Raw genomic sequence first — 115,343 nt, forward strand, 5'->3', positions numbered from 1 at the left:
TATCGACTGGAGAAAACAAATCGAGGAATATCGGATTATGCCTCCTTTTGGAAAATTTGCAAAGGAGGGGATACCATGTAATTGAAATTCCTATCCCGTTATTTTAAAATCATAGCCCCTCCATTCGGCTCATACCCTATTCGATGGGTATTGACATATAGTGAATCACCATCAACCGCGTCAAAAGGCCCAGTATAGACGGACCAGTTATCCAGAGTAGACTTTCTGTATCCAATCGAAGCTCCTGGCATATCTACATTGATACTTACTTTTCCCTCATAAAAAGTGATTTCGGGAGCAGAAGTCATAGGGGGAGAATCCTTTCCTCCCCACCATTCGCGTACCATTTCTTGTTCATTCATCGCTCCAAGATCTCCATAGTCTTCGATCCACTGAAGATGAGCAGCCCGTAGTTCTTGAAGCTTTTCAGAATATTCAGGATCCTCTGCGAGATTCTTGAATTCGTAAGGATCAGCATCCGTGTCGTAAAGCTCCTCCTCAGGTTTGGTAGGGGCAAACCATCGAGCTTGATTTTCATCCAGTTTACCCTGCTCATTCAGCTCCAGCAGATGAATCATAAGGGGGTTGTTTAAGCGATATTGGATATTCTGATAGTTGGGCTTCTCTGGCATGTAATTACGGATGTATTTAAATCGGCCGTCGGAAACAGCCCGTACCCGATCATACTCCGAGTCCATCCGATCGCGAGCAGCATAAATGTATTTTCGGGGATCACTCCTTTGCTCTCCGAGAAAAGCCTGCCCTTGCATACTTTCTGGAATCCGCACACCTGCTAGTGACAGGACCGTTGGTCCAAAATCCACAAAGCTCACCAATTCGTCTATTTGCCCGCCTCTTTCCAAAAACGGTGCCTTGATAATCAAGGGCACCTTTAAGCCTCGATCATAAAGCTCCCGCTTGGCATAGGGCAAACCATCTCCATGATCGCCATAAAAGAAAATAATAGAATTGTCATAGAGCCCATCTTCTTTGAGTTGGGCGATCACCTCTCCCACCTGCATATCCATACGCATGGCGTTGGTGATAAATCTCGCCATCACTGCCCTACTGATCAGGTCATCCGGGTAGTAAGGAGGAATAAACACATCTGCCGGGTCCACCAAAAGAGTCTCATCTGCTCGAGCCCAGACCTGAGATTCATGTGATGTGGTGAAATTGAAAATAGAGAAAAAAGGTTGGTTGGGATCTTTTCGGTTTCTCCAGTGAGCCTCACGGCTGCTCTCGTCCCACATCGTGACTGGGCTTCGGAATTGGTAATCCTCTTTCACATTGTTACTCGTATAATATCCCGCCATTCGAAGTAGTTCAGGGTAAGTTTTCATATCAGCCGGAATGACCGCGGAGTAAGACTGGTGACCTAGAGGATATGCATCAAGTGCATTTTGGGACATTCCGAGGGTCCGCATGTGGTGGGCACCAATACTCGTCTGATAGGCTCCCGTAATCAAAGCCGCACGACTAGGCGCACAAACTCCAGCTGTGGAATAAGCTTCTGAATAAAACACTCCAACCGCTGCCAATGCATCCAAATGAGGAGTACTCCCACCGGTACCTCCATAGGCTCCCAAATGCTGCGGAGAAAGGTCTTCCGCTACAATCCAAATGATATTTGGTCGAACAGGAAATTCGATTGGAGCTTTATTATCTTGTTCCTTAGGAGAACAAGAAATCGCAACAGAAAAAAGAAGTAGCAGGAAGAAATAATCGATTTTCATAGAAAAGACGCTTAGAAAAAGAAGATAAGGCCTTTTGCCAAAATAATCTAAAATGGCTCCAAAATCCACTCTTCAATCCTGAAAATCATTAAATTAGGTGATATGGATAAAACGATTCTTACTTTTTTCATCGGGGGCTTGATCCTTTTTATTTTTTCAATTTCCCAGTTATCCAAAAAGCTCCAAGATTTTTTCCAGGAAGGAACTAATCAACAAATCGAAAAATTCACGGATAAAGTGCTGAAATCCCTTTTTTTAGGGATTTTGGCTACCATTATTCTAGGGTCATCTTCGGCAGTAATAATCATTACAATTGTATTGATTAATGCACGTGCGATTTCTTTCAAAAATTCCATGGGTGTGATTTTAGGCGCAAACATTGGCACCACATTTACCAGTCAGCTCATAGCGCTGAATATTTCGGAATATGCTGTATATGTCATGGCTCTTGGGCTGGTGATGATGATTTTCGGAGGAAAACGAAAGCTTAATTCTTACGGGCAGATACTTTTCTATTTTGGACTTCTGTTTTTTGGACTGTATGTTATGGAGCATTCAGTCCTCCCGCTTCGCGAAAGCGAGTTTTTTACCAACCAATTGGCTCAAATCGGCGACAATCCCCTGAGAGGGGTATGGGTAGGCGGGCTGACCACCTTGGTGATCCAATCAAGTAGTGCCACTGTTGGCATTGCCATTCTACTTGGCAAACAAGGTCTGCTCAGTTCAGCTGGTGGACTGGCTGTCATGCTCGGTGCAGAATTAGGAACCTGTTCCGACACTTTATTAGCCACCATAAACGGATCGAGAGCAGCATTTCGCGCTGGAGTATTTCATGTATCCTTCAATTTGCTAAGCATCACTATCGGTCTTTTGCTATTTGATCAGTTTACAAATCTCGTGACATGGGTGAGTCAGACCCAAGAAATCGAAAAGCTCATTGCCAACGGTCACTTGTTGTTCAATTGTTTGGGAGTACTGATTATTTTGCCTTTTTTAGGTTTGCTCGGAAAAATACTAATCAGGCTAATCCCTGATAAAAAACCAACAACTTAACCCTTATGCCAAATTTCAAAGTATTGATTCTTGCTTTTGTGTTAGTGACGAGTTGTTCCTTTGCACAGCAAAAAGTCTGGCTCGATGCCGACACGGGCAATGAGATGGATGATCTCTATGCCATTGCCCATTTGGTGAAATCGGATAAAATCAATTTGATCGGGCTAAGTTCAGCCCACTTCAACAATGCCGATCTAAATGTCTTCGAAAAGTGGAATGCCTACGATGCTGCTACCCTAAAACCCGTTGAAGAAAGCCAACGACTCAACGAAGAAATTCTGGCCGCATTAGACCGCATGGACATCCCTCACCCGATAGGCGCGGATCGACAAATCGGAAGGGCCTGGGGTCAGCAAGACCCGAGAGATTCACCAGCTGCTCAGGCGATTATAGCGGAGGCTAGAAAGATGAGTGGAGATGAAAAGCTCGATATTCTTACGCTTGGCGCCATGACGAATATTGCCACGGCCCTGATGCTAGCCCCAGACATCAAAGATAAAATCAGACTTTATTCCCTAGGTTCCTGGTATACTCCGGAAACGAAAGCATGGAATAAAAGTGAGTTTAATATCCGCTGCGACTTAAATGCTTTCGACTACCTACTCAATCTCGATGGTCTGGACTTCACGATTATGACCACAACAACTGCCTTTGCTTTAAAATTTGACCGCGACGATACCTATGATAAATTGGATGAATCCGTGGAGATCGAAAGAATCCTTGCAGATCGATGGAGAGTGCAAAATCCTCAAGATAAAACCCGTGTAATGTGGGATTTGGCTTTGGTGGAAGCCTACTTACATCCGGAATGGTCTACCATCTCCGAAGTCATGACTCCTCCAGAAAACACACAACGAAAAGTGAATGTCTACACCAATATTGAAGCTGAAAAGATGAAAGCAGAGTTTTGGAGAATCATTAAAGAATAGTAATTGCAATAAAAACAAGACCCAAAATAATTATGGCTCCCTTAAAAAAAATCAATCGAAGAGAATTCATAGGCTCTGCAGCCACAGTAGCCGCAAGCATCACGGTGGTGCCCTCAAATGCCATCGCCGGGCTCGGCCATATTCCTCCTTCCGATCAGATCACCGTAGCCAATATCGGCTGTGGGACCCAAGGGCTCCGCGAAATGGGAGAGCTTCTTGAAAATCCCAAAGTACGAGTGACCGCAGTTTGCGACTCCAATAAATACTCCACAGATTACATTGACTGGTCTCCTAATGGAATCAGAAATGGAATTCGGCGCACCTTGGGAGATGATTCTTGGTGGGAAGGAGTACCGGGCATTCCTGGAGGAAGAGACGTAGGACAAGCTTATGTTGACAAATTCTATTCTAAAAATGCACCTTCTGGAGGATATGCTGGCTGCAATTCGTACGAGGATTTTAGAGAGCTTTTTGAAAAAGAAAAAGGTCTCGATGCCATCAAGATCATGACGCCTGACCATACACATGCTGCTATTGCACTAGCGGCGATGGATCTCGGTATTAATGTCGTGACTCACAAGCCGATTTCTAATCGATTGATTGAAGGAAGAAAAGTCATCGAAAAAGCTAAATCAACAGGTGCCATTACCCATCTTTTAGCTTGGTCAGATCGGCCGGAATATAGACAGATCAAAGCCTGGATGGATGAAGGATTGATTGGTGAGCTAAAAGAAATTCATAATTGGTCCTATCGACCTGTTTGGCAACAATGGACAAAAAAACCAGAGCCAGCCATGTCCATTCCAGAAGGATTCAACTGGGATCTATGGCTTGGCCCGGAAAAGGACAGACCCTACCATAAAAATTACACCCACAATGTCTTCCGTGGCTGGTACGATTTCGGTGGAGGTTCTATTGCGGATATGGGACATTACAGTTTGTTTCCACTTTTTGAGACTCTTGGAATCAATCGTTCTCCCATTGTGGTGAAAGCCTATGGAACCACCACTAGAGAAGAAGTAGATCAAGTCTATCGTTGGGTAGAAAATGACGTGGCTTTTCCCGCTAGTTGTATGATCAAGTGGAAGTTTCCAGCTCAGGAGATACTTCCTTCTTTTGACTTGTTTTGGTACGACGGAGGAATGAAACCATTTGCTCCAGAAGAGCTCGAAGCAGACGGAAAGGATACACCAGACGAGGGTCTTATGATCGTGGGAACCAAAGGAAAAATCCTAGGAGGATTCCGCGGTGAAAATCCGGTACTCCTACCAGAATCGAGCATGGCTAGTCGACCAGAAAGTGAGCGAATTGATTCGGGAAATGTAAATAGACAAACCCTCGCTTGGGTCGATGCTATTCAGGCTAAGGAGCAAACTCCAGGGAGTTTTATTAAGGCTCAAACCATTACGGATACCGTGAATTTAGGAGCAGTGGCTCTCCGGGCTAATAAAAAAATAGAATTTAACTCAGAAAAACTTGAAATCACCAATGATCCAAATGCCAATAGCTACTTAAATCGAGATTATAGAGCAGGTTGGGAAATATAAATCAAAAGCATTCAAGTATTTTTATTAAATTTCAACGACCAATCAAACCAAAAAGTAAATGAAAAATAGAAGAGAATTTTTAAAAACTGCGAGTTTGTCAGCCGCAGCGATTGGCCTAGGCCTACCCACCCTAAGTTTCGGTGCAAAAAATCCAGAGGACATTTTTAAAATATCACTTGCAGAATGGTCCCTTCAGCGTATCCTTTTTGCTGGAAGAATGGATCACTTGGATTTTGCGAAGCTTGCAAAAAATAATGGCATAGATGCCGTAGAATACGTGAATCAGTTTTTCATGGATAAAGCGACCGACAAGGCCTATCTGAATGAAATGAAAACCAGAGCAGAAGGTGAGGGTGTTACCTCAGTTTTGATCATGGTAGATAACGAAGGAATGCTGGGTGCAGCAACCTCTCAGGGGCGGAGAGATACCGTGGAAAACCACAAAAAATGGGTAGAAGCTGCTGCTCTGTTAGGTTGTCACTCGATCCGAGTAAATTCTTATCACGCTGTACAGTGGTCTGAGGACCCAATGAAGCGTAAGGAAGCAATCGACATTTGTAGCTCCACTTTGCGTAGAATCTGTGAATTTGCCGATGATTTTGATATCAATGTATTGGTGGAAAATCATGGTGGATTCTCCTCAAATGGCAAATGGCTAGCATCACTTATCGATCAAACAGGTCATAATAGAGCTGGTACTTTACCAGACTTTGGGAATTTCAGAATGCACACGGAAGGAGATAAAATCCTCAGCTATGATTCCTATAGAGGTGTGGATGAATTGATGCCATACGCAAAGGGTGTTTCTCTGAAACCTATGGTTTGGGACGATCGAGGAAATGAAAGTCGCTTAGACTATGAGCGAATGATGAAAATCGTACTTTCACATGGCTTCAATGGCTACGTAGGAATCGAGCACGGAGAGCCAAACCGAGAGTGGGAAGGAATCGAAGATATCCGAACAAATCTTGACACGATCCGAAGAACACTTGCCAACCAAGGGTAATTCTTAAATACTAACACTAAAATACCTCCTGCTAAACCGGGAGGTATTTTTTTATGTCAAATTCCTAAGGCCCCCTTATATCCTTAGATGCCTCTTTTTAGTCCTCGAGTTTTTTTAAAATCTAGGCGACTTTCCATTTGAAAAGCATTGTATCCACCAACAACTGACCCTATATTTAAACAAACGAATCTTGGTATGAAAAACATTTCCCTCACCCTCCTTCTACTCAGCTTTTTTGGAACCCTTTCCTTTGCACAGAAAAAACCGGATGTATTCAAAACCCTAGATACTGAACTGGAAAAGGCTCGGGTAGCTTTAAAAACTCCAGGCTTCGCTGTAGCCATCGTCCAAAAAGACAAAATCGTCTATTCTAAGGGTTTTGGCTATAAGGATGTTGAAAATCAGGTTCCGGTAACGGAAAACACGCTTTTTGCCATCGGCTCTTCCTCCAAGGCCTTTACTTCTGCGATTTTGGGTGTGTTACGCAAAGAGGAGAAAATCGATTTTGATGCCCGCCCTGGAAAATACATTCCCGAACTCCGATTTGCCGAACCTTGGATGAATGAACAGATCATCATCAAGGATCTAATGGCACACCGGACCGGATTACCGAGGCATGACTTTTCTTGGTTTATGTTTCCCTCTGAGTCTAAGTCCGAACTGATCAAGCGCATCGAGTTCCAGGAGCCTTTCACAGGATTGCGGCAGCAATGGTACTATAATAACTGGATGTTTTTTCTCCAAGGGGAAATCGGTGCCCGACTCACCGGCAATAGCTGGGAGCAGAATGTGAAAGAACTCTTTTTTGACAAACTAGGCATGACCCGAAGCAATTTCCGCATTCCAGAAATGGAAAAGGATGCTGATAAATCCTTTGGCTATTCGGTAGAGCTGGATGGCAAGACCACCAAAATGGACTACTACAATATTGCTGCCATGGGACCTGCTGGGGCAATCAATTCCAGTGTCTCGGAGATGTCCAACTGGCTAATTACCTGGATCAATGGGGGAAAATTCAAAGGCGAACAAATCATCCCAGAAGACTATGTAAAGGAAGCTATGAGTGCTCAGATGGTCGTGGCGGCAGGAACTCCATCGAAAGAGCATCCCGATGTGCAGTTTTCTAATTATGGCTATGGTTGGTTTTTGGCTTCCTATCGGGGCCACTACAGGGTAGAACACGGAGGAAATATTGATGGCTTTTCGGCTTCAGCTTCCTTTTTCCCCACAGACAGCCTAGGGATCATGATTCTAACCAATCAAAACGGTTCCCCCCTTCCCAATGTCGTCCGAAATATGATTGCCGATCGCATGCTGAATCTGGAACCTGCGGATTGGTTGGGCGAGACAGTCAAGCGACTCGAAGAAGCCAAAGAAGCACAGGCCAAGGCGAAAGCTGCCGCAGACTCCACAGCCAATGCCAGCTTGACCAAACCTTCTCACATCTTGATGGACTACACGGGTACATACGAGCATCCCGGCTATGGCAAGATGGAGATTGACCTGAAAAATGATACGCTCTTTGTGCAGACCGGCCTGCTAGGTGGATTCTTAGAGCATAAAGATTACGATACGTTTAATATGTATTTGATTTATCAAGGCGAACCCAATAAGGACAATGCCTTTCCATTTCAGTTTGTCAGCAATATGACGGGAGATATCTCGGGATTGAAAGCACCTTTGGAGCCTGCACTCGACCCCATCGAATTCAAGCGAACACCAAAGGAAAATGAGCTTTCGGTTGATGACTTGAAAAAGTACGAGGGAGCCTATCTCCTGATGGGCGTGCAGGAAGTAAAGATTTACATCAAGGAGGAAAAACTTTATGCATTTGTGCCCGGTCAGCCTGAGTACGAACTGGTCAATATCGGCGAGCATGAATTCAATCTGAAAGTATTAGAAGGCTTTAAGGTTAAGTTTGAGGAAAAAGACGGGGAAATTATGGCGGTGAGCTTTATTCAGCCGAATGGGACTTTTAGAGGGGAGAGGAAGAAAATTGAGTAAGTCAAAAGGCTGAAATTAAAAGGCTGAAAATGATAGAAACCTTTGAGGTACCATTTCGAAGGAATAACGATTGAGAAATCTCCTCGAAGGTTTTTTTGTTGCTAATTCAAATCCTTCGAGGTTTTGTAAACCTCAAAGGATAGGTACCTCACTCTGGCCCCTCATTTTTAATCGATAATCCCTGACCAATCCAAGTCCCAAAATCAGCAAAGATCCCGAAACAAATGCGGGGATAAGCGAAGACATTTCAGGGAAATAAACGGCGATCATCCAAGACCCAAAGGCGATCAATCCCGCAAAAACTCCAAACCAATTAGTCTTGTAATACCAAGCATAGGGAAAGAAATGCGCTCCCGTAATTATCGCATAGCCTAAGGCAAAGTATTCAGGCTTATATCCCAAAAGAATAAAAAGAAAGGGGAAATAAAATAGCTGCCCTATATTGAAAATCATACCTACCTTATTCAGGGGATTTCCTTCCACATTCCAAGCCGTTTTCATGATTTTCCCAAAAAGCCAAGCCAGAGGCAACATCAGTCCTGAGAGGGAAAAAGTAAGAATACTTTGATTATACAGACTTAGTTCAAGGTTCCAAATCACTGCAATACCAGCCCAAATCATTGCGGCTGCAAAGATAAAATTGACTCCATTTTTGCATCGAATGCTCAGTTCGGTTCTCCATGCGTCGAGCAGTTCTAATTGGTCTGTGTTTAAGGTAGTCGTAGTCGTTTTCATTTTTTTATTTTTTATTTTTTCAAAGCTTAGAGTAGGCCGACTTCAGATTGTTACAGATTTTTAAAATATTTCTCTTGTGGGAAATTTTTTCCCGATTTTGTAACAATTCCCAACAAGCCTGCTCTAAGAAGTAGCTATCAAAAAAACTTGAGAACCAAAGAAGAAGAAGAACTATTCAAGACCCGCTTTGAAGAGCATAAGGATGCAATATTTAGGTTGTGCTTGGGCTACTTTAGTCAAGATACTGCCTTGGCAGAGGATGCGCTACAGGAGACATTTATCAAGGCTTGGATATATAGAGAGCAGTTTCGGGAAGAGGCAAGTTGGCAGACTTGGATCTACCGCATTGCCGTAAACACCTGTCTACTTCAGCTTAAAAAAGAAAAGAAAGAAGCGAAGAAGGCTGAAGAATTGGTAAAGCAGCCTTCGTCTGAATACGATCCTGAAAAAGAAAGGCAGATCCAGCGAATGTATGCCTGTATCGATCAGCTCAGCCCCCAGAATCGAATGCTCATATTGATGGTTTTAGAAGGCATTCCTTATGCTACCATTGAGGACACGTTAGGTCTGAGTTCGGAAAACCTTCGTGTCAAAATCCATAGAATCAAAAAACAACTTTATCCCTGTATCAGTCATGGCAACCTTTGATCCCCTTCAGTCGATTTACAATTCTCAAAATAAAAGGTCGACCGACCTAAAGGCCGACAATGTTCTATTCTCGGCAAAGTCTGCCTTGAAGCAACTGAGGAAAGATCAGTATTGGACCGTAGCAATCATGTCTTCTACCCTGATTCTATTGACTTATTTCTTCTATGAGATCGGCCGGTTTGGTGACTGGCAGCTGATCACGGCCTTGGCCATGATGATCGGATCTTTGGTGCTTAGAGTGGTTCTTGAATTTTCGAGTCGTATGGGATTAAAGAAACTTCAACTTCATTTACCCACATCTGAATTCCTGAACTCAATCCAGCGGTATCACCAGAGTCGAAAAAGAATTCAATCTATATGGACACCAGTCATCTACATCATCTATGGGATAGGAATTGTACTCATGTTGGTGGCAGTTCGACCGTTTCTCTCCACAGGGTTCTATAGTTACTGTGTCATTACCGGATTAGGTTTTTGGATTGGTTTTATCTGGGTAATTCGATTAAGCTATCGCAAAGAGCGGGAACTCTTGAAGGGACTGGAAGAGCTCAGTAGCTAAGGTTTCTGGTTCTCTAGCCATCCAGCGGACTTTTAGTCCTGCTTTGAATCAAAGGGGAATATTTTTAGCTTTCCCCTACGATGATTTTTAAAGGACATACAGGCGAATCTTTACAGCTCGAAATGATTCCAGCAAGCAAATGCTCCGTGGTTCAAGAGCAGGGACAATCAGAATTGGCATTTTTATGGATTTTGGAAAAGTCCGAACTAATCATTGACGGGACACTTATCGAGCTCGAGGCTGACCAAGTCCTGTGTCTGACAGGCTTTCATCAAGTAGCTGTCAAAAGTCTTCCCAAAGCCAATCTGGTTCGGTTCAATCGTCCATTCTTCTGCATCCTAGATCATGATTCTGAAGTGGGCTGTAAAGGGATTCTTTTTTATGGTTCTTCCAAATTACCTATCATCGAACTTGATGAGGAAGGCAAGTCAAAATTGCAGGCACTTTGGCGAGTATTTGAAATGGAGATCAAGGAGGACCCAGACCCTCTCCAATTAGAGATGCTCCAAATGCTCTTAAAGAGATGGTTGATTCTCTGCACGCGCATGTACGCCAAACAAACTAACCTGCAAAAGCTAGACTTCCAGAAATCTGATCTTATCCGCGAGTTTAACTTTTTGGTGGAAATGCATTTTCGCGAAAAACATCAAGTGGCAGATTATGCCAAATTGCTATTTAAATCTCCCAAGACCATTAGTAACGCCTTTTCCAAACTAGGACAGAAAAGCCCCCTAGCCTACATTCATGAGCGTCTGACCCTTGAAGCGAGGAGGCTTTTGGGATATACCGATAAGCCGATCAGTGAGATTGGTTATGAGCTAGGATTTGAAGACGTTCAGAGTTTCAGCCGGTTTTTCAAGAAAAACGAAGGCCTATCCCCCTCAGAATTCAAGGAAAATCTTCGCTTGGGAAAAATTGCCAACTCCTCGGGAAAAAGCGGCTAACCCAAGCCCTACCCTTTGCCGCATCTTTGTATTGTTAATTTATTCAAACCAAAACAAAACTATACAACGATGAAAAATTTCACAGTTCCTACCAGAGACGAAGTATCAGAAAACAATCAGGCCATCTTTGACAGCCTGAACAAAGGACTCGGCTTCGTTCCAAACTTGTACGCCTACTTTGCGAAAAGCGAAACAGCACTTGGTGATTACCTTACTTTACAAAACAGAAAATCTTCGCTAAAAGCAAAAGAAAGAGAAGTCATCAATTTGGTCGTCTCTCAAGTCAATGGGTGTAGGTATTGCCAATCGGCTCATACAGCCTTAGGCAAAATGAATGGATTTTCAGAGGATCAAATTTTGGAAATCCGTGGTGGTTCGGCTTCGTTCGATCCCAAGTTGGATGCCCTAGCAAGATTCACCAAATCTGTGACCGAAAACAGAGGAAGAGCTACAGAGGAAGTCAAAAACGCTTTTTTTGAAGCTGGCTACACTGAGGGTAATTTGGTGGACGCGATCGTGATCGTAGGCGACAAAATCATCTCCAATTACATTCACAATTTGACAGAATTCGCAATTGACTTCCCTATCGCTCCTGAATTAGAACAAGTCACTGTTTAAAATGGAGGAAAATATCCTTTGAGAAGCCAGCCCGAAAAGCTGGCTTTTTTTATGTACAAAGGTCCTTATACATTTGACCATGAAGCAACAACTCGGACAAATCTCCCTACTCGTCAAAGACTATGACGAAGCCATTGATTATTATACCAAAACTCTAGGTTTTGAGCTTCTGGAAGATACCACGCTTTCCGAATCCAAGCGCTGGGTGCGCGTTTCGCCACCCGGTTCCTCTTGTCATTTACTCCTTGCCAAGGCAGCGAATGAGACTCAAGAAAAGCAAATAGGATTTCAGACTGGAGGTAGAGTTTTTCTATTTCTTTATACCGATGATGTTTATCGGGATTATGAAAAATACACTTCCCTAGGAGTAGAATTTATCCGTGAACCCGCTAAGGAGGACTTTGGAATCGTTTCAGTTTTCAAGGATTTGTATGGGAATCTCTGGGATTTGATTGAGTCAAATAGACCGATTTGAACCCAATTTTTTTTATCTTCTACTCTTATTATTTCCAACTTTGAATCAAAACTATGTCCAAATCAAAGGCTAAACTCAATGATATTGCCCGGCAGATGATGAGCGGCGTAGTTCAGATTCTTGTCGAAGGCTACATAGAGGAAGATATTCAATCCGTATTAAATCCATCCGTCAAAATCCCAGGGGTTTGGTCAGGTTCGGGATTCTTTGTAAAGTACCAAGGTCTTGAAGGCTACATCGTCACCAATGCCCATGTTGTTCGGAATGCTGTCAAGATAGAAATCAGTTCCATGCTCACTAGCGAAGAACGATTTGAAGCAGAACTGGTCGGTTTGGTAAAACAGCTGGAACCAGATGTTGCACTAATCAAGCTTAGCGAAAAAGAACTTGAGCGATTCAAAAAAATGGCGATCCAGCCGATCGAATACCTTGAATTAAGAGAAGGTACCAACCCGTCCCGTGGTGAATTAATCAAAGCAATTGGTTATCCCTTGGGAATGGTGGAGCCAAATATCACAGGTGGTGAAATCACGAATTTTATCTCCGGTTCTGAGTTTAGTTCGGAGCGATTTGTAACCAATGCTGCTATAAATCCGGGCAATTCAGGTGGCCCAAGTATCACTGAAGATGGAAAAGTAATCGGCCTTAACACTGCTGTGGTTGTTGATGCGGAAAATATCGGTTTTATCACTCCTGCCAGTTTTATAAAAATAATTATTGACAACCTCATTTTATTGAGTGAGCCTCAGTTCGCAGGCATAGGTGGGAAATTGCAGAAAAATGCAGAAAACTTTAACCCTTATTTGAATCAAACCCAAGCAAAGGGTGTCATCGTCTCCAAAGTCCTTTCCAATGGCTTTTTAGAGGCTGCAAAAATTCAAGCCAAAGATGTGATTCTTTCGATCAATCATGCTGAATTTGATCGTCATGGAATAGTCATCGGAAAGGAAGGTTTATATCGACACAAAAATATTTTTGATGTCATGAAACTGGTTCCGATAGGCGAGGAAGTAACGGTTAAATACTTGAGAAAAGGAAAGGTCCATCGATCCAAGGCTCGAGCAATGCCCAACCCTGAAAAAGGAATTATTTCAAGCCCAATCTTAAATGAACGAGAATATTTAGAGATTTTCGGAATGGTCATCCAGCCCTTGAGTTTTGAAATAATCCATGCCATACAGGAGGTGGACCCGTATGCTCAGATCGAGATGCTAAAAATTTTAGATCAGGAACAGCCCATGCTGGTGGTCACCCATATTCATCATGGTACGCAAGCTGATCAAATGGAATGGCCTCTAGGTGAATTGATACTCAAGGTGAATGAACAGGAAGTCCATACACTTGGTGAGTTAAAAAAAGTACTAAAAGCGACCGATGCTAAAGCAGTGTTGATAGAATGTCAAAGTGGGACGATTGGTTATTTTCAAATTAACCCACCTCAAGAAGATTAACTGAAATCACCTAAAAGATTTAGGAAACCCTATGGCTTTTTTACGCCTTTCGTAAAAAGACTTATTTTTAGATCAATTGAAGACCCATGAAAAACTCAATTCTAGCACTCTGTCTTTTTACACTTGCCTTTTCCTGTAGTCCAAAAGAAGAAATTGGACCCGTAGCAACCATGTATTATGGTGGAGATATCATCACTATGGAAGGAGATGAACCTGCCTATGTGGAAGCTTTGGTAGAAAAAGAAGGGGAAATAATCTTCCTCGGATCTATGGATGAGGCAATGGAGATCGCTGGCAAGGGGCATCAGATGAAAAATCTTGATGGTAAGACCTTGGTACCTGGCTTCATTGATGGCCATGCACATTTTGGAGGCTTTGGAGCTCAGGCTGTTGCCGCAAACCTTCTAGCTAGTCCAGACGGAAAAGTGAATTCTATCCCTGAGCTTATAGTAGAATTAAAGGATTGGTATCAGATAAATGGTACTGAAAAAACACAGGGTTGGATTCTTGGCATGGGCTTCGATGATGCGGTTTTAGCTGAAAATCGATTTCCGACCAAAGAAGACCTTGATCAAGTTTCTACAGAGGTTCCCATTTGTTTAATTCATATCTCTGGTCATTTCGCAGTGATGAATTCGAAGGGGTTGGAAATGAGCAATGTGACAGAAGAATCTATGGACCCTCCTGGAGGCATTATCCGACGAATGCCTGGAACACAAGAGCCAAATGGGGTTCTTGAAGAATTAGCAGCTATCCCTTTGTTTATCCCAATTATCGGCCCTTCAGACCCTGACTTAGCTTTTTATTATTTGGATAAGGCTCAAGAAATGGCTGCAAGATTTGGTTACACCACTGTTCAGGACGGTAGAGCAATGTCCTTGGAACCTTTGGCAAGCTACGCTGAACAAAGCAAATTATACTTAGACATAGTTTCCTATATCGATTACTCAGTCCCTCAGTATATGGATACCAAATGGAATTCTCGGGATTATTTCAATAGATTCCGAATCGGGGGACTCAAAATGACTCTCGACGGTTCGCCCCAAGGGAGAACTGCATGGAGAACAGAACCCTATTTAATCCCGCCAGATGGGCAAAACAAAGATTACTTAGGTTACCCAGCGATTGCAGATGATTCTGAAGTACAGCGAATTGTCAACATGGCTTTCGAAAATAATTGGCAACTCTTAACCCATGCGAATGGTGATGCCGCCGCCGATCAATTGATTCGAGCCCTTCGTCCAGCTATCGAAAAATATGGAAATAAAGACCGCAGAAACGTCTTGATCCATGGTCAATATATCCGAATGGATCAATTGGACAGTTTAGCCGACATGGAAGTCGTCGCTTCACTTTTTCCAATGCATACGTTTTATTGGGGTGATTGGCATCGGCAGATTATTGGCAAAGAAAAAGCCGACCGAATTTCTCCAATTCGCTCCGCACTCGACCGAGGGATGAAAGTCACTTCTCATACAGATGCTCCCGTGGCCTTACCTAATCTGATGATGATTCTTTGGACTACGGTGAACAGAGTGTCTAGGAGTGGGGAGATCATAGGGGAAGAAGAGCGCTTAACACCTTACGAGGCTTTGAAAGCTATAACAATATGGGGAGCTTATCAGCACTTTGAAGAAGATAAAAAAGGAAGTTTGAAAGAAGGAAAATTAGCCGATTTGGTGATCCTTGACCAAAATCCCTTAAAAATAGAACCAATGCTCCTTAAAGACATTCAAGTATTGGAGACCATCAAGGAAGGAAAAAGTATTTTTGTCAGACAGTAGTAATTATCAAACCTTTGCCTGCTTTGATATTTAATTTAGCCTTCTGCATGCAATCAAAAAACCACCTCAATGAAAACTAATCCGATCGACGGCACATGGGTAGTAAACTACATCATGAATACTCCTGACAGTTTGGAGAAACTTTTTCCAAATGAAAAACCCAATATCACTTTTGTGTCAGAGGAAGGAATAGTCAGTGGATTTGCAGGATGCAACCGTTTCAGTGGGATGCTGTCGATTGATGGAAATAAATTAGGCTGGGGAAAAGGTCTAGCACTAACAAGAAAAATGTGCCCAGATATGGCTGGTGAGCAGGTCTTTATGCAGACACTTCAAGGTGTAAATACCTTTCATATCTCCGAAGATGGAAATACCCTTAACTTGGTCGTGGGAGATATAGCCGTAATGAGACTAAATAGAAAACTAGAGCAAAATGACTGAAAACTACCAAGCCAACAACCCTCTTCATGGAATCAGACTCGACCGAATGCTCGAGGATTTGGTGGATTTTTACGGGTGGGACGAACTTGGTGATCGTATTACGATTCGGTGCTTTACGCATAACCCATCAATCAAGTCAAGCCTTAAATTTCTCAGACAAACACCTTGGGCAAGAGAGCGCGTCGAAGGATTATATTTAAAGATGCTGAGGGATTCGAAGAAGGGTTAAACCCTCTTTAAATTGATTACATACAAAAAAAGCCTGAGACTCATCTCAGGCTTTGTGATTATTGGTTGATTGATGGTTAGACGTAGTTGTTAAGCATCACAGGCATAACGAGCATTAAGATATCCTCATTCTCATCTTGCTCAGATGGAAGGATCAAACCTGCTCTATTTGGTGCGCTAAATTTCAAGGTTACTTCCTTGCAAGACAAGTTATTTAGCATTTCTACCAAAAACTTCGCATTGAATCCGATCTCGATATCCTCTCCATCGTGATCACATGAAAGTCTTTCATTCGCCTCATTGGAGAAGTCCAAATCTTCAGCAGAAATCAGTAATTCGCTTCCAGTCAATTTCAATCTCACCTGATGCGTAGTCTTATTCGCATAGATGGCGATACGCTTCAGAGAGCTTAAAAGCTCCTGACGATTGATATTCATTGTATTTGGATTCTCAGTAGGAATCACGTTTTCATAATCTGGGAATCGCTCATCGATCAAGCGACAGATCATTTTGATATTTTCAAACTTGAAGTAAGCATTAGACTGATTGAACTCCACGCTTACTGGAACGTTTTCAGATGGCAAAGTCGACTTCAATAGGTTCAGCGCCTTTCTCGGGATGATCAGACTTGTAGAATCTGGAGAGGCGATATCCACTCTTCGATATCTTACCAGTCTATGTCCATCCGTAGCCACGAAAGTCGTATTGGTCGAGCTGAGGTTGATATACACACCCGTCATCGCAGGTCGTAGCTCATCACTGCTGGTTGCAAAAATAGTATTAGCCACCGCGCTGGAAAGGACTTCCGTGGACATATCCACCAGCGTAGCATTGTTTACTGTAGGGATTTTAGGGAAATCTGTTGCATTCTCCCCCGCTAGTCTATATCGACCATTGTCGGAGCTGATTTCCACGGCATAGGTGTCATGATCTATGCTAAATGTAACTGGCTGCTCAGGAAGGTTCTTAAGGGTCTCGATAAGGATTCGAGCAGGAACAGCAATATTTCCGTCCTCCTTGGCCTCCACATTAATTTCAGTCATCATAGAGGTCTGCAAATCCGAAGCAGTAATTGTCAACAGACCATCACTGATTTCAAAAAGAAAATTCTCCAAAATCGGCACTACCGGGTTGGTAGTGACCACGCCATTGATGGCTGAGAGCTGCTTTAACAATGCAGAAGAGGAAACAATAAATTTCATATGCTTTTGTTTTGAATTATGAATGCCATATGAAATCTCGCTTCGCTAGACTTTCCTTCAGCTATTGAAGCAGAGCTCATATTCGATTTCATATCGTAGGGCTTATTTAATGGATAATTTACGTCGGGTAAATTTATAAATAAAATCTAATTAGAATTGCCGCTTGTGGGATTTCTGACAAATAAATTCGAATAGAATGCCGAATCAAGCCTTGCTTGATTTTTTAGCAAACTTTCGGCGGCGATTCCAGGTCACAATGGACCCGATAATCAGAAGAATACCCACAGGACCTAAGACATTTACGACCTGCCAAAAAACCTTTTGCTCAGCAACTTTGACTTTGTTCAGTGGTCGGATCTTAAAACTTCTCGTCCTCGTCATGATGATTCCTTCCGGATCGGTCAGGTATTGTACCAAATTCCTTAGGAAAAGTCGATTGGCATATGTCACTTGATTGAAAGGATCTTCTCCCAAAGTTAAAGGCGAACCATCCTGAAAGCTGCGCTGACTTTGAAATACATCTCCGTCCCCAATGACCACAACTTTACCTTTTCCACTTTCCTCTAAATCCTTGGAATCAAAACCATCTGGAACAAATCGATTTCGGAATAAGGAAGTAAACTCTCCTTCCAAAAGATAGGCTAATGGTAAGTTTTTGGAAGTAAATTGGCTTACCTCAGGCGCTTGCTCCATGTCACTAAATGCTACTCGTGCAGGGGCGGGAAGTATCCTGCTAAAATCTGATGAAAAAATCAAAGGTGTTTTCTTAACGCCATTGGCTTTCACCGTATCCAGACTACTCACAAAACGCAAATTAACGACATCCAATCCTTTGGTAATGGGATGATCCTGCATGCGACCGGCCTGAATATGAAATGGCCAAGGAAGTGGAACCATTTGCTCCTGATCTCCAAAATTGCCTGCCATCACCGGAAAAAAGCCAAAATTCAAATCCTGGATCAAATCCTTATTCACTCGTACACCATAGCGGAAAAGTAAATTATCCAAGCCAGTATCAAAAGGAAGTGCTACCGTACCTTCTCCTCCAGCCTTAGTCATATCCACTTGCACGGCATCTAATAAAACGACTAAATTCCCACCTCTCATGACGTATTGATCGAGTAAGAAAAGGTCTCTTTCGCTGAACGATTCTCTAGGTCCTTCAACGAAAACCACACTGAAATTCGAAAGCAAATCGGGATTATCCGCTTGCTCCAAGGGAACCTTGAATAACTCATTGGAACCATCCAAAGCTTCCACCAATCCATATCCATCATCCTCTGACATTTCTCCATGTCCCATAATCATGGCAATGGATTTGGACCCTGGATTGATCAATTTTTGAATCGCCAAACTTAATTCAAACTCCAGGTTTTCGATTGACTGGTTTAAGATCTCATCTTGCCCCATTCCCTGTTCTCCTTTTAGGATTAAAGCCCCTGTTTCATACTCTGAATCGCTAATCAGAAAACCGGGGAAAATCAGCTGTGACTGCTGACCAGAATTTTGGTTGACAAAAAGGTTGGTAGGATTGATTCCATACTCATTCAGGTCCAAAATAAATTCTTCCTGTTCGCTGGCCGGCAGAGAAAGCGGATCGAAATATGAGAAAGTAATGCGCTCTGGGCTATAGGCATCGAAGGTACGAATAGTCTCCTCTAGGGATTTTTGCAAGCGCCTCATCCCTCCAGGAAAATACTCTCCTACAAGCAAAATATCTACGTGAAGTGGCTCCGTAATACCACTCAAAATTTCCTCCGTTGCTGGGCTGAGAGAATATCTTTTTTCCTCAGTAAGGTCAATCCTAAATCGAAGAAACTGACCTAATAGCAAAAGGACAATCAATCCCAATCCTAGAATAAACCATGGCTTCAATATATTGGTCTTTGATGCGCTCATTTTCTTCTCAAAACCAAAATGGACAAACCTAAGAACAGCCAAATCATGGCTAGCATGAAAAAGATATCGGATGCATCCACCACTCCCCTACTCAAATTGATGTAATGATAACTCAAGCTCGCTTCCTCTAGCCAATACGCCCAAATCCCTACTTGAAGATCAGCAGCAGCCGTAAATCCAAAATACAATACGAAACAAAAAAAGACACCGAGCACAAAGGCCAAAACCTGCTGGGAAGTGAGGGAACTCGCCAATAGCCCCACCGCAGAAAATACCGCACCGATCATAATCAAACCGATCCACGAACCAAAAAAACCTGCTTGATCCAGATTCCCGACGGGATCACCTAACTGCACTACCGAAACGAAATAAAGCAAAGTGGGCAGTAAGGCTAGAATCACCAAAACCAAAAGTGCTAAGTACTTGGCCAGGACTAGCTGAAAAACAGAGAGTGGTGAAGTACGCAAAAGCTCCCATGTTCCGCTTTTGAGCTCCTCCGAAATGGCCCGCATAGAAAGGGCTGGGATCAAAAACGTAAAAACATACGGAGTGTATGAAAAAAGTGGCTCCAGATCAGCATATCCATAATCGAGAACGCTAGTCTCAGGAAAAACCCAAACAATCAATCCTAAGGCTACTAGAAATAAAGCCAAGATTAGGTAGCCTAGAAGGCCTCCAAAAAATCCATTTATTTCTTTTAGGAAAAGACTCCTCATTGTGTGATTTCTCTGAATATTTCTTCCAACCCTTTTTTCTGCTGGTTCAGGTTTACCAGATTAAGCTTACGCTCTTGGATCAGTTTCATGACTTGCTTCCTACCCTCACCCGCATCGGTCGTAGAGATGAGTACTTCTTTCATTCCTCTGGACCCAAATGACACTTGCTCAAAACTACCAAACCATTCCAATGAAAGTTCTTCTTCCGTTTCCAAAATCAATTGAGTCGTACCGACTTGAGATTTCAGCTTAGTAAGGGAATTCGAAACTTTGATCTTTCCTTTACTGATGATCACCACATCTTCGCAAATAGCCTCGACCTCCTGCATAATGTGTGTAGAAAGAATAACGGTACGATCCTTAGATATTTCCTTGATCAAGGTGCGAATTTCAACCAATTGATTCGGGTCAAGCCCAGTAGTCGGCTCATCCAAAATCACCACTTTCGGATCATGAATCAAAGCCCTCGCTAATCCTACACGCTGACGATAACCTTTGGAAAGCTGACCGATTTTTTTGTGTTGTTCTGGGTTTAAGCCGGTTTTGCGCAGCATTTGCTCCACTCGATCTTTTAAACTTTGGCCAGAAAGGCCATATAAGCCACCCGAAAATTCAAGAAACTCTCGCACGTACATATCCAAATAAAGTGGATTGTGCTCAGGAAGATAGCCGATCATTTTACTCACCCCTTTGGGATCTTTGGCGGCATCTTGACCAAGAACTTTCACCGATCCCGAGTCTGAAGACAAGTAGCCACAGATGATTTTCATCGTCGTGGATTTGCCTGCGCCATTTGGCCCCAAAAAACCCAAGATATGCCCTGGTCTAGCCGAAAAGGACACTTGATCCAAGGCCTTTTGTGTACCGTAGGTTTTTGTAAGTTGACTTACTTCAAGTGACATATTTGAGGATTAGATGATCAAATTAAGGAAAAAGTCGGGGAATAACTTTATCGCAAATATTCAGCCGCAAAGACCAGACACCTTTCCTTGAGTGTGCGGCTGAAAGGAAATTCCAAACCTACTTATTCACTCAAATCGCTTAGCAATCGCTCGATGGGGACAATCCCCACATACTCCGATTGAAGCTGCTTTTGAGGATTATAAATGTAAATCGAAGGTACACTTCTAATCTGGTAGAAGGTAGCTACCTTCATCTCTGCATCGAGCAGAAAATGAACATTGGGATTGTCTTTAATTCCCAAACCATCCACAAAAGAAATCATTTCCTCCAGAGGCTGTACGGTGGTGAAGATTAGACTGTAGTCTTCAAATTCCTTAATTCTTTTGGATATCGAGCCTAGTTCATCCTGACATAAATGACAGGTAGAATTAAAGTAAATAAACAAAGTGGGCTTATTGGCTGCGAGATCATGGATAGAGCTCGTGTTCCCATTGACATCGCTTAGCGTGAAATCAGGTAGTATCTCTGGAGCCGAAACTTCTGGTTTTTGAACTGGGGTTTCATTTTGCGCCAGCATACTGATATAGGCCGTACCTCCTATCAATACTATAAAAAGGAGAATGAGATTTGTTTTCTTCATGACTAAATGCCGATAATTTCTGATTCAAAGTAACGCGCTTTGACGAAGCAAAACAAACTTCGCCAATCAAATTGCATCAGTTCTATCCATATTCAACTCAGATATTTAGAACCTTATTTTTTGCCTTTTGGACGGAGTGGTCTGCACTCCACATCAGCCACAAAATAATTGGGATGAGTCTCCAAGGTTTGCAACATGGTCAAGGCCACATCTTCGGGTCGCATCATATTTTCATTTGCCTGAATACCAGGAATATCATCAAAGAAGTTTGTGGCAATAGAACCTGGATATATCGTGGAGACCTTGATTCCAAAATCCCGCAGCTCCATATACAAGGAATGCGAAATGCCACGTACAGCATGCTTTGTTCCCACGTACCCTGCAAATTGATTTACTCCGTTTAGACCAGCTATGGAAGCCACATTGAGAATATGCCCTTCATCAGCTTTTTTCATTCCCGGAATCAATCGCTTAGTGGTATAAAAAATACCGTGCACATTGGTGTCAAACATGGCTTTCCAGTCTTCGGAAGAAAAAGTCTCTGTAGGTCCAGCTACCCCAAATCCTGCATTATTTACCAAAATTCGAATATCTGATCCTAGCTTTTGGATAGTCTCTTGGAAGGCAGATTCAACTGATTCTTCCTTCGATACATCACATTTAAAAAAATGAAAATTAGCATGCTCGAATTTTGGCGCCGTTCTTCCCCAGCCTGCTACAGTAGTGCCTTTTCCTACTAATAATTTGACTAGCTCCAGCCCTATTCCCTTGCTCACGCCTGTGACGACGGCTATTTGATTCTTCAGATTCATAGATAAAGATTTTGCGTTTGCAGATACAAAGGTTTCTCAGGGCAAATAGTTCTTTGTTTTTTTACTTTGGAAGAAAAAAATTACAAACTGACACATTTTTCTAAATTTGAAAGAAGCATTATAAAAATCTCCAACAATGAAAAAACTTATTCTTCCTCTACTTTTTATCTCAGGATTGTCCTTCGGACAAAGCAGCCTGAGACCTACCATCGATCAAAAGGCTGAGGCTATCGAGTCCAAAGTAATTGACTGGCGTCGTGACTTTCACAAATATCCCGAATTAGGCAATCAGGAAGTACGAACCGCAAAGATCGTAGCTGATCACTTACGCTCACTGGGAATGGAAGTAACCGAAGGTGTCGCCGTGACGGGAGTGGTAGGAGTGTTAAAAGGTGGAAAGCCAGGCCCGATGGTTGCGCTACGTGCAGATATGGATGCTTTGCCGGTAACAGAGCGAAATGACTTTCCTTTCAAATCAGTGAACACGGCCGTGTACAATGGTCAAGAAACTGGCGTAATGCACGCCTGTGGGCACGATTCTCATGTTGCCATCTTGATGGGAGTAGCCGAAGTTTTAGCAGGAATGAAGAATGAATTGGAAGGATCAGTGAAGTTCATTTTCCAACCTGCAGAGGAAGGTGTACTCGACGTGGATACTTTTGGAGCGAAGCAGATGGTCGCAGAGGGAGTGATGGAAGATGTCGATGCCATTTTTGGTCTACACATCGACTCGCAAAGGGAAGTTGGTCAGATCGGCTACCGAACCGGCCCGTTTATGGCCGCAGCTGATTTTTTTGATATCACGATCAAAGGTGTACAAGCTCATGGAGCCTCGCCTTGGTCGAGCGTGGACCCCATTGTAACTACTTCCCAAATCATCACTGGACTCCAAACCATTGTCTCCAGAAATGTGAATATTACCGAAGCTCCGGCTATTGTTAGCATAGGGGGAGTCCACGGAGGTATTCGTCACAATATCATTCCCGAAACGGTAGAATTGATTGGAAATATCAGAACATACGGCGATGAGCAGCAGGAATTGGTACATAGGCGATTTGAAGAAATAGCCACCAAAATCGCTGAAAGTGCAGGGGCCACAGCCGATGTACGGATCAAAAAACTTTATCCATCCACAGTCAATCACCCTGAACTTATGGCTAAAATGCTTCCTACTTTGCAAGAAGCGGCAGGGACTGAAAATGTAATCCTAGTGGACCCAATTACCGCATCGGAGGATTATAGCTTTTATCAGCGTGAAAAACCGGGCATTTTCATGATGCTCGGAGGAATGAAAAAAGGTGGAGATCCATTGAAAACTCCTTCTCACCATACACCTGACTTCTACCTAGATGAAAGCGGATTCATACTTGGAGTACGTGCACTTAGCTACTTGACTGTTGATTATATGGGAATGAAGTGAGTGTTGGGAATTTGGAAGTAGAAAAGTTTCGAGATTGCGATTAGGGAATACGAAATAGTGATCTGAAAAAAATTGTTCTATTCATTCCTTAATCTATTCACTAAAAAATCCTCAGAGGAATCCTTTCCGATTCTTGCGACTTCTTGTTCAATAAAGAGAAGTTCAGAGGTCGTAAGCAATGGACCAGTCACATATTAGATAGAATTACCTATCTTGGATAAAGTATATTTCTTTTTGAAAATTTCAATTCGGGAAGAAATAAATCCAAACATTTAATACCTACAATTTTGAAAAAACTACTGTTTACCGTCCTCTTTTTACCGCTATTTAGTTTTGGACAAACGGCCCTAAGAACCGATATCGATCAATCTGCTACCCAAATCGAATCCAAAGTGATCGAATGGCGTAGAGACTTTCACAAATATCCTGAATTAGGAAATCAGGAAGTACGAACCGCCAAAATCGTTGCTGATCACTTGCGCTCACTGGGAATGGAAGTGACTGAAGGTGTTGCAGTAACAGGGGTGGTTGGTGTTTTGAAAGGCGGAAAGCCAGGCCCAATGGTAGGCCTACGAGCAGATATGGATGCTTTACCCGTTACTGAGAGAAATGACCTCCCTTTCAAATCTGTCAACACGGCTGTTTACAATGGTCAGGAAACTGGCGTAATGCATGCCTGTGGGCATGACACACATGTTGCCATCCTGATGGGAGTAGCAGAAGTCTTAGCTGGAATGAAAGATCAGCTCAGCGGTTCGGTGAAATTTATTTTCCAACCTGCCGAAGAGGGGGTATATGATGTGGACATGGCCGGGGCCGAACTTATGGTCAAGGAAGGAGTAATGGAGGATGTAGATGCCATTTTCGGTTTGCATATATGGTCTCAAATTGAGGCTGGAAAAATCGGATACCGATCAGGCCCATTTATGGCCGCTGTAGATAATTTTAAAATCACTGTTAAAGGAACGCAAGCACATGGAGCTGCGCCATGGTCCAGTGTGGACCCAATCGTGACTTCTTCACAAATCGTGATGGGATTACAAACCATTCTTTCTCGAAATGTGAATATTACTGCAGCTCCCGCTGTAGTGACAGTTGGTGCTATTAAAGGTGGGATTCGGAATAATATTATCCCCGAAGAGGTAGATATGATTGGAACCATCCGAACTTTCGGAGATGAACAGCAGGAGTTGGTACATCGTAGGATTCGTGAGGTAGCAACTCACATTTCAGAAAGTGCTGGCGCCACTGCCGATGTACGCATAGGAATAGGATATCCGGCAACTATTAATCCTCCAGATTTAACGTCCAGAGTATTAATCTCCCTCGAGGCGGCGGCTGGAAAAGAAAATATCATTGCCATGGATCCAATTACTGGAGCCGAAGATTTTAGCTTCTTTCAACGTGAAAAACCAGGTTTCTTTTTCTTTTTAGGGGGAATGAAACCAGGCGGCGATCCAGTCACAACTCCTTCCCATCACACACCTGACTTTTTTATCGATGAAAGCGGTCTAATTATCGGCGTAAAATCGTTAAGCTATTTAGTGGTAGATTATTTGGAAATGAAAAAGTAATTCGATTCTAACCAAAAAGGCCTCGGTTCAAAAAAATCGAGGCCTTTTTTTATTGATCAAACCACCAATCAGGAGTGGCTTCCGTACTATTTTTAAATTCACTGCATCTGAGGCAGGTGGCGGGATAGTCATTAATTGGTCTTTCTGGCGAATAAGTACAGACTTCCGAAATGAAAAAGGGCACGTCTGCTCTTGTCGTATAGATTCTGGTCACCTTTGCATTGACTACCTCAAAGTACCCCAAGACCACTTCATTTGGGTCTCGTTCGTTTCGGATATTTCCAGATATCGGTGCTGGCGGTGAGTCAAATACCGACCCGGTATTATTCACCAGCTCTCTGACTTTACGCCAATATTCGTAGGCCTCCTGGGTAGTGCTGAGTTGTCTTACATTGAAATAATGCCTACTCAGAAAAGACTGATCAATCACCCGCTCAGCGATGATTTGACTGGATTTGCCTCCTGGCCTATTTAATAAATCCCCATTCAATAAGGTAATTCTTTCTGGATCAGCAAACCCGAAAACATAACAATCTGGCGGAGCCTTATTAAATGGGTTTGGAAAGAAAGTCAAATTCCAATAATATGCCTCTTCCACATCCCAACGGAGATAGTATCCATCTCTTTGCTCTGGTAAAGTAACCTCCGTCTGTATACTAATGAAGGCCGTTTCAGGACTTCCTTGGAAAATCCCACGATCAAAAGAATACGAGATTTCATCTTCCCCAATCACCTCAGGCATAACTTCCGGTAAACTCGCATAAGAGCGGTTTCCAGCATTGATCTCAATATGATAAGCTACGCCGGCCTCGATTCCTTCAAATCCACGCAATTCATAGGTCCCATTCTCCACTTCCTGATACACCCACGACCTATTTTGATCACTTACTAGGCGCACTTGAGCTCCCGAAACAGGTCTAGGAAGGTCATTGGTCGTAAAAAAGCCATTCGTGAAAATCGGCTCACGATCCTTTGAAGTGGTCTCCGACAGATATACATATTGTGGCTCAGATAGGTTATTCAATTGTCCAGAGACAATCAATTTTTCGTCTCCAAGATTCAAGGGAAACTCAATTTGATCTATACATCCGGCTAAAAGAATGAATAAACTTACCAGCGAAACGAAACTAAATTTCTTACTCATCCTTACCTCCTCCAAATTCTATACTGTAAGTAATTGATGGGAAAATAGAACCCAAGATCGCCAACCGATAAGGCCTGAGCTGCTGTGAATCTCCATCTTTTTGCCAAAAGACAGAATACGCATTTCTTCTACCCAATAAATTGTAAATACTGAAATTCAAACTATCTCCTTTCTTAGAAAACACCTTTTCAAAAGTGTAGGATATATCTACACGGAAATAATCCGGAATCCTATATTCATTTCTCAGGCTATACTCTGGTACCACCAATCCGCCCAAAACATAACCAGCATTCACTGCATTGACCGGACGACCTGTGGCATAATTGACACTCACATTAAAAAGCCCACGTGGGTACATTTTCTTACTTAGGATAAAATTCACCTCATGAGGCTTATCAAAATTGGAAGGAAACCACTGTCCGAAATTGATGCTTTCAGCCGCAAAAGGACTTGTAGATCTAAAGAATGACCGAGAATACGTATAGGCCAGCCATCCCGTGACCACTCCTATGTTCTTTTTGATCAAAAACTCAGCTCCATAGGCTCGCCCATCCCCAAACACCAGTTCGGTTTCTATATGAGGGTTGAGGAAAATTTGAGCAAAATCCCTGTATTCTACTTGATTGGCAGTCACCCGATAAAACCCATCTACGGAGAATTCCCATTTGTTATCCACCGTGTTTTTGAATAAGCCTAAGGAAAAACTATCCGATTGTTGTGGAGGAATGTGAGTGGTACTCAGCTGCCAAAGATCAATGGGAGTGGGACCGAAGGTATTTGAGACAGATTGGATGTATTGAAAAAGCCTAGAATAGCTAAACTTCAAGGAGGAAGTAGCCGAAATATTCTGACGAAGGGAGATGCGAGGCTCAAAGCCTGAATAGGTCTGAATAGGCCCGCTTCCAAAAAATTCTATTCCAGTAATATTGGCAGTGGAAATCGATGTATTCTCTCTGTATTGATAAACTGAATCTGGGCCAAGCTGTCTATAGTTACTGAATCTAATCCCGGCCACAATTCCTGTGTTTTCACTGAGGTCTATTTCTAAGCTTGCAAAGCCTGCTATTTCCAAACCAGTTTCCTTTCCCACCTGATCTGCCTCCACAGAGCTGTCAGGGCCGAACGGTGTGAGCTGCTCATCTTTTCCGGCGTATCTGATTCCCTCTGCGCCTAGATTGAAAGCTAAATTTTCATTGGCCCAAGTCAGCTGAAGCTTACCCTGCTGATAGCGCATGCCATTATCCACTTGCGCCGCATCAATCCCTTCCGGATCAAAAAATGAGTTGTCAAAATTCCCATCAGTAAACAAGGCGTCTATGGAAATATTGTCGCTCAATATTCCTTTGTACTTTACCGAACTGACACGATTTGCCCAGTCATATCCAAACTCATCCGAAAACTTAAAGTAATCTCCTGTCAGCAAGGTATTAGCTTCAAGGGTATGACCAGTAGCTATTTTCCATGAAAGCCCACCATATACATCGTGGAAGTTGAGCTCTGAATTTTGAATATCAAAGTCCCGGGCTTGATTCAAAAGCCAATTCACATTGGAAACACGTGCTCCGAGTATAATGCTTACTTTCTCCTTAAGCAGAGGTCCTTCGAGCAATAACTTCCCATTGGAGGTACCTAGCCCAACCTGACCAGACCACTCTTCAAAGTCACCATCTCGCATTTTGATATCCAAAGCTGAGCCCGCTCTCCCTCCGTAGGTGGCAGGTAGATTTCCTTTGTACAGCGTAAAGTTTTCCGTCACATCCGTATTGAAAGCTGAGAGAAAGCCCAAGGCATGATTCGAACTAAGAACCAAAGCTTCATCCATCAAAAGGAGATTTTGGTCTGTTTTTGCTCCTCTCACGTTGATCCCGGAGGTTCCTTCTCCCACGGAGCTTACTCCAGGAAGTAGTTGTAAGCCTTTGAAAATATCAGCTTCTCCCAGAAATGCCGGAATGGCTCTTAGTTCTGTGGTAGTGAGTTTGGTAACGCCAGTTATAGGATTTCTTACGTTTCTATCAGGCTCGTCAGATAATACCACCACCCCATCCAACTCAAAGCTTTTATCATCCATGGTAAGATTGACCACCGCGCTTTCATAGAGGGTCACAGTAAGGATCACTGGGATTTTGGCGACCTGTCTGAATGCTACCCTGTGCTCGCCAGGAGTAAGATTAACCAAATAAGTTCCGAAACGATCTGAATTTACTCCGACATACACCCCGTCAATATAAATCCCAGCACCCTCCACAGGTTCCTTGGTAGTCTTATCAGTGATCTTACCTGTCAAAATATAGGTAGCAGCAGTAGCATTTGAAGCTTTGCCAAAGGTGTAAGTCAGCGAGTCTGTCTGGGCATGCACGCCAGAGATAAATGCAAAAAATATCAACCCCACAAATAATATTCTACCCATATTCGAATTTATAACTACAGTTGGATATACGTTGGTTTCGAAAGAAAGATAATTAAAAATTAAGGGATGAAATATTAAATACTTGAGCGACTATCAGTTTAACAAGTTTTTAATACAGTGATCAACTAGTTCTCAAGAAACAATACTAAAACAACAACTTCAAAGATGGGAATAGACACGAAAACACAACCGAACAATAGCCGATGGTTTTACTTTAATAGCAAAAAATAAGATCAGAGACTCGATAGAAGACCCCTAATAATTTGAACCATTTTTGGGCTAGCGATTTCCGCTCCAGCAAGTACTTCTTCCAAAGTAAGTTTTTTGATTTTTCCCGCTACCCCTAAATCCGTGATGGCAGAAATTCCAAAAACTCGCATCCCCATTTGATTAGCCACCATGACTTCAGGCACTGTACTCATGCCTACAGCATCCGCTCCGATTTTACGTAAATAAGCATACTCAGCTTTGGTTTCGAGGTTTGGACCTTGCACGCCGGCATAGACACCCTCATGGACTTTTAGCCCCAATTCTTTTGATAAGCTTCTCGCGCTTTCGAGCAAATCCAAAGAAAAGGGCTCACTCATGTCTGGAAATCGAGGGCCGAATTCAGGAGGGTTTTTTCCGCGAAGTGCATTTTCAGGAAAAAGGTCAATCTGATCCTGAATGAGCATCACATCACCCACTTCATGAGCAGGGTCCAGTCCTCCACAGGCATTGGAGACCAACAGGGTTTTGACACCGAGAAAACCCATTACCCGAATTGGAAAAGTCACCTCACGCATGCTATAGCCTTCATAATAATGAAAGCGCCCTTTCATAGCCAAGACTACTTTACCTGCCCATCTTCCTACAATCAATTTTCCATGATGGCTCTCTACGGTGGAAATAGGAAAGTGAGGAATATCATCGTAGGAAAATTCATGAATCACCTCGATTTCATCGCCAATCTGGCCAAGGCCTGTGCCTAAAATAATTGCAGTTTCTAAGGGCTCAGAATACGTTTTCAATAAAAAATTCTTGGCCTCATTGACTTGATCGAGATAGGTCATTTTGTGTTGATTAGATAACTGGGAAGTCAGAAAATTACAAAAGCCTTAGAACTTTTCACCCCCTTGGCTTGTATTCACTGAAGAAAACTACTCCCATGATAAAAATAATAGTCGGTACCAACCGAAAGAATGCAGTATCCAAGACCATAGCAGGCCTTTATCAAGAAATTCTTCTAGAAAAGGGTGTAAGCTCACAGATTCTAGAATTGCGCGATCTTCCTACTGATTTTATAGAAACTGCCCTATACGAAAACAGTGGCAAAAACGAGCAATACAATCAATTTGTACAGCAAGTAAAAGAGGCTGAAAAATTTGTGTTTATCGTCCCTGAGTACAACGGCTCATTCCCTGGGATTCTAAAAACCTTTATCGATGGGATGAGCTATCCCAATCCGCTCAAAAACAAAAAAAGCGCCCTTGTGGGCGTCTCTTCGGGAATCGGAGGAGGTGGCATCGCTTTGAGCCACCTCACCGATATATTCCATTACCTAGGGATGCATGTTCTAGCTCTCAAGCCCAAACTCGGACAAATAGAGCGCAATATGTCAGACAACTTGCTCACCAACAAGCTTTATCTAGAACTACTGCATCAGCAGGCTGAAATGTTGATTGAGTTTTAAGTCTCAATCAACATTATCATGTAAGAATCTATTGTTGCCTAAAATCTCATTATCATCGTTCAGATTGTACTTCGAGATATTATTCTCAGAGCTATGAGCAGGATCTTTTAGGACCACATTCTTTCGCTGATAGGCAGGAACTTCCATTTTTTCCTTCAGCTCCTCAGGAGTAGGGTTCACAGATCGACTTCCTTTCAACTTTTCAAAACGCTCGTGAGCGCGCTGGATAGCCTTTTGCTTCATTTGCTCGTAGTAATCTGTCGCAAAAGCAGGCGTTACTTTCTCTTCCTCTTTCGGCTGAGCAGCTTCTTCCTCCTCCTCTTTTTCAGTTGGATAGAGATCATGCACTATTTTCTCAGGCTTTTCTTCCTTCGCAACGAATTCGATTGGCTCTTCTACCTCATCTTCGGAAGCAGGCTCAAAGGAAATTTTTTCTTGTACCGGCTCATTTGGCGTCACCTCTGTTTTTTGTGGAGTCGCTTTTGGCATGGTAAATACAAAGGTAGTCTTATCTGAAACTGATTCTTCTTTGACTTTTTCGGTCTTCATAGAATCTAGATCAATCACCGTTTTGGTTACTTCATCTTCTACAGGAGCCTCCACTACTTTTGGCTTAGCCGCAGGTGCTGGCATGCTTGAAGTACCAGATAATCTATCCATTTCAAAACCAGTTGCAATTACAGTCACTCGGATTCCTTTACCCAATTCTGGATCGATACCCTGACCAAAAATCACTTCAGCGTTGTCACCTGCTTTTTCTTGGATGTATTCGGTGATATCACTCAATTCGTCCATAGAAAGTTCTTCTTCTTCTCCAGACATAATGGAAAGAAGAATTTTCTCTGCGCCTTTGATATCCACATTATTCAACAAAGGAGAGGAAATGGCTGCACCCGCAGCACGGATAGCTCGCCCTTCGCCTTCTTCCGTAGATGAACCCATTACGGCAGCACCGGCATCCTTCATTACAGTTTTCACATCTTCAAAGTCCACGTTGACATCTTGATGGATGGTAATGATTTCTGCGATTGACTTCGCGGCCGTGGTTAAAATATCATCCGCCTTACCGAAAGCTGTTCGGATAGCGAGATTACCATAAATTTCACGAAGCTTATCATTCAAAATCACCAAAACGGTGTCGCAATTTTCGCGAAGTGATTCGATTCCTCTTTGGGCTACACCCATTTTCTTACGACCCTCAAACATAAAGGGAGCCGTGACGATACCCACGGTAAGGATATCCAGTTCTTTAGCAATTCGAGCGATCACTGGGGCAGCACCTGTACCAGTACCTCCACCCATTCCTGCGGTGATGAATACCATTTTGGTATTGTCCGCAAGTAACTCTCTGATCTCATCTTCCGACTCGATCGCAGCATTCTTGCCTTGCTCAGGATTCGCTCCTGCTCCAAGACCTTCTGTTAAACTCGCGCCAAGTTGTAGCCGCAGAGGTACTGGGCTTGACTTTAAAGCTTGAGCATCGGTGTTGACCACCACGAATTCCACATCTTTAATTCCTTGCGCAAACATGTGGTTGACGGCGTTAGATCCTCCACCTCCAACTCCGATCACCTTGATGATGGATTTCTGGTTTCTTGGAAGATCAAATCTGTAATCTTTCATTGTATCTGACATATTTATTTGATTGGTGAACTATTAAATTCTTGTTTATAAAATTTGATTTAAGTGGGGAAATAAGCAGCAAGGCCACTTATCTCCGCCCGAAATAAGCCCTAGTAATTGGCGTCATCTCCTATATCATCGTTGATCAGCCTTTTGAGCTTTGCTCCGATGCTGGAGAAAATGTCTTTGGAAATTATTTCTTTTCTCGCTTGAGGTTTACCGGCTGGACCTGCATTGGCTATTCTTTTTCTATACCCTTCTTCTCGGTCGTCCAAGGCTTTGAACCCCGCTAATACAAGACCCACTGAAGTAGCATACATAGGGGATTTAACATCCTCTACCACCGACTTACCTAAATGCTCGTTGGGATGTCCGATGCGGGTATCCAAGCCAGTCATGTATTCAAAAAGCTGACTAACAAACTGCAGCTGAGAGCCACCACCTGTAAGGACAATGCCTCCGGCTAGTTTCTTATAATGCCCACTCTGCATGATTTCGTTTTGCACGATCTCAATGATTTCTTCCATTCGGGCTTGAATGATAGAAGCTAAGTTTCGAATGGAGATTTCCTTTGGTGGTCGATTTCTCAAGCCTGGGATAGACACGATTTCGTTTGGATTGGCTTCTTCAGCAATAGCTTTCCCAAATCTGGTCTTCAAAAGCTCCGCTTGATTTTGCATCACCATACATCCCTCCTTGATGTCTGAGGTGATAATATTTCCTCCTAGAGGAATCACTGCTGTATGACGGATTATATTTTCATAGAAAATGGCAATATCTGTAGTACCACCGCCTATATCTACTAGACATACACCGGCTTCTTTTTCCTCATCAGAAAGCACCGAAAGTGAGCTAGCAAGAGGCTCAAGTATCAGTTGCTCTGAAGTAAGATTTGCTTTACGCACACATTTATTGATGTTGCTGATAGCTGCTGTCTGGGCAGTGATAATATGAAAATCGGCTTCTAATCGAGCTCCAGCCATTCCAACCGGATCTTTGATTCCTCCTTCATAGTCTACCGTGTAATCCTGAGGCATCACGTGAATAATGCTATTTCCTGGAGGGACTACGATATTTTCCATATCATCCGACAGTCGACGAACGTCCTCCACAGTCACCTCTTCATCATTAGGAGAGCGCATGATGCTGCCGTGGACGATCTTACTCTGGATGTGCTGACCTGCAATCCCCACGATTACCTCAGCAATATCCACATCTGCCATGTTGGATGCCTCTTCCATCGCTTTTTCAATGGCGTGAACCGTCTTATCAATGTTAGTAACCACACCTCTTTTCACCCCATCCGAAACAGCCCGTCCCATGCCGAGTACTTCCAGTTTTCCGAAGCTGTTTTTGCGTCCGATTATCACGCAGATTTTGGTAGTTCCGATGTCCAGTCCTACGATTAGTTTGTCATTTTCCATGCCCTTGCTATTATTCACAAACGATTTGATTCTTAAATTTTACACTCACCCGGGAATAGGCATTCCAGCCTTTTCTCGGCAATATTTCTTTATAAAAAACTTCGATCTTCTCGAATTTTTCTTCTAGATCAGTCGCAGGCCCCAATTCAATTACTTGGCTTCCGACCTGCTGATAAAGTCTTATATCATTTCTCGAATTGACTTCGATTTCGGTGATCTGTGCAGACCAAAATTCATCCTCGGACACAAAGTCTATCAGTTCCATCAGCTCTGGTATTTCTTCCATGACTTGTCCCTGATTCATAAGCTTTTCGACAAATGAGCCACTCACGACTACTACGCGGCTGGTATAAGAATTAGAAGTAGGAATAATCCTGCCCTCCACGGTGATATATCCATCTGCTGCTCTCGGACGCACGATTCGAGCCACTGGCTTATGCTGTTCGACCTCTAGCTGCAGAATACCTTTTTGACCAATGTAGGCCTCAGCTTCTCTGACGAAAGGATGACCTTTCAGTCGCTCTTCTATTGCCTTTAGGGGAACTTCAGAAAGTGGCAAACCCGGAATTAATTCTGGAAATCCCTGAGCAATTATTTTTTCTATTTCCTGGTCTTCCACGAAATACAGGCCACTTTCCCCCTTCACATTCACTTCTCTTCCAAAGTAGAGTTTGTCCCAAGTCTGCTTCTCCACAAAGCCTATGAAGCCAAGGAGAATGAAAGTCAAGACCAAGAAAACGACGATATTTTTCACCTTCGGAAGTCTCATGGTTGCTTGATGGTTTTGCGAGAAAGAATGGATGCAATCTGAGGCACGAGCCTGTCGATATCTCCTGCACCCAGCGATACGACTACCTCTGAAGAAGCCTTCTCGAGTTGAGACAATAAGTTTTCTTTAGAAATAACTTCCTTACTCTGCGCCTGAATACCCTCCAGAAGCATTTCTGAATTTACTCCTTGAATAGCCTTCTCTCGAGCGGGATATATATCCAGCAAAAGAACGCGATCTGCCAAGGACAGACTCTCTGAGAATCCTTCTGCAAAATCACGGGTACGACTATACAAATGCGGCTGGAAAATCACCGTAATATTCTTGCCCGGATACATGGCTATCACAGAACTCAAAAGAGATCGGATCTCCTCTGGGTGGTGAGCATAGTCATCTATGTAAACCCGATCCGATTCATTAATGTGAATTTCAAATCTGCGCTTCACACCGCGGAAGGTTTTCAAGCCCTCACGAATTTGATCTGGACTCACTCCGTGATTGATAGCAACAGAAATCGCTGCTAGCGCATTTTCCACATTGTGATAGCCTGGGATAAATAGCTCTAAATGAGGAATGGAATCTTTACCATTTCGGTAATCAAAAACAAAAGAATCACTCCGAGCTTGAATATTCTCAGCTGTAATATTTGAAGATCTAAGTCCATACTCCTTCACCTTCAATTTTCGACCTTCTATCTCTCCTAGCTTTTGCAATGCTCCATCTTGGATAAAGAGCTTGCCTTTTTTCTCAATTAGCTTGGCGAAATCTCTGAAGCCCGAAAGAATCGTGTCCTCATCTCCATAAATATCCAAGTGATCTGCGTCAGCACTTGTGATCACCGCCTCAGAAGGATGCAATTTAAGGAAGGAGCGATCAAACTCATCCGCCTCCACCACGAGTAACTCTGGCTTCTTAGACTTTGGAGATTTAATCAGATTACTACCATAATTCTGCGTGACTCCACCCAGGAAGGCTGTAATCGGCAGATTTGCTGTCTTCAAAAGATGGGCGATCATGGACGAAGTAGTGGTTTTTCCATGAGTCCCTGCCACTGCAATGGTATATTTGGACTCTGTGAGCATTCCCAAAACCTCGGATCGTTTCTTCAATTCAAAGCCTTCATTTCTGAAGTAATTCAATTGAGTGCTTTCTGCAGGCATAGCTGGCGTCCATACGATCAGCACCTTGGATTGGTCCTCCAAAACTCTGCTCGGAATAGTTGCAATACTATCTTCAAAACTGATAGAAATACCCTCCGCTTGAAGCGCATCAGTAATTACCGAAGGGGTACGATCATAACCGGAAACGACATATCCCTCCATAGCAAACCAGCGAGCAATGGCACTCATACCAATCCCTCCGATTCCTAAAAAATGGACGATATTTCTTCCTTTCATATTCATCCTACCAATCGAAGTATTTCTCCACAAATTTCATTTGCCGCATTAGGCTTCGCTAAGGCATGCAAATTTTTACCGAGTTGTATGCATCGCTCTTCGTCTCCTAGAAGCTGATCTAAATTATCTTTCAAAGCACCTACTGCATCTGCATCCTTGAGCAATACTGCTGCGTCGTGCTGCACATAGGCCATGGCATTTTTTGTCTGATGATCCTCTGCCACATTTGGAGATGGAATAAAGATCACAGGCTTTGCGACTAGCGAAAGCTCCGATACGGAAAGGGCTCCCGCACGAGAGACAACCACGTCAGCTGCAGCATATGCTAAATCCATTTTCCGGATAAATTCTCGAAGATGAATGTGATTATATCCTTTGCCGTCTAGGCTCTGAAGCATATCCTTGAAGTAAAATTTTCCGCACTGCCAGAGCACCTGATAGTTTTCATTAAGTGCATTGATATCCTTCAATACGGCCTGATTTAGGGTTCGTGCTCCAAGGGATCCTCCGAGGATCAAAACCGTCTTTCTACCTTCTTCAAGCCCAAAATGTGATAGAGCTTTTTCTCTTTTCCCTGCAAGCTCAAGAATATCTTTTCGCACTGGATTACCGGTATAGACAATTTTTTCGGCTGGGAAAAACTTCTCCATATCTGGATAAGCCACACAGATTTTGAGTGCTTTTTTGGAAAGTAATTTATTGGTCAGACCGGCATAGGAATTTTGCTCCTGAATAAGGGTTGGAATTCCTTTTCGCTGTGCCATGTATAGTACCGGTCCACTCGCATACCCACCTACTCCGATGACCACATCAGGCATAAAGTCCTTGATGATCTTTGAGGCCTGTCTGATGCTTTTTAGCAATTTGATTGGGAAGCTAAGATTCTCTTTACTTAGACTTCGCTGAAGACCTGCCACTGGAAGTCCAACGATTTTGTATCCCGCTTCAGGGACTTTTTGCATTTCCATTTTACCAATGGCACCCACGAATAGAATCTCGCTACCAGGATGAAGTTCCATCCAGGTATTCGCAATCGCCAAAGCAGGATAGATGTGTCCACCGGTTCCTCCTCCACTGATCATTAGGCGATATGTCGACTTCTTTTCTATGGTTATGCAGTTTTTAATCTCGACTTATTTGCAAAAGGACTTTGAGCCTTTTGTACTTCCTCCTGATGATCACCACGACTCACGCTCAGAATAATTCCAAGTGAAATTCCCGTGAAAACCAATGAGGTACCTCCCATACTGAGGAGTGGCAAAGGCAAACCTGTGATAGGGCCTAGACCTACAGCCACACACATATTGATGAGTGCTTGAATGACTAAAGCGAAGCTCAGACCCGCGGATAGCAGCCCCCCAAAAGCCTTGTTAGAATTGGCAACAATGCGCATACCTCGATAGAGGAGCGCGAGGTAAAGGAATAAAACTCCAACTCCTCCAGCCACACCATATTCTTCAATAATGATGGCATAGATGAAATCTGAATAAGGATGTGGCAAGGAATTTCTCTGCTCGCTATTTCCCGGTCCTTTGCCTGTAAATCCGCCGGTAGAGATGGCAATAAATGACTGCTCTGCTTGGAATGGCACTTCATCCTTATCCACGAAACTTTCAATTCGCGAAACAAACGTCTCTCCCCTTTGCCCTAGAAAAGCTGCTGAGGTCAATCCCAAAATCCCAACCATTACCACCATGATTAGATATTTCAGAGGTACTCGACCGATGAACATGATCAAAAGGCAAGTAGCCAATAGCAAGATCGCAGTGGACATGTTGGCTAAGGCGATCAAGCCACAGATCAAACCAATCGCTAGTATAATGGGCAAAAAGGTGCTCTTAAAGTCCTTGATGTTGTTTTGCTTGCTTGCAAGCATAGCAGCCAAAGCTGCGATAAGAGCCAGCTTAGCAAGATCCGAAGGTTGGAAGGCCTGATTAATCACCGGGATAGTTAACCAGCGGTTAGCTTCATTGATATTAGAACCGAAGAGATAGGTAATGCCTAGTAGCGGAATGGAAATGTACATGGCCAGTCTCGCATACAAAGCATAATTTCTGTATGGAATCTTATGTGCAAACCACATAACTGTCAAGGATACCAATACCAAAAAGGAATGTCTGAAAAGATATACCTCGGTATTACCTCCAGCATATTTATATGCCAAAGAACCCGTGGCCGAATACACCACCAGAATACTGAAAAGAGAAAGCAAGATCACGATGGCCCAAATGATTGGGTCTCCCTTGAAATGCTCATCTATCCATGTTTTAAACTGGCTCATGCTACTCGTTCAGATTTAAGTTGTCTCACCGCAGCGGCAAATTGTCTTCCGCGGTCTTCATAGTTTTTAAATAGGTCGAAACTTGCACAGGCTGGAGAAAGCAACACCACATCTCCAGCTTGACCTAGCTCATTTCCCCATCTCACAGCTTCCTCTATTTGCTGCGTTTCTCGGATGTCTTTAACTGCTCCACCAAATGCCGCAATCAATTTTTGATTATCTACACCAAGACAAATCAAGCTTTTTACCTGCTTCTCTACTTGGGACAAAAGCAGACTGTAATCGTTTCCTTTATCCACGCCACCAGCGATCCAGATCAATGGATTTTTATATGCTTTAAGTGCAAAAGCAGCAGATTCCACATTCGTGGCTTTGCTATCATTTACATAGGTGACCCCATCAATTTCAGCGACCTTTTCCATTCGGTGCTCAATGCCTTGAAAGGACATAATTCCTTTTTGAATAGACGCTCCAGAAAGTCCAACTAGCGTACAAGCCAAACCTGCAAAAAGCGAGTTGAGTAGATTGTGGTCACCTGGCAATGGCAACTTCGCTTTGGCCATAGACCAAGAATTACCCTGAGCGGCAAAGTAAATTTTAGCACCTGATTGGAATGCATTAACTCCCGTAGCTTGGATGGAAACATCAAAATTGCCGGCTTGAATACGGTGCTGTTCTCTTCCTATTGTGGAGTAGAAATCTTCCTTATAGAAAATTGCAAAATCATCCTCCTTCATATTCTGAAAGAGATTCATTTTGGCCGTTACATAATGATCCATTTGATACTCATATCGATCCAAATGATCTGGAGTAATATTCGTAAGCAAGGCGATTTTTGGTCTGAAGCTCTTCATCCCATCGATCTGAAAGCTACTACACTCGATTACCCACCACTCATGGTCCAGTTCGGTAAGCTGACCTGCCCAAGACTTCCCAACGTTTCCAGCAAGGCCGACATCCATCCCTGCTTCTTTCATCACATGATAGATCATTGAGGTAGTAGTGGTTTTACCATTGGTACCAGTGATTGCAATCACTTTCCCAGAGGAATAGCCGAAGGCAAATTCTAACTCATCTATAATCTCTATTCCCTTTTCTTTTGCCGCCTGAATGATCGCCACCTTATTTGGAATACCAGGGCTTTTGATGATCAAATCAGCGTTTAAGACATTCTCTACAATATGGCCTTTCTCTTCAAAATCTATATTGGCCTGAGTAAGCTCGGTTTTCTTATCAGCATGAATTTCACCTGAGTCAGAAATGAAAACGGCATAGCCCTTCTGTTTGGCAAGCTTTGCAGCTCCCATTCCGCTTTCTCCAGAACCCAGAATGACTATTCGTTTCATTTTATCTTAATTTCAAAGTGGCCAAGGTCATGACTGCTAGCAAAATGCCCACAATCCAAAATCGCGTCACAATCTTTGCTTCAGGTATATTTTTCTTTTGGTAATGATGATGAAGTGGAGACATGAGCAGAATTCTTCTGCCCTCCCCGTATTTTCTTTTGGTGTATTTGAAGTAGCTGACTTGCAGGATCACACTTACATTTTCCACCACAAAAATTCCGCACATCAAAGGAATCAACAGCTCTTTGCGAAGCGTCAAAGCCAAAACCGCTATCACACCTCCAAGCATCAAGCTTCCTGTATCACCCATAAATACTTGGGCGGGATAGGCGTTGTACCACAAAAAGCCGACGCAAGCACCGATAAATGCAGAGGCAAAAATCACGAGCTCCCCTGAGTTCGGGATGTACATCACATTGAGATATTGGGAGAAAATGGCGTTACCGCTGATGTAGGCAAAAATGGCTATAGTCAAGCCTATGATCGCCGAGGTCCCAGCTGCCAGCCCATCGATTCCATCGGTAATATTGGCACCATTGGATACGGCTGTAATGATGAAAATCACCACAAAAATGTAGAGAACCGGAGTCATCGCCTCTCCGAGAAAGCCTAGAACAGTCTCGTAATTCAGTTCATTGTTTTTCACAAATGGAATGGTAGTTTTCGCCACTTTCAAGTCTTGGTACGCAGGAGTTTCAACTACTCCCTCCTCGATAGAAACAGGAGTCTGAAAATCTCGAATCACTACGTCTTCATGGAAATAAAGAGTCGCACCCACGATAATCCCAATCCCGATTTGTCCAACGATCTTGAATCGACCAGCAAGCCCTTCTTTATTTTTCTTGAAAACCTTGATGTAATCATCTAAAAACCCAATTCCTCCTAGCCATACAGTAGTGATCAACAGAAGCTGAATGTAAATATTGGTCAGATCGGCAAAAAGCAAGGTGGGGATCAAAATCGCCGCAATCATCATCAGTCCACCCATAGTTGGGGTACCTTTTTTCTGAGTCTGACCTTCTAGGCCAAGATCTCGTACCGTTTCTCCAATCTGTCGATTTCGAATCCAATTGATAATCCGATGTCCAAAAGTGATTGTTACTATCAGTGAAAGGACCGCCGACATACCCGCGCGGAATGAGATGTAGCGGAATACTCCCGTTCCGGGGATATCCAGCACCTGATCTAAATATTCAAAAATAGGATACAGCATCTCAGTTTTGGGTCAATTGCTTTAAATACTCGGTGACTACTTCTGCGTCATCGAAATGATGTTTTACTCCTTTAATCTCTTGGTAATCTTCATGTCCTTTTCCGGCGATAAGGATGATGTCTCCTCTGCCAGAGAGCATACAGGCAGTCTTTATGGCTTCTCGTCTATCAACAATGGTCAACGTTTTTCTTAAATCAGAAGGCCCAACGCCAGCTTGCATATCATCCAAAATAGCCTGAGGCTCCTCAAAACGAGGATTATCTGAAGTCAAGATGGCTTTGTCGCTAAATGCTACAGCAAGCCTGGCCATTTCAGGCCGCTTGGTCTTATCACGGTTACCACCGCAACCCACCACAGTGATCAGCTGCTCTCCGCCAGTGCGGACATCATTGATGGTTTTCAACACATTGTCCAAAGCATCTGGCGTATGTGCATAATCCACGATAGCTGTAATTCCGCCGATAGAAATTCGATCAAACCGTCCTCGCGCTCCTGGAATTGCAGAAAGCGTCTGAAGAACTTCCTCTTCATCTTCTCCCAGCAAACTGGCCGTACCAAAAACAGATAAAATATTGTAGGCGTTAAAGGCTCCGATCATTCTAAACCAGATCAATTTTCCATTGATCTCCAGCTCCAAACCTTCTAGGGTATTGGATAAGATTTTGGCTTTGAAATCCGCAGAAGTCTTCAGCGCGTAAGTCTGCACTGTGGCCTTGGTGTTTTGCACCATGACTTTACCACGCTTGTCATCAAGATTGACCAAAGCAAAAGCATCCTTGGGCAGATCGTCAAAGAGTTTCTTTTTGGCCTTGATGTATTCATCAAAGGTCTTGTGGTAGTCTAAGTGATCGTGAGAAATATTAGAGAATACAGCTCCAGCGAGCTCTAGACCAGCAATTCGCTCCTGCACAATGGCATGAGAACTCGCTTCCATAAAGCAGTGGGTGCATCCTGCGTCCAGCATTTTTCGCAACAGGGACTGTACGCTCAGTGCATCTGGCGTAGTATGAGTGCTTGGAATTACTTCATCACTAATTTTATTTTCTACCGTAGATAGCAATCCACTGGTATAACCCATGGCTTGGAAAAGCTGATGTAGCAAGGTAACCGTGGTGGTTTTTCCATTGGTGCCTGTGACTGCTATGACTTTAACCTTTCGAGAAGGGTTGTCATAAAAATTGGCTGCCATGATACCCAATGCCCTCGCAGAATTAACCACTTGCACATAGGTAATGGAAGGAATAATTTCTGCAGGCAAATCTTCACAAACGATAATTTTCGCTCCAGACTCAATGGCTTTGTCTATATAATCATGACCATCCACCTGAGTTCCTCTGACGGCTACAAAAGCACAGCTCGCACTTGCCTGACGACTATCGAATACTATCTCTTTGAATCGAGCGTCCATGTCACCAATGCTAGAGACTAGCGATACCTTATATAATATGTCCTTCAATACCTTCATTTAGCCCAAAGTGAGATTGATGGTTGAGTTTGGATTGATTTTAGTACCTGCGGGAATGGATTGGGCCTTTACTCGGCCCTTGCCGGTATAGTCGACTTTCAGACCTTTGTTTTCCAGAATAAAGAGCGCATCGCGCAGCGACAGCCCAGCCACATCTGGAATGGTAGTTTGATCCACAGGATTGTTTTTCCACTTTACTGTCTTTTCTGCAGCCCAAGTCTGCACCCATTCTTCATTCTGCGTTGCATCGGCTGCTACACCTAATTCCTCAAGAATCTGATGAATCTCCTGAGCATGACCCGCCCGAATCACAGGCATTGGACTTTCCTCACTCGTCTCGCTTGCAATGGTTTGCTGGTTGGTAGGATTCAGCTCCATATCTAGAGCATAAACTCGGTAGGCGATTTCTTTGAAAACTGGTGCAGAAACATCTCCCCCATAAGCCGCAAATCCTTTTGGACTATCAATCACCACTATCATGGAGTATTTGGGACGATCCGCTGGAAAATAGCCCGCAAAGCTGGTGTAGTAGTTTTTAGTATATCGCCCGTTTTCCAGTTTTTGAGCTGTTCCGGTTTTACCCGCAATTTTGAAATCTTCGCTCGCAATATTTTTCGCAGTCCCATTAGCAACCACACCTTCCAAAAGCTCCTGTAATTGCTTAATTGTTTTTTCTGAAGCGATTTCGTCTCGCATCACGACAGGATCGAAACGCTCCTCCACTCGGTTTCCTTTTGCGATGCCCTTAACGATATAAGGCTTCATCATTTTGCCATTATTCGCCACTGCATTGTAAAGCGCTAGAGTATGCAAAGGATTTAGCTTGGACTCATAGCCAATAGAAATCCAAGGCAGCGACGTTCCGTACCATGTTTTGGTTCCGGGCTTTTTGAAAAATGGCTTTCCCTCACCTACCAACTGAAAATCAAAAGGCTCATTCAGCCCAACTTGATCCAGATAGGCAAGGAACTTAGACGGACTAGAGCCGAAGTTTTCTTCTACCAATTTTGAAATGGCAACATTGGATGATTTCTCGAAGGCTTCACGGACAGTAATAGTACCATATCCCCCATTTTTGGCATCCCGCATGATGCGGTCATAAAATCGATAAGACCCATTTCCAGTCTCCACCTTGTCTTCCAGAGACACCTTGTTTTCTTCCAACAAAGCCAGCATACTAAATAGCTTGAAAGTAGACCCGGGTTCCGTATTACCCTGATCACCAATGGCGAAGTTGTAGTTTTCACCATAGCCATTCCCACTTTTATTGCGCTGAAGATTAGTGATGGCCTTGATCTGTCCAGTCTTTACTTCCATCACGATTACTGATCCGAACTCAGCATCGCGGTCGATTAGCTGGCGCAAAAGAGCAGTTTCCGCAACATCCTGAATATTCACATCAAGGGTTGTAATCACGTCATACCCATCCTCTGGCTTCACATCTTCTGCATCAAAAACAGGCTTCCAACTCCCACCAGCCAATCGCTGAAAAAGTGCCTTTCCCGTTTGACCTTTTAAGTAATTATTGAAACTATACTCTATTCCTGCACCATAATCGTCCTCATTGATAAAGCCAACTGTTCGGCTAGCTAATGATTTGAAGGGCTGATATCGCTTTTCAACTTTTTCAAAAAGAACTCCTCCACCAAGTCTTCCCTGTCGGAAAATAGGCCAATTGGACATTTTCTGCATATCCTGATACCCAATCTGTCTACGATTCAAAACGATGTAACGCTTCTTGTCCAGACGTGCATCTGATATCATTCGCTTGTACGAAGCAGCAGATTTATCTCTATAAAAAGCCGAAAGGTTATTGGCTAGAGAATCGATTCCAGTCTTAAATACATCTGACTTGGCCATAGTTGGATCGAGCGCCACTCTATAGAAAGGTAGGCTGGTGGCCAGCAAACTACCATCCCCAGCATAAATATTGCCTCGGGTCGCCGGTACTTCTCTGTATTGAAAATTGATGGTTTCAGCCTTTGCTCTCCATTGGTCTCCCTCCTCAAACTGAAGCTTGATAATTTGGTACGGAATAGCCGCCGCAAACAAAGCGATCAGGATGAACACGACCCGCACTCGGAGCACTATGGACTGCTTAATATTCACTCTTCAATTTGAATTTTGATCGGTGGTTCACTTAATTCTTCTATACCTTGATTAGCAACTCGTTTAGCTACCTCAGACTGCATACTGCTGAGCATATATTCAGCCTCCAGTGTGGTGACGTCAGCGCGTAGATCCTCTACCTCTTGCTGGGCTTTCTCTATTTTGCGCACCATGTTTTCAGCTCTATGGTTACTATAGATATAGATCAAAGCCAAAAGGGCTATAAAGCCAATTGGTGGAACCAGCTGCACAGGTACGCCCTCACCGATAAATGGAGTGATATTTAATTTCTCCTCCATCCAAGTGAAAATCGTTCGTCTCGGACCGGACTTTGGAGCATTGCTCTTTTTCAGCTTTTTCTTGAAAGTGTTCTGGCTCATGACTCTGTTCGTTTAGCGATCCTCAATTTTGCACTGCGTGCTCTAGGGTTTTCAGCTACTTCTGCCGCATCAGCCACTATTGCCTTGCGTGATACCGGCTCTAAAGGGCGAATCAGATTACCATAGAAGTCCTTTTCTACTTCTCCGTGGAATTTGCCCTTTATCATCAGATTCTTCACCAAGCGATCTTCGAGTGAATGATAGCTCATCACGACCAACCTTCCTCCTGGCTTAAGCACCTCTAGGGTATCCATGAGGAAGTCTTCTAGAGCAGATATCTCATCATTTACTTCTATTCTCAAGGCTTGAAAAACCTGAGCGTAATACTTAAAGTCTTTACCCCGTGGAGCAAACTTTCTCAAAAACGTGGTAAAACCTTCTGTAGTCTCAAATGGCAAAACTGCACGCTCGGCAACAATTCCTTTGGCAAGTGTCTTGGCGTTTTTCACTTCACCGTATACTCCTAGAATCTTGTGAATATCCGCTTCAGGGTATTGATTCAATATGTCTTTAGCTGTGATGCCAGCAGTTTGATTCATCCGCATATCCAAGTCCCCTGCAAATCGGGTAGAAAACCCTCTACTTGCCTCATCGATCTGATGAGAAGAAATACCCAAATCCGCAAGTATACCGTCCACTTGTCGAACGCCATGAAGTCGTAAGTATTTCTTTAAATCGCGAAAATTGGCCTGAACGAAGGTAAATCGCTCGTCATCAGGAACATTTTCTAAAGCATCCTGATCTTGGTCAAAACCAAAAAGTCTGCCCTGATCCAATTGATTCAAAATAGCCCGTGAATGACCACCTCCGCCAAAGGTCACATCGACATAAATCCCATTGGGGTTTATAGCCAATCCTTCAGTGCATTGGGAAAGCATGACTGGTATGTGGTACGTGGAGGCTGTCATGGGATCAGGAGAGATATTTTTCCATCAAGTTTGACAAGTCCGCAGGATCGGAAATAATATTCTGTAGGTACTTCTCTGGATGCCAAAGCTCAATTCGACTACCCATGCCCACGACTACTACTTCTCGCTCCAATCCCGCATAGGCTTGAAAAACCTTTGGGATCAAAAGTCTGCCGGCATTATCCAATTCTACCTCCACACTGCTGATGAAAAATGAACGCTGAAGCATTCGCTGCTCAGCATTGTTGATGGACAACGACTTGATTTTACTTTCAAGTTTCTTGTACTCATTCATGGTGTAGAGCGCCAGACACTTGTCCTCTGCCATTCGAAGCATGAGCGCACTCCCATTGGCCTCGGGTATCGCTGCCTTGATTTTGGCAGGCAATACCAGACGTCCTTTTGGGTCTAGCTTGCTATCGTATTGACTGTTGAACATAGAATCGACGAAATGATGGAATTACCGTAAAAACAAAAGTAATAAAATGGTTTACACATTCTACCACTTTGCCCCACTTTTTCCCACTTTTGTTTAAAAGTAGCCAAAACTTACTCGGAAGCCAATATTTTTCTAAAAATTTCTAAGAAATTTTTTGGGCTATACAACTGATTAAAAAGAAGTTAAGTAAGTCGTTAAATCGTCGATTGGAGGCGAATAAAGCACTTTTCGTGCCATATTTTTTTCCAGCAATGCCTTACGAGGTAGTATATCTCACAAAATGTGGGGCAAATTCCCATAAAATTTAGGCAGCGAAAAGTCTAAAGTGCTAACCAAATGATTCCCTCGATGAAACTCAGGCCTGTGCCAAATTCAATCGAGTGGAAAGCACACGATAGGCAAAAAAGAGACTGATCACAGCAAGGATTGCGGCCAAGTAAAATGACGCCCCAGGCAAATAAATTGGTGCATCGTCAGCAGAAAAATATGCGAAAATACTATTCATCATCACCGGCCCAATGATGGAAGTTACGCTGACCAAACTGGTTAAAGCTCCTTGTAACTCTCCCTGTTCGTTGGGAGGAACTTGGGCAGAAATAATCCCTTGTAAAGCAGGTCCAGAAATCCCTCCAAGACAGTAAGGAATTAAAAAGACTAGCATCATCCATCCTAGGTCTGCAAGCCCAAAACAAAAAAGACCTACAGCATTCAGAGCCAGTCCTATGTATACCGATTTTGCCTGACCTAATCTCGGAATGGCTACCCGAATCAACCCTCCCTGAACAAGCGCTACTAAGACACCTACCACACCGAGAGAGTATCCTACCATGGCTTCATCCCAATCGAATTTAAACATGGTGTAATAAGCCCAATTACTCTGCACAGCATGACCTGCCAGATAAATCAAAACCAAGGAAACCACCAATCCTGATACTACTGGATATTTTCGTAGATTAAGTAGAGATCCAATTGGATTGGCTCTTTTCCAATTGAAGCTTCTGCGCTGATCCGCAGGAAGGGATTCTGGTAGCACAAAAAAGCCATAGAGCACATTCAGCAGAGAAAGACCTGCTGCCACCAAAAACGGTGCCCTAGGACCAAATTCCGCTCCGGCTATTCCCCCGATCACGGGACCGATGATAAATCCCAAGCCAAATGCCGCACCGATCAAACCGAAGTTTTGAGAACGCTTTTCAGGGGTGCTTATATCAGCAATGTAGGCGGTGGCTGTCGTGAAGCTGGCTCCAAACATCCCGGCAATCACTCGACCCACAAAAAGCCAAAACAAAGTAGGCGCGACCGCATGAAAAACATAATCGATCCCCAGCCCTAGCAAAGAAAGTAGCAAAACAGGCCTGCGGCCAAAACGGTCTGACAGACCTCCCATTACCGGAGAAAAGAGAAATTGTGTAGCTGCAAATGAGAAGATCAACCATCCTCCGTAACGTGAAGCCTCACTAAGCCCTTCCCCAGTCAGCTCCTCGATCAAGCTAGGAACAACCGGAATGATAACTCCCAAACCGATCACGTCCACCAGGATCGTGATAAAGATAAAAAGCAGGGCTCGTTTGGAATTCGACTTCATTCTAGGATCAAAAGATCAAACTTACGGCTTTGTTTAAAAACTTCTGAAAAATCAGGACATAAAAAAACCTGCTCTTGCGAGCAGGTCTTTCTCATCCTCATTCACACATTTTAATTCTTTTTCGATTCTTTTTGATTGGCCTCTGCCTCCTTTTGGAGCTTTTCGACTAGCTCTTCCATCTTAGCGGCATTTTCTTTTTGCCAGACCTCCATTTTGCGCTGAAACTCCTCGATTTTAGGCTGCTGCTCTTCTTGCCAAGCCTTCATCTTCTCCTGAAACTCCTTCATTTTAGGTTCTTGCGCCTTTTGCCATTCTTCCATTTTTTTCTGGAATTCCTTCATTTTGGGCTCATTCTCCTCCTGCCAGACCTTCATTCTTTCCTCCAACTCTTTCATTTTGGGGGCCATTTCCTTTTCCCATTTTTTGGCCCGCTCTTCCATCTTCTTAGCCCACACTTCGGACTTTTTCTCCATTTCTTTTGCCCAAGCCTCTTTCTCCTGATCAGTCATCGCGGTGTCTGGCATAGCAAAAAATGCCCCATCCATTCCATCAAATTCAAAAATCATGGGAGTCATGTCGGCTGGATCCATGGAAGGAATGGGAACCATAAATTCTTGCATTTCAAATGGAGGTACGCCCATTCCCTCAAAAGTTGGCGGTTCAGGCAGGTCTAATTCTGGCACATCAGGGATATCAAACCCTTCTCCATTAAAGAAAAACATGTTTTTACCACTTGTTTTAATGGTATCTCCATTGATAACGATCACATTACCATCACCTTCCGTGACAAATTCCCAAGATTCATCTGGATCAAGTTCAATAACTCTATTGCCATCCGTCTCCCAAATTATGCTTTTGGACGTCTTTCCCTCCTTGTCTTCAATTACCTCCGTTTTTTTGGAGGATTTACGGATCACTGTGTCCGCTAAAGACATTGGAATATCTACCTCCGGCATTTGCAAGGCAACTAGTGGCTCAACGGTACCTCTTGGCTCTGGAGTTTCTTGGCCGGCACTTGCTACAAGTCCCAGCGAAATCATTAAGGTTAAAATCATAGGTATAGAAATAATAGGGTTTTGTGGATAGGTTTGAGCCGGGTGGCCCAAAATGCGTTTAATTCTTTGTAGGGTAGGATTTCTCTTTTTGGCGGCGGCCAAAGCCAGTTCTGTTTGTGGTTGATTCGCAAAGTTCAGAACCTCAGCGAGCGCGAAGGCTAAAGTATCTGGAGCAACTCCTGACTTCACGACTAGATCATCTGCTGCATTTTCTCGTAGTTCTTTGATGGTCTGACTCATCCACCAAAAACAGGGATGATAAAAGAATAGTACCTCAAGACTCGATTGGATCAAGTTGATCAAGTAGTCATTTCTTTTAACATGTGCGAGTTCGTGGGCCAAAATCGCTTCCAATTGCTGAGGACTCAGATGGAAAATCAAGGCACTGGGAATCAACACAACTGGCTTTAAGAAGCCAAAGGTCATAGGCAATGTACCTTGCCTTCCTATTCGGAGCTGTATGTTACTGGGAAGGTTTATTTTGCCCAAAAGGCGATAAAAAGATTTTTCTAATTCAAAATCCACAACAGGATGTGAAGCTTGCCGAAGGTTTCGTATGGCCGCTAGATTTGCAATTAATCGAAACATAAATAGGATTGCTCCGAAAAACCAGAAATTAACAAGCAATGGAATATTGGACTCGATCAGATCAGTGGTCTGGGCAATTATCGCTTGATAAACCGGAGTTTCAACCCCTGAGGTTGGATTTGTACCTTGAAATCTAGGTTGAAAATTAGCAATCAAGGTAGCTTGGGTGGTTTCATTCTGCACTTGATCCACGAAGGTCACCGTCACAAGCAACACAGTAAGAAGCAATGCTCCGAGCGAAAGATTGTAATTAAAAGCGGGGCCTTTAGACTTAAACAGCTTAAGACCTAGCCAGAGTAAGCCTGCAACCAAAATCATCTGCCAAATACTATGTACCAGCGTCCAGCCTAAAGCTGACAGTAGGTAATCCGGAATCCAGTCGACTAATAGGTTCATGATTTCTTCTTTTCAAGTTGGTCTAAAAATGCGCGAATTTCGTCCAATTCCTCCTTGGAGGGATTTTCCTGACCCAACGCCTGCATCACCAGATTTTGAGCAGAACCTCCAAAGGCTGTATTCATCAAATTCTTAATCAACGATGACTGCGTTTCTTTTTGATTTGTAGCAGGCCGGTAAATATGCGATCTGCTCTTTTCATCTCTGGATACAAGACCTTTTGTGTGCATAATTTGCATAATCTTCAAGGTCGTCGTATAGCCCGTATCTTTGGTTTTAGCCAGTCGCTCATGCACCTGTCGAACACTTGCTTCACCTAGCTCCCAGAGGATGGCTAATATTTCTAATTCGGATTCAGTTGGTTTCGTCATGACAGTTCTTACGATATCTTTCGTACAAAGTTATACGAAGATCATCGTAAGTCAAGAATTAGTACGAAAATAATCGTATTAAAAAGTGTTAATCAATCAAAAATGAGACTTAACGTAGTTTTTTAATTACTTTTTCTCCCTTAGCCTCAAGACTTTTTCGAAAAATTTCTCCTAGACCCGGCCATATCCCGGCAACTTTCGCAAGCAATCCGCGTGACTCAGGTATGCAAACCAAGTCCTTCGGCTTTTCCATAAGCTGAAGTAAAACCCGAGTTACATCAGCTGGCGTGAGTACTTTCTCCGGCCCGCTAAATGTCAATTTAGCTTCTTCAGGATAGTCTAGTTGTAAATCTAGCATGGGAGTTTTGACCAAATCAGGACACACCACAGAAATATTTACGCCATAAGGACGGTATTCTGCAGCGGCAGCCATCGCAAAGCCACGAATCGCAAACTTCGAAGCTGAATACAAACTAAGGCCTGAAACTGGAGCCAAACCCGCTAGTGAAGAAATGGTAATCACATGACCAAACCCTTGATTCTTCATTTGATCCGCCACATACTTTATGCCTAGGATGCTTCCTTTGGTGTTTACATTGAGATGGTAGTCTATGTCATTAATGTCAAAGTCCCGAACAAAACCTGGGCGAATCACACCTGCGCAATTAAAAAGATGAGATACAGTAGCTTTTTGGGCACGTACCACATGAAGAATTTGATCCCATATTGCTGGTTGTGATATATCCCCTGATAAGAATTGCAGAGTATCATCTTCCTCAAAATGATTCTCAAGAGAATTTGAATTCAAATCAATTAATAGAAGAGAATATTTCAGCCCCTTTAATGTTTGAGCAAGATGGAGACCTATCCCGCTGCCAGCACCGGTAATAATGATTAGCGACAAACTCATTCCATTAAGATTAAATTAATTTAAGTTCAAAAAAAATTTCAAATCCTATTTTTTATGTACGAAATCCTATTTTATGCCGATAAAATCAGAATATTATTTTACTTAAAAAGAAATTAACATTTTTTTATTTCTTTTTATTCGTTTTTGCAAAATAAAATATATTTTGCTCCTCGTAACCATCAACAAATCAACAGGATGAAAGATTTTAAAAGTTTGTCAAAACAAAATTGGTTTTTCCTATTGGGATTGACCTTTGCAATATTTGCCTGCACGGATGTAGAGCAAAATATTGATTTGGCCCAAGCTGAACTAGCTGTAGAGAGTCAAGATTTCTCTCCAATCCCAGACCGATACATTGTAGTCCTTAATGAGAGTAATCTTGAATTCAGGAAGTCTAAAGATTATGAAAGTGCCCAAGCCGGAATGCGAGTTTTAGCTAATGATTTTGCTGCAAGGCACGACTTAAAACAATCGCAGATTGATCGAGTATATGGAAGCTTAATTTCAGGATTTTCTGCAGAACTTAGTAGAGAACAAGTAGTAGAATTAGAAAAAGACCCAAAAGTAAAATACATAGAACCCGACGGGTATATGTACGCAAATACAACCCAATCAAATGCAACTTGGGGAATTGACCGGATAGACCAGTCCAACCTTCCATTAGATGGGTCATACACCTACAGTACTACTGGACAAGGAGTGACTGCATACATTATCGATACAGGCATTCGGAGTGATCACATTGAGTTTGGAGGTAGAGCCCAAAATGGCTTTGACGCTTTTGGTGGAAATTCTGAAGATTGCAATGGACATGGAACCCACGTGGCTGGCACAGTAGGTGGATCAGAATACGGGGTCGCCAAGAATGTTTCCTTGGTTGCTGTTAGAGTTTTAGATTGTGGTGGCTCGGGAACCTTCAGTGGTGTCATTGCTGGAATGGACTGGGTGGCCGCCAATGCAACCGGCCCTTCCGTAGCAAACATGTCCCTAGGTGGTGGAAGAAGTACTTCAGTAAATGATGCTGTGACAAGGCTTTTCAATTCCGGTGTACCAGTAATAGTTGCAGCAGGAAATAGCAATGCAAATGCATGTAATTATTCACCTTCAAGTGCTTCAAATGCCTATACCGTCGGATCCAGCACTAGCACCGATAGTAGATCAAGTTTCTCAAACTATGGGGATTGTGTAGATATTTTTGCGCCAGGCTCATCGATCAGATCGGCATGGTACACTAGTAATACTGCTATAGCCACATTGAACGGGACTTCTATGGCTTCTCCACACGTAGCAGGAGTAGCTGCCTTGTACCTAGAATCTAATCCAAATGCATCTAGTCAAACTGTGTACGACTTTATCAGCACTTCGTCTACACCTTCGGTCGTAAACAATTCACTGACAGCAAATAATAATTTACTTTATTCCCTCGGCTCAACTACTGTTGATCCTGATCCACAAGATCCAGATCCAGTGACTGGTATCTTGCTTTCTGCTGAAGGATTCAAAAACAAGGGAAGATGGGGAGCCAATCTGACATGGTCAGGTAGTAACGGAGAAGTAGATATCTTTAGAAATGGAAGCAAAATCGCCACTATTTCCGGAACGAGTTTTACTGACCAAACAACCAACCGAGGTGGAGGAAGTCTTACATACAAGGTGTGTGATACTGGTACTTCCACCTGCTCTAGTGACGTGACTGTCAATTTTTAATCATTTTTTTTTCACATGTGAGGCCATCGGGGAATTCCCCGATGGTTTTTTTTTGATTGTCCTAATCCTGAACTTTCTCAAATCCCGATTAGTTGTATAGACATTAATTTTCAGACTAAACCAATACCTATAATGAGTACCAAACAAGCACTTTTAGAACCGATCGTGGTCGGTGATCTCAAATTATCTAACCGAGTATGGATGGCTCCGATGACTCGAAGTCGAGCCGCTAATGAAGGTAATGTACCATTTGACATTCATGTGGAGTATTATCGACAAAGAGCAGGCGCCGGCTTAATCATCAGCGAAGGATCCCAAGTTTCCAAAAAAGCGGTTGGCTATATCAACACGCCGGGTATTTACTCAGCCGAACAAGTAGAAGGCTGGAAGCCTGTGACCAAGGCAGTACATGAGGAAGGCGGAAATATTTTTATCCAGCTCTGGCATGTGGGTAGAATTTCACATCCCGATTTCCACGATGGAGAATTACCACTAGCACCATCGGCGATCAATCCAAATTCTAAATCTTTTACCCCAAAGGGTTTTAAAGAGACCGTCACTCCTAAAGCCATGAGCATTGAGGAAATCAAGCAGACGATTCAGGACTTTAAAAATGGAGCGAAAAACGCTATGGAAGCCGGGTTTGATGGAGTAGAAATCCACTCCTCTAATGGGTATTTGTTCCATCAGTTTTTCAGTAGCAGCAGTAATGTAAGAACAGACGAGTATGGTGGATCGATAGAAAATCGAGCTAGAATCCTATTTGAGGTAATCGACGCCATAAAGGAGGTGATGCCTGAGAATCGTATCGGTCTTCGATTAAACCCTTCACTAAACGGCATCTTTGGAATGGAAGCCAATGAGGACACCATGCCAACTTTCGACTATATCGTCAATCGTCTTAATGAGTATGATTTAGCCTATTTGCATCTTTCTGAGCCATTTACAGATGTGAGTGACATTCCTTATTTGGAAACTCAGATTGCGAAGCGATATCGACCCATGTACAAAGGCACTTTAGTGATCAATTCAAATTTTGATCAAGAGAGTGGCAATAAAGTAATCGAGGAAGGATATGCAGATGCAGTTGCATTTGGTAAGCCATTTATTTCCAATCCAGACCTGGCCAAACGATTTGAACTGGGAGCTGAGCTAGCCGAATACGACACAGAAACGTTTTACACGCCTGGCGAAAAAGGATATACCGATTACCCAAGCCTACAGGAGGCTTAAGTTGCTATCACCCAGAAAGGCCGGATTTTCCGGCCTTTTGTTTTAATTTTAGATATGTGTTTAGTTGCCCTAGCTTGGAAAGCGCATCCAGAATTCCCCCTCGTCCTAAGTACCAATCGGGATGAATTCTTTGAGCGCCCCAGTGCCACGCTTCATCAGTGGGAAAGTGGTTTTTATGGAGGAAAAGACCTGCGAAGTGGAGGTACTTGGATGGGCTTTCACCCAAATGGCCGCTGGGCATTGCTTACCAACTATCGTGATTTTAACAATCCTCGATCGGCTCGGATTTCAAGGGGAAAGCTCGTTCAGGCCTTTTTAGAAAATGAAATGGATCCCGAGTCTTATTTACAGGCCCTAGTTCCCAACCTGCATTTGTACGATGGATTCAATCTGTTGGTCTCAGATGGTGAAAAAGTCTTTTATCTCAGTAATTATGCAGCTGGCATTCAAGAGATCCAGCCAGGAATTCATGGCCTGAGCAATGCCTTGATTAATGATCCTTGGCCCAAAGTTGAGCTGGCAAAGCAACAATTACGCGAACAGCTAGATGCATCGATTAGTCAAAATAAGCTTCTTCACATCCTGAAATCCACGGACACCTACCCCTTGGAGATACTACCCCAAACAGGAGTAGCTCCGGAAATGGAAATTGGACTTTCGGCCCAACTGATTCGGCTGGGAGATAATTATGGGACAGTTTCCGCCATGGCTGTCACTCAAAATCTGGAAGGGTTTACACAAATGAAGCAACGGATATTTGAACGAGATTACCATAGATTTGAAGACACAGAAATCAGCTTTCAAACCTTGAAAAAAAAGTATGAATAAACTATTTGACGTACTGATCATTGGGGCTGGACCGATAGGCTTAGCCTGTGGAGTAGAAGCTCAAAAAGCAGGACTAGACTATCTCATTTTGGAAAAAGGCGCATTAACCAATTCCATTTACAACTACCCCGTCAACATGCGATTTTTCTCTACTTCGGAGCGCTTGGAGATGGCAGGGATTCCTTTTATGTCTGTGGAAAACAAACCCACGCGAACCGAAGCATTGGAGTATTACCGTAGGATTTTCACGCACTTCCACCTGAACGTCAACCTGTACGAAGGGGTAGAAACCTTATCAAAAATCTCCGAAGGCTTTGAAATCAAAACCTCAAAAGGCGGCTACCAAACCAAGAAAATTGTGCTAGCCACGGGGTTTTATGACCTACCTAATTTGATGGAAGTACCCGGAGAAGATTTACCTAAAGTAATGCATTACTACAAGGAGCCCTGGCCTTTTATCGGACAGAAAGTCTTGGTCGTGGGTGGAGCAAACTCTGCCGTGGATGCTGCATTGGAATGCTGGCGCAAAGGAGCAGAAGTGAGCATGGTGCTGCTTGGTGATGAAGTGGATCAAAATGTGAAATATTGGGTGAGACCCGATATTATGAACCGGATCAAAGAGGGTTCGATCAAAGCCTTTACAAAATCAAGGGTCAAGGAAGTCAAAAGTGACGCTGTGATCATTACCACTCCGGATGGCGAAGTGGAAATAGAAAATAATTTTGTGCTCGCGATGACAGGTTACAGACCGAATTTTGCCTTGCTGGATCAGCTTGGCGTGGAATTGAGCCTAGACGAAAAGCGCCAACCATGCTACGATCAAGCCAACCAGGAATCAAATGTCCCAGGAGTTTATCTAGCGGGTGTGGTTTGTGGAGGGTTGAATACCCGAGAGTTTTTTATTGAGAATTCCATCGTGCATGCAGAGTCAATTGTGAAGGATATTGTAAGCAAGCTCACGGGAAAAGCCGAAGGTTGAAAGACTGGTCAGTGAATTATTCGGAAACTAGCTTCCCACGATAGAGGGTAAATTCCTCAGCCTCGATGTCGGGATCAGGTTTCTTCATCCAAAAGATCTCCTCATCAATAACCTTGAAACTATTGTAGTACATCTCAGGAAGATCAAGCGAAATCACCTGACCATCAGGACGGAGGACGGCAGTCCGTGATTTGTATTGCTCTCGTAGTTTGGCTTTGGTTTCATCAGTAGCATCGCCAGCCAAAACCCGCTCAATCGCAGGTTTATCCTTAGGAGAAGGATTGTAAGTAATCAAAAGATTTTCACCGAACTTGCTGATATTTTGAATTAGGGAAGGATAAGAACGTTTTTTATTGTCGTTGATTTGGCCGAGTCCGACGGCACCAGGCTCAAAACCTTCATGAATTTCAAATCCCGTCAATTCAAGAGCCTTTTCTTCTTTCAAAACCGGTAATTCACCGGACCAATCATAGATATAAAGTGTGGGATCAGCCATGTACATCAAATAGAGTATTTCTTCATTTTGATCAAAGTGAAAGACTGGCCGAAAATCTCTAAAATAGAACACATTACCATTCAGAAAATTTGAGCTTTCAGGAAAAGGAATCACCTGTTGAGTTTCGTTGGTCGCAATATTAGTCATCAGAAGGTTTTTTCGCTCTTTCAGAAATTCAGCATCGTAGTTATTATAGTACTCTTCGATAATATCTAGAGAATAAAGCAGATACTCTTCATCTCCCTTCTTGATAAGTTGCTCGGTATCAAAATGTGTAAATGCTCCCCCCAAACTGACCTGATTTTGATAAATTCCAAAGTCCTGAATTACCTCACCGCCAGGCTTCAACAACTTGAGCCCATTCATTATATCCAGGACAACGAAATTTCCTGCTTGGTCAAAAGCAAAATTCCCCGAAGCCATGCCGAATTTACCAGGAACATCCCCTTCCTTATTCCATTGATCTAAGAGCTCCCCATTCTGATCAAAGCTATAGACCTCAGAAGTAGCTCTATCTCGAAAGATCAAACGATCATTTACTGAGCCTTGAAATAAAAATACTCGCGCCAGAATATCTTTCACGGTGACCGAATCTGTCTTTTCGAGTCTAAAAGTTTGATTTTGTGCTTTATTAGGGTCTTCATATTCTGAAGGCCTTTGACAGGCAAGGATAAAAAGAAGAAGGTAGCAAGGGATTAATTTTCGCATCATGCTAAGAATGAAAAGTTTAATTCAAATTAAATACACAACTAATCAACTACAAACGCCTAACTTTTTTATTTATTCCTTCCCAACATGAAAAATGGTAAATTGCACGCCAATATGAAGAAGAAGCCATTCACCGTAGTCTACGAAGACAATCACCTCCTTATCGTCAATAAAGCAGCTGGAATCCTCGTGCAGGGTGACAAGACGGGCGACAAAACCCTGATCGACTATGGGAAGGATTACATCGCTAAAAAATACGACAAGCCAGGTGCGGTCTTTTTGCACCCTATCCATCGGCTCGATCGGCCTGTTAGTGGCTTGGTGGCTTTTGCCCGAACATCTAAGGGACTAGAGCGAATGATGGAAATCTTTCGGAAACGTGATATCCATAAAGTCTATTGGGCCATTGTAAAGCGAAAGCCGAGAGAAGAAATAGGGAAACTCACGCATTGGCTTGTAAAAGATGAAAAGAAAAATGTGGTAACCGCCCATGATAGAGAAGTACCGGGATCGCAAAAAGCGGAACTAAACTACAAGACCCTAGGCCATATGAATGATCATTGGCTGATCGAAGTACGGCCTATCTCCGGACGCCCACATCAGATACGAGTGCAGTTAGCATCCATGGGATGCCCAATTCGAGGAGATGTAAAATACGGCTTTGCCAAAGCGAATCCAGATGCCAGCATTAATCTACATGCTTTTCAATTAGTCTTTGTTCACCCAGTGAAAAAGGAAAAAATGTACATGAGAGCAGCTGTACCAGAAGAGGAATTTTGGGAGCAATTTTTACATTTCGAAACAATCAAAGCAAAGGACCAGCACTTGGACAATAGTTTTTCGGGATAACATTTGAATTTAAAAATCTAAGGGATTAAAGCTGAAAAGCTTACCCTCCATTAAATAATTTAAGCGATGAAAAACTTACTTCTTATCCTCCTAGGAGGTCTTATTCTCGTAAGCTGTGGAAGCAGCCCCGAACCCAAGACCATTTATATTGTCAGGCACGCTGAAAAAATGCTAGTTGAAAATCCCGACCCAGAACTTGCTCAAGTGGGGATAGTAAGATCAAAAAAACTTGCACAAATTCTTGCCGACAAAGAGATCAAACATATTTTTTCCACAGATTACAAGCGTACTCGGATGACCGCCCAACCAACGGCTGATCAGTTAGGTATTCAAATTGAGACCTATGATCCAAGAGATCAAGAGGCATTCGCGGAGAAACTAAAAGGATTGGAAGGAAATATTTTGGTAGTGGGTCACAGCAATACAGCCCCTCGTTTAGCCAATATTCTGATCGGTTCGGGCAGTCCTTATCCAGACCTGACGGATGTTGAATATGACAACATTTACATTCTGGAGTACAAGGAAAATGGCTTTAGTGCGAATGTGAAAAAGTATGGGGATTTTTAAACAACCATAACCTCAATCCCCTTCTCTTCCAGACTATTCTGATAGATTTCTGGGATGCCAGCATCGGTAATAATGGTATCGACATCCTCCAGTTCGCAAATCTTCCCAAAGCCTTTTCGGCCAAACTTCCGGCTATCGGCCAGAACAATTGTTTTCTGCACAGACTGGATCATTTGGGCATTCAAGTGAGCCTCCATCATATTGGAGGTAGTCAAGCCATGTTCCAGACTAATCCCATCCACGCTTAGAAAAAGCTTGCTACAGGCAAAGCCTCGAAGCATCTCCTCGGCATAGTGGCCCACTGCCGAACTACTACTCTTTCGCACCACTCCTCCTAGTTGCACCAATTCAACTTGATCATGATCCATCAAGGAAAGGGAAACATTCATGGCCGCCGTGAGCACGGTCAAGGGTAAGTTTTTAGGAATTGCTTGCGCAAAAGCTACAACAGTGGTCCCAGAACCAATTAAAATGGCTTCTTTCTCGAGGAGCATCTTGACCGCATGTTGGGCTATCCTAGTTTTCTCTTCCACCTGCTCTAGCTTTTTGACCTGTACCGAGCGATCAGAAACATAAGGCGAAATTGGGGTAGCTGATCCATGAGACCGATACAGCAGGCCCTTATCTTCTAGCAATTTGAGATCCTTCCGAATGGTCACCATGGTCACTTCCATTCGCTTGGATAAATCCGAAACAGAGACAAATCCGGCTCGATCCAATTCATCCAAAATATACTTATGTCGTTCAGCGATGGTCATTTGCTTTCTTTTTAAGAATCAAAAGTAAAGAATCAGTAAAAGAAACCGAAATTCTCTTCTTTTACTTTCGTTTTATTACTTTTATTTTCTTTTTGACTTACTTTTGAGAAGAATAATAAATGAATAGAGAAGAAAACATAAATCAACTCAAAGATTCGAGTAGAATTTGGGACGTGGCGGTGATTGGTGGGGGTTCATCCGGGCTCGGTGTGGCTTTGGATGCAATTTCACGAGGCCTTTCAGTGATTTTGGTGGAGAAGGCAGATTTTGCCAAGGGGACTTCCAGCCGAAGTACCAAACTAGTGCATGGCGGCGTGCGCTATTTGGCTCAAGGAGATGTGGCCTTGGTATTAGAAGCTCTGAAGGAAAGAGGACGATTGCTAAAAAACGCAGCTCACCTGGCACATGATCAACCCTTTATCATTCCTATTTATACGCTTTGGGATCGCCTGCAATATACGGTAGGCCTGAAGACCTATGATTGGATGGCGGGAAAACTTCGCATTGGCAAATCAAGATGGATCTCAAAGGAAGAGACTGCCAATCGACTGCCTCAGATCAAAAAAGAAGGGCTAATGGGAGGTGTGGTGTATCATGATGGGCAATTCGACGATGCGAGGCTAGCCGTAGCCATTGCCCAGACGGCAGATGATGCTGGTGCCTGCATATTGAATTACACAAAGGTTTCCTCTCTGATAAAAAATGAAGAAGGAAAACTCCAAGGACTTAAAGTTCGGGATGAACTAGCTAAGAAAACCTATCCCCTCAAAGCTAGGATGGTGGTCAATGCGACTGGAGTATTTGCTGATAAAATCCTTCAGATGGATCAGCCAGAAGCGAGGAAAATGATCCAGCCCAGCCAAGGCATACACTTGGTTTTGGATCTAGACTTTTTAGGTGGAAAGGATGCCCTGATGATACCAAAAACGCGTGACGGTAGGGTTCTCTTTGCTGTGCCATGGCATGGGAAGTTGGTCGTGGGTACGACAGACACTTTGCGGGAAAAAGCTAAGCTTGAACCCGAAGCATTGCAAGGTGAAATTGATTTTATTTTAGAAACGGCAGCCGGGTATTTGGCCAAAGCTCCCACCCGTGCGGATGTCAAAGCGGTATTTGCGGGTTTGAGACCTTTGGCGAGACCAGAAGAAGGAAGCACCAAAACCAAAGAGATTTCACGGTCTCATAAAATCATTCTTTCCGAGAGCGGTCTGGTGACGCTTACGGGCGGCAAATGGACCACCTTCCGTCGAATGGGCGAAGACACGGTCGATTATTTCGAAAAAGTGACGGGTTCAAAACCTGCTGAGAGTACCTCTGCAAATATGTTCATCAATGGAAACACCAACCAACCAGCAGAAGGACATTGGGCAATCTATGGAAATCAAGCCCAGCTAATTCAGGATTTGATGAAAGAGAATCCCAAATGGGCAGATAAAATCCATCCCGACTTCCCTTATACTCAAGCTGAGGTGGTTTGGGCTGTTCGCCGAGAGATGGCCGTGAAAGTCGAGGACGTGCTTTCAAGACGAATCCGAATGCTGATCTTAGATGCCCAAGCGGCTATGGATACAGCTCCTGATGTGGCCAGAATTATGGCTCAAGAAATGGGAAAAGACAAAGATTGGATAGCTCAAGAGTTATTAGACTTTCACAAAGTAGCCAGTAAATATTTAATCCGTTAAGCTGAATTTCACTTAATCACCCTTTCAAAACGGACAATCAATTGAAGTTCTCAGCGGTAGACGCAGTTTGCAGTCCTCTTCACCGCCAACAGGCGAAGCCGCGACAACCGACAACCGACAACCGACAACCGAATTTTAGGGAATGCATTGAATTTCAAAATAGAATCCCTTTTTTTAGTATTTAAACCTTACCCCAAATGACCGATACCAAACCCTATTTACTCGCCCTTGATCAGGGAACCACGAGTTCGCGTGCCATTATTTTTGATAAAAAAGGAAAGATTGTCTCCACGGCTCAGAAGGAATTTAAGCAGCGCTTCCCAAAACAAGGGTGGGTGGAACATGACCCCGAGGAGATTTGGAAATCTCAGTCCAAAGTGATGATTGAGGCACTAGTGGAGGAAGGAATAGGAGCCGATCAGATTGCAGGTATAGGTATCACCAATCAGCGAGAGACGACCATCGTTTGGGATAGAAAAACTGGCAAAGCCATCTTCAATGCTATTGTATGGCAAGATCGGCGTACCGCCGCTTTTTGCGATAGCTTAAAAGAAAAAGGACATGCTGAAATGATCGCATCCAAAACAGGACTGATCATCGATGCCTATTTCTCAGCTACCAAAATTCGCTGGATTCTAGAAAATGTAGAAGGTGCTCGTGCCAAGGCTGAGGCAGGTGAATTGGCATTTGGAACGGTGGATTCTTGGCTAGTTTGGAAACTGACTGGTGGGCAAAATCACCTGACGGATATCACCAATGCCAGCCGAACCATGCTGTTCAATATTCACTCACAGGAATGGGATCAAGAGCTTTTGGATCTTTTTGAAATTCCGAAAAGCATGCTACCGGAGGTAAAAACCTGTAGCGAAGTATATTGTGAGACCGCTGGTGATGTACTAAAATCAAGAATTCCTATCGCAGGAATTGCCGGAGATCAGCAAGCCGCACTTTTTGGTCAACTGTGTACTGAGCCAGGCATGGCAAAAACCACCTATGGTACAGGCTGCTTTCTGGTGATGAATACAGGAAAAGATGCTGTTCGGTCGCAAAATCAGCTCCTCACTACCGTGGCTTGGAAGATCGGTGAAGAGATCAATTATGCATTGGAAGGCTCTGTATTTATTGGAGGAGCTGCCATCCAGTGGCTACGAGATGGTCTTGAATTATTTAAAGACGCGAAAGAAACGGAAAAATTAGCCTTGAGCATTGATGATAATGACGGGGTGTATTTTGTTCCAGCATTAGCAGGTCTTGGGGCTCCGCATTGGGATCAAAATGCCAGAGGGGCATTTTTTGGAATAACCCGAGGCACGACTCAGGCCCACTTTACCAGAGCAGCTTTGGAAGCGATCGACTATCAGGTTTACGATGTGCTGAAAGCCATGGAAAAAGATAGCGGAAAACCCATCGCGGAACTTAGAGTGGATGGAGGAGCTACAGCAAATAATTTCTTGATGCAGTTTCAGGCAGACCTACTGAATTGCGAAATCAAACGACCTCAAATTATCGAAACTACAGCTATTGGTGCGGCCTTTTTGGCTGGACTGGCAGTTGGCTTCTGGAAAAGTCAGGAAGAAATCCAGCAACTTTGGACAGCCGACCGAAGCTTTTCACCACAAATGGATTCCGCAAAGCGGGATGAATTAATACACTTTTGGCAAAAGGCCGTTTCACGCGCAAAAAACTGGACAGAATAATATGAATCCTTATCTCGCAGAATTTATCGGAACTTTCCTCCTCCTCCTTTTAGGCTCAGGAGTAGTGGCAAATATGCTTCTCCCATTGACCAAAGGAAATGGCGGAGGAATCATGGGCATCAGTACGGCTTGGGCATTGGCTGTATTCACAGGAGTCGTTGTCGCTGGACCTTATAGTGGTGCACATTTAAATCCTGCTGTAACAGTAGGCTTAGGACTCACGGGTAAGTTTGACTGGGCTTTGGCACCTGGGTATATCTTTGCTCAAGTCTTGGGGGCCATGGTGGGTGTTGGTTTTGCCTGGCTCATGTACAAGGATCATTACGAGCAGGAAAAAGATCCAGGCATGATTGCAGCGCCATTTGGCACTTCTCCTGCCATCAGGAATTTCAAACTCAACTTTTTGTCTGAGCTTATCGGCACCTTTGTACTTGTACTGGTGATTCTTTATAACGCTGGCGTGAAAATCGAGGATTTGAATCAAACGCCGATTGGGATGGGTTCCTTGGGAGCAATTCCCGTGGCATTTTTGGTTTGGGTAATCGGTCTAGGCTTAGGGGGCACCACGGGATACGCCATTAACCCTGCGCGGGATTTCGGTCCGCGACTGATGCATCAGCTCCTACCTATCAAAGGAAAAGGGCCTACGGATTGGGGATATGCTTGGATTCCAATACTCGGCCCTATAGCTGGAGCGGCTTTGGCTGCGGGGGTATATTTGGCAGCAGGCGCTTAGAAAGAAACTTATAGAGGTGAACCGGATGATTGGGAATCGCAATCACTAATTATCCGCTTCACCCTCTTTTTCTCATCAGAAGAAATATTTTTTTCACACCTTGTCATATATCCTTACTTTTTTCATACCAAGGAGTATAAATGACAAGTTCTGCACTCGAACATATCCTTCAAAAGCATCATCGGGATGCTTACCTCTGGGCGAGGCAGTGCTGCTCCTTTGACGACGATCAGGCGAAAGACGTGCTTCAGGCGGTTTACCTGAAAATTCTGGAAGGCAAAGCGAAGTTCAATGAGAAATCGAGCGCAAAGACTTGGCTCTTCTCTGTGATCCGCTACACTGCTATCGATCAGTTCAAAAAAGAGAAGCACCTCGAACCCCTAGACATAGGGCTTGAAATACCGGATTGGACGGAGATCAACAGAGAGGAGCCTATGAATTATGAAGGATTGATTCAGCAGCTTTCTCCCATGCAAGCGCAGGTTTTACTGATGGTTTTCTATCATCAATTGACTCTGGAGGAAAGTGCTGAGGTATTGCAGATCAGCATTGGTACCGCAAGAACGCATTACGATCGCGGAAAAAAAAGATTAAAACAGATGATTCTGAAAACTCAAGAACAGATTTGAGATGAAACAAGATCAAGACATACAGCGGTTTTTTGATGAACTCAAAGCCAAAGACCAGCAATTAGCGATTCCTGAATTTCAGGGATTGCCGAAGCCTAAAGTGAATATGACTCCACTTTGGCTCACCATAGGCATCGCTGCCTCACTCTTTCTTTTTGCACCTTTGATTTGGCCTGAGGAGGAACAAATTGAGGTCCCTAGAGATGTGCTCATCATCACGCTGGAGGAAAATGAAAACGACGAACAGCAATTCACCATACAACAAACCACCTATTTAGATATCTGGGAATCTCCCACTTCAGCATTACTTACCGAATACTAAACCAACTATTTTATCACATTCATTATGAAAAATCTTGCAACACTTCTTCTGTTTTTCCTCTGCATAGGTCTTGCAGAAGGACAACAAACAAAATCAATGACCTGGGTACAGTCACAGCCAAAGGAAAGTGGAGATATTTTCCAAGGGAATCTATACTCGGCAGATCGAGTCATGGAAATGCGCGACAAGCTCAAACTTACAGACGCCCAAGCGAGTAAAATCAAAAAAATTCATGCAGATAATGCCGGACAATTTGCCACACTAAAGTGGGATCTGGACGAGGAAACCAAAAAACTCAACACCATGCTTGAGGCAAACAATCCAGATGGTGCTGAAGTCCAAAAGCAAATGGACAAAGTGCTCGCTCTGGAAAGTGAACTTAAGAAAAAGAAGCTGGGCACTCTAGTTGCCATCAAAAACGAACTCAATGACGAGCAAATCGAAACACTGAAAAACAGTGCGACCACCGTAACTGGCTCTTATTTTTTTCAAAACAACAGTAATAACGCAAGAATCATCCAAGGGCAAGCGAAAGGAATTGGGTACACCAATGGAGAAGCCAAGGTCCTTTTCCCCGACACGGACAAAAACAAAGTGATGATCCGGGTGGATTCAGATAAATCTGGCAACAAGCCTTTATTTATCATCAAGTCAAAAGAAGGAGAAGAGGAGCGAAACGAGGTGGGTAATTTAGATCCAAATGACATTGAATCAATGAGTGTCCTAAAGGGGTCTGCGGCCACATCCCTCTATGGTTCAAAAGGTGAAAACGGCGTAATCATCATCACGGTGAAAGACGACAAGAAGAAAAAGAATTAAGTTAAATTTTTGGTTGATTAGAAGAAAAGGAAGCTCAAATGGGCTTCCTTTTTTCATTTCGTTAAAAAAGACTCAAGCTTAATTATCCAAAAACCTCCAACTAGCCTTATGATTTTTATCTAGAGGCTGCCCAGTTACTTTGGATCTGAGAATCTCTATCGGCATCGTATTTTGAGTCAGAATCAAATCGTGAAATTCCTTCTCGCCCATTTTACCTGAATTCACCATTTCATCCCGAAGTGAATAAATCTCCAAAGCTCCAATCATGTAGGCAATCTGGTACAGTGGCCCATAGCTTCCTTCAAAAGATCTTCTCACTTCCGCCTCTGCATTCGAACGCTCATGGCCCACTTTATCTACGAGTAGATCGATGCACTCTTGTGGAGTCATCTTACCTAGGTGATAGTTGAGCGAAAAGATAATCCGCGCGCAACGGTGCATCCTCCAAAAAAGCATCCCCACCTTATCCTTGGCATCTCGTGGGAAATCTCTGTCCCAAAGGACAAATTCCCAGTACAAAGCCCAGCCTTCAGTCCAAAATGGCGTTCGGAATAAGCGGCGATGCGTCATGTAACGCTGATTCATAAATTGCTGTAAGTGATGGCCAGGAATCAATTCATGCTGTACCGTAGCTCGCGAAAAGTGTGGATTATTTCCACGCATCGACATCATTTTATCCTCATACGCCATTTCGGAGGTAGGATAAGAAATTTGAATCACCTCTCCACCTAGAAAGAATGGACTTACTTTTTGCCGTTCCGCAGAGATCATGGTTGTTCTCCAGGTTTCTTTTGCTAGAGGCGGCACGGTAAGCAAATCATATTTTTCCATATACTCTGTGGCTTCCTCAGCAAGTCGGATGACTTCAGCTGGCCACTCACCTTCCGGTAAATAGCTCTCCTTGACCATCTCCAAAGCCGCTTTCCAATCATCTTCAAACCCCAATTCACTAGATGCCTTGAGCATTTCTTTCTCACACCAAGCAAACTGCTTTTCTGCTTCTGCGATCAGTTCCTCGGGAGAATATGCGATCATCTCAAAAGCCAGTTGCTTTTCTAAAGCTTCTCGACCGATGGGTCTCCCGATAATCCCACTGCCATCATCCTTCACAGAATTAGTGTAATGCTGTCGCAAAGCGGAGGCATACTTTTTCATGGAGGCTTCTAACCTCTCCCAAGAGGCTGGCATCCACCAGGTAAACTCTGGATCGTAATCGTAATAATAACTATAGGCCTCCGCAGTAACTCTTAGCAAGGATTCCACCGCCTGAGCGGTGAGGTCTGCTTTTTGCCAACTGTTGTATTTTGAGTTGCTTGGTAAGTCCTCAAGTTGTTGATCAATCTGATCTGCTATCGCATTCCAACTTCGAGCCAGCTGCTGTGCGTCTGGCCTCACTGCTCGGCGGCGTCCCACGACCAATTCTTCCAACTCTGAAGCAAAATCCAAGACCGATTGGACCTCATCAAAAGCCCTTTGATCAAGCTCCAACTCCGCCAATTCTTTTTCCAAGTAATTTCTAAAGAGCACATAATCGATCTTTCCGTCTTCAGAGAAAGAGTCATAATTGAAGGATTGGAGCGTGGCGAGATAGTCTTGATTGAAGGCTTCCATCCGCTCAAAGTACTCATCCGAGAGGCGGTTGGTATAGAGCCGGGATAGTGCGCTTCGATCTGCCTGATAAGTGTTGATCATTTGAGCCAGTTCTGTGGCTTGTACAAAATTGGCAAGGCTAAAAAAAATAAGTAGTGAGAATAGGTAGCGCATAGTGAATTAATTAAGTGCAACGTAATATAAAAGAAAAACTACTTTTAGCATCTCGATTTTGGATAAGGCCATACTTTGAAATCCTCTTCTTAATTCTTTAGATTTAAATTGCTATGGGATAGACAAGTATTTTGGGTGGCCCGGCATAAAAGATCAGATAACCTTTGAGGTATATTAGTCATAAACTAGACTCCTAAACTAATTAACACTCAATTCAAAAACCCGACAACATGCTAAGAAACGTAATTTGTCTTTTAACTTTTCTGTTAATCGGAATTAGTTCACCAGCACAAGAATACAGCTCGCCAGTTGTGAGTCTTAAAAGTCTTTATGACAATGACAAAGAGTTCCAGAATACAGTTGATTTAATGCTCGCAAATGTTCACGAATTGCCAAATGGGGATCCAAACCCTTGGAAAGGTAAAAATGTAGGTGATTTATATGATTTCTTAAATGATTGGTACTATTTCCTGCCCAATACACATAATGGACTAGATAGAATACTGGAATTCTCCTTTCTCTATTTTAAGAATCCCAATGGAATGAAGTTTATTTTAAGTGAACCCGGGCTCAGTTGGTCTCTTTCCTTTATAGAGGACCGCGGTAGATTTATGGATAGTCCAGAATCTGCAAAAATAATTGAAGAATGGCTGTCTGATAATTCTCTTGGAAATGAAGACTTTATTTTGCCTGCAGATGGATTTAAGTCATTCAATGACTTTTTTACTCGAGACTTGAAACCTGGAGCCAGGCCTATCGATGATGCTACAGACGATGCTATACTTATTTCGCCGGCTGATGGAATTATAAATATGATAGCCAATGAGCTAACGTTAGACACCGAAATCCCAACAAAAGGGAGGATGACTATGAACCTGAACTCACTTCTTGATCATTCAAAATATGCACAGAAATTTGTTGGAGGCTCTGCAATGGCCATTTTTCTTATGCCAGATAATTACCATCACTACCATTCGCCGACAACTGGAAAAATCGTAGAATCAAAAGAGGAAGTTGGAAAAAGACTTTTTGGGATGCCTGATCTACTTGATATGATTAACAATGGCAATCCGGGATATAATAAAGACTATAGTGTGTTTGAGGATTTTAAACATGGATATTTCATTATTGAGACAAAACATTTCGGCTTCATAGCAATGATTCCAATTGGATTACAGACGGTTGGCTCAGTAGTGTTTGAAAATGAATTTAAGGCAATAAACAGCGAAAATCCCGTACAGATTTATAAAGGCGATAGGCTTGGACATTTCAAATATGGTGGCTCGACGGTCTTATTGATTTTTGAAAAAGGCAAGTTTAATTCCTTGTCGGTTGAACAGGGCCAAAGAATTGGAAAATTAAAAAACTGAGCACAACAAAACCTGTGATGAAAGTGACCAGTGTTAATGTAAATCCGCCCAGCAGACGTTCAGACAGCTGGGAAGACTTTCAAATCGTCGGAGCCCCAACCTTCGCCTTAACCTCGACTCCACTTTCGTATCTAGAAATACTAAAACCGAAAAAGATACCCTCCCAAATCCTGAAAAGTTCCCTCCACTCTCGCGGAATCCACGGCCTTCTTTTTCAGATATTGCTCCCAGCCCTTCGGCTCTTCCAAGAGTACACCAAACTCCACTAGCTTGGATTCGCTAAACTGATTCATCCCGCGTAGGCCATCTACCAATCCTAAATAAGATTGATCCGAAAGGGCATACACCTTCGCCCAACCCTGATCCACCACCAATTCAAGCCCTAGCGTCTCCTCAACCCAGTTTTGCATCGGAAGCATATCATTATAGTAGAGCCAGGTTACAGAACTGTAGAAATTCAGATTTCCACCCATGGCTGTTTCCTGTGGGTTCTGAGCTCGAAGTCTGGGCATCAGCTTTTCGTTTTCTGGATGTTGGAGAAAGGTCTCAAACTCCAATAAATACCCCTCAGGATCTACAGCTACAAAGCCATCATGGGCACCCTCAGGATTTTGCTTTAACGTGTATTTAATCTCCACTCCTTTTTCCTGAACATGGGTGTACCAGTCTTCCAGATTATCTGTAAGCAAAGCCAAAGCCACAGATTTATTTTCATCTCCAGAATAGGGCGATACCTTCACATCCTTTAAAACCAGATAGGAATCTCCGGCAATTTGAAATTTTACGACTTCCTCCGTTTCCTCCACCAGTTTTAGTCCCAGGGTCTCGAGGTAGAACCTTTTTGCTGCTGGCAAATCCCGATAAAACCAAATCAATTCATGCCCCTGAACGCCAAAATCTTCCAAATCCCTAAAATCGCTTTGCGAAGCAAGCAAATCATTGATCCTCCATGTCGGATATCCTAGCAGCCGTCCAAAACTCCGAGAAATTTGCTCCACCTCAGCCGGATTTTCTATCCTATCCAAGGATTTCACTCGCTCTTTATATGCCAAATATGCTCCCAAGTTTTGTCCAGAATACATGATAAATACTTCTTGATCCCCCAACGAGGAATGATCAAACAGACAGGAGTATATCAAGTCGGGCTCTCGATAAATGGCTATACCGTATTTCTCGGCTATTATTTCGGCCTCCGGCCACAGGGCATCCGCCTCCTGTGTACTCATCGGATGGCTCAAGGCGATAGGTTTTACTCCTGCTTGAACCATCTCAGCAAATGCTTCCAAGGCTCCCAGTTTTTCAGCTGAATCGCCCGATCCACATCCCGAGGAAAGTAAAATTATGCAAATCCAAAAGTAAGTGAAGACAAGAAGGCTTTTCATAAAGTTGATTTTGGTAAGTTTCAAAAGCCCAAGATAAAAAGCCTTAGGAAAATGGGCACTACAAATTAAGAGCACAAGAACAATTCGACGAGGTAGAAAGAAAAGAGCCTAAGGCTTAGCTCTCCTCTCAAAAATCTGAAAGCAACCATTAATTGCCAATTATCATCCTATTCATACAGGTTCTACTCGAAAAAATGTATTTAAAAACAATTTCCTATATTAGAAAGTGCTTTAAATCAAGTGCTTTTACCTTTTATTTCTGATTTATTTTTCAACACAAAAAAATCCACCTCTATGGAATTAACCATCAAAAATCTTTCAAAGACTTACCCTAATGGTGTGAAGGCTTTGAACAACATCTCTCTTACCATCCCTCAGGGTATGTTCGGCTTACTCGGCCCGAATGGCGCCGGGAAATCTACTTTGATGCGGACCATTGCCACCCTGCAAGATCCGGACGAGGGAAGTATCATGCTTGACGAAATTAATGTGCTCCAAGATCCACAAACTATTCGCGAGCGACTGGGATATCTGCCCCAAGATTTTGGGCTTTACCCCCGCATCAATGCTCAGGTAATGCTAGACCATATCGCCCAGATGAAAGGGGTAGGGAATAAAAGTGAGCGAAAAGACCTTGTTGATAGCCTACTCCAAAAAGTAAATCTTTATGACCATAGAAAAAAAGGGCTTGGTACTTACTCTGGTGGTATGCGTCAACGTTTTGGCATTGCACAGGCTCTAGTCGGAAACCCTTCTTTGATCATTGTGGATGAACCGACTGCTGGTCTGGATCCCTCTGAGCGAAATCGTTTTTATAATCTCCTTTCAGAAATCGGGGAAAATACCATAGTAATTCTTTCCACGCACATTGTGGAAGACGTCAATACGCTCTGCTCCAACATGGCCATTATTTGCCAAGGTGAAGTACTCATGCAAGGAAAGCCTGCAGAAGGTATTGCGGCAGTAGATGGGTCCATCTATATGAAGACCATAGAAAAATCAGAGTTGGGTGATTACCGAGATAAGTATTCGGTGATATCAACCAAACTGCTAGAAGGAAAACTAAGCCTGAGAATAGAAAGCCAAGATGATCCAGGAGCCGGCTTCGTCGCCGTACCGGCTGATCTGGAAGATGTGTATTTCAGCCATATTTCGAAGAAGGTCGATCCGATCACGATTTAATCCGAAGCCATGTTTAAAGATATTTTCATTTTCGAACTGAAATATAGATTCAGTCGCCCGGCGACCTATATCTATTTTGCTATGCTTCTGGTGGTGCCCATGCTTTTGGTGGGATTTGGTAATACTCCTGCTTCAGAGAAGGTGTTTCACAATGCGCCTATTGTCATTGCCAACCTACTTCTTCTCATATCGATTTTTGGGATTCTGATCGCCTCTGCCGTCATGGGAGTGCCGCTTTATCGGGACCTAGAGCATAAGACTGGAACCTTCCTTTTTTCTTACCCCATCTCGAGTAAGGCTTATTTCATGGGCCGATTTTGGGGTTCATTTGTAACCCTGCTATTTATCTCGCTTGGGGCTATTGTCGGGTTTTATTTGGGATCCATTCTCGGAGGTACATTGTTTGGAACTGACCCCTTACGTTATGGCCCAAACAGCCTAATCAACTACTTGCATCCATGGTTAACTTTGCTGGTCCCGAACCTTTGGCTGGCAGGTTCGCTTTTCTTTGCCTTGATTGTTTTTACCAGAAACATCAAGTCCATCTATTCCGGAGGCATTATTGTTTTTATCATCTATTTGCTAGCCAACTTTCTAGCTCAGGATATAGAGAACCAGGAATTAGTGGAGATTCTAGACCCTTTTGGATTAAATACCTTCTTTTTCAAAACACGCTATTTGACCCCTTTTGAGCAAAATAGTTTTATCCTTCCTCTGGAAGGAAATCTGTTACTCAACAGATTAGTTTGGTCAGGATTAGGCCTTGTGTTTTTCATAGCTGCGTATTGGAGATTTAGCTTTACCTATTTCTTTCAAACCGAACAGAAAAAGACTAAGAGTGAAAAGTCCGAACCTGTACAAAAGGTGGTGGCTCCTGCTCATGTGAGCATCAATTTTGGCAAAGGATACCAGTGGAACAGCTTCAAAACTTTAGCAAAAATTGAATTCCAAAATATTTTTAAAGACATCTACTTCAAATCCATCCTATTAGGTGGAGTGGTGTTTTTGGTTTTGGATTTTTGGATCGGTACCACACTTTATAGTGTTCCAAATTTTCCGGTTACCACCTTTTTGATGGAGTATAAGACCTTCGATTATAATCTATTTGTCTTCATCATCATTGTATTTTTCACGGGTGAAACCCTGCATAGAGACAGGTCTTCTGGCTATTCCGTCATCAATGATGCCTTTCCTGTACGTGATAGTACAGTAGTAGCATCAAAATTTGCAGGAATTGCACTTATCTGTCTGATGCTTACCATTATCCCTATTGTGATAGGGCTTTTGATCCAGACACTCAAAGGCTATTTCAATTATGAGATTGGTATTTATTTGGTTGATAGCTTTTTGATATCCCTTCCTGACTATCTGCAGATGGTCATGTTGGTCTTTGCCGTGCATTTGGTGGTGAATAATAAATTTGCCGGACATGCTGCAGCGATCGGTATTTGGCTGGTGATGATCGTCTTGAGGGATTTTGCAGGATATAATTTCAATGCCTTTTTCTTCTCCTACAAGCCCGGGTATCGCTGGAGTGACATGAATGGCATTGGTCACTTCGCCGAGCCACTCCTCTGGTTTAATGTCTATTGGACAGCAATAGGTCTTTTCTTGATTCTGTTCTTTATGGTCTTTTACAGTCGTGGAACGGAAAATTCCTGGAAGAGTCGATGCAATACCGCCAAGAGCAAAATGACCAATAAGACTTCTTTGGCCTCTTACGCTTTTCTATTGATCGGTTTGGTGTGTTTCGGAGTGATTTACAACTCTACAGTTTACACCAATACGTATAGGACGTCCGACGAGGGAGAACTTAGAGCAGTGGCTTACGAAAAACAACTTAAGCAGTATGAATTTATGCCCAAGCCAAAGCTTACGAAAATCAATCTCAAAGCTGACATGTACCCTTACGATCGAGATGCCTATTTCGAAGCTCAGGTTCAGCTTGTGAATAAAACTGATACACCCATTGACTCGATATTTTTTGATGGCCTTAGCCTGAGTGATTTCGAAGTACTTTATCAGGATAATGAATTGCCTTATCGAAATATGATCGAATTTGAACCGGCCAAATTTCAGATTTTTGGAAAAAAACCTGAAAAAGAATCTTATCGCATGACTGCCCTTCCAAAGACCATGATGCCAGGTGATACCTTAGATTTAGTCATCAAAAGCCAGGTGCTGAATGAGGGATTCCCCAATAGCGGCTTTGGTCGAGAGCTGGTTTACAATGGAAGCTTTATTGCCGGTGGCCTTCCTACTATGGGATATGATGCCAGCAGGGAACTAAACAGTGACGAGGACCGAAGAGAATACGAGCTTCCAGAGAAGCCTGAAGACCTACCGCCACATGATGATCCTTATGGACGAAACAACTTGCTTTTTACGAATGATGCTGATCTGGTATATTTCGAGGCTACAGTAAGTACTATTCCTGAACAGATCGCCATAGCACCAGGATACCTCCAAAAGGAATGGGAAGAGGATGGTAGAAGGTATTTCCACTATATTCAGGACACCCCAATCCAGGCGTTTTTCTCAGTACTTTCAGCAGAGTATGAGGTTTTGAAAGAGAAAGCTAAACTCCGCTCCGGAAAGGAAGTAGATATAGAAATCTACTACCAAAAAGGTCATGAATATAATCTGGAAAGATTCGTGGAGTCCTATCAAGACGGGCTCCAATATTTCTCCGACACCTATGGAGACTTCCAGTTTAGACAGATGCGTATTTTGGAATTCCCACGGTATGCAGGTTTTGCTCAGTCTTTTCCCAACACAGTACCCTTCAGTGAGGATTTCGGTTGGGTTGGAGATTTCTCTGACCCAAACAGCTTTGACTATGTGTATTATGTGACGGCGCATGAGCTTGCGCATCAATGGTGGGGACATCAAATCACCCCAAATTACACCCGTGGAGCCAATTTGACCTCTGAAGCCTTGGCTGAGTTTTCCGCCTTGATTCTATCTGAAAGAAAGTATGGAAAGGAGAATATGAAGCGATTTCTGAAAGATGAGCTCGACAGATACCTTAGCGGCAGATCCAATGAATCAAAAAAGGAAAATGTCTTTATCAATTGTAACCGTGCCTATCAATGGTATAATAAGGGAAGTTTGATTCTTTACGGTCTCCGTGACCTGATCGGTGAAGAAGCTATAGATTCAGCCCTCTATAATTTCAATAGGGAATTTGGACTTCGGGAGGCACCCCCATTCCCTGGAAGCTCAGATCTGTATCGCCACTTGGCTGCCAAAACTCCGGATAGCCTGATGTATTATCTGGATGATACCTGGAATAAAATCACGCTGTACGACAATAAAGCAGAAGAGGTCACTGCCACAAAAATCTCTGATGGTGAATATGATGTGACGATAAAGTTTAGCTCTCAAAAACTCTATGCTGATAGTGCTGGAATGGAAACTCCAGCCGAGTATGAAGGGGACTATATCGACATAGGAGTGTTTGCTGAAGATGATGTGGATGAAAACGGAAAAGACCGAGTGAACCCACTCTACATGCAAAAGTATAAGATCAAGCCTGGGGAAAATACCTTAACCATCCGGGTGAAAGGTGAGCCGGCGAAAGCAGGAATCGATCCGCTGAATAAACTAATCGATCGACAGCCGGATGACAATACCGTCTCTGTGGAGATCGAGTAAATTCTCTAAAGCCCTGTCCAGATGGATGGGGCTTTTTTATGAAGTAATTATTCAGAAAAGGGTATTGCGAGACTTAGAATTTCAGGAGATATTTAAAGGGAACTTGAATCAAAGAAAATATAAGGCCTTATGAACCAAGAAGAACTATCGAAATTATCTGACCAAGAATTGCTAGAAGCAGCAAAAAACTTCAAACCATCTCCAATAATCGATGCATTTTTCATAGGATTCTTGGTCGGGATTATCATATATGGGGTTGCCGCTAACGCTTGGGGTTTCCTGACTTTAATCCCATTGTTTCTGATCTATCTACTTCTGAAAAAACCCAAGCAGTACGAGGCGCTAAAAAAAGAATTAAAGGCCCGGAATTTATTTCAGGTTTAGATTTTCAATCCCTAAAAGACCGAAGTAACAATTCTCAAAAAGTTAAAGTCTGAGCTAAATATCTTGATCTAAAGTTGGTTTTCGAGAATTTTTCGATCTTGAAGCCTTAGACCATTTATATGAAGCCATGCTAATCATACCAGAAGAGGAAATCAAAAAGCACTTAGCCTACCCAAGACTTATCGAAGCACTTCGAGAGATTTTCCCGACTGAGCATACCATACCTCTTCGGCATCACCATTTTTACAAAACTCCAGAGGGTATTGAAAATACGCTTATTCTAATGCCAGTTTGGAATAAGAATTATATGGGTATGAAGCAGGTCACCGTCGCCCCTGCAAATACCAAGGCAAATATGCCTTCGATTTTTGCTCAATATATTTTGAGCGATTCTAAAACCGGTCAACCCTTGGTGGTGATGGATGCCACTGAATTGACGGCTCGAAGAACTGCCTGCACCTCAGCACTTGCTGCTTCTTACCTCTGTCGAGAGAATGCTGAAAATCTACTAATCATCGGAGGGGGAAAAGTTGCACAGCATTTGGCTCAGGCTCATTTAGCTGTTCGCAGCTTCAAAAAAATTAATGTTTGGATGCGAAATGCGGAGAAAATGAATGCATTCATTTCGGATTTAAGGAATCAGGGAATCTCTGCAGAACCTGTCACGGACTTGGAAAAAACAGCTCGTGAAGCGGACCTCATCTCCTGCGCCACACCTTCTGAAACACCGATCATCCAAGGAGACTGGCTCAAACCAGGAACCCACCTGGATCTTATTGGTTCGTACAAGCCAAATACCCGAGAAGCAGACGATACAGCCATCCAGAGGAGTTCCATTTTTGTAGACTCACGTGCTGGTGCGCTCCATGAATCCGGCGAACTTGCGCTGCCCCTTGGTAGAGGAATTATTACTGAAAATGACGTGAAAGCAGACCTCGTTGAATTGATCAAAGGGACGCATCTAGGTAGAACTTCCAACGAAGAGATTACGCTCTTCAAATCCGTAGGCTTGGCTATAGAAGACCTTGCTGCTGCGCTTCTAATTTATAAAAGCCATCTCCGCTAAAGCTTTGATGCAAGAGAATAAAGTACGTAAATGCTGCTTAATGTGGAGTCAAGCTTTTTGCTTCTCTTGTACTGAAGAATCAACCGAAAAAATAAAAATAATTGGCTTGAACCATCCTTATCCTTATCTTCATTCGTCGTATTAATAGCCCAAAAACCTATCGGATGAAGAAAACCACCCTGTTCTTCGTTTTTTCCTTCTTAATTCTCTTTTCCCTTGGCACCCTTGCCATGGTCACTTATCGACCGACTCTCAAAAAACAACTCTCAGAGACCTACACCAGCCTTTTAGGATTAACATCCGAAAATGACGTCCCAGAGGAACCTGTGGTTACCCGTGAACCAGAGGAAATTTTCGTTGTTCCTGAACTCGAACCGTTTAAGGGCCGGCTTAGCAAGGATGCCTATGACGATCATTTGTCTGCTGGAGAAATTGGAGGAGTGGGCTTGATTCAAGATGAAAAACTCTTGTTCCGATATCTGGAAAATGAATCCCTGGTCGAAGTAAAAACTGGGGAAGGCTATCGTGTGGACAAGCTTACCCATAGCCATCCTTATCTTACTCCAAAAGCCAAAAAGGTCCTTGAAGAATTGGGGAAAACCTTCCAAGCCCAAGCAGGAGGAGATAGTTTTTTTACGGTAACCTCTGGCACTCGCACCTTGGATCAACAAAGGAAATTGAAGCGTAGAAATAAAAATGCAACTTCTGGAAATAGCTCACACTCCTATGGCGTATCATTCGATATTTCCTATATCCGCTTCAATGGAAAAAAGGCCTTCAACTACAAAGCCCAAAAACAACTGGAGACCGTACTAAATTACTTTCAAGAAACCAATAAAATCTACGTCATCAAGGAGCGGAAGCAAAATTGCTATCATGTAACAGTGAGGTGAGAGAGATTGGGGAGTAAGGAGTTTGGGAGGTCTAGCCTTTGATGAGTGACTTTGTTTTGATTGCGGTTTAAAAGAAGAAGGAATAATCTATTTTTTAGGAATGAATAAAATTACCTAACTCCAAATAGTAATTAGAAACCCCTATTTTGGACAAAGGGACTTACGTTTACCCCCAAAGCACATGCTCACTCTTTTTAGAAAAATCAGACAGAAGTTGCTCACTCAAAACAAAGTGACTCAGTACCTGATCTATGCGATCGGAGAAATTTTTCTTGTGGTGATCGGGATTCTTATCGCTCTTCAAATCAATAATTGGAACGAAGAGAAGAAAAAAACCGCTCAAATGATCACCAATATCAAGTCCATTTCTGAAGACATTCGAACTGATATCAATGAAATTCAAAAAGCTAATCAAACCTTGCGAAAGCAAGTTGAAGCTGCCCAAAACATCATTCCTATCATGGAATCTAAAGAAAGGCTAATTACTGATTCGCTAGAATTTATAATGGATTTCAATGCTTTTACTTCCACTCCCATTATTGCTTCACAAGCCACCACTTGGGACTTTTTAAATTCATCCGGAGTTGTATCTGAGTTTCCCGATGCAGAGCTATTAAAGCTACTCCAAGAATACTACTCCAGTTATAACAGTATAGTTACCAATTTCACTAACTCTGGGAATCCTGTTCGTTTAGAACTTCGAGAGCTGAAGTATGAATTATTTACTGATTCAGAGCATCGAAAATTTTTTCCAACCACATCCCCAAAAGCTCCTAGTATTGAGGTGTACAATTCCATTTTTAGTGATGAGCGAATCTTGCCACTATGCAGATTTATAGGGAGTACCGCTAATTATTTTCAAAACAGCTTTTCCTCTGTAGAAAATAAAGGGGAGAATATTATTGAATACATCAGAGAAAAATACAAAGAGTAAGTAGCGTCAGAAAAAGAATATGGAGGACTTACAGCAAAGGTTAATTTTTAAAACTGGTTAACTTCCATTAGCACCATTCTAAAAAAAATTTAGCAAACATTAGCAACCTCAGTTATACTGAGAATTGAGAATTAAAAGATCTTGCATAAGCAAAAAACGCTGGCACACGGCCACCCAACTTATTCGCAAAGTATTCTCAATTAGTTTATGAAATTAATTTTTACGCTATCTCTATTTTTCCTTTTCACTACTGCATTCAGTCAAAGTTCCACTTACCAATTCGATGAAGATTTTATTCGAATTTGGGGGCTATTGAAATACTATCATCCTGAAGTCAGCGTTGGGAAATATGACATCAATGAAGTCTTTTTCACCGAATACCAAAAGCTCCAAACCTTAGAAACAAAAGAGGCTTTTGACCAAGAAATGCTTTACTGGATCAGGAGTTTTGGAATAAACCAACTCGAGCCAAAAAAGAAGGAAAATCCTGATCCACTCTTTACCGCCAACTTAAGAACGGCATGGATTGATAATTCCACTTTTAACCCCAAACTCTCTGATTTGCTTCAGCGGCTGCAGGACAATACCAATTATCAAGACCACTACGCTAAAGCCAGTAAACTGAGTAGCTCTGTTGATTTCAGAAATGAAACTCACCTGGTAGATTTTGATGCTTCAAAGGAATCGCATCGGCTCCTTTTTCTCGGGTCATTTTGGAATGCCATGAACTATTGGAATGTGAACAGCTACCTAACCGAAACGCCTTGGGATGACGTGTTGACGAAATTGATTCCAGAGTTTTTACGGGAAGGAGAAGAAAATTTTGAACAAGCAAAAGAGCATCTTTTTAGCCTGCTCAATGATTCCCATTCAAACTACGAATCGAGCTTTACGCTAAATTCTATGACCAATTTCCCGAATTTCGGTGGTCGTATCGTTAATGATTCCTTGGTGATTACCCGAATTTATAATCAGGAAGCGCTGGACATAGATTCTTTGTATTTCGGAGATGTTATTTATGCAGTCAACGATATCCCATTAGAAGAATTTTATAGCCAAAAATTTTCCAAGGTCATCAGCGCGTCGAATCAAAACTATTTGCGAAGCGCAATCGAAAAGACCTATCTATTCGCTTCAAATGAAGACTCAATTTTGATCAATATTTTGAAAACTGATGGCCGAAACCTGAAAAAGTACATTCGCTTAAAGCCCTTAAACTATCCCGCCGAAAAATATTCCAGAATCTGGCCGTTAGAGACCAAGGAATGGACTGAGCTCGAGTCAGACATTGGGTATATCAATCTGAATAACATCGACAAATCTCAATTGGAGGAGGCATTTAGTCATTTTGAGCAGCACAAGGGCATCATCATCGACCTCAGAAACTACCCGCGAAATATTGACGCCAATGATATCGCTAATTTTCTCTATCTAGAAAAAACGATTTTCATGAAGGCCTTGGTCTCCACCTCCCGTGCCTATGGTGAGTTCATTACCAAAACGGCTTTAAGTATTATTAGCAACCCATTCGAAGCTGGAAAACGAAACAAATCTTTTTTCAAAGGCAAAGTGATTCTACTCGTAGATCGCCTGACTGGAAGTAAGGCTGAATGGATAGGAATGGCCATTCAGGCATCCCCCAATGTCATAACCATCGGAGAACAAACTTTTGGCGCGGTGATGAATAGAAATCCAATCCCCCTTATTGATGGCACCTCGATTGATTTTACGGGTGTTGGGGCTTTTTACCCGGGCGGTGAAGGTGTACAGCGAAAAGGGCTTAAGTTGGATTTAGAAATCAAAGAAAGTGCGGTAGGATATGATAAGGATCTGTATGTGAATACCGCCATCAGACTGATCCGGACTGGAGGGAACTAGGTCTTCATCTCGGTAAATTTTCATAAATTGATTGGAGCAAGACTAGAATATGGCAGGATGCCATATCGTTTAGCTCAGTTCACCCATATATAACCCTATGAAGACATTCCCTATACCTACATTCCTGGCAATTTTAGCTGGATTTATTTTAATCAGTTGTGACCAATCTACTGATAACCAACTGCAAATTGAGGGCCTGCAAGAATCAGTTGAAATCATTAGGGATGAATGGGGCGTCAATCATATCTATGCTCAAAATCAGCACGACTTGTTTTTTGCTCAAGGATACGCTGCCGCGAAAGATCGCCTGTTTCAATTCGAAATCTGGCGACGCCAAGCAACAGGAACGGTAGCCGAAATTTTAGGGGAGCGAGAGTTGAAACGAGATATTGGCACCAGACTTTTCAAATATAGAGGAGACCTGGAGACAGAACTGAATCACTATCATGAAGATGGGGAAGAAATCATCAACGCTTACACCCAAGGTGTAAATGCTTATATAACCGAAATCCTCGCTACTCCTGACAAACTTCCTATTGAATTTAAAATACTGAATATCCTCCCTGAAAAATGGACTCCTGATGTGGTTATTTCTAGACATCAAGGCCTATTGGGAAATATAGGAGAAGAATTAGAAATAGGGCAAGCTGTAGCAAAACTAGGTGTAGAAAAGACAAAAGACCTCTATTGGTTTCATCCCAAGGACCCCGATATCAAAATTGACCCCGCAATCAATCAAGACCTTCTTACCGATGAGATCCTAGCCCTTTACAGAGCCTACCGTCGCCCCGTTCGGTTTGAGCCAGAAGATGTCCTTCCAGAATATAGAAGCTCAGATGGAGGAAATTCAATCGCCTCACTAGCTGAGGATAATGACGCAGCTTTTTCTATTGGCAGTAATAACTGGGTAGTGAGTGGAGAACTGATGCAAGATGGAAACACTTACATGGCCAATGATCCACATCGAACCATTGCCATTCCTTCCCTTAGATATATGGTGCATTTGGTGGCCCCTGGATGGAATGTGATCGGAGGAGGTGAGCCTGAAATCCCCGGAATATCAATAGGGCACAATGAATATGGGGCTTGGGGACTGACCGTGTTTGAAACAGATGGCGAGGACTTGTATGCCTACGAACTCAATCCAGAGAACCCCAATCAATATTTGTACAAAGGCGCTTGGGAGGACATGAATGTCATTACGGAAACCATCAAGGTAAAAGGCCAAGATGAGGTATTAGTTGATCTCTTTTACACTCGACACGGCCCTGTTACTTTAATAGATTCTGTGAATAACAAGGCCTATGCTGTGCGCTGTGCATGGCTGGAGCCGGGAGGATCGCCCTACTTGGCCTCTTTGAGAATGGATCAGGCCAAGACTTGGGAGGAATTTCGCGAAGCCTGTAACTACAGTCATATCCCAGGTGAAAATATGATCTGGGCTGATAAAAATGGAAACATCGGTTGGCAGTCAGTTGGGATCGCGCCCATCCGAAGAAATTATAGCGGTCTGGTTCCTGTACCAGGGGATGGTCGATACGAATGGGATGGGTTTCTCCCCATCATCGAAAAACCTAATACGTTTAATCCCTCCACAGGCTTTTTTGCTTCAGCCAATCAAAATATTACTCCTGATGATTATGAGCATTGGGATGCTATCGGCTTTACCTGGGCAGACCCTTATCGTGGTGAACGAGTTGAGGAAGTGCTCAGCGCTGACAAAAAATTATCCATGGATGACATGAAAGCCTTGCAAGTAGATTACCTATCTATTCCTGCGCGAAGTTTAGTGCCCTTATTGTCAGATATTTCTTTGACGGGCAAAGCCTCCGAAGCAAGAGAAATGTTAAGCAAGTGGGACTTTCGACTAGAGCCTAACTCGGTCGAGGCGGCCATTTATGTCTCTTGGGAAAATGAGATTCGGAATCTCGCTGCGGCTAAGTTTATTCCCGAGGAAGGAAAAGATATTATCTCAAGCATTCAACTTCATAGAATTATGGATTGGATTTTTGCACCTGATGGAAGGTTTGGGTCAAACCCAGCTCTAGGGCGAGATCAATTCCTTAGCGAAGCATTCACAAAAGGGATAGCTATTCTGGAGGAGACCTTAGGAGAAGACATAAATAACTGGCAATATGGTCAAGAAAAATTCAAGCATACCTACATGGCCCACGGTTTAGGAGGTGTAGTGAATCAGGAACTCAAGGCAAAACTAGATGTTGGACCTTTTCCCCGTGGTGGCAATTCCTATACTCCTGGTTCTACAGGTGGAAACAACAGACAGAGTTCTGGGGCGTCCTTTAGGATGATCGTTAATACAGGGGATTGGGATGCGGCTGTGGCCACGAATGGACCTGGTCAATCCGGCGATCCTGAGAGTCCTTTTTACAGTAACTTATTCGAACCTTGGGCAATAGACCAATATTTCCCAGTTTACTATTCGAAAGAAAAAATTGAAACGGCGGCAGTAGATCGAAAAGTACTCAATCCCAAAAAGTAAGAAGTGTTCCTGTCAACCCGTCAATAATGAACTGAAAAGTAATTCACCAAAATTCATTAATAGAAATTCAAAGATATCTTGCCGATCTCATGACAAGATCCAAAAGACTTTCGTCGTGGAAAAAGAATTTCAAAGCCAGCGATTATAACTAATCAAGAAAAAATACCGGGGATTAAGAATGCTCTTCACCATTCATCTGGATTGGAAAAATTTTAGTCTGCTTCGGGAAGAGGAGGCTTGACTAGAGCTAGTTTTATTTATAGCCTATTCAAAATTAATAGCTAGTTTCATGGGTCAATGCTTTCATTTATTCCAAACGGCCCCATGAAAACACTCCTCTTTCTCCTGCTTTTCGCTCCTATTTTCAGCTTTGCTCAGGATCTAGAATTTCTTTCGAATTCAAGGCTTGTACTCGGAGGTAGTCAGGACAAATCGGCTTCAGTGAGTGCTGGAGACATCGACCAAGATGGGGATCTGGATATTTTGGTTGCAAATGGGCGTCATTGGCCTGAGGCCAATAAAATTTTCATAAACAATGGCTCAGGTATTTTTACCGTTTCCAAACTTCTCGATGCGATCGAAGAAACAACTTATGCCACTGAATTGGCCGATTTGGATGGAGATGGGGATCTAGATATAGCAGTAGGTAATGACATGGCACCTAATGCCATTTACCTTAATGATGGCAAGGGGAATTTCCAACGGACTGGCCATTTTGGTGCGGACTATGCACCTACTCGGAATCTAAAAATAAGTGATATCGATGGAGACGGGGACCTTGATATCCTTATTACCAACAGAGGAAGAGAGAATGAAATCTGCTTGAATAATGGCAAAGCAGAATTTACAGAAGTGTTCAGTTTTGGGTCTTCAGATGATTCGACCATAGATGTAGATATTGCGGATATTAACGGAGATGGCTCAAAAGATTTGATCTTGGCCAATCGCGATGGGCAACAAAACTTCATCTACCTCAACGATGGAGAGCTGAACTTCCATGAGAAAATTCCATTTGGTACCGGAACAGATGAAACACGTTCTGTAGCAGTGGCCGATTTTGACCAAGATGGATATTTAGATATCGCTACGGCCAATATCGAGGAGCCAAATGTGATTTATTTTGGGAATGAGGGTCTTGACTTTAGTAGAAAAATTATTTTTGACCCAAGTGATAATCCCTCCTATGCACTGGATTTTGGAGATTTGGATGGAGATGGAAGCTTGGATATTGTGATTGCCAACTCCGAAAAACCGAATGTGGTATTCCTGAATTCAGAAAAGGCCCAGACTTGGAAAAAGATAGTTCTTAGAAACGAAGACTTGGACACCTATGATATCATCATCGCAGACCTAAACAATGATCAGCGACTTGATATCATCGAGAGCAACTCCGACGAGATCAACTACACCTACCGAAATAGAGCGATTGTAAGACAATAATAGACTAGGATTAGATACCATCCGTTAAACAATCATTTTGATTATTTTCACTAATTAAAAAGAATCAGCCTAACCCCATCTTATGAAAAAAATATTCCTTTTCATCCTTTTTGCAGTCGGAATAGTCGCTGCTATAATTCTATTCAATACCGTGCAGATGACTTCAAAGCAAGTCGATGCGGAACCCCTAAGGGCCTTAGCCATTTCTGATCAGGTTTTTCAAAATTTGTCCCGAGCCATTCAGTTCCAAACGGTATCCTATAGCGAAGAAGCTATCCCTGATTCCGCTGTTTTTTTTGGCTTTCACCTCTTTTTGGAAGAAACTTTCCCTTTGACCCATGAGAAGCTTACTCTTGAAAAAGTGAGTACATACAGCTTGCTCTACAAATGGCAAGGGTCAGATGAATCCAAAAAGCCGCTCATTCTGATGTCACACCAAGATGTGGTTCCAGTGGATGAGCCTACGATCAATCAATGGGAAGCCCCACCTTTTTCGGGAAAAATCACGGACACACACGTCATCGGTCGTGGCACTATGGATGATAAAGGAACTTTGATCGGGGTATTGGAAGCTGTCGAGATGCTTCTTTCCGAGGGCTTCGTGCCTGAGCGAACCATCTATATCGCTTCAGGTCATGATGAGGAGTTGGGTGGTAGTAATGGCGCCGCCAAAATCGCAGAGCTTCTCAAGCAAAGAGGAGTCAATGCCGCCATGACCATAGATGAAGGTGGCTTTATTGCCGAGGGATTGGTGCCAGGAGTGGACGCACCTGTTGCGATGATTAATCTGTCCGAGAAGGGATACGCTTCATTCAAACTAAAAGTGGAAACCCAAGGAGGTCATAGCTCTGCTCCTCCACGAGAAAACACAGTGGGAATTTTAGCCCAAGCCATAGTAGATCTAGAAAATAACCAGCTTCCATACAAAATGGTCACGCCACTGGACTATCAACTAGAATATTTGGGACCGGAACTACCTTTTATGCAAAGGTTAGCTTTCGCAAATACTTGGCTATTCAAAGGGCCAATCCTAGAGGGATTGAATGCTCATACGACTACTGCACCTACCATTATTTCAGGCGGAGTCAAAGATAATGTGATCCCAACCGTAGCCGAAGCCACGGTTAACTTTAGAATTCTCCCTGGAGAAAGTGTGGAATCCGTTCGCGCTCACATTGAAAGCGTGGTTTCCGATAAGGTACAGGTCGATTTACCAGGCTTTCACACCAACCCTTCCCCCGTTTCCAAGATCGATTCAGATGCATATAGAGCCTTAGAAAAAACGATTAGAGGGCTTTATCCCAATACAGTGGTGGTTCCCGGCTTAATCGGAGGTGGTACGGACGCGCGTTATTTCTATGAGATTTCAGACGATGTTTATCGATTTTACCCCATGAGATTAGACCCTAGTAGCATGACTCGTTTTCATGGTATTGATGAGAAAATCAGTAAAGAGAATTACAAAGAGATTATTGAGTTCTCTTACCATTTGATCAAGGGCTTTTAACTCAAACAAAGCCGACACCCTATGAAAAAATTTCTACTTGTTCTTCTTTTGCTATTGATCGCACTCGTGGCTTTCGTACTATATATTTTCAATTCCACAGGATTTTTTAGAGAGGTTGTTCAGAAAAACGATTTTGGAGTCATCCACGGTCAAATCGATCTACCAGGAGTAGAAGATATCGCCTTGGCTAGAGTAGATAGCCTTTTGATCCTCTCAGTGGATGATCGGGCAACACGACGAGAGGGTAAATCAGGGCCGACGGGAATCTATTTGGTGGAATTGAGAAATCCTGCTTTTGAGCCAGTGGATTTGACTCAAGATTTAGATTTCCCATTTTTCCCTCATGGCATTAGTCTTTATCAAACCGATTCGGCAGCTTACAGTCTGGCCGTGATTAATCATGTGGATGGAGAGCATTCCGTAGAGATTTTCCATTTGCGGGGCAAAAGTCTGACGCATCAAAAAACAATTCGAGACGAAAATTTCATTAGTCCAAATGATTTGGTACTGGTGAGTCCAGATCAGTTTTATTACTCCAATGATCATGGCTACCGAAGTGGAATTGGGGTTTTTGCTGAAAATTACTTAGGACTCAAAGCTTCAAATGTAGGCTTCTTTGACGGTGAAAAAGTAGAAATCAAAGCAGAAGGAATTGGCTATGCTAATGGAATACAGTTTGACTTGACTAATAAGACACTCTATGTAGCCGCAGTACGGAGCTTTTCTGTTTTGGTCTATTCGGTTGATGAAAATTGGAATTTAAACCTTGACGAAGAGCTGGATGCGGGTACTGGGGTGGACAATATTGAGTTGGATGATGCAGGAACGTTATGGATCGGCGCTCACCCTAATTTACTTCGATTTGCATCCTATGCTGCAGGCAAAGAGGAAACAGCGCCATCGGAAGTTCTGAAAATCAGCTATGAAAATGGGCAGTCTAAAATCGAATCGGTATATACGGATACTGGAGAGAAGGTTTCGGGTTCATCGGTTGCTGTGCCATGGGGAGATTATCTCTTTATTGGCAATGTGATGGATTCGAAGGTTTTGATTTTGAAAAAGTAGCCTACCATCATTCACAAAGAGTAATTACAATTTTTAATAATAAGAAATAAATACCATGAACAAAGTAGCATTAGTAACCGGTGGAAGTCGAGGAATAGGTTTGGGGATAGCTAAAGCACTTGCAAAAGAGGGCTTTGATCTTGCGATCAACGGGGTACGCGAAGAACCTCAAGTTGCTCAAACTTTGACGGAGCTTCGAGCTCTGGGCGTTCGGGTGGTTTATCTTCAAGGAAATATTGGGACCAAAGATGGTCGAAAGCAAATCATCGACGGGTTGCGAGAAAAGTACGGACATATCGACGTTTTGGTCAACAATGCAGGTGTAGCACCCAGAACCCGATGCGATGTATTTGAGATTTCTGAAGAGGACTATGATGCACTGATGGAGATCAACCAAAAGGGCACTTTTTTCCTCACTCAAGAAATCGCCAAATGGATGGCTGACTTGAAAAAGGCAGATTCAGATCGACAAATGAGCATTGTAAATATCACGTCCGTTTCCGCAGAAATTGCTTCCGTACTCCGTGGCTCCTACTGCATGTCAAAGGCTGCCACATCCATAATGTCTACCGTTTTTGCCATAAAAATGGCTGAATTTGGCATTCCTGTATATGAAATCCGACCAGGTGTGACCGAGACCGATATGATCGAGGCAGTGCGCGAAACCTATCATCAAGGCGTAAAATCAGGTATGACTCTAGAGCCTCGCATGGGACAACCAGAGGATATTGGCAAAGTCGCAGCAGCATTGATCCGAGGAGACTTGCCCTACTCGACCGGTCAAATCATTTCAGTGGACGGCGGAATGAATATCAAACGGATGTAGAAAGCTGTTTCTTTTTCCATTCACGAGGAGCTATACCTGTGAGAGTTTTAAAACTTCGATTGAAATAAGACAAATTCTCATAACCCACCCGGTATGCGATTTCTGAGATACTTAGATCCGTCTCCGAAAGCAACTTTTGAGCTTCCGCAATGCGTAGCTGTTGCAAATACTGAGTAAAAGTTTTTCGCGTCCGGAGTTTGAAGAATCGACAGAATGCCTCCTTACTCATATTGGCCTGATCGGCTGTTTGTTCCAAAGTAATCGGCTCAAATCTGTTCCGTAGCATAAACTCCATCACTCGATTCATCCGAGCTCCATCCCGTTCATTGAGACGTGGCTGACTTTCATTTAGCGGTAATAATTCGCATTCCTCTCTTTCCAAAATAGTGAGCAGGCGAATCCCCTGTAGAAACCGATCCAAATCACGAAAAGCACCAAAATTTTCTAAAATCTCCTGAATCGTCTCTAGGCCTTCGCCGATTACCCGAAAGCAAGTCCCCGACATCTCCGCAAATCGCTGTAAAGAAGCTAAATCTTCCACATCGGAAATAGCTTTTCCCAAAGCCTGAAAATCGAAAAAGACAGTATTCCCCGAGGAGCATAATCTACTCCCTTTGTCAAAAAATTCAGGATCACTTCGAAAAACATGTGCAGCGTTGGCTCCTAGAAAAAAGACATCTCCTGCCTGAAACCTACCCAGATATTCTCCACTAAAAAACTGCCCTTTTCCCTCAAGGATAAGTGTGAGTTGTAACTGTGGATGCTGATGGAGCTTGTCATAAAAGTGAGCCGCCCTATCCTCTTGGAAGCGGATAAACTCTTTGTTGGATTTAGGAATCTGAAAGGAAATAACCTTCGCCATAGCTCAAAAATGATATAAAATTAATTCATTATCAATCATTATAATTTTTTATAATCAATATAGTACCAAAAAGGATTAATACAGTGGAAGCGAGACCGAGGACGGCACTATACTTTTGAAATAAAAAAGAAAAACTATGAACTGGTACGGTGTATTTCCTGCGGTAACAACCAAATTTCATGCAGACGGAAGTCTTGACATGGAGCTATTTTTCAAAAATCTAGATTTCCAACTCGAGTCGGGTGTCCACGGAATTATCCTTGGGGGTACCTTAGGTGAAAGCTCAGCTCTCTCTACAGAAGAAAAAATTACTCTTACTCGTGAGACTGTAAATCATATCGGAGGTCGCGTGCCTGTGATTTTAAACATTGCCGAAGGTGCTACAATAGACGCTGTATTTTGGGCGAAAAAAGCCGAGGAACTTGGAGCTTCAGGGCTTATGATCCTTCCTCCGATGCGCTATGCTGCGGACGCACGTGAAGTGGTCACCTATTTTAAAACAGTAGCCAACTCCACTAAACTTCCCATGATGATCTACAACAATCCAGTAGATTATAAGACCTTGGTGACCATTGATATGTTTGCAGAGCTGGCGGAATGTGAAAATATACAGGCCATCAAAGAATCTACCCGCGACATCTCCAATGTAACCCGAATGATCAATCGATTTGGAGATCGATTCAAGCTACTTTGCGGTGTCGATACACTTGCTTTGGAAGAATTACTTATGGGCGCTCAAGGCTGGGTAGCCGGTTTGGTTTGTGCTTTTCCGAAGGAGACAGTCACTATTTTCAATTTGGTACAAGAAGGAAAAATCAAACAAGCCACAGAAATCTATCGCTGGTTTTTACCCCTATTGGAATTGGATATTCACCCCAAATTGGTGCAATACATCAAACTCGCTGAGACGCATTGTGGCATAGGCAGCGAGCACGTGAGAGCCCCTCGACTGACTTTGATCGGAGAAGAGCGAGAAAGAATTGAGCGAATCATCATCAAAGGAATAGCGAAAAGGCCTAAATTGTAGGTTGTCGGATGACTGATGTCAGATGACCAATGTTGGATAATCGCCCCGACTTGGCGACAACTACTCAACTATTGTCCAATCTTTAATTTTATAATCTTTGAATCTATCCTATGAACTTAGACCAAATTTTCAACGCTGCACAACAAGCATTTTTAAGCTATAAAAATCTATCTCCTAGAAAAAAGGCTGATTTCCTGGACAAAACCGCAGAAATCCTTGAAGAAAACCGCGGGGCTATTGTAATGATGGCTTGTAGAGAGTCAAATCTTCCCGAAGGTAGAATTAATGGAGAATTGGGTCGGACAACAGGTCAGATAAAGCTTTTTGCCAATTTGGTCAGAGAAGGCAGCTGGGTAGAGGCCACCATAGATCCTGCTATGCCGGACAGAACGCCCTTACCTAGAGCAGATATTCGTCGAATGCTCCGTCCATTGGGACCTGTGGTTGTTTTTGGTGCAAGTAATTTTCCACTAGCCTTTTCCACAGCTGGTGGAGATACGATTTCGGCATTAGCAGCTGGATGTCCTGTGATTTACAAAGGACACCCTGCACATCCTGATACCTCAAAATTTGTTGGCTCCTGCATTTCACAGGCCTTAGAAAAGTGTGGGCTCCCAGCTGGTATTTTCACCCATGTTGAAGGTGGTGTAAAAATGGGTCAAGACCTAGTAAAGCATCCCCAGACCAAAGCAGTGGGCTTTACAGGGTCCTATTCCGCAGGGAAATCTCTCTTTAATATCGCAAGCGATAGAGATCAACCTATTCCCGTCTATGCAGAAATGGGATCCGTCAATCCCATCTTTACATTTCCTCAGCGATTGAAAAATGAGCTTTTGCCTTTGGCTCAAAACTATGTCAACTCACTCACTTTGGGTGCTGGTCAGTTTTGTACGAACCCGGGATTGATCTTTGTTCCAAAAGCTTTGGCCGAAGGCTTCAAAAACGCAGTAAGTCAAACCATCACTCAAGTGGCACCAGCACCTATGCTTCATGAAGGAATCGCAGAGTCCTACTATAAGGCCCTTAACGAACTTCAGCTTAGATCGGAATTGAATTGGGTTAAAGTTCCAGATGCACAGCACCTGATCAATGCATCACCCTCTCTTGCCGAAATCAGCGTGCAGGATTGGTTAAAGGACGATAAGTTTCAAGAAGAGGTGTTCGGATCTTTTGCCCTGATGGTGATCTATGATCATGCCGATGAACTAACCCATGTGGCAAAGCACTTGCACGGACAATTGACAATTACACTCTGGGGAGATCCATCTGAACTACAGGAACAGGAAGATTTAATTTCGCTTTTGGAAGAAAAATGCGGACGCTTGCTTTTCACTGGAGTGCCCACAGGAGTAGAAGTTGGTTTTGCGATGCAACATGGAGGGCCTTTTCCAGCTACCACTGACTCCAGAAGCACTTCAGTCGGAGCGCATGCGATTAAGCGATTTGCTCGACCTGTAGCATATCAAGACATGCCTGTAAGTTTACTTCTTGATGAATTGAAGGATGAAAATCCTTTAGGAATCATGCGGCTGCTGAATGGTAAATGGACCAGTTAATTCCAGATAATAAAAAACACATATTGTAAGTGAAGTCTGAGCTTTTCCAGTGAAAAAGAGAAAAAATCAAACTTTGAAGATCCAATTCTGAATGATGAATAATGAAGCGAAGGGAAGGCATACCTTTTCCTGTATCGATGCACACACCTGTGGAAATCCTGTACGAGTTGTTTCAGGCGGGGTCCCTTTCCTGAAAGGGAATAATATGTTGGAAAAGCGAGCCTATTTCCTCGAAAATCTAGATTGGATTCGCACAGGATTGATGTTTGAGCCGAGAGGTCACGATATGATGTCTGGTTCTATGCTCTTCCCTCCACATAATCCAGAAAATGACTTCGCCGTGTTGTTTATCGAAACTTCCGGATGTCTGGCCATGTGCGGACACGGTACTATCGGGACGGTGACTATTGCAATCGAGGAAGGTTTGATCTATCCAAAAACTCCAGGAAGGCTTCGCATGGAAACTCCAGCAGGACTGGTTTTGGTAGAATACCAGCAAGAGGGTAAGAAGGTAAAGTCTGTGAAGCTCACGAATGTTAAGAGTTTTCTAGCAAATGAAGGTTTGGAAATTGAAAGTGAACACCTAGGGAAATTGAAGGTGGATGTTGCCTACGGAGGAAATTTTTATTGCATTGTAGACCCTCAGGAGAATTTTTCTGGTATTGAAAATTTCAAAGCGGAGGAGCTAATCGCAATGTCAAGAAGCCTGAGAAAAAGAATGAATGAGCAGTATCAATTTTTGCATCCAGAACATGAACAAATTCGGGGTTTGTCACACATTCTTTGGACCGGAAAAACGCTGGATCACACAAGTACAGCGAGAAATGCTGTTTTCTATGGAGATAAAGCCATCGATCGATCCCCATGTGGCACAGGGACTTCGGCTCGCATGGCTCAGTGGCATGCCAAAGGCTTATTGAAACCTGGAGATGAATTTATCCATGAGAGTTTTATAGGGTCAAAATTTATAGGCAGAATCGAAGAAGTGACCGAGATTGCAGGTAAATCGGCCATTGTGCCAAGCATAGAAGGCTGGGCAAAAGTATACGGATATAATACCATCATCTTAGACGACGACGACCCTTATGTCCATGGATTTCAGGTGATTTGATTCGATTATTAAAACCAGATAGCCCCTTAGTGACTTATTAGCTTACTATATACCACAAAGCCAATGCAGCCCTACGCAGATATTGATGAGTCCGCCTTTCCTATCGTACAAATAAGATTCACAGGAAATAAGAGTACTGATGAAAACTTTCAAGCCTATCTGGATCAGAATAAAGCCTGCTATCGCTTTCAAAAGAAATTGGCTATCGTTTTTGACGCCACTGAAGCCACAATCCCCTCATTTTCCCATCAAAAAATGCAAGCCGAATGGCTTAAGGAAAATAAAGAATTGATGCAGCAATATTGTGTGGTTACTGCCTACGTGATTCCAAATTTGGCTATCCGGGCCATTCTAAAAGCCATATTTGCGCTACAAAAGCAACCTGTTGCCTATAAGATTTTTGAGACTAAGGATGAAGCTATGACCTGGATAGACGGTCTGAATTTAAATTAGAGCAATGAAACCAACCCTAATAATCGGCGGCGGAATCGTCGGTCTTTTTACCGCTTATTTCCTGCAAAAGGAAGGAATTGAGGTCACGATCATTGATCGAACTGACCTGCAAGACAATTGCTCCACCGGCAATGCCGGCATGATCGTTCCAAGCCACATTATCCCACTTGCTGCCCCAGGAATGATCACCAAGGGAATTTCTTGGATGTTTTCTTCCAAAAGCCCCTTCTACATTCATCCACGATTGGATTACAAACTGCTCCAATGGTGTCTTCTTTTCTTTAAGTCTGCCAATGAAAAGCAAGTGAAGAAGTCTATCCCCTTTTTGAAAAACCTGAGCCTACTGAGCAAATCACTTTACCTAGAATTTAAAGCCAAGCATCCGGAGGCAGCTCTTGCCTTGGCAGAAAAGGGACTGATGATGGCCTATCAAACTGAAGCTGTGGAAAAAGAGGAAATTGAATTCGCACATCTCGCTAGAAAGTATGGCCTAAAAGCCGATATACTTACCCCAGATGACATTAAAAAAATAGAGCCTAATCTTGAAGTAAAAGCTAGGGGAGCAGTTCTTTTCCCGGGAGACGCACATTTGGACCCAGGTGCTTTATATGGCTTTTTGAAAAAGTACCTCGAAGAAAAAGGCGTGAAATTCCAGTTTAATACTCAAGTCGAAGGTTTTGAAAGTTCTGGAGGAAAGGTGCATGCCGTCATCACAGACAAGGGTAGGTTTGAGGCGGAAAAAGTGATGCTTTGCGGTGGCTCTTGGTCAGGTGAACTCGCAAAAATGCTTGGATTTACACTACCCATGATGGGCGGAAAAGGTTACTCCTTTATTCAAAAAAATAAGCCTGAAATCAAACAGGCCACGATTTTGACCGAAATGAAGGTAGCTGTGAGTCCATATGGAGAAAATGTCAGATTTGGAGGAACCATGGAAATCGCTGGCACCAATCAGTCCATCAATATCAACCGGGTAAGAGGAATCTTTGAATCCATCAACCGCTACTATCCGGATTTTGAAGCCAAGTTTCCTGAAGAAAACCAAATCTGGAAAGGCTTAAGACCCTGTTCGCCAGACGGACTTCCATACATAGGATTTGCTCCGGGCTACAGCAATGTGCTCGTTGGAAGTGGGCACTCCATGATGGGGATATCCATGGCTCCGGGCACCGGGAAAATTTTGGCAGAACTTCATCAGCAGAAAGACACCACGCTGGAAATTCAAGGTTTTGAAGTGGGGAGGTTTGGTTAAAGTAAATTTCAGTTGCTCATCATGATGAGTGTTTTTTAAACCCTTCTAACATCTTATTAGCCCCAATTCCGCTTATCAAAAAGTGAATCCTTCCTTCATTTGAATTTCGTTATATTCACGCTTGCATAACGCTAAAATTTTCAAATGATTTCAGTAGAAGAAGCCATAGCCCTAGTCACCCAGCATGCTCAGGCCAAAAGCGAGACGGAGTTTGTATCAGTTGATAAATCTCTTGGGAAAACTTTAGCCGCCGATCTCATCGCACCGCTTTCCCTTCCCTCCTTTCGACAGTCATCTATGGACGGCTATGCGCTAAATCTTCACGACTCGAACAGCTACTCGCTCACTGGTGAAGTTAAAGCCGGAGATGCAAGTAATCCCAGTCTTCAACCTGGCGAGGCAGTTCGGATTTTCACAGGGGCAAAGGTTCCCGATTCGTCAAATGCGGTGGTCATTCAAGAGCGAGTGACGAAGGATGGCGACAAAATCATACTGGAAATCCAGTCCAAAATCGGAGATAATATTCGCCAAATCGGAGAGCAAATCGCTGAAGGTATCACTTGCCTGCCCAAAGGCCACCAAATCAATGCCTCCACCATAGGACTCCTGAAAAGCCTAGGAATGGCCGAAGTGAAAGTCAAAAAATCACTCCGAGCTGCAGTGGTGGTGACTGGAAATGAACTCGTGGAAGTGGGCCAAAGCCTAGAAGAAGGTCAGATCTATGAAAGCAATAGCGCGGTAATCGCCTCAGCACTTTCTACCAAGGGCATTCAGGACATAACCCATATTAAAATCAAAGACAATCTGCAAGATACCATTTCCCAACTTGGAGATGCTTTAGAACAAAACGATTTACTCTTGATCTCAGGTGGTATTTCGGTAGGTGATTATGACTTTGTAGGCAAAGCTCTCCAAGAACTCAAGGTGGAGCAAGTTTTCTATAAAGTACTTCAGAAACCCGGAAAGCCTTTGTTTTTCGGAAAAAGAGAAAATACGTACGTTTTTGCCCTACCGGGAAATCCAGCCTCCACGCTTACTTGCTTCTACATCTATGTAAATCTGTTGATCGACTTGATTTCGGAAAATTCAGACCCCGGACTTCTTCGGGTCAAGTTGCCTTTGGCTGCGGACTACCCCAACCCTGTTGGAAGGGCACTTTTTCTAAAAGCCAAAGTAAAAGACAGCAAAGTGGAAATCCTGGATCATCAGGCGAGCAGCACCATGATCAGTTTTGCGGAAGCCAATGCCCTGGCCTATATCCCCACAGATCAAAAAGAAAATCCTGCCGGGTCCTTAATCGAAACCATTCTTTTACCCTATGGAAGCTAAAGTCAAAGGAAGAATCTGGATCGAACTCGAAGGTGAGAAATACATGGGCAAAGGTCATTTGCAGCTTTTGTATGCCATCCAAGAAACCGGTTCCCTGAATGGAGCAGCAAAAAAAACAGGAATCTCCTACCGAAAAGCATGGAGATTGATTCATCAAATCAATGAAATGGGCCGTGAAGACGTGGTTTTACTGAAAAAAGGCGGAGCAAAAGGTGGCGGTACCAAAGTCACTGCGTATGGCATGCAGCTTTTGGAATTTTATGCGGGTCTGCAAAAAGAATTTTCGGACTCCATGCAGGATTACCTCACCAAACATGCTGAGTTATGGACATAGCTAACGGTCAGCTGATCCTCTTTCTGGTGATTTTGCCAGTGCTTTCCTTTCTCTACGCTAGCGTGGGCCATGGAGGAGCGAGTGGCTATTTGGCACTGATGGCTTTATTTAATTTCCCTAATGAAACCATGAAGCAAACAGCCTTACTGCTCAATCTTTTCGTGGCGGGCGTGTCTTTCTACCACTTTTTCAAGGCAGGTCATTTTCGCAAAGATCTCTTTATCCCTTTCGCTTTGGCTTCAATTCCTGCCGCCTTTTTGGGAGGAATGACTCAATTAGATCCTTTGATTTACAAAAAGATTTTGGGGGTACTTCTGGTTTTTGCGATAGCTAGAATGCTCTGGAAAAAGTCAGAATCTAAGGCTCCATTGCATTCGGTAAATCTCATTCAGGCATTTGTTCTAGGAGGAATTGTGGGGTTTTTCTCCGGCCTAATTGGCATAGGAGGCGGAATTATTCTAACGCCAATTATTCTCCTTCTTCACTGGGGAAATATGAAAGAAGCGGCTGCCGTATCAGCCTTGTTTATTTGGGTGAATTCGGCTTCTGGACTTGCTGGCCAGTTTACTACAGGCGTGGAGCTTTATCCTTTTGCGGGGCTAATGGTGCTAATCGCGGTGCTGGGAGGCTTGGCGGGGAGCTATTTGGGAAGTAAAAAATGGAATAATCGAGTGCTGGAATATGCGCTCTCTATCGTTTTGATTACCGCATCGGTGAAATTATTACTCTTTTAAATCATGAAAATCAGATTCAACTATCACGGTAAACTCGTTGAGCTATTAGGGACCAAGTCGGAGGAATTGGAACTGTCTCAGGATAGCTCTGCTGAGATTCAGCAGACTCTGATTCAGGCACACCCGGAATTAGCAAAGAGCACTTTTCAGCTGGCGCAAAGCAATCGGATTTTACAAGCAGATGATTTGATCGAGGAAAAAGAAATAGACGTTTTTCCACCATTTTCTGGAGGATGAGTAGATATCAGCGACATATTCAATTAGCCGAAATCGGCGAAAAAGGTCAGGAAAGGCTCGGTAATGCCAAAGTTTTGGTCGTTGGAGCCGGCGGACTGGGATGCCCTGCTTTACAGTATCTCGCTGCTGCTGGGGTGGGGCAAATCGGCATAGTCGACGGAGATCAAGTTTCTCTTCACAATCTTCAGAGACAAGTACTTTTCACCGAATCAGACCTTGGAAAAAACAAGGTTGAGGCGGCGGTGAAAAAACTCAGCCAACTCAATTCCGAAATCCAGCTGGAAAGCTATCCTTTTCATCTCAATCTGGACAATGCAGCCGAGATCTTTTCAGATTACGACTTGATCGTCGACTGTACGGATAATTTTGTCACCCGCTACCTGATCAATGACGTGAGTCTCCGCATGGGTAAAGCCATGATTCATGGTTCGCTTTACAAATTTGAAGGACAAGTGGGGGTTTTTAACTACCAAAACGGTCCATCCTATCGCTGTCTTTTCCCCGATCCCCCCAAGCCCGGGGACGTTCCGAATTGTAATGAAGTGGGCGTTTTAGGCGTTTTGCCGGGACTCATTGGGATCATGCAGGCCGCCGAAGCGATAAAAATCATCTTGGGCATTGGTGAGATACTTAGTGGCAAAATCCTTCACTATCATTTGCTTTCGCATGAGCAGCGCATCTTTGAAGTGAGCAGAAATGAAAATGAGATCTCACGAATCAAGACTTTGCCTTTGGTAGAACTTGTCTCCACGAATGACTGCCAATTTTCCGGTCAAATCTCTTTGCGCCAGCTCACAAAAACAGAAAAAATGCTCTGGATCGATGTGCGTGACAAAGGAGAAAAGCCATCCATTGAAGGTCCTGAGGTTATTTCCATTCCCCTAAGTGAATTTGCTGAAAGCCTTGCCCTGATCCCGTCAGAGCCCAAAAAACTTATTTTTTGCCAATCTGGAATAAGAAGCCAACGCGCTTTGGCACAACTGAAAGAAAATCAAATACCCAACTGCTTTAGCCTGATCGAAGGGGCTGAAGAAGTGAAAAAATACATTCAAACATGAAAGAACGAAGCATCAAAAACATATTTGTCCAAGGGCCCATCACACCAGAGAAAATCGCCAAATCCATCGCCGCCCACCAATCCAAAACAGGGATCGGTGCGCATGATATTTTTCTAGGGCAGGTCCGGGCAGATGAAGTGGATGGCAAAAAAGTCCAAGCGATCGAGTTTACCGCTCAGGAAGAAATGGCCAATGCCGTTTGCCATGAGATTCGAGAAGCGACTTTCGAGAAATTTGACTTGAGCTGCATGCATATTTACCACAGCCTAGGCCGCGTGGAAGCTGGGGAACTCTGCATTTTTGTCTTTGTGTCCTCCGGTCACAGACAGCAAGTTTTTGAAGCTTTACCTCATCTGGTGAACGAAATCAAAGCCCGTGTGCCGATTTTTGGAAAGGAGATTTTTGAAGATGAAACCCATCAGTGGAAGGAAAACAGATAAGTTATGGTAGATATCACACATAAGAATAATACCCTACGCATCGCAACGGCTCAGGCCATCGTAAAGGTGGGGTCTGTAGCGACGATTCAAGCTATCCAAAACGGTACCGTACCGAAGGGCGACGTCTTCGAAATGAGTCGAGCAGCGGGACTTTTAGCCATAAAAAAGACTCCGGGTATCTTACCCGACTGCCATCCTCTGCCCATAGAATTTGGCGGAATCAAATACGAAATCGAAAAACTGGAAATCAAGATTTTCTGCACGATCAAAACCATTTACAAGACGGGCGTGGAAGTGGAAGCCATGCATGGAGCAAGTGTGGTAGCACTGAATATCTACGATATGCTGAAGCCCATCGATAAGCAGGTGGAGATTTGGAATATTCGGCTTTTGGAGAAAAAAGGAGGCAAATCAGATTATAAGGCCAAAGGAGCAAGTATTTCTGCGGCGGTGATTGTTTGTTCGGATTCCATCTCCCAAGGACAAAAAGAAGATCGGGCGGGAAAGGCGATCATTGCCAACCTAGAATCTCATGGAGTTCAAATTTCGGAGTATAGCATCATTCCTGACGAGGTGGATCAAATTCAAGAAAAGGTCAAAAGCCATGTGAAGAACCAAACCCAATTGATCATTTTCACCGGAGGAACTGGCCTTTCGCCAAGAGATCAAACGCCAGAGGCAATTCTCCCACTTTTGGAAAGACGAATCCCCGGAATGGAGGAAGCGATTCGATCCTACGGACAAAATCGCACTAACTACTCCATGCTTTCCAGATCAGTGGCTGGAACCATAGGTGACTCCCTAATTTTGGCTTTGCCCGGCTCAACCAATGGAGCCAAAGAATCCATGCAGGCCATTTTCCCAGCCGCACTACACATTTTTGACATCTTTAAAGGAGCACGACACTCGTGAGCGAATCACAAAACATATTGACCGACAGCTTTGATAGGAAGCATACCTACCTCAGGATTTCTTTAACGGAACGTTGCAATCTGCGCTGCTCCTATTGCATGCCTCTGGAAGGGGTACCATTGAGTCCAAAGGATCACCTGATGAATGCAGAAGAGGTTTTTGAAATCGCAAAGCTGTTCGTGCAGGAGGGTGTGACCAAAATCCGTTTAACTGGTGGAGAACCTTTGGTTCGAAAGGACTTTCCTGAGATCCTGACCTCGCTCGCTACACTTCCTGTGCAACTCACCATGACCACAAATGGAGTCACGGTGGATCGCCACTTGGAACTGCTGAAGAAATGTGGAATGAAGTCGCTGAACCTCAGTCTGGACACTTTGGATGCAGATAAATTTAAGAAAATCACCTTTCGGGACCAATTCAAAAAAGTCCATGAAAATATGTTTCTGCTTCAGCAAGAGGGTTTTTTGGTGAAGATCAATGTGGTGCTGATGAAGGGAGTGAATGAGGATGAGATTTTGGACTTTATCGAACTCACACGGGACTATCCATTTGTAGTGCGCTTTATTGAGTTTATGCCATTTGATGGAAACAATTGGAATCGGGAAAAGACGGTTTCCTTGCGTGAGATTCTAGATTTACTAGAGAGCACCTACTCTGCTGATCGTATTTTGCGACTGAGGGACGCTCCAAATGACACTGCAAAAAACTACCAAATTCAAGGATACAAAGGCCAATTTGGGATTATCAGTACTGTCACCAATCCCTTTTGTGATAGCTGCAATAGAATCCGACTCACTGCAAATGGCCAACTGAAAAACTGCCTCTTTTCACAAACCGAGAGCGATTTACTAAATCCATATCGAGAAGGAAAAACCATTGTACCCATCATTCAAAAGGCTGTAGGAAAGAAATTTGCGATGCGAGGAGGACTGTCTAGTCCAGAGCAATTCAATGATCCTGAACAGCATCACAATCGAAGTATGATTACGATTGGAGGCTAGACTTGTCGAGTAGATTGCGATATGCCTCAGGCGTATCCATATCTTCCATGGAGGAATGGCACGAATAAAAAATCACGGAATCTGAATGCTTTTTAACCAAAGGCTTTGCACCCTCATCGCTTTCTAATTGACTGAGCTCCGCATAGAAATTTTTAGGAAAAATAGCTGGCGGACCCGACCAACCCTGAGCAGACCGTGAGATGATGATTTTTTCGGGATTTTCAGCATGAGTTTTAATTAGTTCATGCAAATCCTCTAATGCGATCAAGGGCTGATCGACGAGATAGACCAAAATACCTTCCATTTCTGGACTTGCTTCGAGAAGTTTTGTTACTCCGTAAGCCAAGGATTTACCCATACCCTCTTGCCAATCTGGATTGAAAAAGGTCTTGATAGAAAGCTCTTTCAAAATCGGTTCGATTTGATCCACATAGCCTCCGAGCACCACCGAGATGGATAGACCAAGCGCCTCAAGTTTACGGATTTGATATGAAATCAAGGGCTCTCCATGCCAATCCAATAGAGCTTTACTTTGCTCCATTCGACTGGATTCACCAGCTGCAAGGAATAAAATCTCTAGCTTAGGCATGAATTCTACCGGATTTGTCCTTCAGCGGCTGAGGGTCTTGATCACGCAAAACCGAAAGGATTTCGGCCAAGATCGACACCGCGATTTCGTAGGCATTTTCTGCACCTATATTGATGCCAGCAGGGCCATGCATCTTTTCAAAAAAGTCTAAATCCGTCTCCGGAAAATACTCTAGGAATTTACTCAGTAATCTTTCTCTCCTGTGGGCTGGACCGAGCAAACCAAAGTAAGCTGGACGCGCATCCTTAAGGGCCATGAGGTATTGAACATCCTTATTGAAGCTATGTGTCATCAGCATCACAGCGGTATTGGAGTCAATTCCTGAGCTATCCAAGGCTTCGAAAGTGGGTGTTTGAAAACTGGTAGATCCGGGAAAAAACTGTTGCGTTTTTTGCTCATCGGGACTAGCGTAGATATGCACTTCCCAACCTAAATTTGAAGCCATTTGGCAAAGCGCCACCGCGTCATGTTCTGCTCCGAAGATGCATAACTGAAACAGGGGCGGAAATTCTTGGGAAAACCGATTGGCTTCAGTGAGATTTTCTGTAAGCAGGTCGAGCTGAAAAGTGAATTTTTTTGATCCTAAACTTATCTCAGAGCCCATTATTTCGGAAGAATCCTCATTAGCGCTCACCAAGTTAAATGCAGACTCAATGCTGAATTTTTGACGTTTAGAAAGGTAGGATTCAAAGGTTTTCAGCAATTCATCCCCAACCTCAAAAGGCTCAAGTAAAAGATATAATGTGCCTTCACAACCCAGTCGGTAAGTACCGTCATAACTCATGACCCTCGCCTTACCACTTTCAAAGACTCGAAGTGCATATCGGTAGACTTCCTTTTCCACACATCCTCCGCTTACTGCACCCACCCAGTTACCATCATCCGCAAGTAGCATTCGTACTCCAGGCCTTCGATAAGAGGAGCCTTCTAGTGCCACAACTGTGGCCAATACCATTCTTTTTCCTTGATTTTGCCAGGCAACTGCCTGCCGAATGATGGATTTAAATTCGTGTGTCATTTGGCTACTCAGATTTAAAAACCAAAATAAGAATAAATAGCCAGAGCCGATTTACAAAAAAGAAACAATGAGCTTCTGGGATTTTTTATTGCCAATAAATCATCAAAAAAATATCAGGATTCACCTCTTTTTTTATCACAAAATAATGAGCTATTTCGCCTAATTTTGGTTCCATCTTCAGGACTGCCCTGCCTCAAAATCAGGAAGTAAGGAATAAAAACCTAAATCACTGATTATCAATTTACAATGTGTTTTAAACCTTACTTAAATGAAAAAAATTACTTTCCTATTTATCGTAATTATTGGGCTATTTCAAATCAGCTTATTTGCACAGGAAAACCCTAAGCCTGTAAAGGTCAGGTTTCTCGGAGAATTTGGGCTGGAATATGGAGGAGATGAGTTGATTGAAATTTTCTTTACCAATGGTGAAGATCAAAAAATGCTAGTGGGCCAAGGAATCTATTTGGCTGCCGGAGCTCAGATTGAATTTACTAAAATTCAGCCCTTACTGATTCGAACCTCAGTCGGTTTTAAGTACAATACCACAGCAGCTACGAATGCCAATATTCGGCTGACCCGAGTTCCCATTTTGCTGATGCCGTATTATCGTTTCGGAGACGGTTTCAGGGTAGGAGCTGGTATCACTACTCATGAATTGGTTTACTTTAGAGGTGACGACTTTGTTCCTGATATCGATTTTAATAGCTCTCTAGGGTCCAAATTTGAATTCGGCTACAAAGCGGTGGCACTCAGCTACACTTCGGTCAAGTACTCGGCAGGAATTGAAGAGCTCAGCGCCTGGTCGATAGGATTGAATTTTAGCTTTGCATTGCCTCAGAATTGATGGCTCTCCTGTCTTCTTTAAAAAAGTGGCCTGAAGTAATTATTCTGCCACTTTTTTATTTTAGGTATGGCAAAAAGCTATTAGTCAATTTTTTACTAATTTGAAACACACCAAAATCCCTAAACATGAGTGGTACCATAATTTTTAGAGATTACCTTTCAAATTTTGATGCAGCCCCCAATACAGCATCGGACGGAAGACCCTATCCAGAGACTCTGCTGAGCATTTTACTTACCGGATCAAACCCTACACCTAATGGTCCTACGCGTTTAAATATTCGATTTAGAGATCCAGATCGTCTTGCGGCCAATCCAACTATCAGCGGCTCTGATATCATCATGGATTTACCCAAACACGATTTTGAAATGATTCAGGACATGCTCGCTAAGTCGATTTTGTCGGATAACACCCCCATGCAACTAAGCGCTAACTATCGCACCATCGACAGCAAAACCTGGGTTACCTTAAGTTTGCGATAGCTTTCGAATTAAATCGGCTCGGGCGGATTTGCAAAACCTGATTTCAGAAAGCTAAATTTTTTTTTAAGCTCAAAAAACAAAAAAAGGACACCATTTCTAGTGTCCTTCGTAGTAGCGGGAACAGGACTCGAACCTGTGACCTTCGGGTTATGAGCCCGACGAGCTACCAACTGCTCCATCCCGCGATATACTTGTTGTGAGAAGGGATTCCGACGAGCTACCTCCCGATAGCTATCGGGATGCTCCATCCCGCGATATATGTGTAGACTTGCGTCTTTATTTCTTAATTCAAATGCCCTTTCGGCGAATTGTGATACAAAGGTAAAGACAAACTCTCGAAAATCAAGTACCTTTGTTAAAATTTTATTGAAATGACCACCTCAAAACATCAAGCCGGATTCGTAAACATCATTGGAAAACCCAATGTAGGGAAGTCTACGCTGATGAATATCCTTGTGGGTGAGCGACTTTCGATTATTTCTCCTAAGGCACAAACCACCCGTCACCGAATTGTAGGATTGACAAATACTGATGAATATCAGATTGTTTTTTCGGATACTCCTGGTATGCTAAAGCCACAATACGAGCTTCATAAGAATATGATGGGCTTTGTAAACATCTCTCTTGAGGACGCGGATGTAGTGGTTTTCGTTACCGACCTCTATGAAAACGCCAAGGAAATCGAAGAAATTCTTGAAAAAATAAATCAAAGCGGACTTCCGGTACTTTTGGTAATCAATAAAATTGATCTTGCCAAAGAAGGACAACTGGACGAAGTCACCAAATATTGGACAGATCGGCTGAAAGTGGAAACGGTAATCCCAATCTCGGCTACTGAAAACTTCAATACCGAGAGAATTCTTCAAGAGATTCTCGACCGACTTCCTGAGCACCCACCATTTTTTGATAAAGAGGAACTAACTGACCGACCAGAACGGTTCTTTGCCTCCGAGATCATTCGGGAAAAAATCTTCAAAAATTATAAAAAAGAGATCCCTTATAGCTGCGAAGTAAGCATAGAGGATTTTCATGAAGAAAAAAAAATCATCCGAATCCGCGCCACCATCTATGTGGAGCGAAATAGCCAAAAAGGCATTCTCATCGGCCAAAAAGGTAGCGCCTTGAAAAAAGTGGGGACTGAAGCACGTGAAGAGTTAGAAAAATTCTTTGCGAAGAAAGTGTTCTTAGAAACTTTTGTGAAGGTGGAACCTGACTGGAGAAAAAATAAGTCAAAACTGAAAAAATTCGGATACGATCCGACCTAAATATGGCAAACATAGTAGCAATTGTAGGGAGACCTAATGTGGGGAAATCCACCTTGTTTAATAGACTCGTGGAGCAAAGGAAAGCGATTGAGGACAACCTCAGCGGAGTGACTCGTGATCGACATTACGGTCATGCCCAGTGGTCTGGAAAGTTTTTCTCCGTGATCGATACGGGAGGATATGTCACAGGGTCTGAGGACATCTTTGAAGCTGAAATTCGTAAGCAAGTAATCTTGGCCATCGAAGAAGCTGACGTCATTCTCTTTGTAGTAGACTGTCATGACGGACTTACGGATCTGGATAAGGAGTTTGCTCAGCAACTACGCGGCACCAAAAAGCCAATCCTGATCGTCGCCAACAAAGCAGATAACCTCGATCAGACTTTCATGGCGAATGAATTTTATGCCTTGGGGATTAGCGAATTTGAAGTTTTCCCCATTGCTGCTGTTAGTGGTAGTGGTACTGGTGAGCTTTTGGACGAAATGATCAAGCAGTTTGAAGACGAAGGCGTAGAGGATCCGGATAAAGACGTTCCGAAAATTTCCATTCTTGGCCGTCCAAATGTGGGTAAATCATCTTATTTGAATGCTTTACTGGGTAAAGAAAGATCAATAGTAACTGATGAAGCGGGCACGACTCGTGATGCCATCCACACCCGCTATCAATTATTCGGTCAGGATTTTATCATCACGGATACCGCGGGGATTCGCAAGAAAGCCAAAGTCAAAGAAGACATAGAATTCTATTCTGTCATGAGATCTCTACGGACGCTCGAGGAATCTGACGTGGTAATTGTGATGGTGGACGCGACCCGTGGCCTCGAATCTCAGGATATTAACTTGATCAGCCTTGCGATTAAGAATAATAAAGGCATCATGATCATGGTGAATAAGTGGGATTTGATCGAAAAGGATCACAAAACCATGAATAAGATCAAGGAAGATATGATGGATCGATTAGGAGAAAACAAATGGATCCCGATCATATTTACCTCTGTCACTGAAAAACAGCGAATCCTTCAGGCTATAGAACTTGCAGTAAAGGTCTTTGAAAATAAGACCAGGAGAATTCCTACCTCTAAACTGAATGATGTTCTCGGAGCAGAGATTGCCAAATACCCGCCGCCTGCTTGGAAGGGAAAGTACATTAAGATCAAATATGTCACTCAACTCCCAACCAAAAATCCGGTTTTTGCCTTCTTTTGCAACCTTCCGCAATACATCAAATCACCCTACACACGCTTCCTTGAGAATCGTTTGAGGGAAAATTTTGACTTTGAAGGGGTACCGGTAAAAATTGTTTATAAAAGCAAATAAATATTTGTTGGATTTGAATTGAGATTCGAAAATTAATAATACATTTGCGCGTTCATTCTCAAATCCTTAAAAAATGAAAAAAACAATTGCATTATTCGCAATCATTGGTCTTATCGCAACTTCAGCTTGTGGTAACAAAGAAGTTCAAGAAACTGAAACTATGGTAGAAGAGTCTACTGAAGTGGTGGTTGAAGAATCTATGGAAATCATCGAAGAAACTACTGATTCTACAGAAGTTATCATCGAAGAGACAGTAGAGGTGATCGAAGAGGTAAAATAATTCCTCCCAAACTTGAAAATCCAGGAGTTCCGCAGCCGCGGAACTCTTTTTTTTGTACTTTTCGCAATGGATCAGGCCTCACGATTTGAGTCACTAATCGCTCCTCAGATACCCAAAAATGCAATCCCCTACTGTGTGGATCTTTGGCGGGATATTCCATTTTCATTTAAGATCACTGGCAAACGAAAAACCAAACTCGGAGACTTTCGCTTTCACCCTGACCGCAGTATTCAGACCATCACCATCAATAGGACTCTAAATCCCTACCAATTCCTGCTCACGTTTATCCATGAGTATGCACACCTAGCCACCTTCAATAAACATGGGGGGCGAGTTTCTCCTCACGGCAAAGAATGGAAAAGCAAGTTTCAGCAGCTAATGTCCCCTCTTTTACAGGATGACTTTTTCCCTAGAGATTTACTGATTCCCTTGCAGAGACACATGCGGGCACCTAAAGCCAGTTCTTCTAGAGATTTATTCTTGATGAAGGAAATGAGCAAATATGATTTAGAAGACCAACTCGATCAAACCGTTTTTTTATCCGATTTGAGGCCTGGGATAGCTTTTGAACTTTCAGGAAGAATTTTCAAAAAAGGAGAAACCCGAAGAACGCGTGTTCTTTGTGAGGAGGTAAAAACGGGGAAAAAATATCTGATTGCTCAGCTCGCAAAAGTCAAATCTTTGAATTAAGCCCAAGAAATCATTGGAAAAAGGGCAGGGTATCCTTAGGGTTTATTCTCTTTCCTCTCCAATTTCATTATCCTGCTTTGCAAAATCCTTTGGCTGAGGTAAGTCTTGGATTGAATTGATCCCAAAATATTCCATGAATTTATCCGAAGTACCGTACAAAATTGGCCTTCCCAAGCCATCCGATTTCCCTTTGATCTCCACCAACTCCTTATCCAAAAGTTTCTGAACGGAGTAGTCACTATTCACTCCTCTGATCTGTTCGATGTCCCCTTTGGTAACAGGTTGCTTGTAAGCAATAATAGAAAGTGTCTCGAGCTGTGCTGTAGAAAGTCTTTTTTTGGATTGTTGCTTGAGCAAAATCCCAATAGAAGTCTGATAAGCCGGTTTTGTCAAAAACTGAAAACCACCCCCCACTTTTTCTAAGGCAAAAGAAAACTCTTCATTCGAATATTTCTTCTTAAGCTGAGATAATGCCTCCGAAATATCAGTCGCAGGAATCTCCGCCTCAAACATTTCTTCAAGGCACTTCAAAATCTCATCCTCCCCAAGTGGGTTCGGTGAGCAAAAAATCAACGCTTCAATATGGCGATGAAGAAAATCCAAACTTATTTTTTAGCCAGTTTCGCTTCAATCGAATGCATGGTGTGAGGTACGGCTTTGAGTCGTTCCTTACCGATCAGCTTACCAGTATCCACACATACTCCATAGGTGCCGTTTTTAATTCGGACCAAAGCATTCTCTAGATTGATAATGAATTTCTGCTGACGTGCAGCCAATTGATTCATACTTTCTCGCTCTAGTGTGTCTGCTCCATCTTCGAGCAATTTGGATGTAGAAGCAGTATGATCTGTTCCGGTATCATTCTTTTTGCTGATAGTATCCTTGAGCATGGAAAGTTCTTCTTTAGCCACCGCTAATTTTTGGAGAATAATCTCCTCAAACTCCTTCAATTCATCCGGAGAATATGCTGTTTTAATTCTATCGCTCATGTCAGACTATTTAAATTTTACTAATTGAAACTGTAAAGAGATGCTAAAAATACATTTACGGCTGAAATTTCCAAAGGCTGATTTCAGTGACTTTGAAATATATTTTTTTGATTTTTTTGACACCTACCAAATAAAAAAATCTAAATACAGAAATACTTGTGGCTATCCTCCTGCTTGCTTGGTAGTTAGAAAAATAATTGACACTAGAAGACCAAAGCCCAGCCTTAAGCGACTGCTTTATCCTCCTGAATAAGTTTTTTCAATCGGAGGGCAAGAACCTTCTGATCCAAATCGATTTTGTATTTAAGACTCAAATAGTCTTGAACTTCCCGAAGGGATTTTTCTTGGATAAGGTGAATTTCTTTGAGGGCTTGGGTGATAAGATCTTGATGCATGGCTTCAGGGTTTATTGCTCTATTAAATTACTGATTTTTTTGACTTTAAGTTTTAAATGCTTTAAAAAATTAAAGTCTTTCACCCACCACAAGCGTCTTTTTAATCATCTGAACACGGCCTTCTGGATCAAATAATTCTACAAGCAAAACATAATACCCAACCTTGGCCCTTTTTCCCTGCGAATCAGTTCCAGTCCAGATATAAAATCCATTTGTTCCCAAAATCACATTTTCTGCCAAAGACTGAATCAGTCTACCTCCCAAATCATAAATCCGAAAAGAACCAAACCATCCCGTTTGATCCAAGGAATATGAAATGGTGGTAAAAGTTTGTCCATTGCTCCCCTCGGGATCAAATACTTCTGGATCTATCTTGATCAAATCTTCAATCAAATCCGTGGGGAGAATTTGTGAGTTTTCTCGACCTGGTGTAGCAAAATCTTGGTTTCCAGACGCGGATTGCCAGTTTTGATTCTCTTTCGCCGATTGAAGCAGGGAAATCCGCTCCAATGAAACTCCCTTCGGATCTCTCAAAAGTGGATGATGCAAGTCTTCACTATACTCAAAATACTCAACCTCCTTTTGATCTAAATCCAAAAGCGAAACTACTCCCCCTCCAATGGGATAACTGGGCAGCTGTTTCATTTGGAAAAAAATGCCATTTGCAGACCTGGGATATCTCGTCTTCAATTTAGAAGGGTCAGTAGTCAAAGCCACAAAACCCATTGGAGGTAAAATCAGCCCCTGCTCTGAGATCCGTTCCAAATCATCTGGCGCTCCAAATTCATCCCAATTTGCCAAAAACCAATTGCCAATTTCGATATAATCTTCACTGAGATTGGCTAGTTCCACAAATTTCGGGTCACCGGTGATGGGATTAAATAGCACTTCATTGATCCTGACATCGGACGCTATTGCCTGTCTAGGCAAAAATATTTCTAGCGGAAGTTCTCCCTCAAACAAATTTCCCGAGCAGTCCATCACTTCCAGCTTGGTGATTTGATAGATTTGGTTCAACTCAAAGTCATTTTCAAAAAAGTATATGACCTGCGTTCCGTTCACCAGCATACTGTCTGGGGCTTGGTCTCCGTCTATAGCAATACTCGCTAAAGGAAGGTTTTCAGAAATAGCTTCATCAAAGCTGAATTCTAAGGTTTTCGAATCTAAAAATCGAGCATTCAGCAGTTCTGGGCCTTTTTGATCCGGAGTCAAGTCCAGTACGGAATTGGGTAAGCCAGGGCTACCTCTGATCAAACTGATCGAGGGAAGCCAGTTTTCTGATTGATCGCAAACCAGAAAAGGATTGGCCAATTCGAGGCTATAGCCCGAGGCTGCGAGATCACTATCTCCCCAAGAGCCGGATGAATAGCTCACCTCATCAATGACTCCCAAAGAATCAGACAGCACTAATTCAGCCCCAGAATTCAAAAGAGTAGGCCAATTTTCCACAGGAATAATACCCCCATAATCAAGCCATAGACTCTCTTGATTTGCCGGAACTAGCAAAACATACTCCTCGGGACTAACCCATACTTCAGGTAAAAATGCTTGACGAGAGCCCGCAGTCCAGGTAAGCTCATCCAGCCGATAGGGCTTATCTCCTGCATGAAATAGCTCCACATATTCGCCATTCGGCAGATCAAGATCTGCCCGAGGAGCAGGCATGATTTCATTGATCACCAAGCCTTTTTTGGGGATATCTGTCGGGTCAGTGAAGGAAAACTGAACAGTCGTATCTCGGAGGAAATTTCCAGCTAGATCAGGGATTTGTCTGATGCTTAGATCGTAATTCCGCTCTTCTTCCAGAGGTACGGGAAAGGCCAAATTGACGATAGAATCTGCGGAAAGAAGGGCAGAAATAGGTTCAATTCCATCTAATTCATAGCTGATCAAAAACTGTGAAAAAACCGGGTCAACAGCTTCAGTAAACTGAACCTCGACTTCCCTCGCATCAAATCCTCTTACAGATACCACCGCAGGTGACTCAGTGTCTTCCTCAAAAACCCCATATCCAAAATCATCCATCACCCAACGCGCTGCAGTACCTGATCCTTCCCCATACCGAATATCGAGCAGAAGAAATACCTCCCTCCCAAAAAAATCTTCTGGAATGGCGATTTCAAATTGCCGAAAATCTTGATCTTCGTTTGGGAAGGCACCTTCTCCTTCAAGCCTTTCAAAATCAGTGAATTCACCACTTTCACTCCAAGCATAAAAAACGTCCACGCCGCGATCCCCAGAACCATTCCTTAAGGTCTTGGCAAAAAATCGAACCTTCCCTTCTGACATTTCTTGAAGTCGAACCCGTATGGTGAGTTCAGCATCAAAACTGGAAATGGTTTGCACTGCCAATGCTCTACTTCCATTCAACCCTTCGCCATTGGCTTGAAAAACCCGAGCAGCACTTCCCCGTACATCATTTCCTGTCCAGTCTGGCAAAAACTCAGCTGGTCTGGACTGAATGACAAAATTTTCCTCAAAGGTCTGCAAGACGAGACTGGATCCTTGTGCCAGTACTTTCCCTAGAGAAACCCAAAGGATAAATAGAAATAATGATATGATGGCTCTTGATCTCAAATCAAAAAAAATAGAATTGAAAGACCTTTAAAAAGAGAATTAAACTACATAAATATTAGTTAAATAGCTATCAATCAGCCAAGAAAATATCTCATTCAGCTTTCATAGTTATTTTTTGGGCGTACTTTTGTCAGTCCTAAAGATTAAACCTATTCATCGAAATGAAACTTGCTGTAGTTGGAGCCACCGGATTGGTGGGCTCAGAAATTCTTGAAGTTCTTGACGAACACAATTTCCCATTTGACGAACTTTTACTCGTGGCCAGTGAGCGCTCAGTAGGAAAAAAAATCACCTACAAAAACAATGAGTATACCATCATCGGGCTGGATACTGCAGTTTCGCTCAAACCAGATATCGCTATTTTTTCCGCAGGTGGAAGCACTTCCCTGGAATGGGCTCCGAAATTTGCTGAAGTGGGTACGGTAGTGATTGACAACTCTTCAGCCTGGAGAATGGACCCGACCAAGAAGCTCGTGGTGCCTGAAATCAATGCTAAAGAGATCAAACCCGAAGATAAAATCATCGCAAACCCCAACTGTTCCACGATTCAAATGGTACTCGCATTGGAGCCTTTGCGTCAGCGCTACGGCATCAAGCGCATCGTGGTGTCCACGTACCAGTCGGTCACAGGAACAGGCAAGGCAGCTGTGGATCAAATGATGGCCGAGAGGGCCGGTGAAAAAGCCGAAATGGTCTACCCTTACAAAATCGACATGAATGTCCTTCCTCATATCGACGTCTTCCAAGAAAATGGATACACGAAGGAGGAGATGAAAATGATCAATGAAACCAAAAAGATCTTTGGGGATGAAAGCATTCAGGTCACAGCAACTACGGTGAGGATCCCTACAATGGGTGGTCACTCGGAGTCTGTGAATGTGGAGTTCAAAGAGGATTTCGACATAAATGAGGTACGAGAATTATTGTCGGCTGCTCCAGGTGTAATCGTTCAAGACGACCCAGCAAACTTGCTTTATCCAATGCCTATCACCGCGCATAAAAAAGACGAGGTATTCGTGGGTAGGCTTCGCAGAGATCATTCCCAACCGAATACGCTCAACATGTGGGTGGTGGCCGATAACCTGCGAAAAGGCGCGGCTACCAATGCCGTGCAAATCGCTGAATATTTCTTAAAGCATGAACTGGTGTAGTGAATCTAGCCGAATTTCATAGCGAAGCTTTTCAACAATTTGTGCTGGATCATCTTGAGGAGGATCCAGCACTTTTGCTGTTAAAATATCAGGGCAAAACAGCTTTTGACCTAAAAGCCGCTGTGCATCAAATTGCCGCGCGTAAAAAAGCCGATAAGAAGCTCCCTAGCTGGGCTCAAGACCAGCGACTAATCTTCCCTGTTTCCCTTTCAATTGAACAAAGCTCCTCAGAAGAAACCGCCAAGTTCAAGGCCGGAATCCAAGCTGGAGGTACCTTTCTTGATCTTACCGGGGGCTTTGGAGTGGACAGTTTTTTTATTGGGCGAAAATTCCAAAAAGCAATTTACTGCGAGCGAAACGAGGAGCTGGCTCAAGTTGCATCACATAATTTTGAAATTTTGGGGCCTGGAAAATTTCATGTTTTCAGAGGTGATGGAGTTGAATTTTTAGAAAAAAGTCAAGAGCAGTTCGACCTGATCTATGCCGACCCGGCCCGTAGGGGAAAGGGAAATCAGAAACTGTATAAACTGGCCGACTGCGAACCGGATATCACCGCTAACTGGAAATTGATGGAGTCCAAAGCCAGTAAAATTTTACTGAAAGTTTCTCCTATGCTTGACATATCTCAGGCGATCCAGGAGATTCCAGAAATTCAGCGGGCGACTGTTCTTTCCGTAAAAAATGAAGTCAAAGAAATTCTTTTGGAGTGGACGAAAGAAGCTGAGTCCCAGGAATTATCTATTCTAGCAGTAGATCTAGGAGCTAGCGAACAAGCTTTTGGCTTTAGCCCAGAAGAAGAAAGCGAAGCGAAATCTCTTTTTGGCGAAGCCGAAAAATACCTCATCGAACCCAATGCTGCCATCCTAAAGGCCGGTGGATTCAAGATTTTTGGAGAGCGATTTTCATTAAAAAAACTGGATGCAAACAGTCATTTCTATACTACTGAAGAGTTCCCGTTGGACATTCCAGGTCGGGTGTTTGAGATCATTCAGGAAATCTCACCCAAAAAGGCTGAGCTCAAAAAGCAATTCCCCAAAGGGAATGTGAATGTGATCCTGCGAAACTATGCTCAGGGAGCCAATGAGTTTAAAAAGAAATTTGGACTGAAGGACGGAGGTGAGGACTTTCTCATCGGAACAAAAAGTCCGAGTGGGTTCAAAGTTTTTTGGTGTAGGCCTGTCAAGTCATAAAAAAAGTGAAGGTTCAATCCTTCACTTCTTCATAATCTACGTATTCTCCGCCTTTGATATCTTTTTGGCGCCTCTGCTGATGCTGCCGCGGAATATGATCCACGTTGATATCACCATTTGATGGTCTCTGTTGCGCTCTTTGCTGCTCGCGAGCAGCTTCATTCACCTGCTGCGCAAATCTTGCCAGCTTACTTCTCAGAAAATACCGGATCAACTGGCCCAAGAGCCAGCCGATTCCTAATATGATAATTATGTACTTCAAATCTTCTTAATTTTTATCTACTCAAATATAGATTTCGCTCGGAGTAAATCTTCAGAAAGAAATCATCCATTAGATCGTCTATAAAGTAAATTGCTTCTCCTGTAGATTTCATCTCTGGCCCCAACTCCTTATTCACATTTGGGAATTTGTGGAAAGAGAACACAGGCTCTTTGATCGCGTAGCCTTTTTTGGTTGGCTTGAAATCAAAGTCGGTCACTTTGTTTTCACCTAGCATCACCTTAACGGCGTAATTTACATAAGGTTCCTTGTAAGCCTTACAGATAAATGGCACCGTACGAGAAGCTCTCGGATTCGCCTCGATGATATACACTTTGTCATCCTTGATGGCAAACTGAATATTGATCAGGCCGACTGTACGTAGAGCCAAAGCGATTTTTTCGGTGTAAGTTTCAATCTGTCGGATCACTAAATCGCCCAAATTATAGGGAGGAAGCACCGCATAAGAATCTCCAGAATGAATTCCTGCTGGCTCGATATGCTGCATGATTCCGATGATATATACATTTTCACCGTCGCAGATCGCATCAGCCTCCGCCTCGATGGCGCCTTCGAGGAAGTGATCCAGAAGAATCTCATTGTTCGGGATATCACGAAGAACATTCACCACGTGCTGCTCCAATTCTTTTTCATTGATCACGATCTTCATCCCTTGACCTCCCAACACATAGGATGGGCGTACCAAAAGTGGAAATCCTATCGTCTTGCAAAGCTCCAGGGCTTCATCTGTATTATGCACCGTTCCAAATTCAGGATAAGGCACATTGTTTTCTTTCAAAAGAGTAGAGAATCTTCCTCTATCTTCGGCCAGATCCAAGGCTTCAAAGCTAGTTCCTATGATCTTGATGCCATATTTCTCCATTTTCTCGGCCAGCTTCAGCGCGGTCTGTCCACCTAGTTGAACAATTACTCCCTCTGGCTTTTCGTGAAGGATGATCTCGTAAATATGTTCCCAGAATACTGGCTCAAAATATAGCTTGTCTGAAATATCAAAGTCCGTAGAAACCGTCTCAGGATTACAGTTGATCATGATGGTCTCGTAGCCGCACTCTTTGGCTGCCAAAACTCCATGGACGCAGGAGTAATCAAATTCGATTCCCTGCCCTACTCGATTGGGTCCAGAACCCAACACGACAATTTTCTTCTTGTCCGTTCGTACCGATTCATTTTCCTCACCAAAGGAGGAGTAATAGTATGGCGTTTGCGCCTCAAACTCTGCAGCACAGGTATCCACGAGTTTATACACTCGCTTGATGCCCATCTCATGATAGCGTTTGTTGAATACCTCACTTTCCAAGCAATCGAGCAAATGTGCAATTTGCCGATCGGCATAGCCCTTTTTCTTCGCCTCGTCCATCACCTCGTAAGGTATGGTATCGATTTTATACTTTTCAATCACATGCTCCAGCTGGATCAATTCCTCGATTTGCTTGAGGAACCACTTATCGATCTTAGTCAGATCCTGAATGGTACGGAAGGATATGCCTAGTTTGAAAGCATCGTACACATGGAAAAGTCTATTCCAACTTGGATTGGCCAGGGAGTAAAGAATTTCATCTTGATTTCTTAACTCTTTGCCATCGGCTCCCAGTCCATTTCTTTTGATTTCCAGAGACTGACAGGCTTTTTGAAGAGCTTCTTGGAAGTTGCGTCCGATTCCCATCACCTCGCCTACAGCCTTCATAGAAAGCCCTAGTCTTCGATCTGAACCTTTGAATTTGTCAAAGTTCCATCGAGGAATTTTTACAATAACATAATCAATCGTAGGCTCGAAATAGGCTGATGTAAATCCTGTGATGGAGTTTTTCAGCTCATCCAGATTGTAACCTATGGCTAGTTTTGCGGCTACTTTAGCGATTGGGTATCCAGTGGCCTTAGAGGCCAAAGCAGAAGAACGAGATACCCTTGGATTGATCTCGATTCCTATAATTTCTTTATTATCAGGGCTCACGGCAAACTGTACATTACAGCCTCCGGCAAAATTTCCTATGCTATTCATCATAGTGATGGCATAGTTTCGAAGCTTTTGATATACCGTATCCGGTAGTGTCATGGCCGGAGCAACCGTGATGGAGTCACCAGTATGTACGCCCATGGGGTCAAAGTTTTCGATGGAACAGATCACGATCATATTCCCAATATTGTCCCTCATCACTTCCAACTCATATTCTTTCCAGCCCAATATGCTTTGCTCGATCAGTACCTCGTGAACGGGAGATGCTTGAAGTCCCGCACTGAGGTATTTCTCGAAGTCCTCCTCCTTTTCTACAAAGGCTCCACCCGCTCCACCTAGGGTATAAGAGGCTCTGATAATCAATGGAAAACCAATTTCTTGGGCGATTTCTTTGCCTTGCAAAAACGAAGTGGCCGTGGCCCCTTTACAGACACCCACCCCGATTTTTTCCATCAAGGCCTTAAATTTCTCTCGGTTTTCGGCAGTATCGATGGCATCGATATCCACCCCGATCATTTTAGTACCGAACTTCTTCCAAATTCCCGCATTTTCACAGTCAATGGCCAAATTCAGTGCAGTCTGACCTCCCATGGTAGGTAGCACACAGTCGATATCAGGATGATCTTGAAGGATCTTGATGATGGACTTCTTCTCCAAGGGCAACAAATACACGTTATCCGCAGTCACCGGGTCAGTCATAATGGTGGCCGGATTGGAGTTGATCAGTGTCACGGTAATACCTTCCTCGCGAAGAGCTCTGGCTGCTTGTGATCCTGAATAGTCAAATTCGCAAGCTTGGCCGATTACAATAGGGCCTGATCCGATAAGTAAAACGTGTTTGATGCGGGTATCTTTTGGCATGGATGGGGACGGTTAAAAGATGAGGTTAGCTGATGTCCAAATTGGGGCAAAATTAGAAAAAATAAGTGAAGGGGGAAGGGAATATCTGAATAATGTCCCCCACTCGTGGAAAATAGCAGCGATGCAAATATCGAGACTAGCGAAGCTTAAAGCTTTTGGGGTCCAGGGCACGCATGGTGCATAAGATTCCGTCGAGATGATCGTATTCGTGCTGGATCAACTCAGAAAGATCTCCTTCAACGGTCCAAGATTGTTTTTGCCAGTTTTGATCTCGATACTCGAGGGTGAGCGATTGATGTCGGGAAACTCTGACCAAAAGATTAGGAAAACTCATGCAGTCATCCCATAATTCAAATTTTTCGCCGCTTAGATTTTTCAATTCAGGATTGATCACCACATAGGGACGGCCCAGATTCAGGTAAAAAAGCCGCTTCAAAATTCCCAACTGAGGAGCAGCTATTCCTCTTCCAAAACCATATACGCGGCGGATATCCT

The 115,343-nt window shown here is 43.1% G+C and carries 106 protein-coding genes and 1 tRNA gene (2 of these 107 running past the window's edge); 64 read left to right on the forward strand and 43 right to left on the reverse strand.

Translation table 11 applies throughout. The annotated features are described in order from the left end of the window. Window positions 1-85 carry the final stretch of a sulfatase family protein gene (locus ACFOSV_RS04430; protein ID WP_377903798.1) on the forward strand. It extends 1,409 nt beyond the left edge of the window, so 85 of the gene's 1,494 nt are visible here — the last part of the coding sequence; its start codon lies beyond the left edge, outside the window; its stop codon occupies window positions 83-85. Window positions 86-98: 13 nt separating this feature from the next. Here the strand turns inward: ACFOSV_RS04430 and ACFOSV_RS04435 are convergent, their stop codons facing one another. Beyond that, entirely contained in the window at window positions 99-1,736 is a 1,638-nt protein-coding gene (locus ACFOSV_RS04435) for a sulfatase-like hydrolase/transferase (protein ID WP_377903800.1), read from the reverse strand. A gap of 102 nt (window positions 1,737-1,838) precedes the next feature. Between ACFOSV_RS04435 and ACFOSV_RS04440 the strand changes: the two genes are divergently transcribed. From ACFOSV_RS04440 to ACFOSV_RS04460, 5 genes are all read left to right on the forward strand, one after another. Continuing rightward, the gene (locus tag ACFOSV_RS04440; protein WP_377903802.1) at window positions 1,839-2,789 is read left to right on the forward strand and encodes a Na/Pi cotransporter family protein; all 951 of its coding nucleotides are present in this window, start codon (window positions 1,839-1,841) and stop codon (window positions 2,787-2,789) included. Between the two features lie 5 nt (window positions 2,790-2,794). Then, window positions 2,795-3,718 carry a nucleoside hydrolase gene (locus tag ACFOSV_RS04445; RefSeq protein WP_377903804.1) on the forward strand — a complete coding sequence of 308 codons (924 nt, stop codon included), beginning with the start codon at window positions 2,795-2,797 and terminating at the stop codon, window positions 3,716-3,718. Between the two features lie 32 nt (window positions 3,719-3,750). Then, complete coding sequence (locus ACFOSV_RS04450; RefSeq protein WP_377903806.1) at window positions 3,751-5,265, forward strand: Gfo/Idh/MocA family oxidoreductase; 1,515 nt, start codon at window positions 3,751-3,753, stop codon at window positions 5,263-5,265. 58 nt (window positions 5,266-5,323) lie between these two features. Continuing rightward, window positions 5,324-6,271, forward strand: coding sequence for a sugar phosphate isomerase/epimerase family protein (locus ACFOSV_RS04455; protein ID WP_377903808.1), 948 nt, complete (start codon window positions 5,324-5,326; stop codon window positions 6,269-6,271). Window positions 6,272-6,466: 195 nt separating this feature from the next. Further along, the gene (locus tag ACFOSV_RS04460; RefSeq protein ID WP_377903810.1) at window positions 6,467-8,275 is read left to right on the forward strand and encodes a serine hydrolase; all 1,809 of its coding nucleotides are present in this window, start codon (window positions 6,467-6,469) and stop codon (window positions 8,273-8,275) included. A 132-nt stretch (window positions 8,276-8,407) separates the two neighbouring features. On the opposite strand, the gene ACFOSV_RS04465 is transcribed toward ACFOSV_RS04460, so the two are convergent. Then, window positions 8,408-9,010 (reverse strand): DUF7010 family protein, encoded by a 603-nt coding sequence (locus ACFOSV_RS04465; protein WP_377903812.1) that lies wholly within the window; start codon window positions 9,008-9,010, stop codon window positions 8,408-8,410. A 147-nt stretch (window positions 9,011-9,157) separates the two neighbouring features. Here ACFOSV_RS04465 and ACFOSV_RS04470 point away from each other — a divergent pair, with 147 nt between their 5' ends. The 9 genes from ACFOSV_RS04470 to ACFOSV_RS04510 all read left to right on the forward strand — a co-directional run bounded on the left by ACFOSV_RS04470 (window position 9,158) and on the right by ACFOSV_RS04510 (window position 16,159). After that, window positions 9,158-9,658 carry an RNA polymerase sigma factor gene (locus ACFOSV_RS04470; protein WP_377903814.1) on the forward strand — a complete coding sequence of 167 codons (501 nt, stop codon included), beginning with the start codon at window positions 9,158-9,160 and terminating at the stop codon, window positions 9,656-9,658. Then, entirely contained in the window at window positions 9,645-10,217 is a 573-nt protein-coding gene (locus ACFOSV_RS04475) for a hypothetical protein (protein ID WP_377903816.1), read from the forward strand. Before ACFOSV_RS04470 ends, ACFOSV_RS04475 begins: the two co-directional genes overlap by 14 nt. Window positions 10,218-10,297: 80 nt before the next feature. Continuing rightward, a complete protein-coding gene (locus ACFOSV_RS04480; protein ID WP_377903818.1) occupies window positions 10,298-11,161 on the forward strand; it encodes a helix-turn-helix domain-containing protein in 864 nt (287 codons plus the stop codon). A gap of 69 nt (window positions 11,162-11,230) precedes the next feature. Then, window positions 11,231-11,779: a carboxymuconolactone decarboxylase family protein gene (locus ACFOSV_RS04485; protein ID WP_377903820.1), complete on the forward strand. Its 549-nt coding sequence runs from the start codon at window positions 11,231-11,233 to the stop codon at window positions 11,777-11,779. 79 nt (window positions 11,780-11,858) lie between these two features. Continuing rightward, entirely contained in the window at window positions 11,859-12,254 is a 396-nt protein-coding gene (locus ACFOSV_RS04490) for a VOC family protein (RefSeq protein ID WP_377903822.1), read from the forward strand. 53 nt (window positions 12,255-12,307) lie between these two features. Continuing rightward, window positions 12,308-13,705, forward strand: a complete 1,398-nt coding sequence (locus tag ACFOSV_RS04495) for a trypsin-like peptidase domain-containing protein (protein WP_377903824.1) — start codon at window positions 12,308-12,310, stop codon at window positions 13,703-13,705. 86 nt (window positions 13,706-13,791) lie between these two features. Further along, window positions 13,792-15,489, forward strand: coding sequence for an amidohydrolase (locus ACFOSV_RS04500; protein ID WP_377903826.1), 1,698 nt, complete (start codon window positions 13,792-13,794; stop codon window positions 15,487-15,489). Between the two features lie 69 nt (window positions 15,490-15,558). After that, on the forward strand, window positions 15,559-15,930 hold the full coding sequence (locus ACFOSV_RS04505) for an META domain-containing protein (protein ID WP_377903828.1): 372 nt from the start codon (window positions 15,559-15,561) through the stop codon (window positions 15,928-15,930). Then, a complete protein-coding gene (locus ACFOSV_RS04510; protein WP_377903830.1) occupies window positions 15,923-16,159 on the forward strand; it encodes a VF530 family protein in 237 nt (78 codons plus the stop codon). The genes ACFOSV_RS04505 and ACFOSV_RS04510 overlap by 8 nt, the downstream gene beginning before the upstream one ends. Before the next feature lie 76 nt (window positions 16,160-16,235). Here ACFOSV_RS04510 and dnaN read toward each other — a convergent pair whose 3' ends face one another. From dnaN to ACFOSV_RS04540, 6 genes are all read right to left on the reverse strand, one after another. Further along, entirely contained in the window at window positions 16,236-17,360 is a 1,125-nt protein-coding gene (gene dnaN / locus ACFOSV_RS04515; RefSeq protein WP_377903832.1) for a DNA polymerase III subunit beta, read from the reverse strand. 204 nt (window positions 17,361-17,564) lie between these two features. Then, a complete protein-coding gene (gene gldG, locus ACFOSV_RS04520; RefSeq protein WP_377903834.1) occupies window positions 17,565-19,259 on the reverse strand; it encodes a gliding motility-associated ABC transporter substrate-binding protein GldG in 1,695 nt (564 codons plus the stop codon). Further along, the gene (gene gldF / locus ACFOSV_RS04525) at window positions 19,256-19,975 is read right to left on the reverse strand and encodes a gliding motility-associated ABC transporter permease subunit GldF (RefSeq protein WP_377903836.1); all 720 of its coding nucleotides are present in this window, start codon (window positions 19,973-19,975) and stop codon (window positions 19,256-19,258) included. The genes gldG and gldF overlap by 4 nt, the downstream gene beginning before the upstream one ends. After that, window positions 19,972-20,877, reverse strand: coding sequence for a gliding motility-associated ABC transporter ATP-binding subunit GldA (gene gldA / locus ACFOSV_RS04530; RefSeq protein WP_377903838.1), 906 nt, complete (start codon window positions 20,875-20,877; stop codon window positions 19,972-19,974). Before gldA ends, gldF begins: the two co-directional genes overlap by 4 nt. Window positions 20,878-20,999: 122 nt before the next feature. Continuing rightward, window positions 21,000-21,518 (reverse strand): peroxiredoxin family protein, encoded by a 519-nt coding sequence (locus ACFOSV_RS04535; RefSeq protein ID WP_377903840.1) that lies wholly within the window; start codon window positions 21,516-21,518, stop codon window positions 21,000-21,002. Between the two features lie 113 nt (window positions 21,519-21,631). Further along, entirely contained in the window at window positions 21,632-22,330 is a 699-nt protein-coding gene (locus ACFOSV_RS04540) for an SDR family oxidoreductase (RefSeq protein WP_377903842.1), read from the reverse strand. A 136-nt stretch (window positions 22,331-22,466) separates the two neighbouring features. Here ACFOSV_RS04540 and ACFOSV_RS04545 point away from each other — a divergent pair, with 136 nt between their 5' ends. Together ACFOSV_RS04545 and ACFOSV_RS04550 are read left to right on the forward strand one after the other, a co-directional pair. Next, window positions 22,467-23,750 carry an amidohydrolase gene (locus ACFOSV_RS04545; RefSeq protein WP_377903844.1) on the forward strand — a complete coding sequence of 428 codons (1,284 nt, stop codon included), beginning with the start codon at window positions 22,467-22,469 and terminating at the stop codon, window positions 23,748-23,750. Window positions 23,751-24,037: 287 nt separating this feature from the next. After that, window positions 24,038-25,324: an amidohydrolase gene (locus tag ACFOSV_RS04550; protein WP_377903846.1), complete on the forward strand. Its 1,287-nt coding sequence runs from the start codon at window positions 24,038-24,040 to the stop codon at window positions 25,322-25,324. 49 nt (window positions 25,325-25,373) lie between these two features. Here the strand turns inward: ACFOSV_RS04550 and ACFOSV_RS04555 are convergent, their stop codons facing one another. The 3 genes from ACFOSV_RS04555 to ACFOSV_RS04565 all read right to left on the reverse strand — a co-directional run bounded on the left by ACFOSV_RS04555 (window position 25,374) and on the right by ACFOSV_RS04565 (window position 29,927). Then, window positions 25,374-26,468 carry a DUF4249 domain-containing protein gene (locus ACFOSV_RS04555; protein WP_377903848.1) on the reverse strand — a complete coding sequence of 365 codons (1,095 nt, stop codon included), beginning with the start codon at window positions 26,466-26,468 and terminating at the stop codon, window positions 25,374-25,376. Beyond that, the gene (locus ACFOSV_RS04560) at window positions 26,461-28,875 is read right to left on the reverse strand and encodes a TonB-dependent receptor (RefSeq protein WP_377903850.1); all 2,415 of its coding nucleotides are present in this window, start codon (window positions 28,873-28,875) and stop codon (window positions 26,461-26,463) included. Before ACFOSV_RS04560 ends, ACFOSV_RS04555 begins: the two co-directional genes overlap by 8 nt. A gap of 233 nt (window positions 28,876-29,108) precedes the next feature. Further along, a complete protein-coding gene (locus ACFOSV_RS04565; RefSeq protein WP_377903852.1) occupies window positions 29,109-29,927 on the reverse strand; it encodes a purine-nucleoside phosphorylase in 819 nt (272 codons plus the stop codon). A gap of 95 nt (window positions 29,928-30,022) precedes the next feature. On the opposite strand from ACFOSV_RS04565, the gene ACFOSV_RS04570 reads away from it, so the two are divergent. Next, on the forward strand, window positions 30,023-30,547 hold the full coding sequence (locus ACFOSV_RS04570) for an NADPH-dependent FMN reductase (RefSeq protein ID WP_377903854.1): 525 nt from the start codon (window positions 30,023-30,025) through the stop codon (window positions 30,545-30,547). A gap of 3 nt (window positions 30,548-30,550) precedes the next feature. Here ACFOSV_RS04570 and ftsZ read toward each other — a convergent pair whose 3' ends face one another. The 17 genes from ftsZ to ACFOSV_RS04655 form a co-directional block, all read right to left on the reverse strand. Beyond that, window positions 30,551-32,170 carry a cell division protein FtsZ gene (ftsZ, locus tag ACFOSV_RS04575; protein ID WP_377905292.1) on the reverse strand — a complete coding sequence of 540 codons (1,620 nt, stop codon included), beginning with the start codon at window positions 32,168-32,170 and terminating at the stop codon, window positions 30,551-30,553. 110 nt (window positions 32,171-32,280) lie between these two features. Beyond that, on the reverse strand, window positions 32,281-33,594 hold the full coding sequence (ftsA, locus tag ACFOSV_RS04580) for a cell division protein FtsA (RefSeq protein ID WP_377905294.1): 1,314 nt from the start codon (window positions 33,592-33,594) through the stop codon (window positions 32,281-32,283). A gap of 10 nt (window positions 33,595-33,604) precedes the next feature. After that, window positions 33,605-34,363: a cell division protein FtsQ/DivIB gene (locus tag ACFOSV_RS04585; RefSeq protein WP_377903856.1), complete on the reverse strand. Its 759-nt coding sequence runs from the start codon at window positions 34,361-34,363 to the stop codon at window positions 33,605-33,607. Further along, window positions 34,360-35,766 (reverse strand): UDP-N-acetylmuramate--L-alanine ligase, encoded by a 1,407-nt coding sequence (gene murC / locus ACFOSV_RS04590; protein WP_377903858.1) that lies wholly within the window; start codon window positions 35,764-35,766, stop codon window positions 34,360-34,362. Before murC ends, ACFOSV_RS04585 begins: the two co-directional genes overlap by 4 nt. Continuing rightward, window positions 35,763-36,869 carry an undecaprenyldiphospho-muramoylpentapeptide beta-N-acetylglucosaminyltransferase gene (gene murG, locus ACFOSV_RS04595; RefSeq protein ID WP_377905296.1) on the reverse strand — a complete coding sequence of 369 codons (1,107 nt, stop codon included), beginning with the start codon at window positions 36,867-36,869 and terminating at the stop codon, window positions 35,763-35,765. The genes murC and murG overlap by 4 nt, the downstream gene beginning before the upstream one ends. Window positions 36,870-36,871: 2 nt before the next feature. After that, window positions 36,872-38,041, reverse strand: coding sequence for an FtsW/RodA/SpoVE family cell cycle protein (locus ACFOSV_RS04600; protein ID WP_377903860.1), 1,170 nt, complete (start codon window positions 38,039-38,041; stop codon window positions 36,872-36,874). Further along, a complete protein-coding gene (murD, locus tag ACFOSV_RS04605) occupies window positions 38,038-39,387 on the reverse strand; it encodes a UDP-N-acetylmuramoyl-L-alanine--D-glutamate ligase (RefSeq protein ID WP_377903862.1) in 1,350 nt (449 codons plus the stop codon). Before murD ends, ACFOSV_RS04600 begins: the two co-directional genes overlap by 4 nt. A gap of 1 nt (window position 39,388) precedes the next feature. Further along, complete coding sequence (gene mraY / locus ACFOSV_RS04610; RefSeq protein ID WP_377903864.1) at window positions 39,389-40,600, reverse strand: phospho-N-acetylmuramoyl-pentapeptide-transferase; 1,212 nt, start codon at window positions 40,598-40,600, stop codon at window positions 39,389-39,391. 1 nt (window position 40,601) lies between these two features. Further along, complete coding sequence (locus ACFOSV_RS04615; RefSeq protein ID WP_377903866.1) at window positions 40,602-42,065, reverse strand: UDP-N-acetylmuramoyl-L-alanyl-D-glutamate--2,6-diaminopimelate ligase; 1,464 nt, start codon at window positions 42,063-42,065, stop codon at window positions 40,602-40,604. Then, window positions 42,066-44,174, reverse strand: coding sequence for a penicillin-binding protein (locus ACFOSV_RS04620; RefSeq protein ID WP_377903868.1), 2,109 nt, complete (start codon window positions 44,172-44,174; stop codon window positions 42,066-42,068). It lies immediately after the preceding gene. After that, window positions 44,171-44,554, reverse strand: a complete 384-nt coding sequence (locus tag ACFOSV_RS04625) for an FtsL-like putative cell division protein (RefSeq protein ID WP_377903870.1) — start codon at window positions 44,552-44,554, stop codon at window positions 44,171-44,173. Before ACFOSV_RS04625 ends, ACFOSV_RS04620 begins: the two co-directional genes overlap by 4 nt. Further along, window positions 44,551-45,462 (reverse strand): 16S rRNA (cytosine(1402)-N(4))-methyltransferase RsmH, encoded by a 912-nt coding sequence (gene rsmH, locus ACFOSV_RS04630; protein WP_377903872.1) that lies wholly within the window; start codon window positions 45,460-45,462, stop codon window positions 44,551-44,553. The genes ACFOSV_RS04625 and rsmH overlap by 4 nt, the downstream gene beginning before the upstream one ends. A gap of 4 nt (window positions 45,463-45,466) precedes the next feature. Continuing rightward, window positions 45,467-45,901 carry a division/cell wall cluster transcriptional repressor MraZ gene (gene mraZ, locus ACFOSV_RS04635; protein ID WP_377903874.1) on the reverse strand — a complete coding sequence of 145 codons (435 nt, stop codon included), beginning with the start codon at window positions 45,899-45,901 and terminating at the stop codon, window positions 45,467-45,469. 355 nt (window positions 45,902-46,256) lie between these two features. Next, window positions 46,257-47,486: a TCR/Tet family MFS transporter gene (locus ACFOSV_RS04640; RefSeq protein WP_377903876.1), complete on the reverse strand. Its 1,230-nt coding sequence runs from the start codon at window positions 47,484-47,486 to the stop codon at window positions 46,257-46,259. A gap of 110 nt (window positions 47,487-47,596) precedes the next feature. Further along, on the reverse strand, window positions 47,597-49,525 hold the full coding sequence (locus tag ACFOSV_RS04645) for a M56 family metallopeptidase (RefSeq protein ID WP_377903878.1): 1,929 nt from the start codon (window positions 49,523-49,525) through the stop codon (window positions 47,597-47,599). Beyond that, window positions 49,522-49,896 carry a BlaI/MecI/CopY family transcriptional regulator gene (locus ACFOSV_RS04650; protein WP_377903880.1) on the reverse strand — a complete coding sequence of 125 codons (375 nt, stop codon included), beginning with the start codon at window positions 49,894-49,896 and terminating at the stop codon, window positions 49,522-49,524. Before ACFOSV_RS04650 ends, ACFOSV_RS04645 begins: the two co-directional genes overlap by 4 nt. A gap of 109 nt (window positions 49,897-50,005) precedes the next feature. Then, window positions 50,006-50,806 carry an SDR family NAD(P)-dependent oxidoreductase gene (locus tag ACFOSV_RS04655; RefSeq protein ID WP_377903882.1) on the reverse strand — a complete coding sequence of 267 codons (801 nt, stop codon included), beginning with the start codon at window positions 50,804-50,806 and terminating at the stop codon, window positions 50,006-50,008. 195 nt (window positions 50,807-51,001) lie between these two features. Here ACFOSV_RS04655 and ACFOSV_RS04660 point away from each other — a divergent pair, with 195 nt between their 5' ends. From ACFOSV_RS04660 to ACFOSV_RS04675, 4 genes are all read left to right on the forward strand, one after another. Further along, window positions 51,002-52,513, forward strand: coding sequence for a S8 family peptidase (locus tag ACFOSV_RS04660; protein WP_377903884.1), 1,512 nt, complete (start codon window positions 51,002-51,004; stop codon window positions 52,511-52,513). 132 nt (window positions 52,514-52,645) lie between these two features. After that, entirely contained in the window at window positions 52,646-53,746 is a 1,101-nt protein-coding gene (locus ACFOSV_RS04665; protein WP_377903886.1) for an alkene reductase, read from the forward strand. A 54-nt stretch (window positions 53,747-53,800) separates the two neighbouring features. Further along, complete coding sequence (locus tag ACFOSV_RS04670) at window positions 53,801-54,574, forward strand: NRDE family protein (RefSeq protein ID WP_377903888.1); 774 nt, start codon at window positions 53,801-53,803, stop codon at window positions 54,572-54,574. Further along, window positions 54,567-55,553 (forward strand): YpdA family putative bacillithiol disulfide reductase, encoded by a 987-nt coding sequence (locus ACFOSV_RS04675; protein ID WP_377903890.1) that lies wholly within the window; start codon window positions 54,567-54,569, stop codon window positions 55,551-55,553. Before ACFOSV_RS04670 ends, ACFOSV_RS04675 begins: the two co-directional genes overlap by 8 nt. A gap of 16 nt (window positions 55,554-55,569) precedes the next feature. Here ACFOSV_RS04675 and ACFOSV_RS04680 read toward each other — a convergent pair whose 3' ends face one another. Continuing rightward, a complete protein-coding gene (locus ACFOSV_RS04680; RefSeq protein ID WP_377903892.1) occupies window positions 55,570-56,760 on the reverse strand; it encodes a hypothetical protein in 1,191 nt (396 codons plus the stop codon). Between the two features lie 111 nt (window positions 56,761-56,871). Between ACFOSV_RS04680 and ACFOSV_RS04685 the strand changes: the two genes are divergently transcribed. Further along, a complete protein-coding gene (locus tag ACFOSV_RS04685; protein WP_377903894.1) occupies window positions 56,872-57,606 on the forward strand; it encodes an RluA family pseudouridine synthase in 735 nt (244 codons plus the stop codon). A gap of 66 nt (window positions 57,607-57,672) precedes the next feature. Continuing rightward, window positions 57,673-58,173: a SixA phosphatase family protein gene (locus ACFOSV_RS04690; protein ID WP_377903896.1), complete on the forward strand. Its 501-nt coding sequence runs from the start codon at window positions 57,673-57,675 to the stop codon at window positions 58,171-58,173. Here the strand turns inward: ACFOSV_RS04690 and ACFOSV_RS04695 are convergent. Beyond that, complete coding sequence (locus ACFOSV_RS04695; RefSeq protein ID WP_377903898.1) at window positions 58,170-58,931, reverse strand: DeoR/GlpR family DNA-binding transcription regulator; 762 nt, start codon at window positions 58,929-58,931, stop codon at window positions 58,170-58,172. The two genes, ACFOSV_RS04690 and ACFOSV_RS04695, sit on opposite strands and share 4 nt — an antisense overlap. Window positions 58,932-59,050: 119 nt before the next feature. On the opposite strand from ACFOSV_RS04695, the gene ACFOSV_RS04700 reads away from it, so the two are divergent. From ACFOSV_RS04700 to ACFOSV_RS04725, 6 genes are all read left to right on the forward strand, one after another. Then, on the forward strand, window positions 59,051-60,613 hold the full coding sequence (locus ACFOSV_RS04700) for a glycerol-3-phosphate dehydrogenase/oxidase (protein ID WP_377903900.1): 1,563 nt from the start codon (window positions 59,051-59,053) through the stop codon (window positions 60,611-60,613). 197 nt (window positions 60,614-60,810) lie between these two features. Further along, window positions 60,811-62,310: a glycerol kinase GlpK gene (glpK, locus tag ACFOSV_RS04705; RefSeq protein WP_377903902.1), complete on the forward strand. Its 1,500-nt coding sequence runs from the start codon at window positions 60,811-60,813 to the stop codon at window positions 62,308-62,310. Window position 62,311: 1 nt separating this feature from the next. Then, window positions 62,312-63,046, forward strand: a complete 735-nt coding sequence (locus ACFOSV_RS04710) for an MIP/aquaporin family protein (protein WP_377903904.1) — start codon at window positions 62,312-62,314, stop codon at window positions 63,044-63,046. Window positions 63,047-63,186: 140 nt separating this feature from the next. After that, window positions 63,187-63,675 carry an RNA polymerase sigma factor gene (locus ACFOSV_RS04715; protein ID WP_377903906.1) on the forward strand — a complete coding sequence of 163 codons (489 nt, stop codon included), beginning with the start codon at window positions 63,187-63,189 and terminating at the stop codon, window positions 63,673-63,675. 1 nt (window position 63,676) lies between these two features. Continuing rightward, a complete protein-coding gene (locus tag ACFOSV_RS04720; RefSeq protein ID WP_377903908.1) occupies window positions 63,677-63,997 on the forward strand; it encodes a hypothetical protein in 321 nt (106 codons plus the stop codon). Window positions 63,998-64,021: 24 nt separating this feature from the next. Next, window positions 64,022-64,816 carry a Spy/CpxP family protein refolding chaperone gene (locus tag ACFOSV_RS04725; protein ID WP_377903910.1) on the forward strand — a complete coding sequence of 265 codons (795 nt, stop codon included), beginning with the start codon at window positions 64,022-64,024 and terminating at the stop codon, window positions 64,814-64,816. A 78-nt stretch (window positions 64,817-64,894) separates the two neighbouring features. Here the strand turns inward: ACFOSV_RS04725 and ACFOSV_RS04730 are convergent, their stop codons facing one another. Further along, complete coding sequence (locus ACFOSV_RS04730) at window positions 64,895-66,580, reverse strand: DUF885 family protein (protein ID WP_377903912.1); 1,686 nt, start codon at window positions 66,578-66,580, stop codon at window positions 64,895-64,897. A gap of 542 nt (window positions 66,581-67,122) precedes the next feature. On the opposite strand from ACFOSV_RS04730, the gene ACFOSV_RS04735 reads away from it, so the two are divergent. Next, a complete protein-coding gene (locus ACFOSV_RS04735) occupies window positions 67,123-67,950 on the forward strand; it encodes a phosphatidylserine decarboxylase (protein ID WP_377903914.1) in 828 nt (275 codons plus the stop codon). A 140-nt stretch (window positions 67,951-68,090) separates the two neighbouring features. Here ACFOSV_RS04735 and ACFOSV_RS04740 read toward each other — a convergent pair whose 3' ends face one another. Continuing rightward, window positions 68,091-69,332 carry a VOC family protein gene (locus ACFOSV_RS04740; protein ID WP_377903916.1) on the reverse strand — a complete coding sequence of 414 codons (1,242 nt, stop codon included), beginning with the start codon at window positions 69,330-69,332 and terminating at the stop codon, window positions 68,091-68,093. A 294-nt stretch (window positions 69,333-69,626) separates the two neighbouring features. On the opposite strand from ACFOSV_RS04740, the gene ACFOSV_RS04745 reads away from it, so the two are divergent. From ACFOSV_RS04745 to ACFOSV_RS04800, 12 genes are all read left to right on the forward strand, one after another. After that, window positions 69,627-70,514, forward strand: coding sequence for an ABC transporter ATP-binding protein (locus ACFOSV_RS04745; protein WP_377903918.1), 888 nt, complete (start codon window positions 69,627-69,629; stop codon window positions 70,512-70,514). A 9-nt stretch (window positions 70,515-70,523) separates the two neighbouring features. Beyond that, window positions 70,524-74,171: an ABC transporter permease/M1 family aminopeptidase gene (locus ACFOSV_RS04750; RefSeq protein WP_377903920.1), complete on the forward strand. Its 3,648-nt coding sequence runs from the start codon at window positions 70,524-70,526 to the stop codon at window positions 74,169-74,171. Between the two features lie 129 nt (window positions 74,172-74,300). Next, a complete protein-coding gene (locus ACFOSV_RS04755; RefSeq protein ID WP_377903922.1) occupies window positions 74,301-74,555 on the forward strand; it encodes an FUSC family protein in 255 nt (84 codons plus the stop codon). 127 nt (window positions 74,556-74,682) lie between these two features. Continuing rightward, window positions 74,683-75,621: an ornithine cyclodeaminase family protein gene (locus tag ACFOSV_RS04760; protein WP_377903924.1), complete on the forward strand. Its 939-nt coding sequence runs from the start codon at window positions 74,683-74,685 to the stop codon at window positions 75,619-75,621. Between the two features lie 164 nt (window positions 75,622-75,785). Beyond that, window positions 75,786-76,514: a DUF5715 family protein gene (locus tag ACFOSV_RS04765; protein WP_377903926.1), complete on the forward strand. Its 729-nt coding sequence runs from the start codon at window positions 75,786-75,788 to the stop codon at window positions 76,512-76,514. A gap of 181 nt (window positions 76,515-76,695) precedes the next feature. Further along, window positions 76,696-77,448, forward strand: coding sequence for a DUF6090 family protein (locus ACFOSV_RS04770; protein ID WP_377903928.1), 753 nt, complete (start codon window positions 76,696-76,698; stop codon window positions 77,446-77,448). A 207-nt stretch (window positions 77,449-77,655) separates the two neighbouring features. After that, window positions 77,656-79,326: a S41 family peptidase gene (locus ACFOSV_RS04775; protein WP_377903930.1), complete on the forward strand. Its 1,671-nt coding sequence runs from the start codon at window positions 77,656-77,658 to the stop codon at window positions 79,324-79,326. A gap of 97 nt (window positions 79,327-79,423) precedes the next feature. After that, window positions 79,424-81,826 carry a penicillin acylase family protein gene (locus ACFOSV_RS04780; protein ID WP_377903932.1) on the forward strand — a complete coding sequence of 801 codons (2,403 nt, stop codon included), beginning with the start codon at window positions 79,424-79,426 and terminating at the stop codon, window positions 81,824-81,826. A gap of 324 nt (window positions 81,827-82,150) precedes the next feature. Further along, the gene (locus tag ACFOSV_RS04785; protein WP_377903934.1) at window positions 82,151-83,266 is read left to right on the forward strand and encodes an FG-GAP repeat domain-containing protein; all 1,116 of its coding nucleotides are present in this window, start codon (window positions 82,151-82,153) and stop codon (window positions 83,264-83,266) included. 82 nt (window positions 83,267-83,348) lie between these two features. Continuing rightward, complete coding sequence (locus ACFOSV_RS04790; protein ID WP_377903936.1) at window positions 83,349-84,773, forward strand: M20 family peptidase; 1,425 nt, start codon at window positions 83,349-83,351, stop codon at window positions 84,771-84,773. Between the two features lie 21 nt (window positions 84,774-84,794). Further along, complete coding sequence (locus ACFOSV_RS04795; RefSeq protein WP_377903938.1) at window positions 84,795-85,838, forward strand: hypothetical protein; 1,044 nt, start codon at window positions 84,795-84,797, stop codon at window positions 85,836-85,838. 55 nt (window positions 85,839-85,893) lie between these two features. Then, window positions 85,894-86,664 carry a 3-ketoacyl-ACP reductase gene (locus ACFOSV_RS04800; RefSeq protein WP_377903940.1) on the forward strand — a complete coding sequence of 257 codons (771 nt, stop codon included), beginning with the start codon at window positions 85,894-85,896 and terminating at the stop codon, window positions 86,662-86,664. On the opposite strand, the gene ACFOSV_RS04805 is transcribed toward ACFOSV_RS04800, so the two are convergent. After that, on the reverse strand, window positions 86,651-87,526 hold the full coding sequence (locus tag ACFOSV_RS04805; RefSeq protein WP_377903942.1) for an AraC family transcriptional regulator: 876 nt from the start codon (window positions 87,524-87,526) through the stop codon (window positions 86,651-86,653). The two genes, ACFOSV_RS04800 and ACFOSV_RS04805, sit on opposite strands and share 14 nt — an antisense overlap. A gap of 136 nt (window positions 87,527-87,662) precedes the next feature. On the opposite strand from ACFOSV_RS04805, the gene ACFOSV_RS04810 reads away from it, so the two are divergent. The 13 genes from ACFOSV_RS04810 to moaA all read left to right on the forward strand — a co-directional run bounded on the left by ACFOSV_RS04810 (window position 87,663) and on the right by moaA (window position 98,970). After that, window positions 87,663-88,553 carry a dihydrodipicolinate synthase family protein gene (locus tag ACFOSV_RS04810; RefSeq protein ID WP_377903944.1) on the forward strand — a complete coding sequence of 297 codons (891 nt, stop codon included), beginning with the start codon at window positions 87,663-87,665 and terminating at the stop codon, window positions 88,551-88,553. Between the two features lie 110 nt (window positions 88,554-88,663). Next, on the forward strand, window positions 88,664-90,109 hold the full coding sequence (locus tag ACFOSV_RS04815) for an aldehyde dehydrogenase (NADP(+)) (protein WP_377903946.1): 1,446 nt from the start codon (window positions 88,664-88,666) through the stop codon (window positions 90,107-90,109). A 91-nt stretch (window positions 90,110-90,200) separates the two neighbouring features. Beyond that, window positions 90,201-91,220 carry a 4-hydroxyproline epimerase gene (locus ACFOSV_RS04820; protein ID WP_377903948.1) on the forward strand — a complete coding sequence of 340 codons (1,020 nt, stop codon included), beginning with the start codon at window positions 90,201-90,203 and terminating at the stop codon, window positions 91,218-91,220. A gap of 63 nt (window positions 91,221-91,283) precedes the next feature. Then, entirely contained in the window at window positions 91,284-91,673 is a 390-nt protein-coding gene (locus ACFOSV_RS04825) for an STAS/SEC14 domain-containing protein (RefSeq protein WP_377903950.1), read from the forward strand. 4 nt (window positions 91,674-91,677) lie between these two features. Then, window positions 91,678-92,925: an NAD(P)/FAD-dependent oxidoreductase gene (locus tag ACFOSV_RS04830; protein WP_377903952.1), complete on the forward strand. Its 1,248-nt coding sequence runs from the start codon at window positions 91,678-91,680 to the stop codon at window positions 92,923-92,925. Between the two features lie 144 nt (window positions 92,926-93,069). After that, the gene (locus ACFOSV_RS04835; protein ID WP_377903954.1) at window positions 93,070-94,254 is read left to right on the forward strand and encodes a molybdopterin molybdotransferase MoeA; all 1,185 of its coding nucleotides are present in this window, start codon (window positions 93,070-93,072) and stop codon (window positions 94,252-94,254) included. Beyond that, window positions 94,244-94,588, forward strand: a complete 345-nt coding sequence (locus ACFOSV_RS04840; RefSeq protein ID WP_377903956.1) for a winged helix-turn-helix domain-containing protein — start codon at window positions 94,244-94,246, stop codon at window positions 94,586-94,588. The genes ACFOSV_RS04835 and ACFOSV_RS04840 overlap by 11 nt, the downstream gene beginning before the upstream one ends. Continuing rightward, window positions 94,579-95,322: a sulfite exporter TauE/SafE family protein gene (locus ACFOSV_RS04845; protein WP_377903958.1), complete on the forward strand. Its 744-nt coding sequence runs from the start codon at window positions 94,579-94,581 to the stop codon at window positions 95,320-95,322. The genes ACFOSV_RS04840 and ACFOSV_RS04845 overlap by 10 nt, the downstream gene beginning before the upstream one ends. A gap of 3 nt (window positions 95,323-95,325) precedes the next feature. Next, on the forward strand, window positions 95,326-95,559 hold the full coding sequence (locus tag ACFOSV_RS04850) for a MoaD/ThiS family protein (protein ID WP_377903960.1): 234 nt from the start codon (window positions 95,326-95,328) through the stop codon (window positions 95,557-95,559). Continuing rightward, entirely contained in the window at window positions 95,556-96,617 is a 1,062-nt protein-coding gene (moeB, locus tag ACFOSV_RS04855) for a molybdopterin-synthase adenylyltransferase MoeB (RefSeq protein WP_377903962.1), read from the forward strand. The genes ACFOSV_RS04850 and moeB overlap by 4 nt, the downstream gene beginning before the upstream one ends. Further along, a complete protein-coding gene (locus tag ACFOSV_RS04860) occupies window positions 96,614-97,057 on the forward strand; it encodes a molybdenum cofactor biosynthesis protein MoaE (protein ID WP_377903964.1) in 444 nt (147 codons plus the stop codon). Before moeB ends, ACFOSV_RS04860 begins: the two co-directional genes overlap by 4 nt. Before the next feature lie 3 nt (window positions 97,058-97,060). Next, a complete protein-coding gene (moaCB, locus tag ACFOSV_RS04865) occupies window positions 97,061-97,969 on the forward strand; it encodes a bifunctional molybdenum cofactor biosynthesis protein MoaC/MoaB (RefSeq protein WP_377903966.1) in 909 nt (302 codons plus the stop codon). Next, complete coding sequence (gene moaA, locus ACFOSV_RS04870; protein ID WP_377903968.1) at window positions 97,966-98,970, forward strand: GTP 3',8-cyclase MoaA; 1,005 nt, start codon at window positions 97,966-97,968, stop codon at window positions 98,968-98,970. Before moaCB ends, moaA begins: the two co-directional genes overlap by 4 nt. Here moaA and ACFOSV_RS04875 read toward each other — a convergent pair. Continuing rightward, window positions 98,954-99,559, reverse strand: a complete 606-nt coding sequence (locus ACFOSV_RS04875) for a nucleotidyltransferase family protein (protein WP_377903970.1) — start codon at window positions 99,557-99,559, stop codon at window positions 98,954-98,956. The two genes, moaA and ACFOSV_RS04875, sit on opposite strands and share 17 nt — an antisense overlap. After that, complete coding sequence (locus tag ACFOSV_RS04880) at window positions 99,552-100,577, reverse strand: XdhC family protein (RefSeq protein ID WP_377903972.1); 1,026 nt, start codon at window positions 100,575-100,577, stop codon at window positions 99,552-99,554. Before ACFOSV_RS04880 ends, ACFOSV_RS04875 begins: the two co-directional genes overlap by 8 nt. Window positions 100,578-100,845: 268 nt before the next feature. Here ACFOSV_RS04880 and ACFOSV_RS04885 point away from each other — a divergent pair, with 268 nt between their 5' ends. Together ACFOSV_RS04885 and ACFOSV_RS04890 are read left to right on the forward strand one after the other, a co-directional pair. Continuing rightward, window positions 100,846-101,421, forward strand: coding sequence for a hypothetical protein (locus ACFOSV_RS04885; protein ID WP_377903974.1), 576 nt, complete (start codon window positions 100,846-100,848; stop codon window positions 101,419-101,421). Between the two features lie 125 nt (window positions 101,422-101,546). After that, entirely contained in the window at window positions 101,547-101,900 is a 354-nt protein-coding gene (locus ACFOSV_RS04890) for a hypothetical protein (protein WP_377903976.1), read from the forward strand. 112 nt (window positions 101,901-102,012) lie between these two features. On the opposite strand, the gene ACFOSV_RS04895 is transcribed toward ACFOSV_RS04890, so the two are convergent. After that, window positions 102,013-102,085, reverse strand: a tRNA-Met gene (locus tag ACFOSV_RS04895). 186 nt (window positions 102,086-102,271) lie between these two features. On the opposite strand from ACFOSV_RS04895, the gene era reads away from it, so the two are divergent. The 4 genes from era to ACFOSV_RS04915 all read left to right on the forward strand — a co-directional run bounded on the left by era (window position 102,272) and on the right by ACFOSV_RS04915 (window position 105,451). Beyond that, window positions 102,272-103,165 (forward strand): GTPase Era, encoded by an 894-nt coding sequence (gene era, locus ACFOSV_RS04900; RefSeq protein WP_377903978.1) that lies wholly within the window; start codon window positions 102,272-102,274, stop codon window positions 103,163-103,165. 2 nt (window positions 103,166-103,167) lie between these two features. After that, the gene (gene der, locus ACFOSV_RS04905) at window positions 103,168-104,481 is read left to right on the forward strand and encodes a ribosome biogenesis GTPase Der (RefSeq protein ID WP_377903980.1); all 1,314 of its coding nucleotides are present in this window, start codon (window positions 103,168-103,170) and stop codon (window positions 104,479-104,481) included. Window positions 104,482-104,554: 73 nt separating this feature from the next. Then, a complete protein-coding gene (locus ACFOSV_RS04910) occupies window positions 104,555-104,761 on the forward strand; it encodes a hypothetical protein (RefSeq protein WP_377903982.1) in 207 nt (68 codons plus the stop codon). 12 nt (window positions 104,762-104,773) lie between these two features. Next, window positions 104,774-105,451: a SprT-like domain-containing protein gene (locus ACFOSV_RS04915; protein ID WP_377903984.1), complete on the forward strand. Its 678-nt coding sequence runs from the start codon at window positions 104,774-104,776 to the stop codon at window positions 105,449-105,451. Window positions 105,452-105,493: 42 nt separating this feature from the next. Here the strand turns inward: ACFOSV_RS04915 and scpB are convergent, their stop codons facing one another. The 4 genes from scpB to ACFOSV_RS04935 all read right to left on the reverse strand — a co-directional run bounded on the left by scpB (window position 105,494) and on the right by ACFOSV_RS04935 (window position 109,412). Further along, complete coding sequence (scpB, locus tag ACFOSV_RS04920; protein WP_377903986.1) at window positions 105,494-106,054, reverse strand: SMC-Scp complex subunit ScpB; 561 nt, start codon at window positions 106,052-106,054, stop codon at window positions 105,494-105,496. 2 nt (window positions 106,055-106,056) lie between these two features. Beyond that, on the reverse strand, window positions 106,057-106,440 hold the full coding sequence (locus ACFOSV_RS04925) for a TraR/DksA family transcriptional regulator (protein ID WP_377903988.1): 384 nt from the start codon (window positions 106,438-106,440) through the stop codon (window positions 106,057-106,059). Between the two features lie 224 nt (window positions 106,441-106,664). Further along, window positions 106,665-106,835 (reverse strand): hypothetical protein, encoded by a 171-nt coding sequence (locus ACFOSV_RS04930; RefSeq protein WP_377903990.1) that lies wholly within the window; start codon window positions 106,833-106,835, stop codon window positions 106,665-106,667. A gap of 69 nt (window positions 106,836-106,904) precedes the next feature. Continuing rightward, window positions 106,905-109,412 carry a hypothetical protein gene (locus ACFOSV_RS04935; protein WP_377903992.1) on the reverse strand — a complete coding sequence of 836 codons (2,508 nt, stop codon included), beginning with the start codon at window positions 109,410-109,412 and terminating at the stop codon, window positions 106,905-106,907. 161 nt (window positions 109,413-109,573) lie between these two features. Here ACFOSV_RS04935 and ACFOSV_RS04940 point away from each other — a divergent pair, with 161 nt between their 5' ends. Next, window positions 109,574-110,563: an aspartate-semialdehyde dehydrogenase gene (locus ACFOSV_RS04940; RefSeq protein WP_377903994.1), complete on the forward strand. Its 990-nt coding sequence runs from the start codon at window positions 109,574-109,576 to the stop codon at window positions 110,561-110,563. After that, window positions 110,563-111,753, forward strand: a complete 1,191-nt coding sequence (locus tag ACFOSV_RS04945; protein WP_377903996.1) for a class I SAM-dependent methyltransferase — start codon at window positions 110,563-110,565, stop codon at window positions 111,751-111,753. Before ACFOSV_RS04940 ends, ACFOSV_RS04945 begins: the two co-directional genes overlap by 1 nt. A gap of 13 nt (window positions 111,754-111,766) precedes the next feature. Here the strand turns inward: ACFOSV_RS04945 and ACFOSV_RS04950 are convergent, their stop codons facing one another. From ACFOSV_RS04950 to ACFOSV_RS04960, 3 genes are all read right to left on the reverse strand, one after another. After that, on the reverse strand, window positions 111,767-112,015 hold the full coding sequence (locus ACFOSV_RS04950) for a DUF4834 family protein (RefSeq protein WP_377903998.1): 249 nt from the start codon (window positions 112,013-112,015) through the stop codon (window positions 111,767-111,769). 13 nt (window positions 112,016-112,028) lie between these two features. After that, on the reverse strand, window positions 112,029-114,848 hold the full coding sequence (gene carB, locus ACFOSV_RS04955) for a carbamoyl-phosphate synthase large subunit (protein ID WP_377904000.1): 2,820 nt from the start codon (window positions 114,846-114,848) through the stop codon (window positions 112,029-112,031). Window positions 114,849-114,984: 136 nt separating this feature from the next. Beyond that, on the reverse strand, window positions 114,985-115,343 hold the 3' portion of the coding sequence (locus tag ACFOSV_RS04960; RefSeq protein WP_377904002.1) for a peptide deformylase. The gene runs 124 nt beyond the window's last position; the window shows 359 of its 483 coding nt (coding positions 125-483); the start codon falls outside the window, past its right edge; the stop codon is at window positions 114,985-114,987.

It is taken from the genome of Algoriphagus namhaensis (assembly GCF_042649705.1).
Taxonomy (GTDB): domain Bacteria; phylum Bacteroidota; class Bacteroidia; order Cytophagales; family Cyclobacteriaceae; genus Algoriphagus; species Algoriphagus namhaensis.

Coding starts and splice junctions, on each gene's coding strand:
- ACFOSV_RS04435 (WP_377903800.1), bottom strand. CDS start 1,736: ATGAAAATCGATTATTTCTTCCTGCTACTTCTTTTTTCTGTTGCGATT.
- ACFOSV_RS04440 (WP_377903802.1), top strand. CDS start 1,839: ATGGATAAAACGATTCTTACTTTTTTCATCGGGGGCTTGATCCTTTTT.
- ACFOSV_RS04445 (WP_377903804.1), top strand. CDS start 2,795: ATGCCAAATTTCAAAGTATTGATTCTTGCTTTTGTGTTAGTGACGAGT.
- ACFOSV_RS04450 (WP_377903806.1), top strand. CDS start 3,751: ATGGCTCCCTTAAAAAAAATCAATCGAAGAGAATTCATAGGCTCTGCA.
- ACFOSV_RS04455 (WP_377903808.1), top strand. CDS start 5,324: ATGAAAAATAGAAGAGAATTTTTAAAAACTGCGAGTTTGTCAGCCGCA.
- ACFOSV_RS04460 (WP_377903810.1), top strand. CDS start 6,467: ATGAAAAACATTTCCCTCACCCTCCTTCTACTCAGCTTTTTTGGAACC.
- ACFOSV_RS04465 (WP_377903812.1), bottom strand. CDS start 9,010: ATGAAAACGACTACGACTACCTTAAACACAGACCAATTAGAACTGCTC.
- ACFOSV_RS04475 (WP_377903816.1), top strand. CDS start 9,645: ATGGCAACCTTTGATCCCCTTCAGTCGATTTACAATTCTCAAAATAAA.
- ACFOSV_RS04480 (WP_377903818.1), top strand. CDS start 10,298: ATGATTTTTAAAGGACATACAGGCGAATCTTTACAGCTCGAAATGATT.
- ACFOSV_RS04485 (WP_377903820.1), top strand. CDS start 11,231: ATGAAAAATTTCACAGTTCCTACCAGAGACGAAGTATCAGAAAACAAT.
- ACFOSV_RS04490 (WP_377903822.1), top strand. CDS start 11,859: ATGAAGCAACAACTCGGACAAATCTCCCTACTCGTCAAAGACTATGAC.
- ACFOSV_RS04495 (WP_377903824.1), top strand. CDS start 12,308: ATGTCCAAATCAAAGGCTAAACTCAATGATATTGCCCGGCAGATGATG.
- ACFOSV_RS04500 (WP_377903826.1), top strand. CDS start 13,792: ATGAAAAACTCAATTCTAGCACTCTGTCTTTTTACACTTGCCTTTTCC.
- ACFOSV_RS04505 (WP_377903828.1), top strand. CDS start 15,559: ATGAAAACTAATCCGATCGACGGCACATGGGTAGTAAACTACATCATG.
- ACFOSV_RS04510 (WP_377903830.1), top strand. CDS start 15,923: ATGACTGAAAACTACCAAGCCAACAACCCTCTTCATGGAATCAGACTC.
- dnaN (WP_377903832.1), bottom strand. CDS start 17,360: ATGAAATTTATTGTTTCCTCTTCTGCATTGTTAAAGCAGCTCTCAGCC.
- gldG (WP_377903834.1), bottom strand. CDS start 19,259: ATGAGCGCATCAAAGACCAATATATTGAAGCCATGGTTTATTCTAGGA.
- gldF (WP_377903836.1), bottom strand. CDS start 19,975: ATGAGGAGTCTTTTCCTAAAAGAAATAAATGGATTTTTTGGAGGCCTT.
- gldA (WP_377903838.1), bottom strand. CDS start 20,877: ATGTCACTTGAAGTAAGTCAACTTACAAAAACCTACGGTACACAAAAG.
- ACFOSV_RS04535 (WP_377903840.1), bottom strand. CDS start 21,518: ATGAAGAAAACAAATCTCATTCTCCTTTTTATAGTATTGATAGGAGGT.
- ACFOSV_RS04540 (WP_377903842.1), bottom strand. CDS start 22,330: ATGAATCTGAAGAATCAAATAGCCGTCGTCACAGGCGTGAGCAAGGGA.
- ACFOSV_RS04545 (WP_377903844.1), top strand. CDS start 22,467: ATGAAAAAACTTATTCTTCCTCTACTTTTTATCTCAGGATTGTCCTTC.
- ACFOSV_RS04555 (WP_377903848.1), bottom strand. CDS start 26,468: ATGAGTAAGAAATTTAGTTTCGTTTCGCTGGTAAGTTTATTCATTCTT.
- ACFOSV_RS04560 (WP_377903850.1), bottom strand. CDS start 28,875: ATGGGTAGAATATTATTTGTGGGGTTGATATTTTTTGCATTTATCTCT.
- ACFOSV_RS04565 (WP_377903852.1), bottom strand. CDS start 29,927: ATGACCTATCTCGATCAAGTCAATGAGGCCAAGAATTTTTTATTGAAA.
- ACFOSV_RS04570 (WP_377903854.1), top strand. CDS start 30,023: ATGATAAAAATAATAGTCGGTACCAACCGAAAGAATGCAGTATCCAAG.
- ftsZ (WP_377905292.1), bottom strand. CDS start 32,170: ATGAAAGATTACAGATTTGATCTTCCAAGAAACCAGAAATCCATCATC.
- ftsA (WP_377905294.1), bottom strand. CDS start 33,594: ATGGAAAATGACAAACTAATCGTAGGACTGGACATCGGAACTACCAAA.
- ACFOSV_RS04585 (WP_377903856.1), bottom strand. CDS start 34,363: ATGAGACTTCCGAAGGTGAAAAATATCGTCGTTTTCTTGGTCTTGACT.
- murC (WP_377903858.1), bottom strand. CDS start 35,766: ATGAATATGAAAGGAAGAAATATCGTCCATTTTTTAGGAATCGGAGGG.
- ACFOSV_RS04600 (WP_377903860.1), bottom strand. CDS start 38,041: ATGAGCCAGTTTAAAACATGGATAGATGAGCATTTCAAGGGAGACCCA.
- murD (WP_377903862.1), bottom strand. CDS start 39,387: ATGAAACGAATAGTCATTCTGGGTTCTGGAGAAAGCGGAATGGGAGCT.
- mraY (WP_377903864.1), bottom strand. CDS start 40,600: ATGCTGTATCCTATTTTTGAATATTTAGATCAGGTGCTGGATATCCCC.
- ACFOSV_RS04615 (WP_377903866.1), bottom strand. CDS start 42,065: ATGAAGGTATTGAAGGACATATTATATAAGGTATCGCTAGTCTCTAGC.
- ACFOSV_RS04625 (WP_377903870.1), bottom strand. CDS start 44,554: ATGAGCCAGAACACTTTCAAGAAAAAGCTGAAAAAGAGCAATGCTCCA.
- rsmH (WP_377903872.1), bottom strand. CDS start 45,462: ATGACAGCCTCCACGTACCACATACCAGTCATGCTTTCCCAATGCACT.
- mraZ (WP_377903874.1), bottom strand. CDS start 45,901: ATGTTCAACAGTCAATACGATAGCAAGCTAGACCCAAAAGGACGTCTG.
- ACFOSV_RS04640 (WP_377903876.1), bottom strand. CDS start 47,486: ATGAAGTCGAATTCCAAACGAGCCCTGCTTTTTATCTTTATCACGATC.
- ACFOSV_RS04645 (WP_377903878.1), bottom strand. CDS start 49,525: ATGAACCTATTAGTCGACTGGATTCCGGATTACCTACTGTCAGCTTTA.
- ACFOSV_RS04650 (WP_377903880.1), bottom strand. CDS start 49,896: ATGACGAAACCAACTGAATCCGAATTAGAAATATTAGCCATCCTCTGG.
- ACFOSV_RS04655 (WP_377903882.1), bottom strand. CDS start 50,806: ATGAGTTTGTCGCTAATCATTATTACCGGTGCTGGCAGCGGGATAGGT.
- ACFOSV_RS04660 (WP_377903884.1), top strand. CDS start 51,002: ATGAAAGATTTTAAAAGTTTGTCAAAACAAAATTGGTTTTTCCTATTG.
- ACFOSV_RS04665 (WP_377903886.1), top strand. CDS start 52,646: ATGAGTACCAAACAAGCACTTTTAGAACCGATCGTGGTCGGTGATCTC.
- ACFOSV_RS04670 (WP_377903888.1), top strand. CDS start 53,801: ATGTGTTTAGTTGCCCTAGCTTGGAAAGCGCATCCAGAATTCCCCCTC.
- ACFOSV_RS04675 (WP_377903890.1), top strand. CDS start 54,567: ATGAATAAACTATTTGACGTACTGATCATTGGGGCTGGACCGATAGGC.
- ACFOSV_RS04680 (WP_377903892.1), bottom strand. CDS start 56,760: ATGATGCGAAAATTAATCCCTTGCTACCTTCTTCTTTTTATCCTTGCC.
- ACFOSV_RS04685 (WP_377903894.1), top strand. CDS start 56,872: ATGAAGAAGAAGCCATTCACCGTAGTCTACGAAGACAATCACCTCCTT.
- ACFOSV_RS04690 (WP_377903896.1), top strand. CDS start 57,673: ATGAAAAACTTACTTCTTATCCTCCTAGGAGGTCTTATTCTCGTAAGC.
- ACFOSV_RS04695 (WP_377903898.1), bottom strand. CDS start 58,931: ATGACCATCGCTGAACGACATAAGTATATTTTGGATGAATTGGATCGA.
- ACFOSV_RS04700 (WP_377903900.1), top strand. CDS start 59,051: ATGAATAGAGAAGAAAACATAAATCAACTCAAAGATTCGAGTAGAATT.
- glpK (WP_377903902.1), top strand. CDS start 60,811: ATGACCGATACCAAACCCTATTTACTCGCCCTTGATCAGGGAACCACG.
- ACFOSV_RS04710 (WP_377903904.1), top strand. CDS start 62,312: ATGAATCCTTATCTCGCAGAATTTATCGGAACTTTCCTCCTCCTCCTT.
- ACFOSV_RS04715 (WP_377903906.1), top strand. CDS start 63,187: ATGACAAGTTCTGCACTCGAACATATCCTTCAAAAGCATCATCGGGAT.
- ACFOSV_RS04720 (WP_377903908.1), top strand. CDS start 63,677: ATGAAACAAGATCAAGACATACAGCGGTTTTTTGATGAACTCAAAGCC.
- ACFOSV_RS04725 (WP_377903910.1), top strand. CDS start 64,022: ATGAAAAATCTTGCAACACTTCTTCTGTTTTTCCTCTGCATAGGTCTT.
- ACFOSV_RS04730 (WP_377903912.1), bottom strand. CDS start 66,580: ATGCGCTACCTATTCTCACTACTTATTTTTTTTAGCCTTGCCAATTTT.
- ACFOSV_RS04735 (WP_377903914.1), top strand. CDS start 67,123: ATGAAGTTTATTTTAAGTGAACCCGGGCTCAGTTGGTCTCTTTCCTTT.
- ACFOSV_RS04740 (WP_377903916.1), bottom strand. CDS start 69,332: ATGAAAAGCCTTCTTGTCTTCACTTACTTTTGGATTTGCATAATTTTA.
- ACFOSV_RS04745 (WP_377903918.1), top strand. CDS start 69,627: ATGGAATTAACCATCAAAAATCTTTCAAAGACTTACCCTAATGGTGTG.
- ACFOSV_RS04750 (WP_377903920.1), top strand. CDS start 70,524: ATGTTTAAAGATATTTTCATTTTCGAACTGAAATATAGATTCAGTCGC.
- ACFOSV_RS04755 (WP_377903922.1), top strand. CDS start 74,301: ATGAACCAAGAAGAACTATCGAAATTATCTGACCAAGAATTGCTAGAA.
- ACFOSV_RS04760 (WP_377903924.1), top strand. CDS start 74,683: ATGCTAATCATACCAGAAGAGGAAATCAAAAAGCACTTAGCCTACCCA.
- ACFOSV_RS04765 (WP_377903926.1), top strand. CDS start 75,786: ATGAAGAAAACCACCCTGTTCTTCGTTTTTTCCTTCTTAATTCTCTTT.
- ACFOSV_RS04770 (WP_377903928.1), top strand. CDS start 76,696: ATGCTCACTCTTTTTAGAAAAATCAGACAGAAGTTGCTCACTCAAAAC.
- ACFOSV_RS04775 (WP_377903930.1), top strand. CDS start 77,656: ATGAAATTAATTTTTACGCTATCTCTATTTTTCCTTTTCACTACTGCA.
- ACFOSV_RS04780 (WP_377903932.1), top strand. CDS start 79,424: ATGAAGACATTCCCTATACCTACATTCCTGGCAATTTTAGCTGGATTT.
- ACFOSV_RS04785 (WP_377903934.1), top strand. CDS start 82,151: ATGAAAACACTCCTCTTTCTCCTGCTTTTCGCTCCTATTTTCAGCTTT.
- ACFOSV_RS04790 (WP_377903936.1), top strand. CDS start 83,349: ATGAAAAAAATATTCCTTTTCATCCTTTTTGCAGTCGGAATAGTCGCT.
- ACFOSV_RS04795 (WP_377903938.1), top strand. CDS start 84,795: ATGAAAAAATTTCTACTTGTTCTTCTTTTGCTATTGATCGCACTCGTG.
- ACFOSV_RS04800 (WP_377903940.1), top strand. CDS start 85,894: ATGAACAAAGTAGCATTAGTAACCGGTGGAAGTCGAGGAATAGGTTTG.
- ACFOSV_RS04805 (WP_377903942.1), bottom strand. CDS start 87,526: ATGGCGAAGGTTATTTCCTTTCAGATTCCTAAATCCAACAAAGAGTTT.
- ACFOSV_RS04810 (WP_377903944.1), top strand. CDS start 87,663: ATGAACTGGTACGGTGTATTTCCTGCGGTAACAACCAAATTTCATGCA.
- ACFOSV_RS04815 (WP_377903946.1), top strand. CDS start 88,664: ATGAACTTAGACCAAATTTTCAACGCTGCACAACAAGCATTTTTAAGC.
- ACFOSV_RS04820 (WP_377903948.1), top strand. CDS start 90,201: ATGATGAATAATGAAGCGAAGGGAAGGCATACCTTTTCCTGTATCGAT.
- ACFOSV_RS04825 (WP_377903950.1), top strand. CDS start 91,284: ATGCAGCCCTACGCAGATATTGATGAGTCCGCCTTTCCTATCGTACAA.
- ACFOSV_RS04830 (WP_377903952.1), top strand. CDS start 91,678: ATGAAACCAACCCTAATAATCGGCGGCGGAATCGTCGGTCTTTTTACC.
- ACFOSV_RS04835 (WP_377903954.1), top strand. CDS start 93,070: ATGATTTCAGTAGAAGAAGCCATAGCCCTAGTCACCCAGCATGCTCAG.
- ACFOSV_RS04840 (WP_377903956.1), top strand. CDS start 94,244: ATGGAAGCTAAAGTCAAAGGAAGAATCTGGATCGAACTCGAAGGTGAG.
- ACFOSV_RS04845 (WP_377903958.1), top strand. CDS start 94,579: ATGGACATAGCTAACGGTCAGCTGATCCTCTTTCTGGTGATTTTGCCA.
- ACFOSV_RS04850 (WP_377903960.1), top strand. CDS start 95,326: ATGAAAATCAGATTCAACTATCACGGTAAACTCGTTGAGCTATTAGGG.
- moeB (WP_377903962.1), top strand. CDS start 95,556: ATGAGTAGATATCAGCGACATATTCAATTAGCCGAAATCGGCGAAAAA.
- ACFOSV_RS04860 (WP_377903964.1), top strand. CDS start 96,614: ATGAAAGAACGAAGCATCAAAAACATATTTGTCCAAGGGCCCATCACA.
- moaCB (WP_377903966.1), top strand. CDS start 97,061: ATGGTAGATATCACACATAAGAATAATACCCTACGCATCGCAACGGCT.
- ACFOSV_RS04875 (WP_377903970.1), bottom strand. CDS start 99,559: ATGCCTAAGCTAGAGATTTTATTCCTTGCAGCTGGTGAATCCAGTCGA.
- ACFOSV_RS04880 (WP_377903972.1), bottom strand. CDS start 100,577: ATGACACACGAATTTAAATCCATCATTCGGCAGGCAGTTGCCTGGCAA.
- ACFOSV_RS04885 (WP_377903974.1), top strand. CDS start 100,846: ATGAAAAAAATTACTTTCCTATTTATCGTAATTATTGGGCTATTTCAA.
- ACFOSV_RS04890 (WP_377903976.1), top strand. CDS start 101,547: ATGAGTGGTACCATAATTTTTAGAGATTACCTTTCAAATTTTGATGCA.
- era (WP_377903978.1), top strand. CDS start 102,272: ATGACCACCTCAAAACATCAAGCCGGATTCGTAAACATCATTGGAAAA.
- der (WP_377903980.1), top strand. CDS start 103,168: ATGGCAAACATAGTAGCAATTGTAGGGAGACCTAATGTGGGGAAATCC.
- ACFOSV_RS04910 (WP_377903982.1), top strand. CDS start 104,555: ATGAAAAAAACAATTGCATTATTCGCAATCATTGGTCTTATCGCAACT.
- ACFOSV_RS04925 (WP_377903988.1), bottom strand. CDS start 106,440: ATGAGCGATAGAATTAAAACAGCATATTCTCCGGATGAATTGAAGGAG.
- ACFOSV_RS04930 (WP_377903990.1), bottom strand. CDS start 106,835: ATGCATCAAGATCTTATCACCCAAGCCCTCAAAGAAATTCACCTTATC.
- ACFOSV_RS04940 (WP_377903994.1), top strand. CDS start 109,574: ATGAAACTTGCTGTAGTTGGAGCCACCGGATTGGTGGGCTCAGAAATT.
- carB (WP_377904000.1), bottom strand. CDS start 114,848: ATGCCAAAAGATACCCGCATCAAACACGTTTTACTTATCGGATCAGGC.